Raw genomic sequence first — 115,012 nt, forward strand, 5'->3', positions numbered from 1 at the left:
TTTAGCGCGTCGCCCAATTGCCCCACATACTGCGCCTCTGCGTCACAGAACCGCGTCCAATGCTCCATGCTCATTCCTGCGGGCAGCCGGATCGGGCGGATCCACGGCTCACAGATCACCCGCCCCTCAAAACCCGCACTCCGCAAAGCCTCAAGGTTGCCGCGATGCCATCGCATATTCTCATGCTCCCGCACCATGGAGTTCAACAACCCCTCCGAGACTGGCATCTTGGCCAGTGCGCGGGCGGGATGGGACTTGAGCACACCGACAGGGCGCAGACCGATCGCCGAATAGATGATGGCGTCGTAGTCGCTTGCAAAGATCCCCTCGTCGCGCCCACCGACAACCACGGTTCTGTTAGACTGGGCACGCGAAGAATAGGCCGGGGGGGAGGAGATTTGCGTGGTGTTCTGATCGATCTGGAATTCCAGATTGGCGGGCGTCACGAACCAATCCACAGTCACCGAAGGCCGTTGCGCAAACACCTCCTTTGCCAGGTAAAGCGTTGCAGCATGGCTGCTGCCAAGCACGAGAATCCGGCGGCTCATCGACCGAATGCCTCAAGCACAGCCTCTTCGCACTGCACGTCCTCTTCGGTTTTCTCGGCGGATTTGCCCGCTTTCGCGGGAAGCGCGGACAGACGCGGATGCTGGCTGAAAAAGACCTTCATGACGGTTTCTACCCCGTCGTTGCGAACGGAACGCAAGTTATTCTCATAGAAAACGGACCTCGCCGCCTGATTGGTGATGATCTCGTAGGATGGGAAATAGTCTACGTAGCGGTGATCTTGCGCAAGTTGCCCTGCCACGGCCCGCAACACCGACTTGGAATAGACCGTCGCGGGCAACACATGCTCCCCCGATGCCGTTGCCGTAAGAGGCACAGGCGAGACCGTCAGGAGATAGCGCAGGGGCCGTTTACCCCGGAATTCCACCAGTTCCTTGTGAAACTGCCGGAATGCGCGGAGGTTATCGGCAAAACCGATGTTCCGAAACTTGTACACCTCGGGATCGAAGGTCCCCCCGAACACCCCCGGCACGCTCGGATAGACCAAGGATGTCGCTGCATTCTCCCATGTCTCGGTCAGCCCCATGGTGAAGACGAAGATATCCATGTTCTGGAACATCTCCCGCACACGGCTCAGGTGGTATTCCCGATGTTTACGAACCTCCGCGACCGTGGGTAGGCCGTCCGGCTCCACGGCGGGACGGAAGGCGTCGATATACGCGCCATCGGGTCGTTGCCACGCGAGATCCTCATCGTCGATCTGAATCGTCCCGGCGGCCTCCCGCAAAAGCTGAAGCAGTTGAAGGAGCGTGTAGATATTGCCGTATCGGGCCGAATACATCGAATACCCGTATTTCTGCGCAAGCTCCTGCGGAAGTCCACCGGGCGTTGGCTCCACGTTCAGCACCTCATAACCTGACCGATTCATGTACCGGGAGATATGCTGCGCAAAGCAGCTGCCCGCGGTGGCGATCTTGTGCCGGCGGGCGATACTCCACTTCTTCGTATACAGGTTTTCGATCTGAAACGGGTTCGAACGCTCCACCCCAGTCTTCCAAAAAGCTTCGGGGGGAAGGGCGCTATATGGGTTCATGATTTCGGCTTTGTCTGGGGAGGGGTATCCGATGGGAAACACGTTCAGTTTCGGCGGTCAACTGATTTCTGGGCCCCGCCTGCGCCCCCATGCCGACCTGCGCGGTAGCGCTCCCCTTCTCATCAGAACCCTCCGCCGATCACTCACCTGACGTTTATGTTATCCGCTCGTGAACGCTAAATTTGAACCTTCCGGGGTGGCCCGTGTTGTCACTGCATCAGCGCATACGAACCGCGTATGTGCAGCCACTACTGAGAAGGAATGTCACATGAACCGCTTCAGCAAAGCCGCTATCCTTGGTACCACGATGTTTGTCGCCGCCGGCGCAGCCAGCGCGGAGATTGTAAACGCTGACCAACTCAACGCGAACGAAACCGTCGTTGAGAACGCGATGAAGATTTCCAACTTCTCCACACTCGTGGCCGCCGTGAAAGCTGCCGGTCTTGCAGAGCCGCTCATGGGCGAAGGCCCCTACACCATCCTCGCGCCAACCGATGCCGCGTTCGACAAGCTCGACGATGGCGCCGTAGAGTCGCTGATGGCCCCTGAGAACCGTGAGCAGCTGACAGGTCTCCTGCAGGCGCACGTCATCCCCGGTCTGCTGACGCAAGCCGACATCGAGAAGCTCATCCTCGAAGAAGACGTGGCCAACACAGGCGTGACAGTGAACACAGTCGACGGCGAAGGCTTCACCGTTGATACCCTGTCTTCGGCCACCGACATCAGCTTCATGAAAGAAGGCTCCGGCACCTACGTGAGCACGACGCTTGGCGGAAGCGAAGCGGGCATCAAGATCATCGAAGGTGACATCATGGGCTCCAACGGTGTTGTCCACGTCATCGACGGCGTGCTGATGCCGGGCAAGTAAGCCCAGCTCCGAATTAGTTTCCAAAGGCCGTCCGGTATGTCCGGGCGGCCTTTTTCATGCGACCCCCGCGAGACCATCTTGACGAGGTGCGCCGCCTTCATTAGGTGATCCCGACACGCGGGTATGGTGAAAAGGTATCACGCGAGCTTCCCAAGCTTAAGTTACGAGTTCGATTCTCGTTACCCGCTCCAGAAAACCCCGGCCTTGTGCCGGGGTTTCTTGCTTTCGCGTGCCGCAATCCCACAGTTTTTCTCGCAGAGCGCCGGACCGTGTGCCCGGCGCTCCTGGAAACGGTCAAGCAGTGGCGGTGGTCAACGCCTGATCCAGATCGGCAATGATATCTTCCACATCTTCGATCCCGATTGAGATACGCACGACATTCGGGGCAGCGCCGGCTTCAATCTGCTGCGCTTCGTCCAACTGGCGGTGCGTGGTCGAGGCAGGATGGATGATAAGGCTTCGCGTATCCCCAAGGTTGGCAACATGGCTCAGCAACTTGAGGCTATCCACCAGTTTGACGCAGGCGTCATAGCCGCCCTTCACGGACACGGTGAAAAGCGCCCCTGCCCCCTTGGGCGTGATGGTCTTTGCACGTTCATACCAAGGTGAGGACGGCAACCCGGCATAGGTCACGGCCTCGATCCGGGGATCTTTTTCCAACCACTCCGCGACCGCTTTTGCGTTCTTCACATGCCGCTCCATCCGCAGGCCGAGCGTTTCAATCCCCATGAGAGTGTAATGCGCGCCCTGAGGGTTCATCGTCATCCCCAGATCACGCAATCCGATCGCAATGGAGTGGAAGGTGAAGGCCATGGGACCGAGTGCTGAGAAATTGAGCCCGTGGTAGGCAGGTTCAGGCTGTGACAGGGAGGGGAACTTGTCGCTCGCCGTCCAATCGAATTTACCGGAATCAACAACTACGCCGCCCGTGACGGTCCCGTTGCCCGTCAGGTATTTCGTCGCCGAATGAACCACGAGCGTCGCACCGTGGTCGATTGGGCGGCAAAGCCACGGCGTTGCTGTCGTGTTGTCCACGATGAGCGGAATGCCCGCACGCTCAGCGATCCGCGCCATCGCGGGCAGATCGGTTACGTAGCCACCGGGATTGGCGATAGTCTCACAGAAAAGGGCGCGTGTATTCTCGTCGATAGCTGCCTCGACGGCATCGAGGTCATCAGTATCGACAAAGGTCGCCGACCAGCCGAACCGGCGGATTGTCTGACTGAATTGTGTGATCGTGCCGCCATAAAGGCGGGAGGAAGACACGATATTGCACCCCGGTCCCATCAGCGGAAACAGCGCCATGATCTGCGCCGCATGGCCCGATGAACAGGCGATCCCCCCCGCGCCACCCTCAAGCGCTACGACCCGGTTCGCGAGCGCGGACACTGTTGGGTTGGTCAAGCGCGAGTAGATATACCCCACCTCTTCGAGATTGAAGAGCTTGGCGGCGTGGTCTGCATCCCGGAAAACATAGGACGTCGTTTGATAGATCGGAACTTGCCGCGCGCCGGTTGCCGGGTCCGGCTCCGTCCCGGCGTGGACGGCGAGGGTGTCAAATCCAAGGGTTTGATCGCTCATCGGGTATCTCCTCCATTTTTCACGGACCCTACGTAAATAGAACCCCCATTGGAAGAGTGCCCGCACTGCGAAAGATGAAAGAAACCGGCCCCTTCGATGGGCCGGTTCCCGAGCTTATGCCGCCAGTTCGCCCGCGAGGCCGCGATCGATCAATGCGACAGTCTCACTGACCCCATAGAGCGCAATAAAGCTGCCGAAACGGGGCCCCTGACTTGCGCCCAGAAGCACCTCGTAGAGCGCCTTGAACCAATCGCGCAAGGGATCGAACCGCTCACGCCCGCAGGCGAACACCAAGCCCTGAAGCTCTTCGCCGTCCTCTGGCCCTTCCCACGCCGCCAGCCCCGCGCGGAGCTCTTCGAGAGCCTCCCGCTCCAACTCGGTCGGCGCGCGGAAAACCCGCGCCGGCTTCACGAAATCGGTGTAGTAGCGCACCGCAAATCCGGCCGCCGCGTCGAGGTCCGGATGTGTTTCCGGGCTCGCCTCGGGGGCATATCGCTGGATGTACCCCCAGAGCGTTTCCTTGTCGGCAGCACCAGCCACGGACGCGAGGTTAAGCAACATCGAAAACGACACGACCATCTTGGATTCAGGCACATCACCGCCGTGGATATGCCAGACCGGGTTGGCGAGTTGCGCCTTCGTGTCCTGATCCTGATAGGCGCGCAGCTGTTGATGATACTCGTCCACCATCTTGGGGATGATATCGAAGTGCAACCGCTTGGCCGTCTTGGGCTTGAGATACATGAAATAGCTCAGGCTCTCCGTCGAGGCATAGCGGAGCCAGTCGTCGATCGACACGCCGTTCCCCGAAGACTTGGAAATCTTCTGTCCGCCCTCGTCGAGGAACAACTCATAGGTGAAATGCTCCGGCGGACGGACTCCCAGCGCCCGGCAAATGCCATCGTAGATCGGCGTGTTGGTGCTGTGATCCTTGCCATACATCTCGAAATCGACACCCAGCGCCGCCCAACGCGCCCCGAAGTCAGGCTTCCACTGCAGTTTCACGTTCCCGCCGGTGATGGGGAGCGTCCACTCACGGCCGTCCTCGTCATCAAAGGTGATCTCGCCGCGCTCCGCATTGACCTTCTTCATGGGCACGTAGAGCACCTTGCCGGTTTCCGGATGGATTGGCAGAAAGATCGAATAGGTCTGTTGGCGTTCCTCCCGGAGCGACTTCAGCATGATCTTCATGATATCGTCATAGCGCTCTGCCGCGCGCAGCAGTATCTCGTCGAACTGCCCCGAGCGATAGAATTCCGTGGCCGAATAGAACTCGTACTCAAAACCAAAAGTATCGAGGAACCGCCGCAACATGGCGTTATTGTGGTGGCCAAAGCTCTCATGCGTGCCGAACGGATCGGGGACCGTGGTCAGTGGTTCCTGCAAGTGCTCGCGCAGTTTGTCCTGATTAGGAACGTTGCCAGGCACCTTGCGCATCCCGTCCAGATCGTCGGAGAAACAAATCAGCCGCGTCGGGATTTCGGAGAGCGTCTCGAAGGCGCGGCGGATCATCGTCGTCCGCAACACTTCGCCAAAGGTGCCGATGTGCGGCAACCCGCTGGGGCCATAGCCCGTCTCGAAGAGCACGTAGCCCTTTTCCGGCGGCGCCTTCTCGTAGCGTTTGAGAATCCGGCGGGCCTCCTCGAAGGGCCAGGCTTTCGAATTCATCGCGGCATCGCGCAGCTCAGACATCACGTCTCTCCGATCGGTTTGCGCACCCTTTGCGCAGGTGTCGCTTCCTATTGCCCCGCCGGGTCCGCGTCAATATTCTGCGCTGCAACGTGCATAAGGAAGGAAACGCCAATGTCAGATGAGACACCACATCCGCTGTCGCCGCAGGATTGCCTCGTGGCTGTCATGATCGCGGTTTCTGCATCCGATGAGCAGATGCGCACTTCCGAGCTGGTAAAGATCCAGTCGCAGATAAATCACCTGCCGATTTTCGCCGAATATGACGTGGATCGCCTGGAAACCATCGCCCAACTCGTCTTTGATCTCTTTGCGGAGGAGGACGGTCTGGATGCGCTTTTTGGGCTCGTGCGGGAAAACCTGCCTCAACATCTGTTCGAGACGTCCTATGCCTTGGCCTGTGATGTGGCCGCCGCAGACGGAAACCTCAATGAAAGTGAGCTTAGGCTGCTGGAGGAAATCCGCTATGAGCTGAGCATAGACAGGCTACATGCTGCGGCGATCGAACGGGGTGCACGCGCGCGGCACCTGCGCGACTGATCTGCGTCAGGCCGCCCGAACACCGCTTTCCTGAATGAGCGTGCCTGCTGCGTAGAGTTCCCGCAGGCGCGGCAGGGGGAGTGGGCGTTGAAACAAGAAGCCCTGCATCTCTGCATATCCCTCCTTCGCGAGGAAATCACGTTGCGCGGCCGTTTCCACCCCCTCAGCTAGAAGCGTCTGCCCCGTTTGCCGCGCGAGGGAGGCGACACCTCGGATCACGTAGCGAGCGCGGGGCATGGTTTCCAGCCCGCGGACGAATGTCTGGTCCAGCTTGATCTTGTCGAAATCGAACTCGAAGAACACCTCAAGCGTGTTGTGGCCTGTTCCATAGTCGTCCAGCGATACCCGAACCCCAAGCGCGTGAATTTCTTCGATCACGCGCTTGGCCGTCGCCTTGTCGTGAATGATCCCCGTCTCGGTAACTTCCAACTCCAGCCGGTTCGCTCCAATCTTGGTCTCACGCAAAATGCGGCGCAGAAGCGACGGGAAGCCCGGATCGGTAAGCTGGCTCGAATCGACGTTTACCGCCACGTGAAGGTCTTCTCCCCAACCGACGAAATCCGAACATGCGCGCCGGAGCGCCCATTCGCCCAATCGGCTGAGCATGCCCGTTTCCTCTGCCAATGGAATGAAGACACCCGGAGAGATCATCCCATGCTCAGGATGCCCCCAACGCGCCAGCGCCTCAAACCCGATAACCTGCGGGGTACCGTCGCTATTGATGCGGATTTGGGGCTGATAGTGCAGATCCATCTGGCCAAGTTCCATGGCCACGCGCAGATCGAGCGCCAGCGTATCGCGTTCACGCTTTTCGCTATGGGCCGAGGCATCGAAGAAATAGACGTCGCCGAGGCGCTGCGACATCGCCTGATCCAGCGCGAAGTCAGCGTGCAGCATGGCAACTTCGGTATCGGCAACCCCAAGCGGATTGGTCACGACGCCGAGCACGATCTCAAAGCGGTAGATCCGGTCACGGTGCATGAACTCCACTGGCGACAGGGAACGAACAAGGGTTCTGACCGCTTCCTGCGCGAAGGATGCCTCGTTGCTGTCGACCTTCAGAATAAGATAGAAACACCCCCCCTGCCCGTAGCCCACGGCGCAGTCCTCCCCCAGCGTTTGCGCCAGAACCTCACCCAAGGTTTGCAACCACTGCCGGGTCGTGCGGGGGCCGACGGTGCTGCGTGCCTCTTCATAGCCTCTCAAGCTCAGACCAATCAGCAGGATCTTTTCATTCCGCTCGTCGCGGGTGCGCATCTCATGCATCATGCCTGCCCTGCTCAGGCAGTTGGTTTCAGGATCCGTCAAAAGAATCGTGTCGTTGCGAAGGGCAAAGAGCTCGGCGCTGCGTTTGTCCATAAACGTGCCGGCGATCCCCATGCTCAGGATAAGCCCTGTCAGGATCATGACGAATTCGGGCAGCATCTCACGCCCCATGAAACGCACGGGAATCGGGCTGGCGATACACATATCCGTCATCATCGAGGCCATGCCACCGAAATGCACAATCCCCACAGAGACGGCAAAACATGCCGCACGCCCCCACATCGCGAGATTGCTGTCCCGCCGGTCAAAGCCGGATGCGAATACCAGTGCCGGGATCGTCGCGAGTACGATGGTCAATGCGACAATCCCGCGATTGTGCATCATCCCGTGTTCCATGATGAGCCCGGTCATCCCGACGTAGTGCATCGTGGCGACGGTCCCCACCTGCACCAAGCCCGCCACGAGATGGGGCCTTCTCAGGCGATGCTCGCGCAGAACAGCGGCAGATACACAGAAGCCTGATATCGAAATGAGGAACGACAGGAAGGTCGGTGCCGGCTCGTATCCGGTGACCAGTTCAGGGGTATATCCGATCATGGCGAGAAAATGCACCGACCAGACAGATCCGCCGGTTACTAGGCCCGCAAGCCAAATCCAGTAAAACGCCGTGGAGCGTACGGATTCCCGCGCGCGGGCAAAGATCGGCAAACTCGTGCGTGCAGCCAGCACACCCACGGCAAGCGCCAGTACCACCAGCACTGGATCATGCGCGCTCACCAACTCCCAAGCTATTTGCATTCGCCCGTCCCATTCATCAACTTGATGGGACGCTAAGCCTGAATTGGTTTCAACTTTGACAAACCGGGCCGCCAAAAACCGTTCGAATTGTCAATAAGCAACGTCAAAGGGCCTCAGCCGGCGTCCTCGCCTAGGAATCCGCCCGATTGGCGTTCCCAGAGCCGGGCATAGACACCGCCCATTGCCAGGAGTTCGCTATGGGTTCCATCCTCGGCGACGCGCCCTTCATCCAGCACCACGATCCGATCGAGTTGCGCAATTGTCGACAGCCGATGCGCAATGGCGATAACCGTTTTACCCTCCATCAAACCGAACAGCGTCTGTTGAATCGCGGCTTCCACCTCTGAATCCAGTGCCGAAGTGGCTTCGTCCAATACGAGGATGGGCGCGTCCTTCAATATCACCCGAGCGAGAGAGATGCGCTGCCGCTGCCCGCCAGAGAGCTTCACACCACGTTCGCCCACATGCGCGGCATAGCCGCGCCGCCCCCGAGGATCGGAAAGCTCCTGAATAAAACCATGCGCCTCGGCCCGTTTCGCCGCCGCGATCATCCGCTCATCGCTTGCGCCGGGTTCGCCATAAAGCAGGTTGGCGCGGATCGAACGGTGCAACAGGGAACTGTCCTGACTCACCATGCCGATCGCCTGACGCAGGCTCGTCTGGGTTACCTGTGCAATATCCTGCCCATCGATTTCGACATGACCGCTTTCGATATCCCGAAATCTGAGGAGCAAGTTGACAAGACTGGACTTTCCCGCACCGGATCTCCCCACGAGCCCAACCTTTTGACCCGGCTCGATCACCAATGACACGTGATCCAGACCGCCCCGTCCCTTGCCATAATGATGCGAGACATCGTGGAACTCTATCCTTGCCCGCGACACCTTCAGTCTGGGCGCGCCAAGCCTGTCCACAACTCTGTGTGGCTGTGCAATGGAGCGTAGCCCCTCTCGCATCGTTCCGGCTTGTTCGAACATCCGAACGGCGACCCACATGATCCAACCGCTCATCCCGTTGATCCGCAACGTCAGGGCAGAGACCGCCGCGACCTCACCGAGGGAAACGAACCCACGAGACCACATCCAGATCGCCGGGCCCATCATCCCAGTGATGAGAATGCCGTTTATCACGTTGAGACCAAAGGATAACTCCGTCATCAGGCGCAGGAACCTCTGGAACCTCAGGCGCAGACGTTTCATCGCGGAAAGCACATAGCCCTCTTCCGCGCCGTCCCCTGCAAAGAGCTTGATCGTCTCGATGTTGGAATAGGCATCGACCACGCGGGCGGTCACCATGGAACGCGCATCCGACCACTTTTCCGAGGCCGCGCCGACCCGCCGCGCGATATTCCGTACATAGAGCCCATAGAGCACGACCCACGCCAGCAGCGGGAGCGCCAGCACTGGCGCGATCCCTGCGAGGATCACCGCCGCACCAAGCACGTAGGAAAGCGAGTACCAGACCCCCTCAAAGGCCATGTAAGTTACGTCCTCCACGGACTCGCCCTGCTTCATCACCCTGTTGGCAAGACGGCCAGCAAAGTCGTTCTGGAAAAACCCGGCGGATTGCCCAAGCATGTGTTTGTGCGCCCGCCACCTCACCTGTTCCTGCATGTTGCCGGCCAACATCTGTTCCAACAGGAGGTGGTTGAACATGAACACACATGGCCGCAGCAGCAAAATGAACAGGGCCGCCAAAAGCAATTCGGTCCCGTAACTGGCGAAGAATTGCTGCGGCTCCGCGCCTTCCATCAGGTCGATAACCCGCCCCGAATAGAAGATCAGCCCTGTCTCGATCAGTGCCACCACAACGCCCGATAGCGCCAATACCATCAGGCCACGTCGAAATGGGCGAAGCTGAGATTTCAGATATGGCCAGAGGGCTTTGGACGGGGTTTCAGCGGGCGCGGACGCGAACGGATCCACGAGATTTTCGAAAAAGCGGTACATGACGGAGTCCGTAGAATTTGGCAGGGAGCAAGGGCAAGCGGGGCGGGCCAAACGGCCGCCCGAAACGGGATCGGCCGCGTCAGACGCGCTCGGTATAAATCCCGTCGTTCATGCTTACACCTCCGTCATGAGTCGGATCTTTCCTACCGTAGCTGAGACAAAATGTCACCACTCGGCTTATGGGGACGATTATCCTCTCTTGGCCTGCCCACCATGGCCTCTGCCACGGATCGGCGTTCCAGCCACACCACTCGCCGAAAACGCTCTGCGCTACATTCAAGCGGTGCTCAAAATGAAAAGGGCGGCACAAAGGCCCAGCCCCTAACGGTAAATGTTGAAGCCCACAGCAGAAGTTGTGGGCTTCTTCCGTCTATGCGGATCAGCAGAGACATTACTCGGAATCGGACGACCCGCTGAGTTTGCAGGTCGCAGTTAGCCGGGCCTATTTCATTGGAATAGGAAACGCGTCAGAGCGGTCGAGTCGGGCCGTAATCGTTTTTGGTCTGGGGCTGGCGGTGAAAGCGGAGGGCGAGGAGTGAAGTTCTGGTCGATATACTTCGGGAGCATCTTGACGCCGCCTGTCATCCTGCTTGTTCTATGGGAAGTCTGGGGCTTGTCTCTTCATGCACTCTGGTGGCTCGCTGCCATCTATCTCCAGATCTTCGGAATTATCCTTCTTTCCTTGCTATTGTTGTGGCCAGTGGCCGGTTTTCTCGCAATCCCTTTCGTAGCCGTGGCTCGTAGGAAGCGCAACGACAAGCAATGGACCGGCCGATACCCCAATAATCCTTCGCCGGAAGGACCTAAGTCGTGATGACTTGATCTCGCCGCACCTACAGCAGATCCCGCTCATAGACCCGACCTCGCGCCAGCCCGATCCGCATCGCGGGCGTCTGTCTGTCCACGCCGGGCTCCATCCAGTTGTGGTAGAAGCGATAGATCTCGACGAGCTTCGACAGCACGACGGGGTCGTAGAGGTGATGCCGAGCCCAGACACGGCCGTGGCCGTTCGTCGTGATCTGCGGTCGGCTGGCGAAGCGCACATTCGAGCGGAAGCGGTGGAAGTAGCTGTCGACGCTGCGGAGCGTGGCCAGACGCATCAGCTTGGCCTTCTCCCTCGCTCCCAGGCCCGGATGGTCCGTGAGCAACAGGACGCGCTTGTTGGGCTCGCTCTTCGTGGGGAACGGATACTGGAACCAGGCGCCGACTGGCTCGCCGACGAGGCGGACAGCTCCCTCTTCATCGACGATCTGGCAGAAGAACTCGGACGGGATCAGGCTCAACTCGGCGTGGGTCAGCCCTGTCGCGGCGCAGAGGTCGGTCCGACCGTCGGCGACCACGCTCATGCGCGCGTCGTTGGTCATTGCCTTCTCGAAGTCGATGACGGCGAGATGCGCGCGCCCGGCCGATACCTCGGGCTGGAAGACTGTCGTGAACGATTGCTTGAGACCAGCGTCCCACCCATCACGAAGATCAGCGGGTCGTCCGTCTCGCCGATGTGGTCGCGTAGCCGCATCGCGTGGGCGAACTGCATCACATCGTAGCGCAGCATCGAACCCGTGGCAGGCAGCCCGTAATCCTCCACCTGCGGCAGCCCAGCGGCCTTTGCGAGCCGGGTGAGATAGGCGTCGAACTCAGTCTTCGTCCAGATGCGGGCGTGGCGCCGGAATGCTGTGGAAACCTGATCCTCATTGGCCGCGAGGGCTTGCGCTTCCGCTTCCTCCGGCGAGATCGCCGGGTCGAGCTGGAACGAGGCCTCCATGATGAAGCCCGAGCGCGCGTGTGCCGTGCAGAGATGCTGGAACACCACGGGGAAGCGACGCTTCCGGCTGGGCCAGTTGATGGTCAGCGCCTGGCTGTCGGTGGCGAAGCGAGAACCCACCTCCGCGAAGTCGATCCGGGAGAAGTCCTCCCGCCGCGACACGAAGCTTCTGACCTGGTCGTGATAGAACCCGATCCGCCGGTAGATGTCGCGATAGGACAGCCCGGAGATCTTCGCGGTCTTTGCCAGCGACAGGTCATTGCAGAGCATGTCGAGGACCAGACGGTTCTTGTCAGAGCGCTTGTGTCGGCGGGCCGGTCTGCCGGTCGAGAAGGTCTTCGCGCAGCCCTTGCATCGCCACCGCGGGTCTCCGCCTTTGGTCTTGCCGAAGCTCTGGTAGAGATCTGGATGCTCGCTGACAGGGAGATCCTGGTTCGCACAGCCCGCGGTGCGGCAGGCCGGTACGCACGGACCAATGTCGCTCAGGCGGCGCACCCGCTCGTGCTCCTCGAAGACCGCCCGGTTGTTCTTTACGCGGGAGGTTGTGCGACAGGCAGGACACTTGTAGAACTCTTTGTGCTTACCACCCGGAACCGCTCCGCGCGGCACGCCAGGTGGCGCGGGCGGAGACCCGTTCGGCCGCTTGAATGGATCTGGCAATAGGCCATACTGGGCGCAGGCCGGGTTGCGGCAAAAGTTGAGATCGACATCTGCTACAGGCGCAGGCAGTCTTCGGACCAGTGGCACGACCACTGCCCCCGAAGATATCTTCGAGACGCTCGACACCTTTTTTCTCCATTCGGATGACGGTCAAGCGTTGTGTCGAAGAGAAAGTTGGCCGCATTGCGGCCAACCGAAGTACTTTTTCAACATTTAGTGTCAGGGGCTGGGCACAAAGGCCGCCCCTCTTCTTAGGTTATATCCTGTAGCGCCGGATCAATTACGCTCGGCAAGCTCCGGATCAACACCCGTCCAGGCGGTGCGATCGATGTCGAGATCGGGAAACTCCTCCGGGTGCAGAACAGGACGATCCACCCCGGCTGCCAGTTGTTGGCGAAAGTCCTTGAGAAGCCGCAAGCACGTCGGCAACAGCATCATGATCACCACGAGGTTGACCACAGCCAGCACGCCCATCAGCGGATCGGAGAAGAAGAAGACCGCCGTGGCTCCGGGTGCGACCGCGCCAAGGAAGACGATGCCGATAATTGCCACCCGCAGCACATTAAGTGCCATAGGGCTGCGCGTCATGATCGTCAGAGCGTTCTCCCCCAGATAGTAGTTGTAGATGATCGAACTGAAGGCAAAGAGCAGGATCATCGCCGACAGGAGATACTGCGACCACTCCCCGAGATGCGACACCAGTGACTGCTGTGTAAGAGCGATCCCGTCGATCCCTTCGGCACCGGGCACGTACACATCCCCGAGCAGGATGATGAACGCCGTGCAGGAGCAGATGAAGATCGTATCGATGAACACCGAAAAGCTCTGGGTTATGCCCTGACTGATCGGGTGACGGACATCCGCGGTGGCGGCCACGTTGGGTGCGGAACCAAGCCCCGCTTCATTCGAGAACAGCCCGCGACGCAAGCCTTGAGCCAGCGCGGCACCCATACCACCGCCGACAGCTTCACGAAAACCAAAGGCGTTTCCGACGATATCGGCAATGACGCCGGGCAGCGATGTTATGTTCATCAGGATGATGATGAGAGCCATCAGAATGTAGCCAAGCGCCATGACGGGAACGACCACGTCAGCCACCTTGGCGATCCGGTGGATGCCCCCAAAGACGATGAAGCCCGCAACCACGGCCAAGACACCACCAGTAATGAAACGGCTGATTCCGAGGCTATCCTGAACCGCGCCCGCGACCGTGTTGCCCTGAAATGCGTTGAACCCCAATCCGAAGGCCGCGATCAGGCAGACGCCATAGATCACCGCCAACCAGCGGAACTCTCCCCCCAGACCGTGCAAGATCGACCGTCCGGGCCCGCCGCGAAAATCACCGGTCGGTTCGCGCCGCTTGTAGAGTTGGGCAAGGGAGCATTCCACGAGGCTGGTGGCCATGCCAACCAACGCGATCGCCCACATCCAGAAAACCGCACCCGGCCCGCCAAGGGTAATCGCCACCGCGACGCCCGCGATGTTGCCACCGCCCACGCGTCCACCGACAGAGATGAGCAAAGCCTCGCGTGCGGAAATGGCGTTGGGGTCGCCCGATTGGTTCTTCGAAGACAGCACACGAAACATGCGGGTAAAGAAGCGGAACTGCGAGAATCCAGTCAGTGCTGTGATGAAAATACCAAAGATCACCAGCAGGGGAATTAGCGACCATCCCCACGTCAAATCGCCGATGAGGCCGAAGAAAGATTCGAGTAAGCCCATATGCCTGTCCCCTATTGTGGTTGTCTTCGTAACGGAATGTTAACGCAAAAGTTGGGGAGGTCACGCAGGCATTTGCCGCAAAGTCCGTCTTTCCCCTCAATTCAATGCGTGGGGCCGCGCAGTTGTGTCATGATCTCCCGCGCGGCCATGGCCGAACTGGTCTCCCCCAATGCAACGGCGGTTCCGAGACGCGCCAACTCCGCCCGCATTGCGGGGGTTTGCAATTCCGAAAGGAGCGCGTGCCGAACCTCCTCCGTGAACCAGTACCGCGCCTGCTCGGCGCGCCGCGCGTCGAAGTGCCCCTCCGCCCTGCGCCAATCGGCAAGGCGCTGCATCTCGGTCCAGGCCACGTCAAGTCCCGTTTGTTCCACGGCCGAAACCATCATTGCCTTTGGGAAGCCCTCCGGGTCCTGAGGGCGCTTGCGCAGCAGCCGTAGCGCACCGGCATAATCGCTGCAGGTCCGCGTGGCCGCAGCCCGCAAATCGCCATCCGCCTTGTTGACGAGGATAATGTCGGCAATTTCCATAATCCCGCGTTTGACACCCTGAAGTTCGTCGCCGCCGGCGGGCGCGAGCAGCAGCAGGAAGAGGTCAGACATCTCTGCAACCACTGTCTCCGACTGCCCGACCCCCACCGTTTCGATTATCACGACGTCGTATCCCCCCGCCTCGCAGAGTGCCACGGCCTCTCGGGTGCGCCGCGCGACCCCGCCCAGATGCGTTTGCGACGGAGAGGGGCGGATGAATGCATTCGGATCACGGGACAGACGTTCCATGCGGGTCTTGTCGCCGAGGATCGAGCCGCCCGTACGCGCGCTGGTCGGATCGACCGCCAAAACCGCAACGCGCAGCCCCTGAGCCGTCAGCATCTGTCCGAAGGCCTCGATAAACGTGGATTTGCCGACGCCGGGGGTGCCCGACATTCCGATCCGCAGGGCTTGCCTCCCGGACCGCGCGAGGATTTCCAGAAGCCGCGCCGCCTTCTCGCGGTGGTCGTCCCGCAGACTTTCCACAAGCGTGATGGCACGGGCCAACGCCCGTCGGTCGCCCGCGAGGACATTTTCGGCCAGGCTCTCGATCTCCATACGCGCCTCCTTTTGGCCCGTTATCCCGCGCGGCACCGCGCCATGCAAGGTGCCCCCTATACCCGCCCGCGCCCTTCCCGCATAACACCCCCCATGACGACGACCTTGCCCATTCATGACGCATTGCCTGACCTCATCGCGGCGCTTCGCAAGGACCGTCGCGCCGTGCTGCAGGCCCCGCCCGGAGCGGGCAAGACGACCGTCGTTCCGCTCGCCCTTCTGGATGCCCACCTGACATCGGGGCGCATCCTCATGCTGGAGCCGCGCCGTCTTGCCGCCCGCGCGGCAGCAGAGCGGATGGCCCAGACGCTCGGCGAAGAGGTTGGCGGGACCGTGGGTTACAGAATACGCGGCGAGGCCCGCACCTCCCGAACCACCCGGATCGAAGTTGTGACCGAAGGGATCCTCACTCGGATGATCCAGAGTGATCCCGGTCTGGACGGTATCGGCGCCGTGATCTTCGACGAATTTCACGAGCGCTCCCTCAACGCGGATTTCGGCCTCGCCCTTTGCCTCGAGATCGCCGGCGCCCTGCGCGAAGATTTGTTGCTCATCGCCATGTCAGCAACCCTTGATGCCGGTCCGGTGGCAGAGTTGATGGACGCGCCGCTCATCACCTCAGAAGGCCGTAGCTTTCCAGTGGAAACCCGCTGGCTCGACCGCCCCTTGCCTCCGCGGGCGCGGTTCCCCGAGGCCGTATCGGATCTCGTCACATCCGCCGCCGCGGAGACGGAGGGCGGCATACTCGTCTTTCTGCCCGGAGAGGGTGAAATCCGCCGCGTCGAATCAATCCTGAAAGGTCGCCTCCCGCAGGGTGCGAACGTGCAGCCTCTCTTTGGCGCGATGGCCTTCGAACGACAGCGCGCTGCTCTCGCACCCTCCAAGAGCGGCCGGAAAGTGGTCTTGGCAACCTCGATCGCGGAGACATCACTGACCATCCCCGACATCCGCGTGGTGGTCGACGGCGGACGCGCCCGCCGCGCGCGCTTCGACCCCGGAACGGGAATGTCGCGCCTCGTAACCGAGCGAGTAACCGCCGCAGAGGCGACGCAGCGCGCCGGACGCGCAGGACGGGTGGCGCAAGGGATCGCCTATCGGCTCTGGACGCGCGGCGAAGAGGGCGGACTTCTCCCCTTTCCACCTGCGGAGATAGAGTCCGCCGACCTCACTGGCTTGGCGCTGGAACTCGCTCTTTGGGGAGCATCGCCCGAGGAGTTGCCGTTTCTGACCGCGCCCAATCCCGGCGCATTTGCCGAAGCTCAAGCACTTTTGCGGATGCTGGGCGCGCTCGATCCCAGAGGGCTGATTACCTCGCATGGGCGCGCGCTGGCCGCGTTGCCGCTTCATCCGCGCCTCGCACATATGCTGAGCATCGCCGGGAAAGATGCCGCGCCACTGGCAGCTCTCCTCGCGGACCGCGACCCCTTGAAAGGCGCGCCGGCGGATCTCTCCTTGCGTCTCGAAGCCCTCCGCGATCCCTCGGGGTTCGAAGCGCGAAGACCCTATGGGCTGAACCGTGGCGGAATCGAACGCATTCGGACCGAAGCGAAGAGACTGGCTCGGAGCGCCGATGCGAAGCAAACGGCCGATGCCGCGCAGATGGCCGCGCTCGCCTATCCCGACCGCATTGCGTTGCGCCGAAAGGGTGATACTGCGCGCTTTCATCTATCGGGGGGATCGGGGGCCTATTTGCCCGACGACGACCCACTGGCGGGGCAGCAACTTCTGGTTGCCACCGACCTCGACGGCGATCGAAGAGAAGCCCGTATTCGGCAAGCCATTCCGATCTCCGAGGCGGAACTACGTGATCTCTTTCCCCAAGACATCGCGTGGCAGGACGATTGCAGATGGTCGCGGCGCGACAGACGCGTGGTCGCGCGGCAGCAGGAACGGTTCGGCGCGATTGCCCTTGATGATCGCATCTGGCGTGATGCTCCCGAAGACCTGGTCGCAAGGGCGATGCTCGATGGGGTCCAGGATCTGGGCCTGAAATGGACCCCCGCTGCTCGTCGTTTCGCCGCCCGCGTGGCGCTCGTGCGAGAGGCGGATCCAAACCTGCCCGATCTGAGCGAACCGGCCCTGATGAAAACGCTCGAAGAGTGGCTCTTGCCGCATCTTGGAGGCGTGCGAACGGCAGAGGATTGGAAAGCCTTCGACATCCTTCCGGCGCTCCAAGCACGCTTGGACTGGCCTCAAATGCAAGCCCTCGACCGAGCGGCCCCGGCACATTTCACCACGCCTCTAGGCCGCAAGATTCCCATCGACTACTCGCCTGAGAACCCTGAAATCTCCCTGCGCATTCAAGAAATGTTCGGCCAGACGGAGCATCCGTTGGTCGGCCGAACGCCCTTGCGGGTTACGCTGCTCTCGCCTGCGGGTCGCCCGGTACAGACCACGATGGACATTCCGGGCTTCTGGGACAGTTCCTATGCCGACGTGCGCAAGGATATGCGCGGGCGCTACCCGCGCCATCCGTGGCCCGAAAACCCCCGAGACGCCGACCCTACCCTCCGGGCGAAGCGTCGGACCTGAACCGTGGTCAGGATCGCCGTGCGGCAAAGAACCCGCGCAGGAGCGACTCCGATTCCCCCGCGCCGATTCCGTCATAGACCTGCGGGACATGATGACACTGGGGATGCTGAAAGATCCGTGCCCCTTGCGCGACGCCGCCGGATTTCGGATCTGCCGCCCCATAGTAGAGGCGCGCAACACGCGCGAAAGAGATCGCCGCCGCGCACATCGGACAGGGCTCCAGCGTGACGTAGAGATCGGCCCCCTCAATCCGCTCGCTCCCCAAAGCGGCGCAGGCTGCCCTGATCACCAGAACTTCGGCATGAGCGGTCGGATCGCTCAACTCTCGGGTGCGGTTGCCCGCTGTCCCCAGAACCTCCCCATCGCGCACGATAACGGCGCCCACCGGCACCTCGCCCCGCTCGCCTGCGGCCCGTGCCTCCCTCAATGCCATCTCCATGTAAGATCGAAACACGCAGCGCTCCTGCTTTTCAGCCCGCGCGTTTTCCTCTATCGCATCGTGCATGAGCAAGGACACCCCCAAAGGCGAGCGTATCGCCAAGGTACTCTCCCGCGCCGGCATCGCCTCGCGCCGGGAAGCCGAACGCATGATCGAAGCCGGCCGGGTTTCCGTCAATGACGAGATCATCGGGCGCGCCGCGCTCAATGTGACGGATGCCGACAAGATCACCGTCGACGGCAAGCCGATCGACGCACCGGAACCCCCGCGCCTCTGGCTGTACCACAAACCCGTGGGCCTCGTGACCACCACGAAGGACGAACAGGGGCGCCCTACGATTTTCGACGAACTTCCCGATGACCTGCCACGGGTCATGTCGGTCGGCCGGTTGGACATCAACTCCGAAGGATTGCTGCTGCTGACGAACGACGGTGGATTGAAGCGCAAGATGGAACTGCCTTCCACAGGGTGGCTGCGCAAATACCGTGTGCGGGTCAAGGGGCGCCCACAGGACACCGATTTCGAAGCGCTCCGCAAGGGTATCGTGATCGAGGGCGAACGGTTTCAACCGATGACCGTGACGTTGGACCGACAGCAGGGCGCGAACGCTTGGATCACCGTGGGACTGCGCGAGGGCAAGAACCGGGAAATTCGCCGTGCAATGAACTCCGTCGGGCTGTCGGTAAACCGTCTGATCCGGATCTCTTATGGCCCCTTCCAACTCGGCACGCTGAAGACTGGCGATGCCGAGGAAATCCGCCCAAGGATCCTGCGCGACCAACTCGGGCTTGGCCCGGCCCCCGAAGCGCCGCCACCGCGTACAGTTCGCCGCCGAAAGCGCTGATCCGGCCCAAAGAGCGTTTTATTTGGGGGTTGCCTGCTGTATTTTGATGGATAACTGATACATGCAAGGCGTCACGAACAAAAAGGGGTGGCGAGGCAGATGAGCGGACCGGGCCTTCAGAAGATCGCCTTTGTCGTATTGATCGCACTGATCCTCTACGTCTCCTTCGGCGGAGGGGCCTGATCCATGGCCCAGCGTTTTGGCGGGCGCTATAGCCCGGACAAGAATGCCGCTGCGGGCACAGGACCGAAACCCGGCCCCTTCCAAGGTGCTCGTCGGAATCGCGCTGGCGGGCGGGTGAACCTGCTTTTTCTGGCACCGATCCCCCTTTTGTTCCGGGCGTTCACCTCAGAGCCGATGGTCATGGCCCTCTATCTGCTGTCATTTGGGGCGCTCATCCTCGCGGCTTGGCTCACGCGCGAAGGGTTGAAGGCCGAAGCCGCCTTCGAAGCGCGCAAGGTTGCCCGCCGTCCCGCCATGCCGCGCAAGATCGCCGGATCGTGCCTCACCGGGATCGGTCTCGGGCTTGCAGGCGCTGCTGGCTTTGGCGCGGTGGAAGCAGGGATCTTTGCCGTGATCGGCGGGGTGGTGCATAGCTTTGCCTTTGGTCTCGACCCGCTACGCAGCAAAGGCATGGATGACGATCACTTTCAATCCGACCGGGTCGCCCGCGCTGTGGATGAGGCGGAAGCTGAGCTTGCCGCGATGTCGGAGGCCGCCATCCGTGCCGGGGACCGGTCGGTCGAGGCGCGGGTCGAGCAATTTCAAGCCACGGCACGCGCGCTCTTTCGTACCGTGGAAAACGATCCACGCGATCTGAGCGCCGCACGAAAGTACCTGTCCGTTTACCTACGCGGCGCGCGGGAGGCCACAAGCAAGTTCGCGGACCTTTATGCCCGGCGCAAAGACCCAGAGGCATTGGCGGATTATCTCGCGCTGCTCGACGATCTGGAGCGGAATTTCGCGGCTCGTACAGAGCGGCTCCTACTGGATGATCGTACGGATCTGACCGTTGAAATCGATGTATTGCGCGAAAGGCTCGCCCGCGAGGGTATTCGCGCCGAAAAGACTTAGAGAGAGGACCCCTCATGTCAGAGACCACCCGCAAGGAAGCCGAGAAAACACTCGGCATGGTGCAGGAACTCAACGCGACCGTACTGCCCGATCCGGCGGACTCATCCGAGGTCGTCGCGCTGCAAGAGGCCGATGAGGCGTCGCAAGGCGAAATTCGCAAGCGCATGGACGAGATCGACATGGGTGACACCAACTCTATTGTGTCCTTCGGGAGTGCGGCGCAAGAAGAGTTGCAACAGATCAGTCAGTCGATGCTTGCTGGCGTCCGCAACAAGGATGTCGGGCCAGCGGGTGATTCCTTGCGCGATATCGTGAGCACGATCCGGGGTTTCTCCGTCTCCGAACTCGATATGCGGCGCAAGCGCAGCTTCTGGGAAAAACTGCTTGGACGCGCCGCGCCCATCGCAAAGTTCACCGCGCGCTATGAAGAGGTTCAGGAACAGATCGACCGGGTTACGAACGACCTGCTCCAGCATGAGCATGCCTTGCTGAAGGATATCAAATCCCTCGATCTGCTCTATGAAAAGACGCTCGCCTTCTATGATGAGCTTGCGCTCTATATCGCGGCGGGCGAAGCCAAGTTGAAGGAACTCGACGAGGGCGAGATCCCCGCAAGAGAAGCGGAAGTCGAAAGCGCGCCAGAGGGCGAGCAGGTGATGAAAGCTCAGGAATTGCGGGACCTGCGCGCCGCGCGTGACGATCTCGAACGCCGTGTCCACGATCTCAAGCTCACGCGACAGGTCACGATGCAATCCCTCCCTTCGATCCGCTTGGTGCAAGAAAACGACAAGAGCCTCGTGACCAAGATCAACTCGACGCTCGTCAACACTGTCCCGCTTTGGGAAACGCAACTGGCGCAAGCCGTGACCATCCAGCGTTCCACCGAAGCGGCCACGGCGGTCCGTGAGGCGAACGACCTGACGAATGAACTGTTGACCGCGAACGCCAAGAACCTGCGCGACAGCAACCGCATCGTGCGTGAAGAGATGGAGCGCGGCGTGTTCGACATCGAGGCGGTCAAACAGGCGAATGCCGATCTCGTCGGCACGATCGAAGAAAGTCTGCAGATCGCCGATGAGGGCAAAGCCCGACGTGCGGCCGCTGAAGAAGAGCTCAACAAGATGGAAGTGGAGTTGCGCAACACGCTCGCGGCGGCCAAGGCCCGCAAAACGGGACTGGGCGATACGGCCTCCACATCCGTGCCCGGAGCCTGAACCATGCGCGCGGGATTGTCCGGACGTTTCCTCGCGGTGGCGCTGTTCGCGCTTGCCGCGTGCGAGACCGTGGCGCCCCCGCCGCCCCCAACCGAGCCTCCGGCACGGCCTACTCCGCCCGTTTCCGCAACCCCGGCTGAGCCATCTCAGGCCAGCAAGGACCTGGCGACCTATTACGCCCGCGTTCAGAATGATCTTTTGACCCGCGGATTGCTGCGCAAGGATGGCGGCGGCCCTGACACGCCCTTCAACGCACGCCAGCTTGCCGAGAACTTTGAGCGCATCGCGCTTTACGATGAGTATGGTGGGGGAACAGGGACCTTGTCCGGCCGCACCACCGCAAGTGTGCTGCGTCGCTGGGAGAAGCCGGTGCGGATCTCGGTGGAATTCGGCGCAACCGTGTCAAAGGACCAGCGCAAGAGCGATACCGCTCTTATCTCACGCTATGCCGCCCGATTGGCCCGCGTCACGGGGCACGACATCCGGATGGATGCGCACGCGCCCAACTACCACGTCATTGTCGCGGGCGAAGATGACAGGCCCGCCTTTGCCGCGCGCCTGCGAGAAATCGTTCCGGGCATCAACCCGGCATCGGTCTCGACCTTTGTGAACCTGCCGCGGTCCGTGTCCTGTGTCGTCTTCGCCTTTCCCGGAAGGACGGATTTTTCCTATGTAAAGGCGATTGCCCTGATCCGCGCGGAGCACCCGCCGCAGATGCGGGAAAGCTGTATCCACGAAGAGCTTGCCCAAGGCCTTGGCCTCGCCAATGACAGCCCCGAAGCGCGCCCGTCCATCTTCAACGATGATGAGGAATTCGGCTTGCTGACGAGCCATGACGAGTTGCTGCTCAAGATGCTCTACGATCCTCGCCTGCGTATGGGCATGACCGCCCGGGAGGCTCGCCCAATTATCGAAACCATAGCCGCCGAATTGACCGGCGGCCCCGTCTGAGGAGAGAGCCCATGGGCATTTTCGACTTCCTGTCCGGTGAGTTCATCGACGTCATTCACTGGACGGACAATACCCGCGACACCATGGTCTGGCGTTTTGAACGCGAAGGCCATGCGATCAAGTATGGCGCCAAGTTAACCGTACGAGAGGGACAAGCCGCCGTGTTCGTTCACGAGGGCCAACTCGCCGATGTCTTCACGCCGGGTCTCTACATGCTTGAGACCAACAACATGCCAGTGATGACGACGTTGCAGCATTGGGATCACGGGTTTCGCTCCCCCTTCAAATCCGAAGTCTACTTCGTCGCCACGCGGCGTTTCACCGATCTGAAATGGGGCACCAAGAATCCGATCATGTGCCGGGATCCGGAATTCGGGCCGGTACGGCTGCGCGCCTACGGCACTTATACCATCCGTATTTCGAACCCCTCTTTGTTCATGACTGAAATCGTCGGAACCGATGGGGAATTCACTGCGGATGAGATCACCTATCAGATACGCAATATCATCGTCACCAAGGCATCAGCGGCGCTCGCGGGTTCCAACCTTCCGGTGCTCGACATGGCGGCCAATACTGGCGATTTGGGTAAACTCATCGCCGCGCAGGTTTCCCCCCAGCTTGCGGAGTACGGGCTGGAGATGCCCGAATTCTATGTGGAAAACATCTCACTTCCTGCTGCCGTCGAAGACGCGCTCGACAAGCGCACCTCCATGGGAATCGTGGGCGATCTTGGCCGGTACACGCAGTTCAGCGCCGCCGAGGCCATGAGCAAGGCCGCTGAGCAACCCGGAGGCGGCGGCATGGGCGCGGGAATTGGCGCGGGTCTCGGCATGGCGATGGGATCGCAGATGGCGCGACAAGGTCCGTGGGGCGCGGCCCCACAAGCACCGGCGGCACCTCCGCCACCGCCCCCTGTGGAGCACGTCTGGCATATTGCGGAGAATGGCGAGACGCACGGACCCTATTCCAAGGCGCGCCTCGGGCGCATGGTGACAGAGAACAAGCTTGGTCGCGATACGCATGTCTGGACGGCCGGACAGGACGGATGGAAGCGTGCAGAGGACGTTGCCGAACTGGCTCAGCTTTTCACGGTGATGCCGCCACCCCCACCGGGATCATAGGCGGCCGGGAGCTTTGGTTTACCCTCTGATGCCGGATTGAAGCCCCGGAGCGCGGGATGCCCCAATGCGCTTGCCTCCGGCTTTCATGCACGGCGATGGGGCACCGATGTGAGCGATGCCGATCGCTATCTTTTGACCGTAGCCAGGGAGTGCGGACAACGTGAATGACACGGACCATCGTTTTCCATGCGAGAACTGCGGCGGCGACTATCGCTATGATCCGGCGGCATCGGCGCTCGTTTGTGTCCATTGTGGGCATCGCGAAGAGGTCTCCGAAGCTTCGCCCTGGCCCGGCGCTATCCCCGAACTTGATTTCAAGGCGGCGCTCAGGGACCAACTCGGCCGCGCGGAATTTGAGGAAACCCGTGTTTCCGCTTGCCCCAATTGCGGGGCTCAGGTCGAATTCGATCCCGATGTCCATGCCGCCGAGTGTCCCTTCTGCGCGACCCCGGTGGTGACGGATACTGGTGCGCATCGGCATATAAAGCCCAGGGGTATTCTGCCCTTCGCCCTCGCAGAGCCGGTCGCGCATGAGGCGATGGACAACTGGCTTGGCTCATTGTGGTTCGCGCCAAACGGTCTTGCACAGTATGCTCGCAAAGGGCGCAAGATGCAGGGGATCTACGTTCCCTACTGGACCTTCGACGCTCAGACACGCTCGGATTATTCCGGCCAGCGAGGGATCCATTACTATGACACCAAGACAGTGGTTCGGGACGGCAAGCGAGAAACAGTTCGCGTGCGCAAGACCCGTTGGCATCGGGCAACGGGGCGCGTTGCCCGGTTCTTCGACGATGTTCTGGTACTGGCGTCGCGAAGCCTGCCCAAGCGATACACGGATGCGTTAGAGCCATGGGATCTGTCCGCGCTGGAGCCGTATAAGCCAGAGTTTCTCGCCGGATTTCGAGCGGAAGGCTATCAGGTCGAACTCTCCGACGGGTTCGATCAAGCGCGCGAAAAGATGGATACGGTCATCCGACGTGACATCAAGTTCGACATCGGCGGCGATGCGCAGAAGATCGACTCGGTCCGCACTCAGGTCGAGGATGTGACCTTCAAACATATCCTGCTGCCTGTCTGGCTCGCCGCCTACAAGTACCGGGGCAAATCATTTCGCTTCGTCGTCAACGGCCGGACAGGTCAGGTACAGGGCGAGAGACCGTGGTCCTGGGTGAAAATCACTATCGCTGTGATCATCGGCGCGCTGCTTGCGGGGATCGTCGGCTTTTTTGCCGCTCAGGCGCAGTAGGCTTGCGCCAGCCACAGCCGGCGGGTTACGTGGAGCGAAGCAAAGAAGGAGGCCGTCATGATACTCAGCTGTGGCGAAGCGCTGATCGATATGCTCCCGCGGGAGACGGGCCAGGGCGAAGCGGCGTTCGCGCCCTTTCCGGGTGGAGCGGTCTTCAATACCGCCATCGCGCTCGGGCGGCTCGGCGTACCGTCGGCGTTCTTCTCAGGGCTGAGCGAAGATCTGTTCGGGGAAATGCTCTCCCGTGCCTTGATCGAAAGCCGGGTGGATGCTGCTTATGCGGCTGTCAGTGACCGGCCCACGACGCTCGCCTTCGTGACGCTCAAGAACGGTCAGGCGAAATATGCCTTCTATGATGAAAATACTGCTGGAAGGATGCTCCAGACGACTGACCTTCCCGTCCTCGGAGACGAAGTCGAAGCCGTGTTCTTCGGGGGCATCTCGCTTGCCGTCGATCCTTGCGGGGCCACGTATGAGACCATGATGGAGCATGAGGCCGCCCACCGGGTGACCATGATTGACCCCAACATTCGGCCCACATTTATCCGGGATGAACCTGCCTATCGCGCTCGCATCGGTCGAATGATCGCCGTCTCCGATATCGTCAAACTGTCGGATGAGGATCTGCATTGGCTCGAAGGCGCGGGGGATATTTCCGATCTGGCAAATGGCCTGCTGGCGCGGGGGCCAGAGTTGGTCCTGATCACGCGAGGGTCGGATGGTGCTTCTGGCTTTACCGCGTCCGGAGAAGTGCGCGTCGGCGCCACAAAGGTCGAGGTCGTCGACACTGTGGGAGCAGGAGATACGTTCAACGCAGGCGTTCTAGCGTCGCTGCACAAGGCGGGCGCGCTCACCAAAGCCGCGCTGGCGAACCTTGACGACGCCACTATCGAGGCCGCGCTGACGCTTGGCTCACGTGCTGCGGGAATTACCGTCAGCCGTGCAGGCGCCAATCCACCGTGGGAGAGCGAAATTTGAGAGCACTCCTGCAGCGCGTCACACGTGCGGCGGTCGATGTAGGGGAGGAGAGGATCGCGGAGATTGACGCGGGTCTTCTCATTCTGGTGTGCGCTATGGCCGGCGACTGTCCGGCCGATGCCGAACGACTTGCGGCCAAGATCGTAAAGCTCCGGATATTTCGCGACGACGATGGCCGGATGAACCGGGCCCTGAGTGACACAGGTGGTCATGCCCTCGTGGTCAGCCAATTCACCTTGGCCGCCGACACCCGCCGTGGCAACCGGCCCGGTTTTTCGGCCGCCGCCCCTCCCGAGCAAGGCGAGATGCTATACACCCACTTCGCCGACGCGCTTGAGGCGATAGGCATCAGCACGCAGCGCGGCAGGTTTGGGGCCGACATGGCCGTATCGCTCGTCAACGACGGCCCCGTCACAATCTGGTTGGACACGTCCGAATAGGTCCGGGCCGGCGTGGGAGAGCCACCGGCCCGGGGCTCCGCACCTCGCAACAGCGGGTCGCGAAGTTCTCCCAGCCTAGCTCAAACCGGCCCGAAATTGGTTAACCGGCTGTCAGGCCCTCAGCCGAGAACCGCCTTGACCGCACGCGCCGTTTTACCCGCGATCTCATCGGCTTCTTCCTGTGAGAGGCAGAAAGGCGGAGCAAAGCCCAGAATATCTCCCTGAGGCATCGCACGGGCGATCACCCCTTCGGCAAGAAGCGCATTTGCGATTTGCGGCCCGACCTTTTCAGAGGCGTCGAAGAATGTCCTGCTTTCGCGTTCCTTCACAAACTCTACGGCGCAAAGCATCCCCTCGCCGCGAACCTCTCCGACATGGGCATGGCCCCCAACAGCCTCCGCCATGGCGTTATTGAAATAGGCCCCGGTCTTGCCGGCCGCGGTGACAAGATCCAGCTTGTCGATGAGTTCCAGATTGGCCACACCGGCCGCTGCACCGATAGGATGGGCGGAATAGGTCCAACCATGGCCAATGGGGCCGTTCTCATCGGTTCCCTGCTCCAACACCTTCCACATCTTGTCGCTGACGATGCTGCCCGAGAGCGGCGCGTAGGCAGAGGTCAGGCCCTTGGCGATGGTGATAAGGTCGGGTTTCAGCCCATAGTGTTCAGAGCCGAACATCGTCCCTAGACGGCCAAATCCCGTCACGACCTCATCGGCCACAAGCAGAATGTCGTGTTTGGTCAGCACGTTCTGAATTGCCGCCCAATACCCTTCGGGAGGAGGCACTATGCCGCCCGTTCCCAAGACCGGCTCCCCGATGAAGGCGGCAATGGTGTCCGCGCCCTCTCGCTCGATCATGGCCTCAAGCTCCTGCACGCAATGAGCAACAAAAGCCTCTTCGCTTTGCGAGACATCCGTACGGCGGAAATAATACGGCGCCTCCGTGTGGATCACCTGCGCCAGCGGCAGGTCAAATTTCTTGTGAAAGAGGTCAAGCCCCGTGAGTGACCCCGTCACAAGACCGGAGCCGTGATAGCCACGCCACCGGGAGATGATCTTCTTCTTCTCGGGCCGCCCGAGAATGTTGTTGTAATACCAGATCAGCTTGACGTTGGTCTCATTGGCGTCCGAGCCGGATAGACCGAAATAGACCTTGGACATATGATCGGGGGCCCGGTCGAGGATCATCTTGGCGAGTGTGATCGACGCCTCGGTGCCATGGCCGACATAGGCGTGATAATAGGCCAGCTCGCGAGCCTGCTCGGCAATTGCCTCTGCGATTTCCTGCCGCCCATACCCAACGTTGACGCAATACAGCCCGGCAAAAGCATCCAACAGGCGAGTGCCGTCACGGTCCTCGATATGGCACCCCTGCCCGCCCGTGATCACACGTTGCGGCGCATTCCCCCGAGCGAACTCCGCAAGGTGTGTCGAAGGGTGAAAGAAATTCTCTCGGTCCCACTGTTCGAGCAAATCGTTTTTCAGCATTCTCAGTCCTTTCTTCGCGCCGACAGCCGCCCCCGGGGCCCCTGCGCCATTATCAAACTCTTGCCTCGCCCGCTCGCCCCATGGGACGGCGTGGCGGGGAAAATCAACCCCAATCGCGGCAGACGTACTTGATCTCGGTAAAAGCCTCCATCCCCTGACGCGCGCCTTCGCGTCCGAGGCCCGATTGCTTCATGCCCCCAAAGGGGATGGGCGCGCCGGTGACCTTCGTACGGTTCACCGCCACCATGCCGAATTGCAGGGCCCGTGAGACCCGATAGATCCGGCGCGGATCCATGGCGTGCACATAAGCGACCAGCCCGTATTCCGTGTCATTCGCGCGCTGCACGACCTCTTCTTCGCTATCGAAAGGCGCGATGCCCGCGACGGGGCCGAACGTTTCTTCGCGAAAGATAGCTGCCCCTGCGGGCACATCCGCCAATACGGTTGGTTCGAAGAACAACGGACCAAGCTCATGCCTCCCGCCTCCGCAAAGTACCTTCGCGCCGCGCTCCACAGCATCCGCGACATGCGCCTCTTGCTTGGCTACGGCGCCCTCATTCATCAGCGGACCTATATCGCAGTCGTCCATACCCCGGCCGATACTCAGGGCGCGGGTCGCCGCTGTGAACTTCTCGCAAAAGGCATCGTAGATCTCGCGCTCCACCAAAATCCGGTTCGCTCCGAGGCAATCCTGGCCTGACGTGGCGAATTTCGCCTTGATCGTTTCCTCCACCGCTTGGTCAAGATCAGCATCCTTGAAGATGATCACGGGGGCATGGCCGCCAAGCTCCATCACCAGACGCTTTATGGTTCCTGCACATTGGCGATAGAGAAGTCGTCCGATCTCGGTTGAGCCGGTGAACGACAAAACACGGACCCTCGGATCCCTGGTCCAGGGCTCAACAATCTCCTTCGCCTCGCCTGTCACCACGTTGAAAACCCCGGCCGGAAAGCCAGCCCGTTCCGCCAACTCCGCCAGCGCCAGAGCGGAAAAGGGTGTTTCCGCCGAGGGGTGCGACACAACGGTGCAGCCTGCCGCCAACGCTGCCGCGGCCTTGCGGGTGAGCATTGCACAAGGAAAGTTCCACGGGGTGACGAGCGCGGCCACTCCCACCGGTTCGCGCCAGAGCTCCACCTCTGCGTCTGGAAGGTGCGAGGTGACCCCCTCTATGTTCGGACGGCGCGTTTCCTCCGCATAGAATTCCACGAAAGAGGCCGCATAGTCGATCTCTCCCCTTGCTTCGGAAAGCGGCTTGCCCTGCTCCATCACCATGATGCGAGCGAGGTCTTCCTTGTTCTCCACGATCAACTCGAACCAACGCCGCAACAACGCGGCGCGCTCCTGCGGCAGCGTTTGTGACCACTGCGTGAAGGCCGCCTGCGCTGCGTCGACCGCCGCCCCCGCTTCGGTGCCGGAGAGGCGCGCGACATCTCCGAACCAACTGCCATCCGCCGGGTTGGTCACACTGATGACTGTGCCGTCGGCACCCGCGCACCACCGTCCTCCGACATAGGCAAAGGTTTTCAGCAGGCGCGGGTCGGACAGGGCGCTGCGATCAACTTCGGGAAGCTGGGGGTGATCTTTCATGGCGTGATCCTCACGTTCGAGACATGCCACCACAATAGAACCCGCGTTGCGGAAGGTGCTTCTGAAGGCTGAGCGCTTCTCAGAAGAATTCACGGCGCGGTGCGCCTCAATCAGTGGAAATCACTCCGGCTCGGGGAGCGGGTCGGGAATGTCCTTGACGGATTTGGTCACGATGTAGCCGAAATAGCGTTCGATCCCGGCGTCGCTGTCGAGCAAACCGTCCATAAGCCGTTGGTAGGCATCCACATCGCGCAAAACCAGCCGAAGGATATAATCGACACCGCCGCCCGTGGCCCAGCAATCGCAAACCTCCGGAATTTCCTTCACTTGCGCCTCGAACCTGCGGAAATCCTCGGCCTTGTGCCCTTCGAGCGTAATCTCGACCAATACCACGGTCACCGGGGCGAATTTTCGGATGTCGATCATCGCGCGATAGCCGGTGATCAAACCACCCTCTTCGAGCCGCTTGAGCCGCTCCCAGCAGGGGCTGGGGGAGAGGTTCACCGCCTCGGCCAGCGCTGTCTTTGTCATGCGACCATTCGCCTGCAATTCCCGAAGGATCGCGAAATCATAGCGGTCGAGGCGCGGTGAACGACTCATGCAGGAGGCTGAATCAGAATCGCCCTGAAATCGTTCACGTTGGTCAGGGTCGGGCCGGGAACAATTTGCGCACCGATTTTTTCGAAGAATGTATGGGCATCGTTCTGGGCCAAGGCGATTTCAGGATTCAGATCAATCGCCCGCGCCAATCCAAGCGTCTCAGGCCCGGCAATCGCGCCGGCCACCTCCGCCGCGCCATCGACGCCGTCGGTATCACAGGCGATGACGTGAATACCGGGCAAACCTTGCAAGGCTACGGCGGCGGCGAGGGCGAATTCCGCGTTCGGCCCGCCAGTTCCATTGCCCCGCCGCGTCACCGTACACTCGCCCCCGGACAGCAGGACGATCGGGGCCTGCCCCGCGCTCATACCCGCCTGTACAGCCAGAGCTTCAGCCGCCTGCGCATGGGCGAGATCGCGCGCTTCGCCCTCCAGATCATCGCTCAGAATACGAGGCTCCAGCCCGGCCGCCCGCGCCACCTCGGCAGCCGCCTCAAGCGATTGCGACGGCGCAGCCACGATACGGTTCTCTACCTTCGACAGTTGCCGGTCTTCCCGCGCCAAGGCGAGCGGTGGCCCATCAAGCACGGCTTGCGCGCTCTCCGGCAGTTCGATCCCGAATCGCCGAATGATCTCTCTAGCGTCATCGGCTGTGCCCGCACGACCGACAGTCGGCCCCGAGGCGATCAATGCCGGATCATCCCCCGGTACATCCGAGATCAACAGCGTAAGCATCCGAGCGGGATAGGTACGGGCCGCAAGTTGCCCGCCTTTCACAAGGCTCAGATGTTGTCGGACAACATTCATCGCACCGATAGGTGCTCCGCTCGCCAGAAGTGCCGAGTTGACCCCTTGCTTTTCCGCCAGTGTCATCTCTCCCGCCGGAGCGCACAGGAGGGCCGAGCCCCCGCCGGAAATAAGGCACAGCACGAAATCATCCGCGCTGACGCCATCGAGCAAACCCAGAAGATGGGTGGTCGCATCTACCCCTGCCTGATCCGGGACAGGGTGCGCGGCCTCGACGATTTCGATCCCCCGACAAGGGCGCCCATAGCCGTACCGGGTAATCACATAGCCCTCACACGGGCCCCATGCTGATTCCACCGCTTCGGCCATCCGGGCCGAGGCCTTTCCCGCTCCGACCACCAGAACCCGGCCCGCGGGCTTTTCGGGAAGGAGCGGCGGGATCACCTTCATCGGGTCTGCAGCGGCGACCGCCGCATCGAACATGGCACGAAGTAGGGTCGCAGGATCTTGGGGGTCGGTCACGGAATGGCGCCTCAGGCTGAAATCGCGGTGTCTCCCGCAAGGCTACTGGGCATTCGTGATGGTTTAAACCGCTATTCGTTCCGCACGCGTGCTTGATGCTGGATACAAAAAAGGCGCGGCCCCAACAGGGGCAGCGCCATTCGCGTGATCGGTCCGGGCGAACTACCTGTTCGTCATCGGCCCAATCATCATGACCATCTGACGGCCTTCCATCTTGGGCATGTTCTCGACCTTGCCCAATTCCTTGACGTCATCGGCAACACGGTGAAGCAACTCACGTCCAAGGTTCTGGTGGGCCATTTCGCGGCCCCGGAACCGAAGCGTCACTTTGACCTTATCGCCGTTCTCAAGGAATTTGACCACGTTACGCATTTTGACTTCGTAGTCATGCGTGTCGGTGTTCGGTCGGAACTTGACCTCCTTGACCTCGATCGTCTTCTGCTTCTTTCGGGCTTCGCTCTCACGCTTTTGCTGTTCGTACTTGAACTTGCCGTAGTCCATGATCTTGCACACGGGCGGGGCTGCATTCGGTGAGATTTCCACGAGATCGAGACCGACCTGCTCGGCCATCTCCATTGCCCGAGTAGGTGTGACGACTCCGACGTTCTCCCCTTCCGCGCCGATAAGGCGGATTTCAGGGGCGCGGATCTTTGCGTTTACGCGTGGCCCGGTATCGCGGGGGGGCGGCGCATTGTGAGGTCTGCGGGCTATGGTCAGGCTCCTTGTTTTGTTTCCTACACTTGGGGAGCTAAATTAGTCCTCGCAGTGGGCCGGTTCAAGCGGCAAATGGGCCGCTGCGTGCCGAAAGCGAGTCTTTTACGGCGAAGCAGTTTGCAGTCGAGGCGGGTTCGGGCAAGTGTCCGACTAGACGAATCGGGCTTCGAGCCCCGCCCGTAGAGAGAAAAGGACGCGATGGTCATGAGAAACCTTGTTTGGATTTTGTTGGCTGTGGTCGTGCTGGCCGGCGGTTATTACCTGCTGACGGGACAGACGCCCCAGGATGTGGTCGAGGCTGTTTCCGAGGAACCTGCCGTGCAGGAAATCACTGAGGGAGCCGGCGAAGCCCTCTCGGAAACGGGCGCCGTGCTCGAAGATGCCGCAGATGCTGTGGCCGAGACAGCACAGGATGCCGCCGGCACAATGGGCGAAGCGATGGACGCTGTCGCTGAAACCGCCGAGGAGGCCGTGAACACTACCCGCGAGGCCGCAGGCGACATGATCGACGCGATTGGTTCTGCCGCGTCCGACGCACGGGCCTTGGCGGAAGACACCGCAGAGGATGCGTCAGAAGCCGTGCAGGAGACGGCTGAGGACGCGGGGGATGCGGTGACGGATATGACCTCCACCATCGAATCCGAAGCGGAAGCCGTGGAAGAGGAGACTGAGGCAACAGTCGATGACGCTACAGAGGCCACCGATGATGAGGCGGACAGAGCGGCGGTCGAGAGCGAGGCCGCTGTAGAACCCGCGGGCGACGACGCGACTGTGGCCGCGGACGAAGTTCAAGCCTCCGAGGAAGCTGCACCAGCAGAAGAGACGCCCGGCAGCACAGAGGAAGGCGTGGAGGCACAGAACACCGACGCGCTCGACCCTGCCAGCTTTGACTACGATGAAGCTGTTTCCCTGATTGACGGGTCCGAACTTTCCCAAGCGCGCAAAAGCCTGCTGACGAGCGCATTGGATCTTGCCCGCGAAGATTCGCCCGAAGTGCTTGCATCGGTACTTGAGCGGGTACGCGAAGCGATCGGACAACCCGCAGCGGAATAGCTCCCGCAGCAAAACCGATGATCAGAGCGCCGCTTCGGGCGCTCTTTTCGTTTCTGAAGGTAGGCCTAGTCCAGCGCTTCGATCTGGCTGAACGAGGTTCGCAAGGCGTTCGACCAATCTTCGCTCATCCTCGCAAAAGCCGGATCGTTATCCTCGATCCGGCGCTGCTCAGAGATGCGAAACTCGCCTTCCCTCATAACTGCAAGATCGAGCGGCATGCCCACAGACAGGTTTGACCGCAAGGTACTGTCCATGGACAGAAGAACGGCTTTCTTCGCATCGGCCAAGGAGGTTTCGCTGGTCACGACGCGGTCGAGTATGGGCTTGCCGTATTTGTGCTCTCCGATCTGGAGATAGGGTGTATCGCGCGTGGCCTCGATGAAGTTGCCCTCTGGGTAGATGAGGAACATCCGCATGGGTCCGCCCTTGCGCTGCCCAGTCAGGATCATGGAGGCAGAGGCTGTCTGGCTCATCCGGTCAAGCTTTGTGGCCACCTCGCGGCGCACTTCCCCGAGCATGTTGCCCACGATCTCGGCAACGCCCAGCATGGTCGGCACCTTCATGATGGAGCGTGTTGGATCCGCGTCGGGATCTTCGATCGCATCCGTCAGGCGCGCGATCACCGTTTGCGTCACGGACAGGCTGCCCGCCGTCATGATACCGATGACCCGCTCGCCCGGCTCTTCGAAAGTGAACATCTTGCGATAGCTGGATATATTGTCGAGACCCGCGTTTGTGCGGGTGTCCGATAGCAGGACTATGCCCGCGTCCAGCAGCAAACCCACACAGTATGTCATCGACTCAGACTCCGGCCCGCGATGGGCGGCCCCTCGCTACGTCGGAACATAGGCAGAGTGCAAGCGCACAAAGCCATATGCCGAAAACGTCATTGCTGTTGTGCGTCCACTGCCACATGCACGTCGAGCGCTTCGATCCCTTCGCCCTGCAGAACGCCCCGGATCGGAGCCGCCGTCAGAGCATCAAGGCCGGAGCCAAGCCGAATGTAGCGCTCATCGGGGCAACACCGATTCGCCGGGTCAAAGCCGACCCAGCCCAACCCCGCCACATGCAGTTCCGCCCAAGCATGCGCCGCTTCATGCTCCTGCCCGCCGTCCTCGGTATATAGGTAGCCGCACACATAGCGGGCGGGCATCCCTACAAGGTGCGCCAATGTAATGAGGGCATGGGCATGATCCTGACAGACCCCCTTGCCAAGGGCGAGCGCCTCGGCGGCCGTACCCGTGGCCTGCGTCTGACCCGGCGCGAAGGTTATCGCCTCCGACACCGCTGCCGAGAGCGTGTGGGCGCGCCGCAGAGGGCTGGCGTCTTCGAAGTCCTTGCTCGTATCGGCGGCCAGCTTGCGCAGATCACCATCGGGCCATGTCTGCCGTGTGTGGCGCATATACATCCCCGGCACCGAGCGTTCCTGATGCCCGCGCAGAACCCCAGAGGTTTCATGGGTTTCCACCACACCGCGCACCGTCACGGTCACTTCGTCCAGCGGTCCGCGCCACGAGACATTGGAAATGTTATCTCCCGCGGCATCGCGATAGCTGCCGCCCACGATCCCCTCGCCGATGTCGATGCTCCAATCCGCGATTCGCTGATTGTCGGAATCCGCCGGCAAGAGACGGTGGACCTGAATGACCCGCCGCATTGGTACTTCAAAGCGGTAGTGGGTCCGGTGTTCTACGGTCAGCCTCATGCCGCCTCCCCCTGCAGGTAGACTTCCTCGACGCAGCCCGCGAGTGCCGCATTGTCCGCGATGAACCGCAGCAGAAATTCGTGGAGCCCTTCGTCGAAAACGTCTTCGACCTGTAATTCGGCCAGCTCGGCGACGATGTTCCGGATCCGCTGCTGCGCCTCCGTGCCGCGCCCGTAGCCGCGCGCGAGGTGGTCAAGGTGGTCGGACGCCATTTCCATGCTGGTCAGCAGCGAACGTGGGAAAAGACGGTTGAGGATCAGAAAATGCGCGATCTTGGCCGGGGTGACTTCCCCATCATAGGTCCAGATAAACGCCCGATGCGCCGACATGGACCGCAGCAGCGTGACCCACTGATAGTTGTCGAGCCCGGAGCCGACATACTGCACCGAGGGCAGCAGCACATAGTATTTGACGTTGAGCAACCTTGCAGTGTTGTCCGCCCGCTCGATAGCATACCCCACGTTGAGGAAATGATATCCGTCGTTGCGAAGCTGCGTGGCCTCGATGGCGCCGCGAATCTCGGCGCAGGTCCGCATGGTCCAATCGGTCAGGTCAGTGAGCGAGATCTGGCTTCTCTCGGTCCGGCTCATTTCCTGCAACTCCTGATAACAAGAGTTGATTGCATCCCAGACACGCATGGTGAGCGCCGTGCGTACGACCCGCGCGTTTTCCCGCACCAGATTGATACAAGAAGCGATGGAGGACGGGTTGTCCCGGTCAAAGAACAGGAAGGTTTCGATGTTTCGCTGTGAGGGATCGGAATACTTCGCCCGAAAGGCTTCAAGCCCATTGTTGGCCTGAAGCACAGCCTCCCATTCGTTGCGGTGCCCGCCACTGAGATTGGGCAGAAGCGCGTTGCGCCCGCCCACCTCAAGAAGCCGCGCGGTTGTTTCGGCGCGCTCAAGATAGCGCCCCAGCCAATAGAGATGATTTGCAGTCCGGCTCAGCATGCGATCACTCCGCCAGTACCCATGTATCCTTGACCCCGCCCCCTTGGCTGGAGTTGACCACGAGCGAGCCTTCTGTGAGGGCAACGCGGGTCAGTCCGCCGGGTACGAGTTCGATCTTTTCGCCCACGAGACAATAGGGCCGCAGATCGACATGGCGCGGTGCGATTCCCTCCTCGACGAAGGTGGGACATGTCGAGAGCGCCAGCGTCGGCTGTGCGATGTAGTTTGAGGGGTTTTCCTCAATCTTGGCGCGAAATGCCTCGATCTGGCTGGCATCCGCCTTGGGGCCGACCAGCATGCCATAGCCGCCGGAGCCGTGCACTTCCTTGACCACCAGTTCCGGCAGGTGGGACAGCACGTATTTGCAATCGTCCTCCTTGCCGCACTGCCACGTTGGTACGTTTTCCAGTATGGGTTCTTCACCAAGGTAAAAGCGTATCATTTCAGGTACATAGACATAGATCGCCTTGTCATCCGCAACGCCCGCTCCGGGTGCCGAACAGATCGAAACGCCGCCGGAGCGATAAACCGACATAAGGCCCGGAACCCCCAGCATCGAGTCGGGTCGGAAACAGAGCGGATCAATGAAGGCGTCGTCGAGCCGGCGATAGATTACGTCCACCTTCTTGGGGCCTTCGGTGGTCTTCATATAGACGAAATCGCCCTCGACGAAGAGATCCTGACCTTCGACAAGTTCCACGCCCATCATATCCGCGAGGAAAGTATGCTCGTAATAGGCTGAATTGAAATGGCCGGGTGTCAGGATCACCACACGCGGATCGGTCTCGCATTTACGCGGCGCGACGGAGGCCAAGGTTTTCTTCAGGAGGCTGGAATACCCGTCCACTGGCGCGATCCGGTTTTGCAGGAAAAGCTCCGGGAACATGCGCATCATGATTTCACGGTTCTCGAGCATGTAAGACACGCCCGACGGAGTGCGGCAGTTGTCTTCCAGAACATAGAATTGGTCCGGCCCGGTGCGGACCAGATCAATACCTACGATATGGCTGAACACACCGCGCGGGGGGCGAAAGCCCAAAACGGCGGGTTCGAAGGCTTCGTTGCGATATACAAGATCAGCGGGAATGCGACCGGCCCGGATGATCTCCCCGCGATCATAAACATCAGCTAGAAAAGCGTTGAGCGCAGAGGCCCGCTGTTTGATGCCGCGTTCAAGCTTACGCCACTCTCCGGCCGTGAAAACACGGGGAAACATATCGAAGGGAATGAGCCGTTCGGGATCGCCGCCTTCGCCATACACGGCAAACGTAATGCCGATGCGGCGGAAAAGCGCTTCGGCCTCATGCTGCTTGAAATTGCGGATATCGACCGGCATGTCGCGATGCCAACTGTCGAGGCCGGAATATGGTGGGCGGATCGTCCCGCCCCCGCCCATTTCGTCGAAGTAAAACGAAGACTTCTGCCTGTTCATAGGTACTCCCTTCGACGCGAGACAATCACCGGATCGCCCGGGATGCAATCTGTCGAGAAGCCACTTTCGAGGCCCGACAGACGCATTCTTCGTCAAGACGTAGCGCGCGCCTGCATTTTAGGCAATCGCGTTACGGTTTGGGGGCGCAAGAGAGGCCGCCGCAAGGATCGCAACGAGCGTTTCCTCGTCCAGTGGTACCGGGTTTCCCTTCATCGAAGATGAGGTCCTTGCCGCCGCGGCTGCAGCGGGCACATCACTTGCCTGAAGGCCAAGCTCCCCGAGTGTGGCTAGCCCCTGTTCATCCGCCCACGCGGCAAGCCCGTCCGCCCCGTCGAACCCCGCTTCGGCAAACCAGCTATCCAGTTCGAAAAAGCGGCTCGTATCGCCCTGCCCCCGCGCCATCGCCGCAGCATTCGCAGAAATCACCGGTGGCAAAAGAACGCCGCAGATGGCCCCATGCGCCGCGCCCGTCATACCGCCCACGACCCCTGCAAGACCGTGCACGGCACCAAGACCCGCATTGGCAAGCGCAAGCCCGCCGAATAGGGAAACCAGCGCCATTTCATCGCGCGCGCCGCTGTCTTCACCCTCTAACAGACGTCGAATAGCCTGCAAACCGCGCGGAATGGCCTCGCGGCACAGCGCGTCCGACATCGGGTTGGCGAGACGGGAGAGAAACGGCTCAATGACTTGGGTGATCGCATCCAATCCGCTGGCAAGCGTCACGTCGCGCGGGCATCCATCCGTCAGCGCGGGATCGATAATCGCAAAGTTTGCAAGCATCCTGTCGTCGCGCAGCGATACCTTGCGGCGATGCTCCGGTATGCCAATCACGGCATTCTTGGTCACCTCCGCCCCCGTCCCGGCCGTGGTGGGGATAGCCACGAAGGGCAACGGATCGGCGTTCAGTGGCAGACCCTTTCCTACCACTTCGAAGTGGTCCAACGGATCGGTTGACGACGGCAACAGCGCCGCAATTGCCTTGGCCAGATCAATCACCGCGCCCCCGCCAAGCCCCACGACGGAACGCGCGCCCTGTGCCGCAGCAAGCCCTTCCTTGAGCATCGGCAAGTCCGGCTCGCCGCCACAGAACACCGAGATAACCGTAAGCCCCTCTGCCTCCAGCCCTTGCTTTAGCCAAGCGGCCCGCTTAGCGGAGCGGCCATGCACTAGCAAAACGGGTCCGCCCATCGCCACCAATGCCGGAACAGCCTCGGATGCGGTGCCTCTGCCGAAGCGGATCTTGCCCGCGCTGGCAAACCCGAAGGGGCTCATCAAAACGCCATCGTGGCTTTGATCGCGGATTTCCAACAGGCATACAGCTCATCGCGCCGCTCAGCTTCCATCTTCGGCTCAAAACGTCGCTCCAACGCCCAGCCTTCTGCGAATTCCTTCATGCCCGGATAGATCCCAGCCTTCTTCCCAGCAAGCCACGCAACGCCTATGGCGGTCGTCTCCAGCACCTCGGGGCGGTCCACGGGGGCACCGCTGATGTCGGCCAGAAACTGCATCGCATAGTCCGACGCGCTCATGCCGCCATCGACCCGCAGCGTTGCCTCTTCTCCCGCCGCTTCTTTCCAGTCGGAATGCATTGCTTCAAGCAGGTCGCGCGTTTGGTACCCCACGCTCTGCAGGGCGGCCCGCGCCATTTCCTCCGGGCCCGTGCTCCGGGTCAGGCCAAACACGGCACCGCGGCAATCGGCTTCCCAATAGGGCGCGCCGAGCCCTGTGAAGGCGGGCACCAGAATGACGTTCTGGCTGTCATCGGCAGCCTCCGCGAGACTTTGGGTTTCCTTCGCCTCCTTGATGATCTTCAGACCATCGCGCAGCCATTGCACAACCGCCCCGGCGATGAAGATAGACCCCTCCAGGGCATAGGTCCTCTCGCCCCCCAGTTGATAGGCGATCGTCGTAAGAAGGCGGTTCTTTGAAACGACAGGCTCGGTTCCGGTATTGAGCAAGGCGAAGCAGCCGGTTCCGTAGGTGCTCTTGAGCATCCCCGGCTCAAAACAGGCCTGTCCCAATGTCGCGGCCTGCTGATCGCCTGCAACACCGAGGATCTTGATTTCGCCGCCAAGATACTCCGCATCAGTCGTGCCAAACTCGGCATCGCAGTCGAGCACGTCGGGCAGGACGTTCATGGGAACGTCGAGCAGAGCGCAAATCGTGCTGCTCCACCGCCCCTTTCGAATGTCGTAGAGCATGGTGCGGGAAGCATTCGTCGCGTCCGTCACATGGCGCTTGCCGCCCGTGAGCTTCCAGATGATCCACGCGTCCACTGTGCCGAAGGCGAGCTTTCCCGCCTCAGCCTTTTCCCGTGCCCCTTCGACATTATCCAAAAGCCACTTCAGCTTGGTACCAGAGAAATAAGGATCAAGCAGCAAGCCGGTCTTGCTCGCCACGGTGTCCTCATGGCCCGCCTCGCGCAGATCGCGGCACATCGAGGAGGTTCGACGATCTTGCCAAACGATCGCCCGGTGCAACGCTTCGCCTGTCTCGCGGTCCCACAGAAGGGTAGTCTCCCGCTGGTTCGTGATGCCGATGCCCGCAATATCCTCCGCAGCCAAGCCCGTCTTCTTGAGAACGTCCCGACAGGTGCGGAGCGTGGTTTCCCAAAGGTCCTCGGCTTCGTGTTCGACCCAACCGCTCTGGGGGAAGTGTTGGTCGAATTCTTCCTGTGCGGTGGCCACGATCTTCATCGATGCGTCGAAGATGATGGCGCGGCTGGATGTCGTGCCCTGATCAATGGCGAGGATATGGGTCATGCGGCTCTCCCTCTCGTTTCCGGAAAGCCTAGCCCTCCGGGTTCGGAACGGAAAGGGGCCGGGCATTTTGCGCCCGGCCCCCTCCTTGGTTGCTTACTTCCAGGATGCAATCAGCTCGTCATAGGAAACCGTCTTGGGCTCCTCTTCCGTAGTCTCCAGCGCGGCTTTCGGTGCGCCGGGCTGGCTCAGCCAATAGTCGGCTTCCTGCTCGTCGTTGAGCTTGGGGCCGATATCGCCCTGAATGCCGGCACGCTCCAGACGCTCAAGCACGCGCTCCATGTCGGAGCAGAGGCTGTCGAGCGATTCCTGTGCCGTCTTCGCACCGGACATCGCATCGCCGATGTTCTGCCACCACAGTTGCGCGAGCTTCGGATAATCCGGAACGTTGGTGCCCGTGGGCGACCATGCAGTCCGTGCAGGCGAGCGGTAGAATTCTACCAGACCACCAAGCTTCGGCGCGCGCTCTGTGAAGCTCTCGTGCTGGATCGTGCTTTCGCGGATGAAGGTAAGACCAACATGCGCTTTCTTCACATCCACCGTCTTGGAGGTGACGAACTGCGCATAGAGCCACGCGGCCTTTGCACGCTCTTCGGGAGTGGATTTCATCAGCGTCCAGGAACCCACGTCCTGATAGCCGACCTTCATGCCCTCTTCCCAATACGCGCCATGCGGCGAGGGAGCCATGCGCCACTTGGGCGTGCCGTCCTCATTCATGACCGGCAGGTCTTCCTTGACGGACGCCGCGGTGAATGCGGTGTACCAGAACATCTGCTGAGCGACGTTGCCCTGCGCGGGGATCGGGCCCGCTTCGGAGAATGTCATGCCCATCGCCGAGGGGGGCGAGTACTTCTGGAGCCAGTCAATCGCCTTTTCGACAGCATAGACCGCCGCCGGGGAGTTCGCCGCACCGCCGCGCGCCACACAGGCACCCACGGGCTGGGACTGATCATTTACGCGAATGCCCCACTCATCGACGGGAAGGCCGTTCGGCTCGCCCTTGTCGCCCATTCCTGCCATGGACATCCACGCATCGGTGTAACGCCAGCCGAGCGAGGGGTCTTTCTTGCCGTAGTCCATGTTACCAAAGACTTCGCCTTCGACATCGAGGTGCGACAGGTCGCGGCCCGTGAAGAATTCGGCGATGTCCTCATAGGCTGTCCAGTTGACCGGAACGCCAAGCTCATAGCCGTACTTCTCTTGGAAATCGGCTTTGTTCTTCTCGTCATTGAACCAGTCATAACGGAACCAGTAGAGGTTCGCGAACTGCTGGTCGGGCAATTGATAGAGCTTGCCGTCAGGTGCCGTGGTGAACTGCGTACCGATGTAGTCGTCGAGGTCGAGACCGGGGTTGGTCACGTCCGCGCCCTCATTGGCCATCCAGTCCGACAGGTTGCGCACCTGCTGATACCGCCAGTGCGTGCCGATCAGGTCGCTGTCGTTGACATAGGCGTCGTAGATGTTCTCACCCGACTGCATTTGTGTCTGCAGCTTCTCGACAACATCGCCTTCGCCAATCAGGTCGTGCGTGATCTTGATCCCAGTGATCGCAGTGAAGGCCGGGGCCAGAACTTGCGATTCATAGGTATGCGTGTCGATCGTCTCGGAGACGACCTTGATTTCCATGCCCTGGAACTGCTCCGCCGCGTCAACGAACCACTGCAGTTCAGCTTCCTGCTCTTCGCGGGTCAGAGCGGATTGTTCGCCGATCTCCGTATCGAGGAACTGTCGGGCTTCCTCCATCCCGGCCCAGCCGGGGCTTCCCGCCACGCCAAGCGCGAGCGCCAGGGCCGTGGTGGATTTCAGTGAAATGGTCATGTTTTTCCTCCCATTTACAAGAATAGTTGTCGGTCCACCCACCCGGCCCTGTTCACCGGGGGGCGATTTGCATCACCTAGACCCAGCGGAAGACCGCTGCGGCATAGACGAAACATACGATGAGCGCGTAGGGCTGGTTCTCCCCAACCAGACCGAGCCACGCGAGATTGATGAAGGCCGATCCCAGAAGAGTGATAAAGAGCCTGTCGCCCCGTGTCGTCTCTATCTGAAGAATGCCCGTCCGCGGCGTTTCAGGAAAGCGGATCGCGAGCACCGTGAAGGTGATCAGCAAGATCGCGATGACCCCGAAGAAGGCTGCCGTCGGCCAAGTCCATGCCATCCATTCCATAGGTCTAATCCTCCATGCGCCGAAAAAGCGGGTTCACCGTGCCGTCAGTTTCGCCAAGGATCATACGCGACTGCACGCGATGGAAAACGGGGTCAACGCAATTGGGATAACTGATCATCCTTCTTGCAAACTCGCGCGTCGGCTTCAGATAAGCGCTCGCAACTTCGTTCCAAGCTTCCGCAGATACAAGATCTCTGAGATCAAACAGAGCGTCTTTGCCGCTCGTTGGTCTCTCGTCGATCGATCTCTGAATTTGCTCTTTGTAGCGATAAACCCAATCAGAAGAACGAGACATCACACCCTCCCCAGGGCAAAGCCCTTGGCGATGTAGTTTCGGACAAAATAGATAACGAGCGCACCGGGCACGATGGTCAGCACACCTGCTGCCGCCAGCACCCCCCAGTCAATCCCTGAGGCCCCTACCGTGCGGGTCATCGTGGCGGCGATTGGCTTGGCATCGACCGATGTCAGCGTACGAGACAGCAGCAATTCAACCCAAGAGAACATGAAGCAGAAGAAAGCTGCGACACCGACGCCCGACGCGATCAAAGGCATGAAGATCTTGATGAAGAACCGGCCGAAGGAATAGCCGTCGATATAGGCCGTCTCGTCGATCTCCTTGGGCACGCCGCGCATGAACCCTTCGAGGATCCAGACCGCGAGTGGCACGTTGAAAAGACAATGCGCCAAGGCCACGGCAATATGCGTGTCGAAAAGCCCGACAGACGAATAAAGCTGGAAGAAGGGCAGCGCGAAGACCGCCGGCGGGGCCATCCGGTTCGTCAGCAGCCAGAAGAACAGATGCTTGTCCCCGAGGAAGTGATACCGCGAGAAGGCATAGGCTGCGGGCAGCGCGACAACCACGGAAATCACGGTGTTCATCACCACATAGATGAGCGAATTCACATAACCCATGTACCACGACGCATCCGTGAGGATCGTCAGGTAGTTGTTGAACGTCAGGTTATCGGGCCAGAGCGTGAAGGTGTTGAGGATCTCCGTGTTGGTCTTGAGGCTCATCATCAGGAGCCAGTAGATCGGCAACAAAAGGAACAGCAGGTAGCACCCCATCACCACAGCAGATCCATTGACCCGCATACGCGGTTTGCGAGCCTTCGCGGTAAAGGATGTTTGTGTGACTGTCGCGTCGCTCATCGAATCAGCCCTCCCGCTTCTCTAGATTGGTCATCACTGTGTAGAACACCCAAGAGATGAGCAGGATCACCAAAAAGTACATCAGTGAGAATGCCGCCGCCGGGCCAAGGTCAAACTGTCCCAAAGCCATTTTCACAAGATCGATGGAAAGGAAGGTGGTGGCATTTCCGGGGCCGCCGCCCGTCACGACGAAAGGCTCGGTATAGATCATGAAGCTGTCCATGAAGCGCAGCAGGATCGCGATCATCAACACACCCATCATCTTGGGAAGTTCGATGTAGCGGAAAACCTTCCACCGGCTGGCCTGATCAATTTTGGCCGCTTGATAATAGGCATCCGGGATGGATTGCAGGCCCGCATAGCCCAGCAACGCCACAAGCGACGTCCAGTGCCACACATCCATAACGATAACGGTGATCCAAGCGTCAACCGCATCCTGCGTGTAGTTGTAATCAATCCCAAGCGCCGCGAGCGTATAGCCCAGCAAGCCGATATCGACCCGGCCAAATATCTGCCAGATCGTCCCGACGACGTTCCACGGGATGAGCAACGGCAAGGACATGAGCACAAGACAGAAGCTGGCCCAGAAACCTTTTTTCGGCATGTTCAGCGCGACAAAGACCCCGAGCGGCACTTCGATGGCAAGGATAATCGCGGAGAATGCGAGTTGCCGCCAAAGAGCGCTCCACATCCGGTCCGAATGCAGGAGTTCCTCGAACCAACCGATGCCCCACCAGAAGAACTGATTGTTGCCGAAGCTGTCCTGCACGGAGTAATTCACCACTGTCATCAACGGGATGACGGCAGAGAATGCCACGAGAAGAAGCACCGGCAGGACCAGAAACCACGCCTTTTGGTTGACTGTCTTTTCCATCAGGCCGCCTCCCCGTTCACACGCCAGTCGTCGGCGTAGACATTCACATGCGCCGGATCAAAGACCACGCAGGTCTTGTCTGCGCCGATGTCTTCACCCTCTTCCGCAATGATATTGAGCGCCTGACCCATAAACTCGGCGCGCACGATCTTGTGCCGGCCAACATCTTCGACCCGGCGCACCTTGACCGGTAGCCCCTCATCGGACAGCCGCGCGAATTCGGGGCGTATCCCGATCTGGACGTTCCCCTGAACGCCGCCATAGGCCCGGCCCAATGCGATCTCGTTTCCGTCGACATAAGCCTTCGTCCCGTCGATACGCGCCGGCAGCAGGTTCATCCCCGGCGAGCCGATAAAATAGCCTACGAAAGTATGCTCCGGGCGCTCAAAAAGCTCCTGCGGTGTTCCAATCTGAACCACACGGCCGCCATGCATCACCACGACCTTGTCGGCAAAGGTGAGCGCTTCGGTCTGATCGTGGGTTACATAAATCATCGTGTGACCGAATTGATGGTGCAGCGCCTTCAACTGGGTTCGAAGCTCCCACTTCATATGGGGGTCGATCACCGTCAGCGGCTCATCAAAAAGCAGCGCGTTCACGTCTTCGCGGACCATCCCGCGCCCGAGGGAGATTTTCTGTTTGGCATCCGCAGTCAGCCCGCGCGCCTTGCGGTCAAGCTCGGCCTCCATGCCGATCATCTGAGCAATACTGTTGACCCGCTGGGCGATGTAATCCGCCTTGGCGCCTCTGTTGCGCAGCGGGAAGGCAAGGTTATCGCGCACCGTCATGGTGTCGTAGACAACTGGAAACTGAAAGACCTGCGCAATGTTGCGCTCCGCCGTCGGGGCGTGGGTTACATCCTGCCCGTCAAACAAGATCCGGCCCTGGCTTGGCTGCAACAGCCCCGAGATGATGTTGAGCAGCGTGGACTTGCCGCATCCCGATGCGCCCAGCAGCGCGTAGGCCTCACCATCCACCCAGTCGTGGTTGAGTTCCTTGAGCGCGTAGTCATCCTCGCTCGCCGGATTGGGCAGGTAGGAATGCGCGAGATTGTCGAGCGTGATCTTGGCCATCGTCCCCTCCTCCTCAGGCGGCTAGCGCGTAGGCCGCAGGGGCAACAAGCGCACCATCCTCGGCAAAGACATAGACATGGGCGGGATCGAGAAACACCTCGAGTTCCGCGCCCAAACTGAGGTCGTGAACCCCCTGCACCAACCCGACCCAGCGTTCGCCGGCGTGGTCGAGGTGCACGAATGTTTCCGACCCGGTAAGCTCGGTCACGACGAGCGTGGTGCGAAACGCGACCGCTTGGCCGGTATGACGCCCAATCTCCAGATGGTTGGGCCGGAAGCCCGCGATGTACCGCCCATCGGGCAACGCCGAGAGCTGGTCCGTCGCGGGGGCCTGTTGCCCTTCGCCAAAGTGAAGCACACTGCCCGACTTGGTGACCTTGAGGAAGTTCATCGGCGGATCGGAAAACACACGCGCGGTCGTGGAATCCACTGGCTGGCGATAGACCGACGGGGTCGGTCCGAACTGTGTTACCCGGCCCTCCCAAAGCGTGGCCGTATTGCCGCCAAGAAGCAGCGCCTCTTCCGGTTCGGTCGTCGCGTAGACAAAGATCGCGCCGCTTTCCTCGAAAATCTTGGGGATCTCGACCCGCAGCTCTTCACGCAGTTTGTAGTCAAGGTTCGCCAGCGGCTCATCAAGCAGAACGAGCCCCGCACCTTTCACCAGCGCCCTCGCCAAAGCGCACCGCTGCTGCTGCCCGCCCGACAATTCCAATGGCTTGCGGTCAAGCATGGGGGACAACTGCATCATTTCAGCGGTCGACTTTACCGCGTGGTCGATCTCGGCCTTTGAACGCCCCATCAGGCGCAGGGGCGAGGCGATGTTGTCGTAAACCGTCATCGACGGGTAATTGATAAATTGCTGATAGACCATGGCAACGCGGCGGTCTTGCACCCGCATACCGGTAACGTCCGCGCCTTCCCAGATCACCCGGCCCGTAGTCGGAACATCGAGCCCCGCCATCAGACGCATCAGGGAGGTCTTCCCCGCCGACGTCGGCCCGAGAAGCACGTTCATCGTGCCCTTTTCCAGCGTTAGGGTGGTGGGGTGAATATGGGTTTCCGCCCCTGCCTGCTTCGATACCCCGTCAAGTATCAGCGTCATGTTCTTCCCCCAAAATTCACCTCGGCGCGGCGTTGCTTCATCCAGCCGTCGAGCCGCGCGACTTGCTCCGCATCGAGCCGCAACCCAAGCTTGTTGCGCCGCCAGATCACATCCTCTGCCGACCGCGCGAACTCCCGCTCCATGAGCCAGTCAATTTCGCGTGCCGTAAGTGTCGCGCCGAAGGCCTCACCAAGATCCTCGGCCTGCTTGGCATCCCCGAGCATATCACGGGCCTCGGTGCCATAGGCCCGAAACAAGCGCCGCGCCCAGAAATCCCCGAGAAACGGAAAATCCTTCTTGAGGCCCGCCATCATGGTATCGACAGCCGAAACCTCGAAATCCCCTCCGGGAAGTGCAACGCCCGCCGTCCAGGCCCCCTTGGTGCCCGGAAACAGCGGCGCGATCTTTTCCAAGGCATGCTCGGCGAGGCGTCGATATGTGGTGATCTTGCCGCCAAAGACATTGAGAATCGGCGCGCCTCCGTTGTCGTCGAGCTTGAGCGTATAGTCCCGGGTGGCCGCGGTGGCGCTGCTGGCCCCGTCATCATAGAGCGGGCGCACACCGGAATAGGTCCAGACGACATCCGCGCGCGTGACCGGACGCTTGAAGTACTGCGATGCGAAATTGCACAGGTAGTCCTGCTCGGCTTCGGTACAGACGGGTTTTTCGTCGGGATTTTCGTGTTCCTGATCCGTCGTCCCGATGAGGGTGAAATCCGTCTCGTAGGGGATGGCGAATATGATGCGACCGTCAGTGCCTTGGAAGAAATAGCACTTGTCGTGATCATAGAGCCGCTTGGTCACGATGTGACTACCCCGGACGAGCCGCACACCCTCCTGACTGTTAAGTCGCACCTTGTTCTGAATCAGATCGCCAACCCACGGGCCGCCCGCGTTGACGATCATCCGGGCGCGATGCGTCACCTGTTCGCCCGTTTCCAGATCCTCGGTGGTGATCTGCCAGATCCCATCGGCCCGCGTGGCCGAGATGACCTTGGTACGCGTCATGATACGCGCCCCACGGGCCTCCGCATCACGCGCGTTGAGCACTACAAGCCGGGAATCCTCCACCCAGCAATCGGAATATTCGTAGGCCTTCTCGAACTTTGACTGGAGAGGCGCGCCCTCGGGCGATGAGCTCAGATCAACCCGGCGCGTTCCGGGTAGGATCTTGCGACCACCCAAGTTGTCATAGAGGAAGAGTCCAAGGCGGATCAGCCACGCGGGCCGCCTGCCCTTCATCCATGGCATAACCATATTGAGCAATTTGGACGTGGGCGTCTCGCTCTCGAAACGCATGTCGCGATGGTAGGGCAAGACAAAGCGCATCGGCCAGGAAATGTGCGGCATTGCCCGCAGCAAGGTTTCCCGTTCAATCAGCGATTCCCGCACCAGCCTGAATTCGAAATATTCGAGATAGCGCAATCCACCGTGGAAAAGCTTGGTCGAACTGCTGGATGTGGCCGATGCCAGATCGTTCATTTCGGCGAGACGAACGCTCAAACCACGACCTGCGGCGTCGCGCGCAATCCCACAGCCGTTGATCCCGCCGCCAATGACGAAAAGATCATCTACATGTGTTGAAGTCTCGGCTTGCGACGACAATCGGACCTCCCCTTCCAATGTTCGCTTTGACGCGTACCGAACCACGAGGCGCGCGACTCGTCAATGGTTTGCGTTCGTTTTTTTTCGTTTTCCACGCTTTGATTTTCGGCCATACTCGCTCGCAGGTCGCCCGGGGAGGGGCGACGGGAGAAGAAACATGGCTCAGACCTTCCGGCATCCGGAAATTCTAGAAATCGCAAGACAGCGCGGAAAGGTGGTCGTCGAAGACCTCGCCGCGCATTTCGAGGTAACGGTCCAGACGATCAGGCGGGATCTTGCGGAACTGGCCGAGGCCGGCAAACTCGAACGGGTTCACGGCGGGGCAATCCTCGCATCCGGGGTCGCCAACATCGGCTACGAAGAGCGGCGGACCCTGCATACCGAAGCAAAGGCTGAAATCGCACGGCGTTGCGCTCGGGATATCCCGGAGAACTGTTCCGTCTTCATCAACATCGGGACGAGTACAGAGGCCGTGGCGCGTGAGTTGCTCTATCACCGCAATCTGATGGTGGTGACCAACAACATGAACGTCGCCAATATCCTCGCGGGCAATCCCAACTGCGAAGTGATCGTGGCGGGCGGAACATTGCGCCGGTCCGATGGCGGGCTGGTTGGCAATCTGACCGTCGACACGATCCGCCAGTTCAAATTCGACCTCGCGGTGATTGGCTGCTCGGGGCTCGACGAAGACGGCGACATGCTCGACTATGACATACAGGAAGTAAACGTCAGCCGGACGATCCTGAACCAGTCACGCCGGGCGTTTCTCGTCTCCGACCACTCGAAGTTCCAACGCTCAGCCCCGGCACGAATTGGCCCGATCTCTGAACTTGATGCGCTCTATACCAACAAGCCCCTACCCGGCGCGCTTGCGCAGAAATGCATCGAGTGGGACGTGGATGTCATCCTGCCCGAACCCGAGATGCACGCCGCGTCTGGGAAAGCCGCCAGATGAACGCCACGAGGAACAGCGCCGTCAGGATCAGCACGATGGTGGGCGCTGGTGCGCTGTCGATGAAGAAGCTGAGATAGGTTCCAGCCAGCATTGCCCCGGCACAGACGAAGGTTGCGACGACAAGCATGGCACCGAACCGGCGCACCACAAGAAACGCGATTGCCCCCGGAGCGATCAACAGTCCAACCGCAAGGATAAGCCCAACCGCCGAGAGGGTCGCCACGATGGTGAGGGACAGCGCCGCCAGCAATCCGTAGTGCAACCAACCGACGCGAAGCCCGCTCGCGCGCGCCTGCGTTTCGTCGAAGGCAAGCAGCAGCAGGTCGCGCCAGAAAAGCCCTATTCCCACCGCCACCACCAGTGCAATGGCAACCGAGGTCCACAGGTCATAGGCCCCGACCCCAAGCATGTTTCCGAAAAGAATGTGATCAAGGTGTTGTCCACTATCGACCGCGACAAAGAGGACGATACCGATCCCGAACATCCCCGAAAAAACGACACCCATCACGGTATCGGCCTTCACACGGCTGTTTTCCGCCAGATATCCAGTCCCGATGGAACAGAGCATTCCCGCCGCAAAAGCCCCTATGATCAGCGGAAACCCAAACACATAGGCGAGCACGATACCGGGGAGGACCGCATGGCTCACCGCGTCCCCCAAAAGAGCCCAGCCCTTGACCACCAGAAAACACGAGAGCAGCGCGGCTGGGATGGAGACGATCAGCGAGATCAGGAATGCGTTCACCATGAAGGGGAATTGGAACGGCAGGAGCAATTCCGTCATCGGAGAGCCTCCCGCGCATTTCTAAGGGCGGCGAGGTGGCCATACTTCGGCGCAAACAGGAAGGCCGCGAGAAAGATCAGCGTCTGAAGGGTCACAATGATCCCGCCAGTCGCGCCATCTAGGAAGTAACTCGCATAAGCACCGACAAAACTGGTAAGTGCGCCAATCACGACGGACAGCATGATGAGACGCGGGAACCGGTCACATAAGAGATAGGCCGTCGCGCCGGGTGTAACGACCATGGCGATCACGAGAAAGGCCCCGACGGTCTGCATCGCCGCCACGACGCAGGCTGAGAGCAGGACGAAGAACAGCGCCTTGAGCAGGCCCGGACGCAGGCCAATAGACCGCGCATGGGTCTCATCAAAGAAGGTGACCATGAGATCGCGCCATTTGAGCAGCAGGACAAAAAGCGAAATCCCGGCAATCAGCACCAGTTGGAGCGTATCGCCCGGGGTGATGGCGAGAATGTTCCCCATGGTGATGCTCTGAACGCTGATCGCCATCGGGTTGATCGAGATGAGGAAGAGACCGAGGCCAAAGAAGGCCGTGAAAATAAGCCCGATGATCACGTCTATCTTGAGGCCCGAGCGCTCTGACAGGAACAGCATGGCTCCGGCTGCCAAACCGCCCGAGATGAAGGCGCCCAGCGCAAAGGGCAGACCCAGCATGTAGGCCCCCGCAACCCCCGGAACCACCGAGTGCGAAAGCGCATCCCCGATGAGCGACCACCCTTTGAGCATCAGAAATGCAGACAGGAAGGCACAGACCCCGCCGACGAGCGCGGAGACGAACATGGCGTTCGTCATGTAGCCATAAGCGAATGGCTCCAGCATCAGGCACCCCCCTCTCGGGTGTGCGTCTTGTCACCGTATTGCACGAAGGGTCGTTCGTCGTCAGTGAAGATTGTCACCGCGCGGGCGTCTTCATCGTCATGCAGATCTTCGCCGCCCAAGGTCACATGACGAAGCACACCGCCAAAGGCCGCCTCAAGGTTCTTGCGGGTGAATGTGGTCTCCGTCGGCCCATAGGCGAGCACGGTTTCCTTGACGAGGATCGTTCGGTCGCAGAACTCCGGTACGGATCCGAGGTTGTGCGTCGAGACGAGCATGACCCGCCCTTCGTCGCGCAACTCCCGCAGGAGAGCAACAATCTGATCCTCGGTCTGGACGTCGACGCCGGTGAAGGGTTCATCAAGCAGGATGACTTGCCCTTCCTGAGCCAGAGCGCGCGCGAGGAAAACGCGCTTGCGTTGCCCGCCGGACAATTCCCCAATCTGCCGCTTGCGATAGGCTGTCATGTTGACGCGTTCCAGCGCGGCATCCACAGCGGCATGATCCGTACTTTTCGGGCGGCGCAGGAACCCCATGTGCCCGTAGCGGCCCATCATCACCACATCTTCGACCAGCACCGGAAAGGCCCAGTCGACCTCCTCGGACTGCGGGACATAGGCCACAAGATTGCGGCGCAGTGCGTCCTTGACGCTCATTCCCAAGAGTTGGATTTCTCCGTGGCCTGCCGGGACAAACCCCATGATGGCCTTGAACAAGGTCGATTTGCCCGCGCCGTTGACGCCCACAAGCGCGGTGACCGTCCCGCGCGGAATCTCGAACGTAGCGTTTTTGAGCGCGGTATGGCCGTTGCGATAGGTGACAGTCACATCCCGCGCGACAATTCCCGCCCCCTCTAGGTCAAACGGACTCATTCGGCTCTTCCTTCCAGCCCGTCGGCGATGGTGCTGGCGGTGACTCTCAGCAGGTCAAGGTATGTCGGCACAGGGCCGTTCGCTTCGCTCAGCGAGTCCACATAGAGAAGCCCGCCAAACTCTGCTCCGGTTTCACGGGCAACCTGTTGGGCGGGGCGCGGACTGACCGTGCTTTCACAGAACACCACGGGAATATCGTGATCCCGGACCCCGTCGATAACCGCGCGCACCTGCTGCGGCGTTCCCATCTGATCCGCGTTCATTGGCCAGAGGTACAATTCCTGAAGGCCAAAATCACGTGCGAGATAGCTGAACGCACCCTCGCAGGTCACCAACCAGCGCTTGTCTTCGGGAATGCTCTGCACACGATCGCGCAGAGGGCCGAGTGCCGCGCGCAACTCTTCTTTATAGCGCGTGGCATTCGCCCCGTAGGTTTCCGCATTTTCGGGATCATGTTCGGTGAAAGCCTTTGCGATGTTGTCGATATAGATCTCGGCGTTAGACAGGCCCATCCACGCATGAGGATTTGCCTTCCCCTCATAGCTGCCGCTGGAAATGGGGATGGGATCGATACCCTCGGAAAGCGTGACTGCCGGTACATCGCCGAGATTACGCAGAAACTGCTCGAACCACAGTTCGAGGTCCAGCCCGTTGCGCAACAAAAGGTCCGCGTCGTGCACCCCGACGATATCACGGGGCGTGGGCTCATAGCCGTGTATCTCCGCGCCGGGCTTCGTGATCGAGACGACCTCTGCGGCATCGCCCGCCACGTTCCGCGCCATATCGGCAAGGACAGTGAAGGTCGTTGCGACCTTCATCTCCGCTGCGGCGGGCGCGGCGAACAGAATTACAGTGAACGCAAGCAAGCGGGTCATCGATATCTCCATGCGACATGCGCCTCGCACCTGTAGATGCAACTCATTCTCAAAAGTCAACATAGTTGCGATCTATTCTCATTAAAGACCCAAAGCAAACCCCGGCTCGCACTAACGCAAGCCGGGGCCCGAAATTCAGTTCAGCGCTTTGTCGGTGATTTCGTGCGTCCACGCGCCCACCGGCTCTTTGGTGATGACCGGATCAGACCCCCCCGAAAGCAACGATTGCACCGTACGCTCATAATCAGCGGTATCGAGTGCGCCATTGGAACCGGAGGTCAACTTGGCGACCTCACCCATCATGCGGATCTGATGCTCTTCGGTCTGGGCCCCTGTCATATCGTTATCGAGCACGATCATCGCGGCATCTTCGGGGTTCTCCTCTGCCCATTTCCACCCCTTCATGGAGGCACGAACAAAGCGCGCCATCGCATCGACAAATTCGGGGTCTTCTAGCCGGTCTTCAAGCACATAGAGCCCGTCCTCAAGCGTCGCGACGCCCTGATCCTCATACTTGAAGGTGATCAGCTCATCCTCCGAAATCCCCGCGTCGATCACCTGCCAGTATTCATTGTAGGTCATGGTGGAGATGCACTCGGCCTGCTTTTGCAGGAGCGGGTCGACGTTGAAGCCTTGCTTGAGCACGGTCACACCGGCATCGCCGCCGTCGGTGGGAATGCCAAGCTGGCTCATCCAGCTCAGGAAGGGGAACTCATTGCCAAAAAACCAGACCCCAAGGGTTCGTCCCGGAAAGTCTTCGGGGCCGGTGATGCCGGTTTCTTGCAGGCAGGTCAGCATCATGCCCGAACTCTTGAAAGGCTGAGCGATGTTGACGAGCGGCAGACCCTTTTCGCGTGCGGAGAGCGCCGCCGGCATCCACTCGACGGTCACATCGGCCCCGCCGCCCGCGATCACCTGGGTGGGGGCGATGTCTGGCCCGCCGGGTTTGATCGTGACGTTGAGATCCTCTTCTTCGTAAAAGCCCTGATCTTGCGCGACGTAGTATCCCGCGAATTGCGCTTGCGTCACCCATTTGAGTTGCAAGGTGATGTCATCCGCAGCGGAGGCGCCGCTGGCGAGCAGGCCAAGCGCTGTGGCCCCGAGCATTGCCGTTGTTTTCTTCATTGGTAGTCTCCCATGTTGTACAGACCGTTTCGGTCCTTTTGTCATTCACGCTGGGAGGGGTGCCAGAAGGTCAACACGCCTTCTAAAAGCGCCACCGCCCCATAGAAAATCGAGCCTACGACTGCTGCAACAACGATTTCAGCCCAGACAAGATCAAGTGCAAGCTGACCGACGGAGGTCGAAATCCGAAAGCCCATCCCCAGCACCGGTGAGCCGAAAAATTCAGCAACGATCGCCCCAATCAATGCGAGGGTCGTGGTGATCTTGAGCCCGTTGAAAATGAAGGGCATCGCCGCGGGCAGACGCAGCTTGAACAGCGTTTGCCAGTAGCTTGCCGAATAGGTCCGCATGAGGTCGCGCTGCATGGGCTCGGAAGCCTTCAGCCCTTCGACCGTGTTCACGAGCATCGGAAAGAAGACCATGATGACAACGACTGCCGCCTTGGATTCCCAACCAAAGTTGAACCACATGACCATGATCGGCGCGACACCGACAATGGGGAGCGCCGCCACAAAGTTTCCCACCGGAAGAAGGCCGCGCTGTAGAAACGTCGACCGGTCGATGGCAATGGCGGTGAGCAACGCCGTGCCGCATCCCATGACATAACCGGTGAGCGCCCCCTTGAAGACGGTCTGCACGACATCCGCCCAAAGGATACCCCCGCTGGTCGCCATACGCGCGGCAATCGCGCTTGGCGGCGGCAGAATGACGGAAGGCACGGCGAAGAGATGCACCGCCAGCTCCCAGAGCACCAGAAGGGTCAAGCCGAATAGCGTCGGAGCAGCCATGCGCGCCAACCGGGACTCATGCCCCGCGACCCACGAATTCACGTGCCAAGCGACGAGCCACACGCCCACCAGCAGCGCCAGAGAGCGGTCGATCAATGCGGCGGCGACGAACGCCGCAACCGACCAGACTATTTTGCTCATCCCAACAGGCCGCGCGAAGGGAATCTGCTTAAACATGATCGCACCGCCATGGAAGAGCCCGGCCGGGGATGCTTCGCGCCGCGAATGCCGCGCCCCTGCCCTTCGATATCCTCATCGTGCCATGCCCATACGTGTGAGTGTCCGTTTCTGCACAGCGCCCACAATCCCGACGAGAACCGCCGCCAGCGCCGCTGCGGCAAAGAGAGCGGCCCAGATCTGTGCCGTTTGCCCATAATAGCTTCCTGCGAGAAGGCGCGCGCCAAGGCCGCCTTGCTGGACCGGAAGTTCCCCGACGATGGCCCCGACGAGCGATGCCGCCACTCCGACCTTAAGGGAGGCAAAGAAATAGGGCATCGATGCAGGAAGGCGCAGTTTCCAGAACGCCTGCGCCGGACCGGCGCTGTAGGTCCGCAACAGATCAAGTTGCATCGCATCGGGGCTTCGCAGCCCCTTCACCATGCCAACGACGACAGGAAAGAACGACAAATAGGCCGAAATGATTGCCTTGGGCAGCAGGCCCGAGATGCCAATCGAGTTGAGCACGACGATGATCATCGGCGCGATGGCGAGAATGGGAATGGTCTGGCTGGCGATGGCCCATGGCATGACGCTCTTGTCCATCGCCCGGTTATATACGATCCCGACCGCGAGAAGCACCCCTGCGCCAGTCCCGATGGCAAAGCCCACCATGGTCGCAGAAAGCGTCAACCACGCATGATACACGAGGCTACGTTGCGAAAGTGACCCACTCTTGATGAGGCCCCGGCGCCCTTGGGTTTCCTCTACCCATGTGCTTTGCCAGATTTCTGCTGCGACCTGATGCGGCGCGGGAAGTTTGGGACGTGATTGCGAAAGCGTCTGACCCACCAGTTCGGAAAACCCAAGCTCAGTGCCCGCGCGTGCGGCCTGATCCCGTGCCCAAGCCGCGTTCAGCCCCACGGCCGCGACATACCAGATCACGAGGATCACGGCGACTACGGTAAGCACCGGACCGAGGTTACGCATCCTGATGGCCCGCCCGAAGGCCCTCCCGCACCCGATGCGCCACCGCGATGAATTCCGGCGTGTCGCGAATGTCGAGCGGCCTCTCCTTTGGCAGGGGGCTTTCGATGATATCGGTGATCCGCCCCGGTCGCGGGCTCATCACCACGATCTTGGTCGACAGATAGACGGCTTCGGGAATGGAATGTGTCACGAACCCGATGGTTTTCTCTGTGCGCGCCCACAAAGCCAGAAGTTGTTCATTCAAGTGATCGCGGACAATCTCATCCAGAGCACCGAACGGCTCGTCCATAAGCAGAATGTCGGCGTCAAATGCCAGCGCCCGCGCGATGGACGCGCGCTGCTGCATCCCACCCGAAAGCTGCCAGGGGTATTTCTTCTCGAACCCGGCCAGGTCGACCAGTTCAAGCACGCGCGCGACCCTGTCGGCCTGCTCCGCCTTGTCATAACCCATGATTTCCAGCGGAAGCCGGATGTTTCCCCCGATCGTGCGCCACGGATACAGACCCGCAGCCTGAAAGACATAGCCATAGGCCCGCGCCCGCCGCGCCTCGTCCGGGCTCATCCCGTTGACGGTTAGAGTGCCGCCCGTCGGGGTTTCCAGTGCCGCGATGCAGCGCAAGAACGTTGTCTTGCCACAGCCCGAGGGACCGATGAAGGAGACGAATTCACCCTTGCCGATAGCGAGATCCACGCCCTTGAGTGCGTGAATCGGCCCATCCGCGGTCTGGAACGTGAGATCGACATTTCGCGCTGAAATGATGTTTTGAACGGGAGCCGCCATGGGTTGGGTTTCCACCTGCCTGAGCGCCACGGACCTCAGACCCCGCTTGCCGGAATGCCCGTCCGCTCGACCTTGCGCGGCGCCGTAAGCTCCTTCCACGTGCTGAGCGCGCGGCCCACAGAGGTGTTCGGCTCTCGCTTGACGAATTCGCCATGCCCCTCTTGTCCGCGCAGTTCACCGTCGTGGACCGCGACCCGTCCGCGTGTCAGCGTGAACCGGGGCAGTCCCTTGACTTGCTTGCCTTCAAACACGTTGTAGTCGATCGCGGATTGCTGCGAAGAGGCCGTGATCGTCTTTTCCTTATCGGGATCCCAAACCACCAGATCGGCATCCGCCCCCACGAGCACCGCGCCCTTCTTTGGGTAGCAGTTCAGGATCTTGGCGATGTTTGTGGACGTCACCGCGACAAACTCATTGGGGGTCAGGCGACCGGTGCCCACCCCATGGGTCCAAAGCATCGGCATACGGTCTTCGAGACCGCCAGTCCCATTGGGGATCTTGGTGAAATCTCCAACGCCGAAACGCTTCTGCTCGGTGGAAAAGGCACAGTGATCCGTCGCGACGACGGACAGAGACCCGCTTTGAAGTCCCGCCCAGAGGCTATCTTGATGCTGTTTGTTCCGGAACGGGGGCGACATGACGCGCCGGGCGGCGTGGTCCCAATCCTGATTGAAATATTCGCTTTCATCGAGCGTCAGATGCTGAATGAGCGGCTCACCATAGACGCGTTTGCCTTGCATGCGCGCGCGCCGGATGGCCTCATGCGCCTCTTCGCAGGACGTGTGCACCACGTAAAGCGGGACTCCGGCCATGTCAGCGATCATGATCGCGCGGTTCGTGGCCTCCCCTTCGACGGCGGGCGGCCGCGAATAGGCATGGGCCTCCGGGCCGTTGTTTCCTTCGGCGAGCAACCGGGCGGAAAGGTCGGCGACGATGTCGCCATTCTCCGCATGGACGAGCGGCATGGCTCCAAGTTCGGCGCATCGCTGAAAAGACGCGAAAAGCTCATCGTCATTGACCATCAAGGCGCCCTTGTAGGCCATGAAGTGCTTGAAGGTATTGATGCCTCGCTCTCGGACGACGGTCTCCATCTCGTTGAAGACCTGTTCGCTCCACCACGTCACCGCCATATGAAACGAGTAGTCACAATGCGCACGGGTGGATTTGTTATCCCACATCTGAAGCGCGTCGAGCAGGCCCTGCCCCGGCGACGGCAACGCGAAATCAACCACCATGGTGGTGCCGCCCGCCAATGCGGCGCGTGTCCCGCTTTCAAAGTCGTCAGAGGAATACGTGCCCATGAACGGCATCTCGAGGTGGGTATGCGGATCGATCCCGCCCGGCATCACATAGCATCCGGCGGCATCCAACACCTCATCACCCTTGAGGTCCCGGCCAATCTCGATGATCTGCCCGCCTTCGATCAGAACGTCGGCCTCATACGTCAAGTCCGCCGTTACGATCGTTCCGCCCTTGATTACCGTGCTCATATCAGTCTCCCTGCGGGGCAAAGCCCCTCGTCTTTTTCTTGGTAAGATACTCGGACATCTTGGGGGCGCGGGGCCCCCGAGTGCGATCCTACTCCACGATCTGCGCCGTCTCCAACACCGCGTGCAGCAACACGTCCGCGCCAGCTGCCGCCCATTCCTTGGAGATGTCCTCGGCCTCGTTGTGCGAAAGCCCGTCGACGCACGGGCACATGACCATCGCAGTCGGCGCGACCTTATTGATCCAGCATGCATCATGGCCCGCGCCCGAAATGATATCGCGGTGGGAATATCCCAGCCGATCCGCAGCATCGCGCACCGCCTTGACGCAGGTCTGATCGAACTCGACCGGATCGAACCCGCCGACCTTCTCGAACTCCACGGAAAGCCCCATCTCTTCGCAGATATCTGCTGCTCCGGCGCGCAGCCGCGCCTCCATGTCTTCGATGACCGAAAGCTCCGGGGACCTGAAATCGACGGTAAACACGACCTTGCCGGGGATCACGTTGCGGGAGTTGGGATAGACGTTGATCTGTCCCGCAGCGCCAACCGCGTGGGGCTTATGGCTCCAGGCGATCTCATCGACCAGTACCAGCACCCGCGCCATGCCAAGGCCCGCATTCCGGCGCATCGGCATCGGGGTGGAGCCGGTATGCGCATCTTTTCCCATGATCGTCACCTGGGTCCAGGAAAGGCCCTGTCCGTGTGTGACGACGCCAATATTCTTGCCCTCGGTTTCGAGGATCGGCCCCTGCTCGATATGCAACTCGAAGAAGGCGTGCATCTGACGCGCGCCCACCTCCTCATCGCCTTTCCAGCCGATCCGCTCCAGCTCATCGCCGAAGGTCTTGCCCTCGGCATCCTCGCGGTCATAAGCCCAATCTTGGGTATGCACCCCTGCGAAAACACCGGACGCCAGCATGGCGGGGGCAAAGCGCGTGCCCTCCTCATTGGTCCAGTTCGTCACAACGATGGGATGCTTGGTCTTGATCCCCAGATCATTGAGCGTGCGCAGGACTTCCAGCCCTCCGAGCACACCAAGGACGCCATCATATTTCCCACCCGTCGGCTGTGTATCCAGATGGCTGCCCACGTAAACCGGCAATGCCTCGGGATCGGTGCCCTCCTTGCGGGCAAACATATTGCCCATCTGATCGAGACCCATGGTACACCCTGCGGCCTCGCACCAGCTTTGAAACAGGGCGCGCCCCTCGGCGTCGGCGTCAGTCAGTGTCTGGCGATTGTTGCCTCCAGCAATGCCGGGGCCGATCTTGGCCATGTCCATGAGGCTGTTCCAGAGTCGATCGCCATCGATGCGCAGGTTTTCACCCGGTGCGGCCATGTTCTTTCCCCTGTCGTCATTTCCGTTATGGTCAGCCTTGCGCCGCCGTCGGATGTTTTTTACCGTTTGGTCAAGGCACGATTGCAACGCGATGGGGGTCTGTCAAGGATGGTTCCAACCCGCGCCCAGCCCGATTGCCTCCAATCAGGCACCTTTGCCGACAAAGGCAGCAATGCGGAGATACCATGGACGACAGCCCGCCCAAGACAGCACCACGCAAGACGACCCGAATCCAGAAACTGAACCGCAAGCGCATCCTCGATGCCGCATTGGAAGTTTTCTCAAGCAACGGTTTCAGAGGCTCGACCCTTGACATGATTGCGGGCGAAGCGGGGCTCTCCAAGCCCAATATCCTCTACTATTTCGACAGCAAGGAAGCGATGCACGTCGCCCTGCTCAACGAACTCATGGATGCGTGGCTGGAGCCGCTCGAAGCGCTCAATCCGGACGGAGAGCCGCTTGATGAGCTTATGGGCTATGTTCAGAAGAAGATGGAGATGAGCCGCAAGTTTCCGCGTGAAAGCCGACTCTTCGCCAATGAGATCATCCAGGGTGCACCGCGCATGGCTCCGCATCTGGCGAAACGGCTGAAACCGCTCTTTGACGCCAAGGCCACCCTGCTGCGCAAATGGATGGCCGAGGGGCGTATCGCGCAGCAAGACGCCGAGCATCTCATCATGTCGATCTGGGCCGTGACACAGCATTATGCAGATTTCGAAGCGCAACTCGACGTTCTGATCCCGAAAAAGGAAATCGCCTGGCGCAGAGCAAGCGATCACGTGGAGGCGATCTTTCGCAAGCTTCTTCATCCGTGAGAAACCATCTCCGTAGTTCGTGGCCGCAAAAGCTGGCGAAATGCTTTAAGTCGTACCGCAGTGGGGGCGCAAGGCCGCAAGGCCAAGCGCAGGTACGTCAAATATGATCAGTTCAATTCTTCCGGTGTCGCAACAGCAATCCGGCAATAGCAAAGCCTCCGCGGAAACGACCACGGAGGAAACGTCCGACACCCAGACAAGCTCGGGAAGTTCGGAAAATTCGTCGTCCTCTTCCGCAGGGGCCGCGGCGCAGCCCGTCAAAACGACCACCGCGGCTGAGGCAGAGGTTGCCCGGCCGGTCGAGCCACTGGCCAGCGTTCAATCGGCTGTGGAATCACGCATGGAAGCGACAGAAGAAAGCGATGTCAGCGAAGACGCGGCGCGGGCAAAGGCGCTCGACATGCAAAAGCAGCTTCAGCTTGAGAGCCTCATTGAGACAGTGTCCGGTCCTGCGGCTGCTTCGGCAAAACTTGTACAAACTGCCGACACCAGCCCGGTCTCAAACGGAGAACTGGGTAGCAGCAGCGAAGGCGCCTCTCTCGACAAGGTAGCCTGACACATCGTTCTGATGGCGCCGCGAAGTACCGCGGCGCCATTTTTGTTATTCCGCCGCCGTAGCCGTGGCCATTGGATTGTTCGGATGGGTCGTCCAATCTGCGGGCTCCGCCTCGACGACCTTGCCCGTCCGCTCATCAACAACTCCGGGCGCGAGACGCTCCATGGTGATGCAATCCTCAACCGGACAAACGTTGACGCACAGGTTACATGCGACACATTCGTCGTCCTTCACCTCAAACACCCGCTCAGGCGACATCGCGATGGCCTGATGGCTGGTATCTTCGCACGCGGCATAGCAGCGCCCGCATTTGATACAGAGATCCTGATTGATCCGGGCTTTGCTGACATAGTTGAGGTTGAGGTTCTTCCAGTCCGAACAATTCGGAACTGCGCGCCCCGTCACCTCTTCGATGGTAGTGAAGCCCTTGGTGTCCATCCACTCCGACAGGCCTGAGATCATCTCTTCGACGATCTTGAACCCGTAGGTCATCGCAGCGGTACAGACCTGTACAGAGCCTGCCCCGAGGGTCAGAAACTCCGCCGCATCGCGCCAGGTGGTGACCCCCCCGATACCACTGATCGGCAGACCGGCAGTCTCCGGATCGCGCGCAATCTCCGCAACCATATTGAGCGCGATGGGTTTGACCGCGGGTCCGCAATAGCCCCCATGGGCGCCGCGCCCGTCAATCGTTGGCTCCGGCGCAAAGAGATCAAGGTCGACGGACGTGATCGAATTGATCGTGTTGATAAGGCTTACCGCATCGGCACCGCCACGCTTGGCGGCCTGCGCGGGTTTGCGCACGTCGGTAATGTTGGGTGTCAGCTTCACGATGCAGGGCATCCGAGTGTATTGCTTGACCCACCGCGTCACCATTTCGATATATTCGGGCACCTGCCCTACGGCCGATCCCATCCCCCGCTCGCTCATGCCGTGTGGACAACCGAAATTGAGTTCCACCCCATCGGCGCCGGTTTCCTCCACCAGCGGCAGGATCGCTTTCCATGCTTCCTCTACGCAGGGCACCATGAGTGAGGCCACAAGCGCACGATCAGGATAGTCTCGCTTGACCGCTTTCATTTCCCGCAAGTTTACCTCAAGCGGGCGATCCGTGATCAGTTCGATATTATTCAGGCCGAGCAAGCGCCGATCCGCCCCCCAGATCGCGCCATAGCGCGGCCCGTTGACGTTGACGACCGGAGGCCCAGCTTCGCCAAGCGTTTTCCAGACGACACCACCCCATCCCGCCTCAAAGGCGCGCCGAACGTTGTATTCCTTGTCGGTGGGCGGCGCAGAAGCGAGCCAGAATGGATTTGGGCTCTTGATACCGACAAAATTCGTGCTGAGGTTCGCCATGTCTCAGGCCTCCTTCGCTGCGCTGGCCATCAGGCTGGCATGGATATCTTCGGCCGCATCGCGCCCTTCGGCTACGGCGGTCACGGTCAGATCGTCGCCACCGGCGGCACAATCACCCCCGGCCCAGACTCCCGGCAGGCTCGTGCGGCCCGCACCGGTTATGGCGATCTTGCGGCCATCGAGGTCCGGCAAGCCGTCGCCGAACAGCGTTTGACCGATCGCGCGGAAGACCTGATCCGCAGGTAGGCGGAACCGTTCGCCTGTCGGCAACAACGCATCGTCGGTATATTCGAACTCGACTTCGCGCACCGCGCCGTTTCCGTGAATCGCGATGGGCTGGGCATTGGTGATGATCCGGACGCCCTTGCTCGCTGCAAGATCCTGCTCGAATTCGCTCGCGTTCATCCGCGCACGGCTCCGGCGATAGACAAGCGTGACGTTCAGCGCCCCAAGCAGACGTGCCTGAACTGCGGCGTCGATTGCGGTCATGCCGCCTCCGATGACCACCACGTCGCGTCCGATGGGAAGCGCCGCGAGGTCTTCGGATTGCCGCAGGTCCGCGATAAAGTCGACCGCGTCGTGCAACCCATCGCGCTCTTCGCCCTCAAGCCCAAGCGCATTGACCCCGCCAAGCCCCATCGCGAGAAAGACCGCATCATAGTCAGCATTGAGCGCTGCGAGCGTAACGTCTCGCCCAAGCATGCTGCCCGTTTCGATGGTAATGCCGCCGATCTTCAGCAGCCAATCAACCTCACGCGCGGCAAAGCCCGCAACGCTCTTGTAGCTGGCAATGCCATATTCATTGAGACCGCCCGGCTTGCCCCGCGCGTCATGGATCACCACGTCATGCCCATTCATCGACAGCCGGTGAGCGCAGGCCAGACCCGCCGGGCCGGCACCCACAACCGCAATCCGCTTGCCCGTACCCGGGGCGCGCTCAAACGGATGCACCCCCTTGGCCATGAGTGTATCGGTGGCGTAGCGCTGCAGGCGACCTATCTCTACTGGACGATGCTCTGCGGTCATCCGCACACAAGCTTCTTCGCAAAGCGTTTCCGTGGGGCAGACGCGTGCACACATGCCGCCGAGAATATTCTGGCCGAGGATCGTCTTCGCAGCAGCGTCCGGCGTTCCTGTGGCGATCTGGCGAATGAAGAGCGGAATGTCGATGGAGGTGGGGCATGCCGTGATGCAAGGCGCATCATGGCAGAAATAGCACCGATCGGCCGCCACCAACGCTTCGTGATTGTCGAGCGGAGGGTGCAGATCGGCAAAGTTTTCAGCGTAAGCCTGACGGGCTAAACGCCCGGCGACCACTCCTGGTTCCAAGGCCTTGGCTTTCATGGCTGTCTCCCTGTTGTTCTAGGGTCACTATTCCACACTTCATTTTTTTATCAAACGGTAAATTTTAGGCACCTTGAGAACTTTCACGTGCTTGTTTTCAGTGAGTTTTTCACTCCCGCGAAACTCCGCCGACACGCTGAGCGGAGTTTGGCCTATTCAACATTCCCCAAGGAAACCACGCATTGCACTCGAAGCGGAGCACAAAAGGAATATGTCACTCCTCGTAACGGGGACGCATCGAATCGAGCCCCCGTAGACGGGTCCCACACATGTTCGAAGGCGGCCCGGGAAACGAGTTCTAGAGGAGTTCTGTACATGAATACCAAACTTTGGCTTTCCGCCGCCAGCATCGTCGCACTGACCGCTGGCGCTGTGTCCGCCCAGTCCGTTTTTACCGGTACTGACCAAGCGACCGACCGCAACGAAGACCTGCGTGATGACATCGAAGATGACTTCGACCGTGATCTCGACGCATTCGGCAACACTGGTCGCGCAACCGGCTTCAGCGGCTCGCTCGCGTTCCGCTCCTCGATCGCAAGCGGCAACACCGACAGCGCAGACGTAGGCCTCGGCACCGACTTCGGCTACTACGATGGCCTCAACGGCTATGAGCTGCAGTTGAACTACGCCTATGCCGAGGACGACGGTGACACCACCGAAGAGAGCCTCTTTTACGATTTCGAATACAAGCGTGACTTTGGTGATCGCTGGTACGGCTTCGCGAAGGTTCAGGGCACCGTAGACGAGTTCTCCGCCTATGAATCCGACACGTTCGTTGGTCTCGGCGCAGGCTACCGCGTCATCTCCACGTCCGAAGTTGAGTGGACCGTTCAGGCGGGCCCCGGCTACCGCGTCGCGTCCTTCGACGACTTCCTCGACGAAGTTGACGATATCGACGAAGCAGCATTCAGCATGTCGTCCAACTACTCCAACCGCATCAACGAGCAGTTGGTCCTGACGAACGACACCGACATCATCACGTCTGAGTCCGATACAGCCGTCATCAACGAATTGGGCCTCAACATGTCCATGACCGATACGCTGGCCCTGCGGACCGAGCTGAACACCGAGTACCACTCGGAGCCACAGTCCGGCTTCGACGACTATGACAATACCTGGGGCGTTTCCCTGGTTTATTCCTTCAACTGATTTCAGTTGATCCGAACGGGCGGGGAAACATCTTACTTACCTCGTGATTGCGACCCCGTTACCGTTTCAGAGATGCCGCTCCTCCGGGGGCGGCATCTTTCGTTTGCCGCGACCTATTTTGCGCCGCGCAACGCTGGAAGGCCGACCCCGGTGGCCTCATATCCACCATCAACAGAAATCACCTGCCCCGTTACATAGGACGCCTTCGTCGAGCAAAGGAACACGATCACCTCGGCGACCTCTTCCGGCTCCCCGAACCGGTCAAGCGGCAGGACATCGTGATTGGCCTTGCGAATTTCCTCGGTCACGACCTGGCGCGACATTTCCGTCAGGATTGGCCCCGGATTGACGCAGTTGACCCGAACGCCATGCATCCCAAGCTCCACCGCCTGCTGTTTCGTCAGGTGCATCACCGCCGTCTTGGATGTGCCATAGGCCACGCGCAGAGTAGAGGCCCTCAGCCCCGAGATGGAACCGATGTTCACGATGGCCCCGCGGCTTTCCTTCAGAGCGGGAATGAACGCTTGGGTCATAAGGAACGTCCCATCGAGGTTCGTCGCCATGATCTGTCGCCATACTTCAAGACCGGTTTCCTCGATCGGCGCGAAATGAGCGAAGCCCGCGTTGTTGACCAGCGCATCGAGCCGCCCCTTCCAGCCTAGCACCTGCGCCGCAACGCCCGCGATCGCCTCCGGGTCAGAGATGTCACATGCGATAGGCAAGACATTCTCACGTGTGTCTGCCGCCCCGCGCAGGCCGCGCTCATTGCGGTCAACCATGACCACCGCATACCCCTCGGCGAGGAACAGATCCACACTGGCAAGCCCGATCCCGCTTGCTGCTCCGGTGACAAGCGCCACTTTTCCGACCATTTTTGTCTCCTTTTATACCGGGCGTAGTGACACGCCATTGAGCCGCCGATGACAAGTGAAAAATCCCCCTTTCCCACCCGGCGTTCACGTGGCACCAATTGGCCATGACCAATCCCCTCACAAGCCCCGACGGAACCGCGGTACGCCGCTTTGCCTTTGGAACCATGCAGTTCGGAGGACGTGCAAGCGACGCGGACTCCGCCGAGATGTTCAACGCGTGCCTGGCAGCAGGCATCACCCATTTCGACACGGCATGGGTCTATAACGACGGGCGCTCCGAAGAGATTCTCGGACGGCTGGCGGCGGCGCATCGCGACCACCTCTTTATCGCCACCAAGGTCGGCATGCGGGTTCCGGCAACCCGAGAGACACTGCTTCGACAGTTCGACGAAAGCCGCCAACGACTGAACATGGATATGGTCGACGCCCTCTATCTGCATCAATTCGATCCGCAAACCGAACTCGGGGATATCATGGAGGTCTTCAACGACCTCAAGGATGCCGGCAAAATCCGGTATATCGCCCTGTCGAATTTTGCAGCGTGGCAGGTCATGAAGGCGCGTCAGTACGGCCCGGTCGATCTGCTGCAGCCGATGTACAGCCTTGTCAAGCGACAGGCAGAGGTAGAAATCTTGCCCATGTGCGCCGATCAGGGAATAGCCGTGGCCTCCTATTCGCCGCTTGGTGGCGGCCTGCTGACGGGCAAATATCTCGATGGGGGAGACGGGCGCCTGACCGAAGTCGAGATGTACGCACAGCGGTACCGGCTCGACTGGATGCACCGCGCCGCTTCTGATCTGGTGAAACTGGCGCTGGAGGTAGGGACCCATCCCGCGACTCTCGCGGTGGCTTGGGTCGCTGCACATCAGACGACACCGATGCCGATCATCTCTGCGCGAACGGCAGGACAACTCAAGCCGTCGCTGGATGCCTTGAGTTTTGAAATGTCCCCAGAATTGTATCGGCGCGTCTCCGACATCGCTCCAGCCCCGGCCCCTGCCACCGACAGACTTGAAGAAGCATGAGCGATATCATCATCATCGGCGGGGGCGTCGCGGGCCTGTCCGCTGGGTATCGACTTGCCCCGCATATGAAGGTGACAGTGTTGGAGGCCGAGGACGCGCTGGCCTATCACGCCTCGGGACGTTCCGCCGCGCTTTTTGAAAAGAGCTATGGGCCACCGGCGGTCGTCGCCCTGAACGAGGCCTCCGAGGACGACTACAAGAAGAGCGGCTACCTCACCCCGCGCGGTATGATGCTCGTGGCAACCGCCGGTGAAGAAGATCAGTACAACGCAGATTGCGTCACTCTGAAGATGAGCCCCCTTTCGCCTCACGAAGCGCAGGAAATCGTTCCCGTACTGAACCTCGACGCTGTAGCGCTCGCGGGCTACCACGAGGATGCGTGGGACATCGACACGGACCGAATGCTTCAGGATTACGCCAAGGCGATACGCCAAACTGGCGGTACGGTGCAGACTCGAGCAAAAGTGCGCCGGATTACCAGAGGGGGCCAGTGGCGTGTGGATACCGACGCGGGCACATTCGAGGCGGATATCATCCTGAACGCCGCTGGAGCATGGGGAGATGAGGTTGCCGCCATGGCGGGCGTCACCCCGCTTGGGTTGGAACCCCGGCGCCGATCCATGGCCCGAATACCGGCGCCGGGAGGCCATGACATTTCCCGCTGGCCCATGATCATGGGCGCGGGAGAAAGCTGGTATTGCAAACCTGATGCGGGGCAACTCATCGTTTCCCCTGCGGATGCGGACCCGGTGGAGCCGCATGACGTCTGGGCCGAGGATCTTACGCTGGCCGAGGGGTTGGCGCGGTATGAAGCGATGGTGACAGAGCCTGTCACGCGCATGACATCGAACTGGGCCGGGCTGCGCACCTTTGCACCCGATGGGGTCCTGTGTCTTGGTCCCGCGACGGGTCACCAGGGCTTCTTCTTCTCGGCGGCACAGGGTGGCTATGGGTTCCAAACCGCCCCGGCAGCCAGCAGGCTCATCGCCGATCTGATCCTCGGCCGCCCCAGCGAGCTTGATGCAACGACGGTCGCCGCCCTGTCTCCGGGTCGTTTCGCCTAGATCCGGCGCACCAGCGCCACGAGCCCCAGAAGCATGGCGACGGGAAGAACGACAAGCCTCACGAGATAGAGTGAGAGCAGCCCCACATAGGCGGCAATCAGTTCGTCCGCGCGGTTCCAGATCGTGCGGGCAAGATCCCCGTAGCGCTCCATGCCTTCGACGGTTTCGCGCGCCCTCTCCCACCAGCCTTCTGCAGGTGAGGCATCGGATAGGGTCACGGCGGCGGTGATCTCGGCGATCGTTGCCTGATGGCGCGCCAAGGTCGGATCCGTCAGGAAAGTAGCGGCCTCCTGTGCGGCGACGAAGGTGAGGGGTAATCCAACCCAGAGCAGCAACCCATAGACCGCAAGTGTGCCGGAAAGACGCCGCGCGGGAAGAGCGATCAACAGAACCGCGCCTACCGCAGCAAGCGCCGCCCCCACGGCACCCAGCGGTCCCAGCCCGACTGACAAAACCCCCGTTGCCACCATGACGGCGAAAACGGCGGAGGAAATCTTCTCGATGGTATCGTCGAGCGGTTCGAGGGCGCGAAGCGGTTTCACCGTCCCTTCGGCCACAAAGACGCCCGCCGTCACCTCCGCTTCAGTCGCGCTCGACAGGACCGCATTCATGGTGCGAAGCGTCACATAGGTTGCCGCGCTCGCGACGGCGATTTCCGTTGCCCGTGCCTCGGCAGATCGGGTCAGCGGGTTCTGCTCGTGAAACAGGGTTCCTCCGATTGCCAGAAGCGCGATGACCGCCAGTATAAGCTTAGCCGTCCATCCGGATACGGGCGTTTTTCGGGTCGTAGGGGCTGTCCTCGACAATCTCGGCCTCCCAAAGCTTATCGAACATCTTCACCTTCAATGTTTGGCCCGGCGTTGCAAGGTCCGGCTGCACGTATCCCATGCCGATACTCTTTCCGAAGGCCACCGAGTAGCCGCCAGACGTCAGACGCCCGACCAGATTTTTCCCCGCACCGTCATAAAGCGCCTCGCGCCCCCAAGGATCGGCATCCGCCGGACCGTCGATCAGGAGCGTGACGCATTTCGACCGAATGCCTGCGTCGAGCATCGCCGCCTTCCCGTGAAACTCCTTGGAGAGATCGACGAAACGCGGCAGATCGGCCTCTAGTGGCGTGGCATCGCGGCCCAATTCGTTTCCAAACGCGCGGTATGACTTTTCCTGCCGGAGCCAGTTCTGCGCCCGCGCCCCGACAAGGCGCAAGCCATGTGGCTCTCCCGCCTCCATCAGCCGGTCCCAAAGGTAGGTTTGCATCTCCATTGGATGGTGCAACTCCCACCCAAGCTCCCCGGTGTATGCGACGCGCACTGCGCGAACGGGGCAAGCACCAAGCTCAATATCGCGCACCGACAACCACGGGAACCGCGCGTTCGACAGTGCCGTTTCAGGCTCTGGATCACGGATCAAGGCCTTGAGTACATCCCGGCTCTTGGGCCCGGCGAGCGCGAAAACCCCCCATTTCGTGGTCACATCTTCCGCGTTGATACGCCCGAACTCCGCTTCCTTTTCCATGACGGCCTTGTAAAGGAAATCCTCGTCATAGGCGTGCCATGCGCCCCCGGAGATGAGGGTATAGTCATCCTCCGCCGTTCGCAGGATCGTGTATTCCGTCCGCGTGGTGCCGGCAGGCGTCAGCGCATAGGTCAGGTTGATCCGGCCCACTCTTGGCAATCCGTTGCAGGTGAACCAGTCGAGGAAAGCAGTGGCACCCGGCCCGCTGATCCGATGCTTGGCAAAGGCCGTTGCGTCGATAAGCCCGACCCCCTCCCGAATGGCGCGGGCTTCCTCGACCGCATAGGGCCACCAGCCTCCGCGCCGGAAACTCCGCGCATCATGGTCGGAGAAGCCTTCGGGGGCATAGTAGTTCGGGCGCTCCCACCCGTTGACCACGCCGAACTGTGCCCCGGCTGCTTTTTGTCGGTCATAGGCAGGGGCGGTCCGAAGCGGACGGCACGCGGGTCGTTCTTCATCCGGATGGTGCAGGATGTAGACGTGTTCATAGGCCTCTTCGTTTTTGCGGGCGGCATATTCAGTCGTCATCCACGGGCCGAAACGCTTGGGATCAAGCGAAGCCATGTCGATCTCCGCTTCGCCCTCGACCATCATCTGGGCAAGATAGTGCCCGGCCCCGCCCGCCGCAGTGATCCCGAAGGAAAAGCCCTCGGCCAACCACATGTTGCGCAATCCCGGCGCCGGACCCAGCAGCGGGTTGCCATCAGGGGTGTAACAGATCGGCCCGTTGTAATCGTCCTTGAGACCTACTTCTTCGGAGGAGGGAATACGGTGGATCATCGACATGTATTCCTCTTCGATCCGATCCAGATCGAGGGGGAAGAGGTCGGCGCGAAAGCTCTCGGGCACGTCGTAGAGGAAACGGGCCGGGGCGTTCCGCTCATAGGGGCCGAGGATCCAGCCGCCCCGCTCTTCGCGGACGTACCATTTCGCATCCGCGTCGCGTAGAACGGGATGCTGATCATGCGTGGCCCGCCATTCCACAAGCGCAGGGTCGGGTTCAGTGACGATATACTGGTGTTCAACGGGAATGGCCGGGATCTTCAGCCCCAGGAGGCGTGCTGTTCGCTGGGCATGGTTGCCCGTCGCGGTCACCACATGCTCGGCGGTGATCACCGCTTTTTCCTCGGAGGGGACGAGGTTTCCGCCCCTCTCCACCATCTTGGTCACGGAAACACGCCAGGCCTCCCCCGTCCATTCATAGCCATCCACCTGCCATTTGCGGGCTATGGTGACGCCACGCTGCCGCGCGCCCTTCGCCATCGCCATGGTCACGTCGGCTGGGTTGATGTAGCCATCGGTGGGATGGAAAATCGCGCCTTCGAGGTCTTCGGTGCGAACCAAAGGCCAGCGGTTCTTGATCTGGCTGGGGGTCAACCACTCGAAAGGTACCCCGACCGTCTCTGCTGTGGCGGCATAGAGCATAAACTCATCCATGCGCGCTTTTGACTGCGCCATACGCAAATTGCCCACGACGAAGAAACCCGCATCAAGTCCCGTTTCCTCTTCCAGCGTCTTGTAGAACTTGATGGAATGGTCGTGGATATGGGTCGTGGCGTAGGACATGTTGAAATAGGGCAGCAACCCGGCGGCGTGCCAGGTGGAGCCGGACGTCAGCTCATCGCGTTCCAGCAGCATCACATCATCCCACCCCGCGCGGGCAAGATGATAGGCGATGGATGTTCCGACGGCCCCGCCGCCGACGACCAGTGCCTTGACCGTGGTTTTCATGAGCGTCCCCTGCGTTTTCTCCTGTTTAGCGCACTCACCGTTCGGCGCGCCCCGCATCCGACCTTTGGCGGCAGGAAACCGACCTCACCTGAGTGGTTGTCGCTCGCCCCCGGCCCAAGTATCAAGGCGCGGGAACAATGAGGGGCGGGCATGAACATCTGTCAGACCGTCGAGGAAATCCGAGCGGAAGTTCGCGGCTATCGCGCCGCGGGGGAACAGGTCGCGCTGGTGCCGACCATGGGCTACCTGCATGCTGGCCATATGCGGCTGGTGGAAAAAGCGCATCAGATTGCCGATCGCGTGATCGTCTGGGTCTTTGTCAATCCGACGCAATTCGAACGCGCCGACGATCTCGCCGCTTATCCGCGCGACCTGGAGCGGGACCTGTCGATGCTTCGGGATGCCGAAGTGGATGCGGTGTTTACCCCGGATGCTGGGGAAATCTATCCCGAAGGCGCAGAGACCATCGTAGAGACGACACGCCTTGCCGGTATGCTGCACGGCGCGGTGCGCCCCGGGCACTTTCGCGGAGTGACCACGGTGGTCGCCAAATTCTTCAATATCATTCAGCCGGACTTCGCGCTTTTTGGCGAGAAGGACTATCAACAGTTGCAGGTGATCCGCCGGATGGTGCGCGATCTGCACATGCCGGTGGAGATCGTACCCGTTCCAACTGTCCGGGAAGCGGACGGGCTGGCCATGTCCTCGCGCAATGTGCGGCTCTCTGCCACAGATCGCAAAGCCGCCATCGTACTTTCACGGGCGCTCGACACCGCGGAGCGGACCGCGAAAGAGGGCGGTACAATCGCCGGTCTTCGCGATGCGATAGAGCGGGTCGTTGCCTCCGAACCACGGGGCGAACTTGCCGGTCTTGATATCGTACGGGCCGAGAGCCTCGAAGAGATTGACGGCCCCCTTGATGGGCCAACCGCAATCATGATTTCCGTCAACTTCGGAGACGTGATGCTGATCGACCAGCGCGTCGTCACACCTGGGAAGGAATAAACATGTCGAGCCAGACCAAGATCCGCCGCAACACCGTGCCGATGATTGCCGCGCGAAAGGGGGGCGAGCCCATCGTATCCCTTACATCCTATCATGCGCACACCGCCGCCATCGTCGACAAATATGCCGACTTCATCCTCGTGGGTGACAGCCTCGGCATGGTCATGCACGGTATGGATAGCACCGTTGGCGTGCCTCTCGACCTGATGATCATGCATGGCCGCGCGGTCGTCCGCGGCACGCAGAAGGCGCTGATCGTGGTCGATATGCCCTTTGGTTCATATGAGGAAAGCCCCGGCGTCGCGTTTCGCAATGCGGCCAAGGTCATGAAGGAAACCGGCTGTGGCGCGATCAAGCTGGAAGGTGGGAAACGCATGGCGGAAACCATCCGCTTCCTGACGGAACGCGGCATTCCCGTGATGGCGCATATCGGCCTGACGCCTCAGTCGAGCCACGTCATGGGCGGCTTCAAGACACAAGGGCGCGACGAGGACACATGGCCTGCGCATATCGAAGATGCATTGGCGGTAGCAAAGGCGGGTGCCTTTGCCGTGGTTGTCGAAGGTGTCGTTGAGCCTTTGGCGGACGAGATTACCGCAGCGGTGGAAATTCCAACCATCGGCATCGGCGCATCAAAAAATTGCGACGGACAGATCCTCGTGCTGGAGGACATGCTCGGCCTGAACGAATGGACACCGAAATTCGTCAAGGTCTATGGCGATCTGGGCCCGTCGATCGAGAAGGCCGTAAGCGATTACGCCGAAGAGGTTCGGGACCGGTCGTTCCCCGGTCCCGAACAAGTCTACAAGTAGGGATCAGGCGGCCCGGCGCCGCCCACCTCCACCACCGTTGCTCGCACCGCGACGCGGCCGGCGGCGATTGCCACCCGAGGGCTTGCGCGGCTCATCCAATGGGCCCCAGCTTTCGCCGCCGATGACCTGAATGGCGTTGCCGATGGTTTTCTGAATCGCTTTCAATTCGCCCATCTCCGCAGGGGCGCAGAAGGCTACAGCCTGACCGCTTGCTCCGGCGCGTGCGGTCCGGCCGATCCGGTGGACGTAGTTGTCCGGCACGTTCGGCAGATCGTAGTTATAGACGTGGCGAACGTCAGGAATGTCGAGCCCCCGCGCGGCGACATCAGTCGCGACAAGGACGCGCAATTCGCCGCCCTTGAAGGCCTTGATCGCCCGCTCACGCTGCCCTTGGCTCTTGTTGCCATGGATCGAGCCTGCGGCGAAGCCAGCCTTCTCGAGGTTCTTCTTGATGCGCTCCGCCCCATGTTTGGTACGGGCGAACACCAGCGCAAGTTCCTCGCGGTGCCGATCGAGATAGTTGATCAGCAAGCCGGTCTTCTTCTCCTGTTCGACGAAGTGCAGCGCCTGAACAACCTTGTCTGCGACCTTGCCCGGAGGGGAAACTTCCACGCGGACAGGTTTGGTGAGGTACGCGGTCGAGAGTTCCGCCATCTGCTTGGGCATCGTCGCCGAAAAGAGCATCGTCTGGCGCTCTTTGGGCAGCAACGGAGCGATGCGGCGCAATGCATGGATAAAGCCGAGATCCAGCATCTGATCAGCCTCGTCGAGCACGAGATATCGGGTTTGATCCAGCCGGACGGCCTTGCGATCCAGAAGGTCGATGAGGCGGCCCGGGGTCGCGACCAACAGGTCCGTCCCCTTGCGAAGCCGTTCGATCTGGGGATTCAGCGAGGCGCCCCCGACCACGAGGTTGATCTTGAGGTGCGTGCCCTTGGTATAGGCGCGCAGGTTCTCGGAAATCTGCTTGGCCAATTCGCGTGTCGGCGCAAGGATGAGCCCGTTTGCTGCCTTGGGTTCGGGCGCTTCGCCCGTGCCGAGCAACATGTGGATCATCGGAAGGCCGAATGCAGCAGTCTTGCCGGTTCCGGTCTGGGCAAGCCCCATCACATCGCGCCCGTTCAGGGCATGAGGAATGGCTTGCGATTGGATGGGTGTGGGGTCCTTGATGCCCTGCTCGGCGAGTACACTCACCAGACGGGGTTTCAGGCCGAGTTCTTCAAACGTCATATAGTATCCTTGAGCGCCAACCGTCGGGTCGCCGCATAACCAAACGCCGCCGCCCATACTCGGACGGTCGGTCGCAATCGGGTTGCACCATGCGCTGGCCGCGGGCCGAATTGCCTGCGGGGCCGTCATGGGGCCGGACCCCTGCGTGATGTGGGAACCTTGGGAGAGTGGCGGCGCTCGGGGGCATCGGACTTGCCCATGCCATCTGCTCACGCGGCAGAGAACGCCTGTGCGAGCCAAGTAGTTTCTGCGGCGCGGAAAGTCAACCCGCGCCGCAACGTATCATTTGGATATCGCCTTACATGCCGCAATCGCCGGCGTAGGCATCCTGATGATCTTCTAGCCCGACCGAGACGATGCGGTTGGTCAGCACATCGCCCTCCATCACCACCTCGCGGACATAGATGTCTTGAATGGGGTGATGGTTGTTGCCAAAGGAGAAATCCCCGCGCGTGCTCTTGAAGTCAGCGGCTTTCAGCGCCGCCCGGAAGGCATCCCGGTCCGCGATATCGGCGGTACTCATTGCGGAGAGAATGAGATTGGCCGTGTCGAACCCTTGGGACGCATAGAGCGACGGCAGACGCCCGTATTCCGCCTCAAAGCTCTCGACAAAGGCGCGGTTCGTCTCGTTGTCGATATCCTTGGACCACTGCGAGCCATTTTTCACGCCAAGCGCGGCCTCACCCACAGCACCGAGAATGCCCTGATCAAACGAGAATGCGGGGCCCATAACGGGCAGATCAATGCCGGAGGCGGCGAACTGCTTCATGAAGGAAATACCCATGCCACCCGGCAGGAAAAAGAACAGGCTGTCCGCGCCGCTGGCCCGGATCTGTGCGATCTCCCCCGCATAGTCGGTCTGACCAAGCTGGGTATATAGCTCCCCCGCCAACTCACCTTCATAGAAACGCTTGAACCCGGTCAGAGCATCTTTCCCCGCAGGATAATTGGGAGCGAGGATGAATGGTTTGCTGTATCCCTCCCCGGTCGCATGAGCGCCCATGACTTCGTGCAGGTTGTCGTTTTGCCATGCGACGTTGAAGTAATCCTGATGACAGCCGCGTCCCGCCAACTGCGACGGGCCTGCGTTCGGAGAGATATAGAATTTCCCCTGCGCTACAGCCGAAGGCACAACAGCCATCGCAAGGTTGGACCAGATGATGCCCGTAAGGATGTCAACCTTTTCGGACTGGATCATCTTGTCGGCCAGTTGAACGGCCAGATCGGGTTTGCGTGCATCATCCTCGATCACGACTTCAAGATCCGGGTTGCCCGCCTGTTTCACCGCGAGCATGAAACCGTCGCGCACATCGACGCCCAGCCCCGCGCCGCCACCCGACAGTGTCGTGATCATACCGACCTTGACCGGTTCGGCCATCGCCGCGCCTGAGATCGCGAGGGCGGTTGCCGCCACAAGCAAGGTTTTTTTCATGGATACTCTCCCAATTGGTCCGCGCCCAGTGTTGCGTGAGGGAGGGATACTGACAAGTCTCCAGATTTTGGCGAGACAAGTTTAGGACGGCGTTCATTTTTTGCTGAGACCCAACTCAGAGCTTTTTTCGATACGATTGGCCTCGGGCGACGGCACCCCGCGGGCTGGAACGGGTCCGCCAACACATTCTATGGATATAAGACGATGCGCATTTTCACAGCACTGCCCCTTCTCCTCGCCGCCGCTTTTCCCGCCGCGGCCGACGTACACCGTGCCGGTGACTGGAGCGCGGCACTCATTGGACAGACCTGCTACGTCTATAGCAACGCGGCGGCCCGCGACACATCCGGCAGCCTCATCTTTTCTTTCGACAAGAAAGGGTACAACGCCAGCTTTCACTATGAGTATGCGCCTTACCACAACGATTCCGGCAAGCCATGGGATGCCGACGACTATGCTGTCATCGCGGCAGATGGACAGGAAAGCTGGCTCGGGGATGAGGTCTTTCTCGAAGCATGGGAGGCGGCTGGCGAAGGCCACATGACCGGCGGTTTCGTCGCCGACATGGTCCAGTTGGTGGCGAATGCGCAGCAAAGCGTAGATTTCATGGTCTACCGCGCGGCGCACAGCGAAGAGTGGCTCTATGGGCGGTTCTTCCCCGGCGGCTTCAGCGAGGCACTTTCCCATGCTGCAAGCTGGTGTGAATTCAATCCATCCGCCCTGCCCTCGTCCTGATCGGTCACAAACCGAGATAGCGGTGCTGTATCTCCGGGCCAAGCTCTGAGGGGGCACCGCCCCATGCAGCACGGCCCTTTTCGATCAGCATGATCCGATCGGCGATTTCCGCGATTTCGGCGACCGACTTGTCGATCAGCAGGATCGAAAGGCCGGTGTCGCGCAGGGCCGCCAGCCCCGAACGGATTTCCGCACGGACCGTGGGCGCAAGCCCCTCTGTCGCCTCGTCGAGGATGAGCAAGCGCGGGTTGGTCATCAGCGCCCGCCCGATGGCGAGCATCTGTTGCTCACCCCCGGACAGGGTTTCGGCGCTCTGCTCCCGGCGTTCCGCGAGGCGCGGAAAAAGCGTGGCGACGCGGCTCAAGGTCCAATGGCCCGAGCGCGCCGCCACGGTGAGGTTTTCCTCGACCGTGAGCCCCCTGAAGACCCGCCGCCCTTCTGGCACCAGCCCGATTCCGAGCCGCGCCGCACGATGTGGCGGGAGGCTCAAAAGATCCTGCCCCGCAAATACAATTCGCCCCTCCGTCCGGGGCAGAAGCCGGCAAATGGCGCGCACCGTGGTGGTCTTGCCCATCCCATTGCGCCCCATGAGCGCGAGGACCTCTCCTTCGCTGAGCGCCATATCGAGACCGAAGAGCGCTTGTGCCCCGCCGTAAAACCCCGTGACCCCTTCGAGGGTAAGCAAGCTCATGGTGCATCCCCCAGATAGGCCGCCCGCACTGCAGGGTCTCTGCGGATTTCATCGGGGTGCCCTTGGGCAATGATCCGTCCGGCAACAAGAACGGAAATGCGATCCGCGAGGCGAAAAACCGCGTCCATGTCATGTTCAACCAGCAAGATCGGGGCCTCATGGCGCAACCCTTCGAGCAGGGTCGTCAGCCTCGCAGCCCCCTCCGGGTCCATCCCCGCCATGGGTTCATCCAACAGAAGGGCGCGCGGACCGAGCGCCAAAGCGGCGGCGATCTCCACCTGACGGCGCTCCCCGTGGGAGAGATGTGCAACACGCGCCCCTGCGCGCGTAGAGAGGCCCACGCGATCCAACGCCGCTTCGGCGACATCGCGGAGCGGACCGGGTGCAAGCACGGGGCGAAAAAACCGGTACGGGCCGCCTTCTTTCACCATCGCGGCCAATACGACATTCTGGAGCGCAGACATCTCGGGCATGAGCGCTGAAACCTGAAAACTGCGCCCCAATCCGGCGCGGGCGCGCGCCTGTGGGGTCAAACCATCGAGCGGTTTTCCTGCAAATTCGATGGAGCCGGAATCCTGCGTCAGCTCTCCGGTGATCTGTTTGATGAGAGTCGATTTTCCCGCCCCGTTCGGCCCGATCAGAGCATGGATTTCGCCGTCATTCAGGGTAAGCGAAACAGAGTCCGTGGCGACGACCGCCCCGAAGGACTTCACCAGCCCGCCCGCTTTCAGAACCGGCTCAGACATGGCCCCGTTCCCCCGCCAGCAACCCGATGAGCCCGCCCCTCGCAAAAAGCACTACCGCAAGAAGCAAAAGGCCCACAAAGAATTGCCAATGGTCGGTTAGTCCGCCTGCCACATGCTCTATTGCGACGTAGAGCATCGCGCCCGCAAGAGGCCCAAAGAGCCGCCCCACCCCGCCGAGGATCACCAGAACGATCAGCTCTCCGGAGAGATGCCAAGACATCATGGACGGGCTCACAAAGCGGTTGAGATCGGCAAAAAGTGACCCCGCCAGCGCCGTCAGCATCGCCGAGATTACAAAAGCCGTCATGCGAACCCCGAAGGGTCCGATCCCCGCAGCCACAAGCCGGGCAGGAGTTTGGCGCGCACCGTGAAGGGCCAGCCCAAAGCGCGATGCGGAAAGCATTCCGCAAAAACCGATAGCGAGGATCAACACCACAAAGACCAAGGTGAAGAACGGCAGCGGTTGGAGGGTATTCATCCCCGGAAAGGAGGAGCGGAGATACAGTGGCAAGCCGTCTTCCCCGCCGTATGCGGGCCAAGAGATGGCGAAGTAATAGAACATCTGGGCAAATGCGAGCGTGATCATGATGAAGTAGACACCGCTCGTGCGTAGAGAAAGCGCCCCGATCACGAGCGCTGCGCACCCCGCCGCGATCATGCCCACCGGCCAATGAATGAGCATGGCCTGCGTCCCTTCGATCAGGAACGGTGACTCCATCAGCGGGGTGTAATCTTGCGCGTGTGACGCAAGAATGCCCGTCGCATACCCACCAATCCCAAAGAACGCCGCATGCCCGAAGCTGACCAATCCGCCGAAACCCAGCGCGAGGTTCAACCCGGTCGCGGCGAGGGCAAGGATCGCGGCGCGCGTGGCGAGCGTGATCAAGAAGGGCTCCTCGGCGACATAGGCGGAGGCGACAAAGGCTGGCAACGCAAGCGCGAGCGCGAGATTGAGGGCGGTTTCGCGCGTCATGTATTCTGTCCGAACAGGCCCGTGGGGCGCATCACCAACACCGCGGCCATTACAATATATACCAGCATCGATGCCAGTGCCGCCCCGATGCCCGCGGCCGATGAAGTATCGGTCAGAAGAGCGAAGAGATGCGGCAGGGCAAACCGGCCCATCGTATCCACCAACCCCACGAGAAGCGCGGCCCAGAATGCACCCCGTATCGATCCAATCCCACCGATGACGATGACCACGAATGCAAGGATGAGGACCGGCTCCCCCATGCCGACCTGCACCGATTGCAGGGTTCCGACCAGCGCACCGGCCAGTCCTGCAAGCGCCGCCCCCAAGGCGAAGACGGCTGTATAGAGCTTGTTGATGTCGATCCCGAGAGCCGCCGCCATTTCGCGGTCGGCCTCCCCTGCGCGAATGCGCGTCCCGAGGCGGGTGCGCCCGATGAGAAGGGCAAGCCCGACCGCGACAACTCCGCCGGCCAGAATGATCGCGAGGCGATAGGCCGGATAGTCTAGCCCACCCGGAAGCCGGACAGGACCGGCGAGCATCGCAGGCGGCGACAGATAAAGCGGGAAGGACCCGAAGATGAACCGCACACCTTCGGAGAAAATCAGGATGAGCGCGAAGGTCGCGAGAACCTGATCGAGATGATCACGCGCGTAGAGACGGCGCAGCACGGTTCGTTCGATCAGCGCACCCGCCGCAGCGGCGGCAGCAAGTGCGGCAACCAGACCCAGCCAGAAGGATCCCGTGGCCCCCGCCGTGGCAGCGCAAGCGAAAGCTCCGACCATATAGAGTGACCCGTGGGCGAGGTTGATCAGCCCCATGACACCAAAGACCAACGTCAATCCCGCCGACATCAAAAAGAGCGTCATGCCGAATTGCAGGCCGTTGAGTACCTGCTCGGCAATGAGTTGCGCCATGAACCGTCCCCCGTTTGTGACGGTTTTACCGGGCATCTCGGGGGGCACAAGTCCTTTGGGGGCGTGGCCTCCGCGCCACCCTAGGTCCGGACCGTACGAGCGAGACCTTTGGATGCTTGTGCGATCACTGGCACTCGGCTAGGCGGAATGGACCGGAGGGGTACGAGGTCTGCCAAGGTGCTGTTTTATCAGATCCTGATTACGTTGGCCACGCCCGCGCTATTGAGCCATGCGCTCTGGCAGCGGTTGCGAGGCCGTGAGGATCGCGCAGCTTTCCGCGCTCGCATAGGTCTCACGCGTTCGCCCGAACGCACCGGCCCGACCCTCTGGATCCACGGAGCGAGTAACGGGGAGCTTGCCTCTGCCCGCGCCTTCATCACCCTGCTGCAGGCACGTTATCCCAAGTATCGATTGCTCATCACCTGCAACACCGTCTCGGCGCGCGACATGGCGGCGGGATGGGATCTTACTGAGACCACCGTGCAACTAGCGCCGTTCGACCTGCGCTGGCTGGCGCGAAGCCTCATCCGGGCTCGCGACGTTCGGGCGTTGATCGTGCTGGAAAATGAATTCTGGCCCAACAGGTTCCTCGCAGCCGCCGAAGCGGCCTTGCCTGTCATCGTACTCGGGGCGCGAATCTCCGGGCGCTCGGCGCGGCGTTGGTCCCAGCTTGATTTCGTGGCGCGTACGGTGCTCGAGAGCGTGCGCCTCCTCTCGGCGCAAGACGGAGACAGCCAGGACAGGTTCGTTGCCCTGGGCCTGTCGAACGCGCGTGTGGCGCCTCGGGTCAACCTCAAGGCGCTCTATACCCCGCCCCCCTTGGCCGGTGCGGGACCGCTGGACGGCATTTGGCACCGCAGCACGACATGGCTGGCAGCCTCGACCCATGAGGGAGAGGATGAGAGCATAATCGCGGCCCATTGTCTGGCCCTGAAATCACAACCGGGCTTGCGTTTGATCCTCGCCCCGCGCCATCCGCGCCGGGCCGAACGCATCACATCACAACTCATCCGCGCGGGCCTTTCCTTCGCCCGCCGCAGCAAAGGCGAGCCCGTCACCGCCGAGACTCAGGTTCTGCTTGCCGATACAATGGGTGAGATGCCGCTCTGGTACACCGCAGCTGCGATTTGTTTTGTCGGGGGCTCGTTGGTGGATCAGGGCGGGCATACACCGTTTGAGCCCGGCGCGTTCGAAACGGTCCTGTTACACGGCCCGCATGTAGCGAATTTCGACCGGATCTATAGCAGGCTTGATCGCGAGGACGGGGCTTTGGCGGTCTCTGACGCTGAAAGCCTTGCCAACGCGCTGACAGAGGCGATGCGTCCCGCGCGGGCTCTTTCCCTCGTGCGCAACGCGCGACGGGCTCTTGCCTCCGATCAGGATATCGAAGGGCTCTTCGCGCGGCTTGATCCGATGTTGCGTTGACTCGGCCATCGATGTGGAGCGACGCCGAAGCCCCCGGTCTTGATGAGATCGAAACGCTGGCAATCGCGGCACGGGACTCTCTGCCAGAAAGCTACGCCCGCGCGGCACAAGGCGTTGGGCTCCGCGTGGAGGATTTCGCCCCCGAGCACATCCTCGAAGAGGTAGGCGCCCCCGATCCCTTCTCGCTCACCGGTCTTTATGATGGCGTTCCGCTTACCGAGAAATCCGTGATGGATCAGCCGACCGGTCCCGACACGATCTGGCTGTTTCGCCGGGCGATCCTCGACGAATGGGCCGACCGGGGGAATGTCACCTTGGGCGATCTCGTGGCGCATGTCTTTGTCCATGAACTCGCGCATCACTTTGGCTGGTCCGATGAGCGTATCGCCGAGATAGGCCGATGGTGGGACTACGACTGAGTCTCAGACCCACGGGATGAGGCGCGCCTCCAACCGCTCGACACGCGCGCGCACCGTATCGCGTACAGGCCCTTCACGCGGCGCATCGCGAAGTGTTGTGAACCAATGCGCAGGTGGAGCACGGCCCAGTCGATGCCCCGGAAACTCCAACCCCCGCAGCACGGTCTCAGCCTCAGCCGGCAACCGCTCGGGGATTTCAAGGTTGTTGAGGATCGCCCAATTGCCCGCCCAAAGCCGGCCCGCCGACCACGGATTATACCCGCCTCCGCCCAACACCATGATCCGGTCCGACATGGAGCGGAGAGCGGAAACGACGGACCAGTGGGCGTTGTTGGACAGCGAAAGACGCGACTGCGGATCTTCAGTTACCGCATCCGCCCCGCATTGCAGCACCAATGCTTCAGGCCGGAATGCGGCCACGGCGGGTAAGATCATCCTGTCCCGCACCAATGCCATTTCATCGTCGTGAAATTCCCTCGGCACAGGCAGATTGAAGACCTGCCCCGCCCCTTCATCCTCAAGAGCGCCCGTACGGGGCCATCGGTTTTCCTCGTGGATGGACACCAAGAGAACGTCCGGATCATTGGCAAATGCGTATTCGACACCGTCAGGATGGTGCGCATCAATATCGACATAGGCGATGCGCCGAAGGCCCTGTGCGCGGAGCGAGAGGATGGCGATCACCGGATCATTGAGATAGCAAAACCCATTGGCCCGGTCGGGCATGCCATGGTGCGTTCCACCGCCCGGCACATGCCAGACACCCGGGCCCGCCCCAAGACCCGCAGCCGCAAGCATGACCCCGCCAACGCCCGTTGCAGGCCGGCGAAACACTTCGGGAAAGATCGGATTGGCCGCCGTCCCGAGAGCGTGGCGCGCCCGCACAGCGTCGGAGACAGCCTGAACTCGCTCAGCATCTTGCAGCGCGGCGAGATAGTCAGGATCATGCCAGACTGAGAGCGCTTCGGGCTTGGCGCGCGGACTGGTCAGGTACTGGTTCGGCGCCAGCCACCCCATCGCCCTCACCAGATCCATCACCGTCGACACTCGCGGCACACGCAGAGGATGAGCGGGCCCATAGCTCGATCCGCGGTAGATCTCCGACCCGACAAAACGCGGGATCAACTGATCACCGCCGACTTTTGTGATGTGAAATCGGGACGCGTTCCCGACGCTGACGGGCCCCCGTATGGATTTTTTGCCTTCGATAGGGCCATTTGATGGCATTTCCGCATCATTTTGTTACAGTTCGCCTGCAGACACGCTAGGTATAGACAGTAGCACGACCCAAAGAGGATGAAACCGCAACCATGACGTTCCACCGTACCGCGGAATTACCCATGTCGCTTCGCAAGGGGCGCAAACGCGATGTGCGGGTACAGTTCGCGGCTCTTCCATACCGTGTGGAACATGGTCAACTGGAGTTCCTTCTTATCACCAGCCGCGAAACCAAGCGCTGGATCGTTCCCAAGGGGTGGCCGATGAACGGCATGACACCTTCCGAAAGCGCACTCATCGAGGCTTACGAAGAAGCGGGCGTCAACGGGCGAACCCATGAAACCTGCGTTGGTGTCTTTCCTTACGTGAAGCGGATGAAACGCAAGAAGGACGACCTCAACGTGCTGGTGATGATCTACCCCATCGCCGTGTCGCGGCTTGCGAAGGACTGGCCCGAAAAGAACGAGCGTCGGCGCAAGTGGATGTCGCGCAGCAAGGCGGCCGCGAGCGCCGATGATCACGGGCTGGGCGAAATCATCAAGGCCTTCGACCCCGACCTTCTGAAGTAACCCTCTCGCCCCGTCGGCGCTTGATCCCCGCGCCAGTCCGTATATTTACCGTCCATGGCCTGTGCCAAGTGGGCCGCGACCGCGGGTCGGGATAACGAGATGATACAATACGCGCTCAAATGCAGCGATGGACACCGCTTCGAGAGTTGGTTTCAGTCCTCCGGGGCTTTTGAAAACCTGCGCGCCGCGGGACACCTTGCTTGTTCTGTCTGTGGCTCCGGCGATGTTGAAAAAGCGATCATGTCGCCCCGCGTCAAGGCCGGCGAGAGCGATGAGCCATCCCCGGGCCCTCTGGGCAAACCGGCAACCGAGGTCGAAGCATCGCTTACCCAATTGCGGCGCCACATTGAGGCCAACACCGAAGATGTGGGCAAGACATTCGCCAGCGAAGCGCGCGCAATCCACGATGGCACTGCACCTGCTCGAGCCATAAGAGGAGAAGCCCGACTCGAAGAGGCGCGCAAACTGATTGAGGATGGCGTCGCCGTGACCCCTCTGCCCTTCATTCCGACGCGTCGGACGAACTGACCCTCCATGGAGCAGCCCGAGGAGATTGTCCCTCGCTTCACGGCCGCTTGGATGGAGCGGGACGCCGCACAGCTGGCGAGCCTCTTTGCTGCGGACGCCGAATTCGTCAACGTGGTGGGCCTATGGTGGCACGACAGAGAAGCCATTGAGAAAGCCCACCACTACGGCCTCTCCACCTTCTTTGCCGAAAGTACGCTCACGCCCGGCGCCATTCGCATCCGGCGCGTCGGATCGTCAGCGGCAATCGTACAGTGCCGCTTCACGCTGACGGGTCAGATCGCGCCAGATGGATCTATTGGCGGGGCACGGCAGACGATCCTGACCTTCGTGCTCGAACGGCAGGGGGCGATCTGGCACTGCGTCGCGGCCCAAAACACCGATGTCGTACCAGGGGCAGAGACGCAGCTTGCCCACCGAGACGCGTTACGCCCTGCTGACTACCGCGCCTGACCTGTCGAGAAAGTGCCGCCGCGAACCATTGTTCCGGGAATGGTGAAAATGACCCGCGCGCTTTCCTGTCTTGCCTATTCTTGCGCTGAGGCTTAGACCCCGCGCAACTTGCGACGGGGAGTACAGATGCCCATTCTCGTGATGAAATTCGGCGGCACGTCCGTCGCGACGCTGGACAGGATCCGGCGCGTAGCGAAACGCGTAGGCGTGGAGGTGGCCAAGGGCTATGACGTGATCGTCATCGTCTCGGCCATGTCGGGTGAGACGAACAAGCTCGTCGGCTATGTCGAGGAAACCTCCCCGCTCTTTGATGCGCGCGAATATGATGCCGTTGTATCGTCGGGCGAAAATGTGACGGCCGGCCTCATGGCGCTGACCTTGCAGGAAATGGATGTGCCGGCGCGCAGTTGGCAAGGGTGGCAAGTGCCTCTCAAGACGACATCCGCGCATTCTGCGGCACGGATCACCGAGATCCCGACCGACAACATCACCCAGAAGTTTGCCGAGGGTATGCGCGTTGCGGTCGTCGCCGGCTTTCAGGGGATCAGCCCCGAGGGGCGCATCACCACACTCGGCCGAGGAGGCTCGGACACCACCGCGGTTGCCTTTGCCGCCGCTTTCGAGGCGGAGCGGTGCGACATCTATACCGATGTCGATGGTGTCTATACCACTGATCCGAGGATCTGCGAGAAGGCCCGCAAGCTCGACCGGATCGCCTTCGAGGAAATGCTGGAACTTGCCTCGCTCGGGGCCAAGGTGCTGCAGACTCGCTCGGTCGAACTGGCAATGCGCTACAAGGTTCGGCTGCGGGTGCTGTCGAGCTTTGAGGAACAATCCGACGAAGCCGGAACGCTCGTCTGCGATGAGGAGGAAATCATGGAACTCAACGTTGTCTCCGGGGTCGCCCATTCGCGAGATGAGGCCAAGATGACGCTCATCAGCGTGGCCGATCGCCCCGGCATCGCCGCCGCGATCTTCTCCCCCCTGTCTGAGGCGGGGATCCACGTCGACATGATCGTCCAGAACATCTCCGAGGATGGCCGCACCGACATGACCTTCTCCTGCCCCGTGAATCAGGTGGCACGCGCGGAACAGGCGCTGGAGAAAGCTAAAGAAAGCGGGTCGATCAACTTCCACGATCTCGTGGCTGATACCGGTGTCGCGAAGGTGTCGGTCGTGGGGATCGGAATGCGCAGCCATACCGGCGTGGCGGCGACGATGTTTCAGGTGCTTGCCAAGGAAGGCATCAACATCAAGGTCATCACCACCTCCGAGATCAAGATTTCCGTGCTGATAGACCGGAAATACATGGAACTCGCGGTCCAAGCCCTGCATGATGCTTTCGAACTGGAGAAAGCCGCCTGATCACGCAAGCCTGAGGGCGGCGTCGGCGCGGCGCGGGTGGGCAGAGCGAGATAATGGCTGAAACGCGCGAATCTGAAAGCCGGAAACTGCTTGGTCGGCTGCGCGATGTCATGGCAGATCGCGCAGCGGGTCAGGAACGGCTCGACCAGATCACCCACCTGATCGCTGATAGCATGAAGACCGAGGTTTGCTCGATCTACCTCTTCCGCGACGACGAAACGCTTGAACTCTGCGCCACCGAGGGTCTCAAGGCGGAGGCGGTGCACCAGACACGCATGCGGCTTGGTGAGGGGCTCGTTGGACGGGTCGCCCGCACATCTACGCTTGTGAACACCCCTGACGCGCCCAAGGCGCGGGGCTTTCGCTATATGCCCGAAACCGGCGAGGAGATTTATTCCAGCTTTCTCGGCCTGCCGATCCAGCGCTTGGGGGAAACCTTGGGCGTGCTGGTGGTGCAATCGAAAGCCGCACGCGAATTCTCCTCCGATGAGGTCTATGCGCTTGAAGTCGTGGCGATGGTGCTGGCCGAAATGGCTGAGCTTGGCGCCTTTGTCGGTGAGGGTGCTGCACTCAAGGCGCGACATCAACAATCCGTTCTGCTGCGCGGAACCACAGCGCAGGAAGGTACGGCAGAGGGCCACGTCTGGTTGCATGAGCCGCGCGTTGTGGTCACCAACCCTGTTGCCGATGACCCGGTCAAGGAGAAATCCCGGCTCGAAGAAGCGGTGGACCTGCTCCGTGTAAGCGTCGACCAGATGCTGGAAGGGGCCCAGAACGGGGATGGCGAGCAGCTCAAGGTGCTGGAGACCTACCGGATGTTCGCCAATTCCAAGGGCTGGATGCGGCGGATGGAAGAGGACATAGACAACGGACTGTCCGCCGAAGCCGCTGTCGAACGGGAGCAGTCGGTCGCGCGCACCCGCATGGCAAAGGCAACGGATCCCTATTTGCGAGAGCGGTTGCACGATCTCGACGATCTGTCCAACAGATTGCTGCGCATTTTGACAGGTCAGGGCCGGGAGACCGGCGCCGAGATGCCGCCCGACCCGGTGTTGATTGCCAGAAACATCGGACCTGCCGAACTGCTCGACTATGGCCGCGCGCTCAAGGGCATCGTATTGGAAGAGGGCAGCGTCGGCAGCCACGCGGCGATCATCGCCCGGGCCCTCGCCATTCCTCTTGTGATCCATGCGACCCGGATCACGACCGAAGCGCTCAACGGCGACCATATCATGGTGGATGGGGATCAGGGCAATGTGCACCTGCGCCCTGACGATACGGTGACGGCCGCTTTTCGCGACAAGATCGCCATGCAGGCCGCCGCGCAGGAGCGCTATGCCTCCATCCGAGAAAAGAAATGCGTCACGCTCTGTGGTCAGCGGATTGAGCTTCACATGAATGCCGGCCTTATGGCCGACCTGCCCTCTCTCGAAGGTTCAGGCGCGGAAGGTGTGGGTCTGTTTCGCACGGAGCTGCAGTTTCTGATCCGCGCGCAGATGCCCCGCCGGTCTGAGCTTTCGTCGCTCTATGCCCGCGTGCTGGACGCGGCGCAGGGCAAGCCTGTCGTGTTCCGCACACTCGATATCGGGTCCGACAAGGTCCTGCCCTATATGAAGACGATCGACGAGCCGAACCCCGCCCTTGGGTGGCGCGCCATTCGCGTCGGGCTCGACAAACCCGGCGTCATGCGCATGCAGTTGCAGGCGCTTCTGCGCGCTGCGTGCGGGCGGGACCTGCACATCATGTTCCCGTTCGTCGCGCAGTACGAAGAATATACCCGCGCGCGCGCCGAGGTGGACAAGACGCTTGCCCGCGAAGCACGTCTCGGCCACACACTGCCGGACAAACTGCGCGTCGGTGCCATGTTGGAGACCCCCTCACTCGCCTTCGCGCCGATTCAATTCTTTCGCGATGTCGAGTTCATCTCGATCGGGGGCAATGACCTCAAACAGTTCTTTTTCGCCGCTGATCGCGAGAACGAACTGGTACGTCGCAGATATGACACGCTGAACGTCTCCTTCCTAAGCTTCATCGAACGGATTGTGGAGCGGTGCGACGCGACGAACACGCCGCTCAGCTTTTGCGGTGAGGATGCGGGCCGACCTGTTGAGGCACTCTGCTTTGCGGCCATAGGGCTGCGCTCGCTGTCGATGCGCCCCGCCTCGATCGGGCCGGTGAAATCGTTGCTCATGCGCTGTGACCTGCGCGAGGTGCGCAAGGTGATCCACGATGCACGGCACCGTGGGGCACAATCGGTTCGACCCGCTGTTATGGACTGGCTCCGAGAAAACGCTGGTTGAAATTTTTGCATCTGTGGTTTTTGTTACCGCAACGGCAAGCAGAGTGTAGACTTATCGTTAATGTTTCTCTCCAGCGTAATTTTTCAGTACAGGATTTAAGCGATGCAGTGTTCAAGCTTACTGCCCCTTGTGGGTGCGCTTGCTGCCATGGCCACCGGCGTCGGTGCCGCTACCTTGACAAATGGGGTCGACGACGGCTCGGTCATCATTGAGGTGGATGAATACGGAACCTTCGGGACATGGGCCATTGGCAGGGAAGGCGATGGCGATGGCGATGACAGTATCGTACCCCTTGCTATCGCCATATTCCCGAGATGTTCTCAATTTTCAATCCGGTAGGCGATATCGGCCCCGCTGAAACGGTCTACCAGAGCTTTATTTACGCCCCGCAGATTGGCGGCGGACGCGCCCCGCTATCCCAAATTTTACGCGCAGCGCTTCGATAGTTTCCCAAACTGACATACCCTTCGTGACAAATTTCGGACTCGACGCGCTGAACATCACACTAACTCGAAGCCTTACCGTGTCCTTCGATGGTGATGTTCGCCTTGGGACTGTTCTGTCGCAGCAGTTCGTCATTGAAAACGCCGGCGCAACCACAAACTTCGATTTCATACGCTACCTAGACGGTGATCTCGAATTCGACGACTCGATCGACGACGCGGGCGGTCGAATTACTGTTGGGGGAAGCGAGGTACTTTTCGAAACAGACTCAGCTTCTGACGGGACCAATACGGATACTTTCGTGGGTATCAGTCGATCAGTCGGAGGCATGACCGAGCCGACCGAGGCCCAAAACTTCGAGATCGATGTTTATTCCGACCTCCAGAACAAAATCCTAAGCGGTCAGAATCTTGGCAACACGATCGAGGGCGACGATGACAACGATGGGTTTACCGATGAAAATTACGATGTAACCCTCGCGCAGCAGAATTTCTTTAGAATTCTGGAGAACCAGACTGTCGTCTATACGACCAACACGCTTTTCGGGAACGCAGTGCCACCTGCGCCCGGCTCAATCGAAGCGTTGCCGCTTTTGCCTGATAGCGTCGGCCCCGATGGCGGATTTGTGTTCGAACTGGACGCTCGGGAAATCGTGGTAGGTGAGACGATCTTCATCGATCCCATCATCGCCATGGGCTACACTTCGGGCACGACCTTCGCGTCGGTTACGGCCCCATCCTTTGGGGTGGTACCTGATCCCGATGGGTATACCCTCACCTTTGGTGCAACCTCTGTCTTTCTCGCTTCGGGGAGTACCTACAACTTCGGGGCAGGCGTCACGAACTTCACCATCACCGGGATCGACACCGGTCTTGCGCTTGATCCAACCAATCCAGCAGCCTTCGTAACGGGGGTATCTCTCAATACCTTTTCGTCCACGTCGATTGTTATCACGCAAACGCCGATCGAAACCTACATCCCCGATCCATCACCCGTACCGCTGCCCGCTGGCGTCTGGTTGATCGGGACCGCGCTTGCCGGACTTGGCTTTGTATCGCGTCGCCGGCGCGTTGCCGCTTGATGGTATCGCACGAAAAACAGTCCCCGGTCCGTTTCGGGCCGGGGATTTTCATTGCGGCGACGGTTGTCTCTCTTCTCGCCACCCCAATCCTCGCCGCGGATGACCAAGGACGCTTTGCCGTAGATGGTGTGGGGCGTCAGCCGTGCTCTGTGTTGGTTGAGGCAGTGCGAAGCGAAAACCGCGAACAGATCATCGCATTCGCCAGTTGGACCGACGGATTTCTGACCGGCGCGAATGTCTATGGTCTCGACACTTTCGACATCACCCCATGGCAACCCATTGAATTGCTGCAAGCCAAACTGCGGCAGTATTGCGAAGCGAACCCTGACGTCGCGGTCATCAATGCGCTCGGTCGGCTCGCCTCGGTTCTGGAGCCGGACCGTCTCGCCGAGGCGGATGAACTGGTTTCGGTGCGCAATGATGGCCAAGGGGTCTTTATCTATGGCGCGATGCTCGACCGGGTGCGCCAAGCTCTTGCCGAGGCCGGGCACCCCGCACCAAGCGAGGGGTTCGATGCGAAATTTGCCGACGCGTTGGTCACTTATCAGGCGGCGAACGACCTACCCCAAACCGGACTTCCCGACCTCGCGACGCTCAATTCACTTTTTCCCTGACTTATTCCACCTCGCGTATTGCATCGGGGCTGAGTTTCTGGATCGCGTCGTACTGCGCCAAAAAGACCTCACCTGTCAGTTCGTCGAGGAAGTGACTGCGGCGCAAGCGATCCATGACCGGGCCTTTGACTTCGGACAGGTGTAGCGTGATCCCCATATCCTTCAGCCGGGTGTTGATCGCCTCAAGCGTCTCCAAGGCTGACAAGTCGATCTCATTCACCGCAGAACACATCAGGACGACGTGCTTGATCGCCTCATCGCGTATCACCCGGTCCAGGATCAGATCCTGCAAGAAGCTTGCATTGGCGAAATACAGGCTTTCGTCGATGCGCAGGGTGACGATCTCGGGATGGGTACTCGCTTCGTGGCGCTTGATATTTCGAAAATGCTGGGTGCCGGGGACAAGACCAACTTCGGCCACGTGGGGGCGGGATGTCTTGTAAAGGAACAGCCCGATGGAAATCATGACCCCGGATGAGACGCCGACCTCCACCCCGAACCCGAGGGTCAGCACGATCGTGGCGGCGACCGCGGCGAAGTCGACCCGGCTATATCCCCAAGCCCGCGCGAGGATGGAAAAATCCACGAGACTCAGCACCGCCACGATGATCGTGGCCGCCAGCGTCGCCTTTGGGAGGAAAAACAGCAGTGGTGTCAGTAACAGCGCCGCGAAGAGTATCCCAATCGCAGTGAAGGCCCCGGCGGCAGGCGTCTCTGCCCCGGCATCGAAATTGACGACCGAGCGGGCGAACCCCCCGGTAACCGGATACCCCCCCGTGAGTGACGCCGCGATGTTGGAAGTGCCAAGCCCGATCAACTCCTGATCCGGCTCGATCCGCTGTCGGCGTTTGGCGGCAAGCGTCTGCGCGACGGAAACGGATTCCACGAACCCGATGATGGAGATCAAAAGCGCGGAGACGAAGAGCCCCTGCCAGATGTCGGGCGAAAAGCTGGGCAGGGTTAGCGGCGGCAAACCTGTGGGCACCTCGCCCACGATGGCTACGCCGCGCTGATCCAGTCCAAAGAGCCAGACCGCCAACGTCGTTGCCGCCACGGCCAACACTGGCCCGGCCTTCGCGAGCAAGTCCGCGCTACGTCCGGCAAGTCCAGCGGAGAGCAGAAGCGGCTTGAGCCCCTTGCGCACCCAAAACAGGAAAGCTGTGCTGAGCACGCCAATAACCACTGTTATGAAGTTCGTCTCGCTCAGGTGCGCGCTGAGCGACCCAAGCAGATGGATGAGCGTGTGCCCCTCCGCTTGGATGCCCAGAATGTGCTTGAGTTGACTTGCCGCGATGAGAATGCCCGAGGCGGTGATGAAGCCCGCAATGACCGGATGGGATAGAAAGTTCGCCAGAAAGCCCAAGCGCAGCAGGCCAAGTACCGTGAGCATGACCCCCGATATGAAAGCCAATGTGATTGCCGCAACGGCGTATTCTGCAGGCGACTCAAGGCCAAGATTTCCAACGGCGGCGGCTGTCATGAGCGAGACAACCGCAACCGGCCCCACCGCCAACGCACGAGACGTGCCGAAGATCGCATAGGCAAGCAGCGGAGCGATCGAGGCATAGAGGCCCATCTCAGGCGGCAGCCCCGCCAACAGGGCATAGGCAAGCGACTGCGGGATAAGCATGATCGTCACGATCACCGCAGCCACCAGATCGGAAGTCAGCGTGGTCCGATCGTACCGCTTGCCCCATTCGAGCACGGGGAAATATCGTTTGATCCGCGCGCCCGTCTTATGGCCGCTGCGCTCAGATGGTGAGGTCGGCTCGTTCTTACTTGTCATGTCACTGATCCCGGTATTACGTATTACATATATTGAATACGTTTGCCGGGATCAAGGCCGAGTTCAGTGCGACTCGTATCCATGCCCGGAGGCTTTGCCGCCAAAGATGGTATAGGCGAGGATGGTATACCCCAAGATACACGGCAAGACGATACAGGTTCCAACCAGAATAAAGATCAAACTCTCAGGCGCGCTTGCCGCTTCGTATATCGTGATGCGGTCGGGGACCACATAGGGATAAAAGCTATAGGCCATGCCCGCGAAGGCCAGCACGAATATCCCGATGATAATCGCGAAAGGCAACCACTCCCGCCGCCCGACTTCGAACCGGTTCAGGACCACCCAAAGCGTAAAAATGAGCGCGATTGCTATGATCGGAAGCGGGACGAGCCATAGAATCTGAGGCAGCGCGAACCACTTGTCGAAAATACGCGTGGACACAAGGGGGGACGCGGCGGAGATCGCCGCCATACCCGCAACTAGCCCCCAGATGCCCCCCTTTGCCCAGCCGAGAGCTTTGAGTTGAAGCTCCCCTTCGGCCTTGATCAGCAACCAAGCAGAGCCGATCGCGCTATACCCCACGACGAGAAAGGCCGACGTGACAGCAGCAAATCCCAGCGTGGCGAGTTCTATCCGCAGCCCCATGATATAGAGCCCGAGCATCGCCCCTTGTGACAGCGCAGTGAGCAAACTGCCCGCAAAAAAGAGCCAGTTCCAGAAGTCCTTGCGCGATTCCGCCGTCTTGAGACGAAATTCAAAAGCCACTCCGCGCAGGACCAACCCGATCAGCATGACCGCTACCGGCAGGTAAAGCGCGCTGAGGATCACCCCATGGGCTACCGGGAAGGCGACCAGAAGGACACCGATCGACAGCACCAACCACGTCTCGTTGGCATCCCAGAATGGACCGATGGAGGCGATCATCTCATCCTTTTCCTTTCTCGAGGCGAAAGGGAAAAGCAGCCCCACCCCGAGGTCGAACCCGTCGAGTACGACGTAGATCAGGATCGCAAAGCCCATGAGGCTCGCGAAGACAAAAGGAAGCCACACTGCGGGGTCACCGAATTGTTCGAACATGCCTGTCTCCTCAGCTTGCCGCGACTTCGGCCGCTGCCGAACCCGAAGTCGGTACATCCTGCTCGGCATCGATGCCGTCGCTTTTGGCCGCTTTCCACGCGATGCGGAAAAGAACATAGACGTAGGCCGACAAAAGCGCCGCATAGAGCAGCAGATAGGCGATGAGCGTGGATGCAACCATGCCCGCGCCGACCCCCGTAACAGCCTGTTCAGTCTTCAGCACGCCCTGCACCAACCATGGTTGCCGGCCAATCTCCGTCGTGTACCAGCCCGCGAGCGTCGCGAGCCAACCGGAGAAACTCATGGGAACGAGGGCCCAGAGAAACCACCGGGGCAATGCGTGATCTCGCCCCCGGAGCAACAGGGCCGACGCAAGCCAAGAGATCCCAAGCATCGCAATGCCCGTGCCCACCATGATGCGAAACGCGAAAAACACAGGCGCCACCGGCGGATGCAGCACGTCTCCATCGTCCGACACGAAATCATTGAGGCCGGGAACCTCCCCATCAAGGTGATGCGTCAGGATGAGCGACGCGACGTTCGGGATTCCGATCTCAAGCCGGTTCTCCCGCAATTCCTCATCCGGAAGCGCGAAGAGAACAAGAGGTACACCCTCGTGGGTTTCCCAGTTGGCCTCCATCGCAGCGACCTTCTGGGGTTGATACTCCAACGTGTTGAGGCCGTGTTGGTCGCCCACGAAAATCTGCACGGGAATGAGAATGGCGGCCAGAAACATACCGGTTCGCAGCGTCGCCGCGACCTGTGCGGAGCGCTCGCCCATAAGTTGGCGGAAGGCGGAAATACCGGCAACGAGGAATGACGCCGTCAGGCCGCTGGCGATCAACATGTGAACGAGGCGATACGGCAAGGAGGGATTGAAAATCACCTCGACCCAACTCGTCACATGCGCAACGCCGTCCCGCATTTCAAACCCTGCGGGCGTATGCATCCAGCTGTTGAGCGAGATGATCCAGAAGGCCGATAGGGAGGTACCGGTCGCGACCAGTACCGTCGCCGTCATGTGAAGCCACCCCGGAACGCGCGCCGCGCCGAACAGCATAATCCCCAGAAATACCGCTTCGAGGAAAAACGCCGTCAGAACCTCATAGGCAAGCAGCGGTCCCGCGACATTGCCGACCGTCTCCATGAACCCGGGCCAGTTCGTTCCGAACTGAAACGACATCGTAATGCCGGAGACGACCCCCATCGCGAATGTCAGGGCAAAGAGTTTCACCCAGAAGCGATAGGCATCCATAAAGTGCTCGCCGCCGCCCCTCGCGTAGCGGACACGGAAGTATACCAGGATCCAAGCAAGAGCGATCGTGATCGTCGGGAAAAGGATATGGAACGAGATGTTCGCGGCGAACTGAATACGCGAGAGCAGGAGCGTTTCCATGGCGAATTCCTGTCTAGTGGCAGTGCAAGAACATACTTAGCACGCATCGGCGAAACGTCCTCCCCCTGCGACAGCACGGCACGGCATTGATCGCCCACAGTCGCCAATCCGCCGCTTTTCCCTCCAAGAGACGAATTTCTTGTCAGATGGATCGCCCCGGCGAAAAAAAAGGGTCACCTGCCCCGCAACCCTGAGTTACGCTCAGTCAATCTTTGGCTGCATGAGACAGCCGGGGAGAAGGCATCAGGAGGTATGAAATGTCTGGAAAATTCGTCGTCGGCTATGACGGCAGCGAGATGGCAAAGCGCGCGGTAAGTTTCGCCGCGGCACGTGCCAAGGCGCAGGACGGTACGATCGTCCTGGTGCATGTCCTGGAATGGTCCCCCTATTCCTTTCTGACCCCGAACGAGGTCGAAGAACGCCACAAACGCCGCAAGGAGGAGTTGGTCCGTGCGGAGACGGCCCTGATGGACCCTGTCGCCGCCAAACTGCGCGAAGACGGCATCACGGTCGAGACACAGATCAAGTACGGCCATATCGCCGAAACGCTTGCGGCGATCTCCAAGAGCACTGGCGCGCTGGAGATCATCATCGGCCGCAATGGCCATTCCCCCATCGGCAGCAGGGTTTCTGGATCCGTCGCGGGTAACCTCGTGCAGACCGCCCCGGTGCCCTGCACAATCGTGCCGTAGAGCACCAAGGGACACAAAGGACAGGGACATGATGAAACACATCACACAACGCGCAGGCCTTGGCGCCGCGCTCGCCCTCGGAGCGCTTCCGGCACAGGCGCAGGGGATCGACGAGACGATCAACCGGGTCTTTGCCGACTACACAGGCTGGTATGTCGGACTGATCTTCGCTGACCTGCCGGGCACGAACTTTTCGTGGATCGCGCTCTGGCTCGTGGTGGCCGCGCTGATTTTCACATTCTACTTTGGATTTATCCAACTCAAGGGTTTCGCCCATTCCATCCGGTTGGTGAAGGGCGACTATTCCGATCCCGACGACGCGGGCGAGGTCAGCCACTTTCAGGCGCTGACAACCGCTCTGTCGGGCACGGTCGGTCTCGGCAATATCGCAGGTGTCGCGGTTGCCGTGGGGATCGGCGGGCCGGGGGCTACCTTCTGGATGGTCATGGCCGGCCTCTTTGGCATGGCCACCAAGTTCACCGAATGTACGCTGGGGGTGAAATACCGCAACGAGTATCCAGACGGCACGGTCTCCGGTGGGCCGATGTATTATATCACCAAGGGCTTCAAGGAACGCGGTTATCCCGGTGGAAGCTTCCTTGCGGTGCTATTCTGCATCTTCACGATCCTTGGTGCCTTGGGCGGCGGCAACATGTTTCAAGCCAACCAAGCGCACGCACAGATCGCGAATGTGGTTGGGGACTACCCGGGATGGATCACCGGGATCATTCTTGCCGTCGTCACCTTCACGGTGATCGTTGGCGGGCTGCAATCCATCGCCCGCGTGACAGAGAAGGTCGTTCCTTTCATGGGCATTTTCTATGTCTTGGTCTCTCTCCTCATCCTTGTGATGAACGCGGATCAGATCCTCTGGGCCTTTGGTCGCATCTTTGAGGGCGCATTTACCGGGCTCGGCGTCATGGGCGGCTTCACCGGGGCGTTGATCCAAGGCTTCCGCCGCGCGGCATTCTCGAACGAGGCCGGCATCGGTTCCGCCGCCATTGCCCACTCCGCCGTGCGCACGAAAGAACCGGTAACAGAAGGCTATGTCGCTCTGCTCGAGCCGTTCATCGATACGGTCGTGATCTGCACCATGACGGCGCTCGTCATCGTCATCACGGGCGTGCTCAACGTCGATGCGGAAACCGGGCTCTATATCTGGAACGCAGAAGCGGGCCGCATTTCCACCGACGGCGAGGTTGCCGGCGTGGCGCTAACCTCCGCTGCCTATGCGCGGGCCTTCTCATGGTTCCCCGTCCTGCTGGCCATCGCGGTGGTGCTCTTTGCCTTCTCCACGATGATCAGCTGGTCCTACTACGGGCTGAAGGCGTGGACCTACCTCTTCGGCGAGGGCAAGACCAAGGAGACGGTGTTCAAGGTCATATTCTGCCTCTTCATCGTGATCGGCTCCGCGGCCAACCTTGGCCCGGTAATCGACTTCTCCGATGCCATGCTCTTCTCCATGGCGGTGGTGAACGTTATTGCGCTCTACCTGTTGATGCCCATCGTCAAGCGCGAGGTGAACTCCTACGTCACCCGCCTCCGCGCGGGCGAGATCAAACGTTTCAAGAGCTGAAAATGGCGAGGCCCCCGGCGCAGTCTGGGGGCCATTCCAGAATCAGGATGCCGAACAGGACTAGGGAAACCACGTAGGATAGGTCGGACTTGACGCAATTGAGTTCTTCGGGAAGCTTAGAAGGCATTTTCGACTGGATGAGATTACGATGTTCAAACTACTTCGCCGCCTATTTCAGCGGCCTCGCAATCAGCCTGAACCCCCTGACCCCATATCGCCCAGAAGTTTCTCTCAATCTATCCCGGCGAAACCTATTCGAGTCGAAGACACAAGGCCGCCTTCCCGCGTCTCCACGACCAAAAGTCTCGAAGGGAAATGCTATGTGATCGACGGGGACACGATAGTTATCAGTGGAACCAAGATCAGGATCGCAGGAATCGATGCTCCCGAGCTTGATCACCCTTGGGGGAAAAGATCGAAATTCGTTTTGGTCAACATGTGCAAAGGCAAGATCGTCACCGCCGAAATCACGGAGGACATATCTTATGATCGGATCGTGGCCAAATGCACATTGCCGGACGGCACCGATATTGCAGCGGAACTGGTGAAACAAGGGCTCGCCTTGGACTGGCCGAAATTCTCTGGGGGTAAATACGGCCACCTCGAACCAGAAGGTGTGAGGAAAAAGCTGTGGCGCGCCCACGCCCGTCAAAAAGGAGCCATGCGAGCTTTCAATTCATAGCCTCTTGCGCCTCAATGCCCCTCGTGAGAGCTGCATCCCCCATGAACCACCCCTTTTTCTTCGGCTACGGCAGCCTCGTGAACCGTGCCACGCATGACTATCCTTCGGCGACGCCTGCGTCGGTGGCGGGCTGGCGCCGGGTCTGGCGCCACACTGGGCTGCGCCCCGTTGCGTTTCTGTCCGTAGAACCCTGCGCCACGACCGAGATCTCCGGCCTCATCGCGCAGGTGCCCGGAGGCGACTGGGCAGCGCTGGACGCCCGTGAGGCCGCCTACGACCGGCTCGATGCCACCCATCAGGTTCGCCATGACTTGCCCGCCCCCGCGCCTGTCGCGATCTATTCTGTCGCACGGGCACACCGAGCGCGCACCGAGGATCGGCATCCGATCCTGCTAAGCTACCTCGACGTGGTCGTTCAGGGATTCGCGCGCGAGCATGGGGAGGCCGGCGTCGCCGACTTTTTTGCGACGACGGATGGCTGGGATGGTCCGGTCTATGATGATCGGGAAAATCCGCTCTATCCTCGCCATCAGATCCTCAGCGCCGAAGAACGCGCGCTGGTAGACGAACACCTCACACGCCGCAAGGTCCTCATTATAGATGAGGCCCCCGCGCTCATGCGGTCAGTTCAACCCTTGCCCGCCCCCTGAGGACGGCTCCAAACGGATTGGATCATCCCCGCGCGCGGATCACCTGCAACAGCGGGAGCACCTTGCTCATGTCCGGCCCGTTCGCCCGGCCGGTCAGCGCCTTGCGCAGCGGCATGAACAGCCCCTTGCCCTTGCGCCCCGTCGCGTCCTTGACCGCAGCGGTCCAGGTTCCCCAAGTGCTTTCGTCGTGCGGACCTTCGGGCAGCAAGCTGAGCGCCTCGGCGATGAAGGCCTCATCTTCGGCGTCGATCAACGGCTCGGCCCCGTCGCGGAACAAGGCCCACCATTCTTCAAGGTCGTGCCGCGTGGTGATGTTGTCACGCGTAACGGTCCAGAAACGTTCGGCTTGGTCCGCAGGCACGCCCAGAGTCTCGATCTCGGCTTTCACTGCGGGGAATTCCGTCTTTTGCAAGACATGGGCGGTCAGCGGGAAAAGATCCTCCACGTCGAACTTTGTCGGCGCAGACCCGAAATGGTCCAGATCGAAGCCTTCCGCAATCTCCTCGAGGGAGGAGAAGACCTCAACCGGCTGGCTGGAGCCCAGCCGCGCCATAAGCGAAAGCAGCGCCATCGGCTCCACCCCGCGTTCGCGTAGATCGCGCAGCGCCAGAGTGCCAAGCCGCTTGGACAGGGCCTCACCTTGCGGTCCGGTCAGCAAGGAATGGTGGGCAAACTGCGGAACATTGCCCCCCAGCGCGCTGATGATCTGAATCTGCGTCGCGGTGTTGGTCACGTGGTCGGAGCCGCGCACCACATGCGTCACACCCATCTCGGTGTCGTCCACCACGGAGGCAATCGTATAGAGCACCTGCCCGTCCGCGCGGATCAGAACCGGGTCCGAAACGGACGCCGCATCAATGGAGATATCCCCGAGGATGCCGTCGGCCCATTCGATCCGCTCCTGATCGAGCTTGAAACGCCAGAACCCGTCGCCTCGCTCCGCCCGCAGCCTGGCCTTCTCTTCGTCCGAAAGTGCCAGAGCGGCGCGGTCATAGACCGGCGGCTTGCCCATATTGAGCTGTTTCTTCCGCTTGAGATCAAGCTCCGTCGGGGTCTCGAAACACTCATAGAACCGGCCCATGTCGCGCAAACGCTGCGCGGCATCCTCGTAGCGGTCAAGCCGTTCCGACTGCCGCTCCACCCTGTCCCATGTCAAGCCCAGCCATTCGAGGTCTTCCTTGATGGCGTCGACATAGTGCTCCTTGGAGCGTTCAGGATCCGTGTCATCGATCCGCAGGATGAACTGCCCGCCGGCCTTGCGCGCGATCAGGTAGTTGAAAAGCGCAGTGCGCAGGTTGCCGACATGAATGAAACCGGTGGGCGACGGGGCAAAACGGGTGGTGGTCATCGGATAGCCTCCTGTTGCGCGCTCCATTCCACAGCGACCCGGTTTTGTCCAGCAGGGGCGGCATTTCCGTCAAATGCAACTCTTAACTTGGCGGAAAGATGAGGTCGCTAACGCTGAGCGCTGAAAAATCGTGGTGACCATGTCAAACGCCGTTCCAATCTTCCTCGCGCTGGCCCTCAGCTTCGGCGCGCCGCTTCTGTCGCTCGCGGCTCTTCCCGCCGCCACGACGGAAGAGGGCCCCGTGCTCGTGGTCGGGGCGCCGTGGCGTGATCTGACTGAATTGGTCCGTGCGAGCGGTGCCCGGCCCATCGGACCGGTACAGGCCCCCTTCGCGGTTCTCGCCGATGCCGACGCCGGTGCACGCGAGCGCCTTGCCAGTAGTCATACCTGGGCCGTTCTGCCGGCCCGGGCTCTAGCCAAACTGTGCGGAGCATAGATCAATGCCGACTGAAACTCATCAACCACGCGACAGCGCCCGTACGGCTCTCAAGGCCTTGGCACTTTGCGCTATGGCCGGCCCCTTTCACACCGTTGGCGCGGCGGTTTTCGCAGGCAACGATATACTGCCGATCCTTCTGGCCTCACTCGCTCTATCCGGGTTCGCACTTGCCGCCCTCAGGCTCAGCCCCGCCTCCGGGCGTATGACGGTCGCACTGGCAAATGTCGGGCAGATCATGGTTTTGACCGCGGCCTTCGCCGGGCACCCGTGGCAAATCGACAGCCACATGGCCTATTTTGCGACCCTTGCGATGTTGATCGCCCTGATGGATTTCTCGGTGGTCCTCGCTGCGGCGGCCGCGGTGGTCGTGCAGCACCTCGGCCTGACGGTTCTGCTTCCGGTGCTCATCTATCCCGATGGCGATCTCTTCGGGAACGTCGCCCGGACCTTGATGCACGGCGCAATCGTGGCGGTCGAAGTCGTCGTCATCGTGGTGACGATCCGCACAATGCGCCAGCTGAACCGCGACAATGCCGAACAGCTCGCACATGCTGAACAGATGTCTGCCGAGATGGCCCGCGAGAAAGCCGACGCAGAAAACGCGCGCGCACTTGCGGAAAAAGCCGAAGCCGATGCCATGAAATCGCTGGAAGAGTCCCGCCGCGCCACCGCTCGGGCGGACGAAGAGCGTTTGCGCAAGGAAGCAGCCGAGGCCGACGCCAAGCGCCGCGACGCCGAAGTCATGGCCCACCGGGAGCGCACCGCGGCGGAGCTTCGCAAGGTGATGGAGGAGTTGCGCTTCGGCCTTAGCCAGCTTGCCGATGGCCGGCTCGATATTCGCATCGAATCGCCCTTCCCGGAGACCTACGAAGCGCTTCGCATGGACTTCAACACGACGATGGAGGGCCTCGCCCAGACGATCGGGGACGTGACCGCCCACATTCTCTCGGTCGAAACCGATGTCCGGAGCATCAGCGAGACAACGACAAACCTTTCGGATCAGACCGAATCGCAGTCGAGCAGCCTGCAGAGCACGTCGAGTTCCATCGACGCCCTCACCACGGCGGTGCAGCACGCGGCGGCGCAGGCGCGGGAGGCCAACGAAAAGGTACGCTTCGCCCGGCAAAGCGCCAATGATGGGGAACGCATCGTGGGCGATGCCGTCGCCGCCATGCGCGGGATCGAAGAAGCCTCGCAGCAGATTTCCCAAGTCACCTCTTTGATCGACGATATCGCGTTCCAGACGAGCCTTCTGGCGCTTAACGCCGGGGTCGAAGCGGCCCGCGCGGGAGAAGCCGGCAAGAGCTTTGCCGTCGTTGCCTCCGAAGTTCGGGATCTGGCGTTGCGCTCTTCGGATGCGGCGCGAGAAATCGGCACGCTGATCGCACAAAGCGATGCACAGGTGAAAAACGGCGTTTCACAAGTGGAGCGCACCGGCGAGGCCCTTGAGGGGATCATCGCCAACGTGGCCGACATCGCCACGCTCATCGACGGCGTGCAATCCTCGGCGGAAACGCAATCCACCGGGATCTCCGCGATCAATGAAACCGTGTCGCAGATCGGTAGCGCCACTCAGCACATCGTCGCCGTGTTCGAGGAAACCTCCGCCGCAAGCATTTCGGTGAGCAACGATGTCATGCATCTGCGCTCTCTCGTCAGCCAGTTCAGAGTGACCCCAACCAAAGCCCATGAGCGCCGGGACGCGAAAGCGTCCTGACGACCTAGCTGGGATCGCGCCAGCGGTTGACGATCGGATAGCGCCGGTCGAGCCAGAATGCACCCTTGCTGAGCCGCGTGCCGGGCGCGGATTGAAACCGCTTGTACTCACTGAGATAGAGCAACCGCTCCACCTGTTTCACGACCTCCCGATCATAGCCCGCCGCCACACAATCGGAGACCGAAGCCTCCTGATCCACCAGCAGGTCAAGAATGCCGTCTAGGATATCGTAGTCCGGCAAGCTGTCGCTGTCCTTCTGGTCTTCCCGCAACTCGGCCGATGGGGGCTTGTCGATGATCGCCGTGGGGATCACCTCGCCCGCAGGGCCGTTCATCCACGGGTGGTGGTGTGTGTTGCGCCAGCGTGAAATCTCGAACACCCGCGTCTTGTAGAGATCCTTGATCGGATTATAGCCACCCGCCATGTCGCCATAGATCGTCGCATAGCCCACGGCCACTTCGGACTTGTTCCCGGTCGTCAGGAGCATCTCACCGAACTTGTTCGACAGCGCCATCAGAAGCAAACCGCGAATGCGCGATTGTATGTTTTCTTCCGTGAGGTCCGGTTTCAGCCCCTCAAATAGGGGCGCAAGCGTCTCCGTCACCGCGCCGCGCACCGCACCGATGGGCACAGTCTCATAGTGACACCCCAAAGCCTCTGCCGCCGCCCGCGCGTCCGTCAATGACCCCTCCGAGGTGTATTCCGATGGCAGCATGACACAGCGCACGTTCGCAGGGCCCAGCGCATCGACGGCAATTGCCGCCACCAGCGCGCTATCGATCCCGCCAGACATTCCCAAGAGCACCTTGGTGAACCCGGTCTTGCGGCAATAATCCCGCAAAGCCAGAACCATCGCGTTGTAATCCTGCTCCAGCGCGCCGGGATGAACCGCAACCTCGCCGGGAAGGATACGCCAACCGTCCGCCTCACGCGCCAGATCGAGATGCGCGATCCCCTCCTCGAACACGGGCATCTGCATGGCCAGTGCGCCGCCGGGGTTAAGCGCAAAGCTTGCCCCGTCGAACACCTGATCATCCTGCCCGCCCACCATGTTGAGATAGATCAACGGCAAACCCGTCTCTACCACACGGGAAACCATGTGGTTGAGCCGTACCTCCTGTTTTTCGCGGTAGTAGGGGGAGCCATTGGGAACGAGCAGGAATTCGGCCCCCGTCTCGGCCAGCGTCTCTGCGACATCCTCAAACCACGCATCCTCACAGATCGGGCTGCCGATCCGGACACCATTGATGCTGTAGGGCCCCATGATCGGGCCGGAGTCAAAGATCCGCTGTTCGTCGAAAACTGTCTCGTTGGGCAAGTGATGCTTGAGCACCGTCGCGCCGATCCGCCCCCCGTCGAGCACGTAGTAGGCGTTGAAGAATTCCGCCCCCTCCAGCGCCGGGCCGCCAATCCCGAGCGCCGGCCCCTCGGCACATTCGCGCGCCAGCGTCTCGATCGCGGCGATGGCTGCCTGATGGACCACGGGTTTGCGCACCAGATCCTGCGGGTTGTAGCCAAGGATGAACATCTCCGGCAGCGCCACGAAATCCGCCCCGGCCTCGCGCCCGGTCTCCCATGCGGCACGGGCCTTGGCCGCGTTTCCTGCGATGTCTCCCATCACCGGGTTCAGTTGCGCCAGTGTGAGCCTGAATGTGTCGGCCATGGCCTGCCTCTCCTGTGTCTTGCGGCTCTTTATCAGATTGGCCCGCCGGGAAAACCCGCTTCGGGCAAAAGAGATTGCCCCTCCCATGTCCGTCGATTACCGTGCGGCCCATGCGATTGATATCCGACCGGTCCGGGCAGTTCGAAATCGACAAGAAACGGTGACAGGCATGCGAAAGACAATAGCGGTTGGCGCGCTCCTCATGGCGCTTCCCGTCGCGCTCGCGGCGCAGGACGATACGGTCCTCACGAAGCAATACGACGATGGCGGTGTCTATGAAGGCACGTTCAAAGGGGGCCTGCAACACGGCACCGGCACCTATCGCCTTCCCAACGGCTATGAATACACCGGTGACTGGAATGAGGGCAAAATCCAAGGCGAGGGCGTCGCGCGCTTTCCCAACGGATCAGTCTATGAAGGCGAATTCCTGGACGGCAAGCCCGAAGGTCAGGGCAAGATCACCTTCGCCGATGGCGGCACTTTCGAAGGAAGCTGGAGCGACGGCAAGATCAACGGCGAGGGTGTCGCCGTCTATGCCGATGGCTCCCGCTATGAAGGCGGCTTCAGCAACGCCCAGCATCACGGCACGGGGCGGCTCGAAAGCCCCTCCGGTTATATCTACGAAGGCGATTGGGCCAACGGCGTCAAGCATGGCGAGGGCCGCATCACCTATCCCGACGGATCTGTCTATGAAGGCAGCATCGTCGAGGGAGAGCGCGAGGGCACCGGCACCCTCACCATGGCCGATGGCATGACCTATGTGGGCGACTGGGCCGACGGACAGATCGACGGCACCGGAACGCTCACCCAACCCAATGGCGATGTCTACGAGGGCGAGCTGTCCGCAGGGCGCCGGCAGGGACAGGGGCGCGTCACCTATGCCAATGGAGATGTCTACGAAGGTGGGTTCGAGGATGATCGCCGGCAGGGCGAAGGCCGCTTCACCGGGACTGACGGATATGTCTATTCCGGCGCGTGGTCCGATGGGAAGATCGAGGGCGAAGGTCAGGTCACCTATCCCGACGGATCGGTCTATACCGGCCACTTCAGCGACGACCTCGCCGATGGGATTGGCCGCATCGTTTACCCGGCGGGCAACAGCTATGAGGGTGATTGGGAACGCGGCGTCATCTCTGGCAAGGGCCGCGCCGAATACGCCAATGGCGTCGTCTACGAAGGCAGCTTCAAAGACGCCAGAAACCATGGCTTCGGCATCATGACCTATGCAGATGGCTATCGGTATGAGGGGAACTGGGCCGAGGGCCAGCGTTCCGGCGCGGGCAAGGCCACCTATCCCGACGGAACCGTCTATGAGGGCAATTTCGCAGGCGGGCTGCGCCACGGCGAGGGCAAGATCACGATGCCCGACGGATTCGTCTATGAGGGCGCGTGGCAAGAGGGCGAAATCACCGGACGCGGAACCGCAACCTATGCCAATGGCGATGTCTATGAGGGCATGTTCGAGGGCGGCAAGCGTCAGGGCGAAGGCACGATGCGCTACTCTACGGGCGAGGAAGTGACCGGCATCTGGGACAACGGCGTTCTGACCGACTGACCCTTCAGGCGCGCCGGATCACTCCGGCCCGCCGCAACCAGCGTCCTTTCACGGATCAGGGTACCGATACACTCTCGGAGTCAGAATGTGACACGGTGCACTTTCACCCCAGCAGGTGAAAAGGCCATGTCTGTTTCGCTGTCAGTTACGATGTGGGCAATTTGGTCCAACCCACAAATGGCAACGCGGCTCTCGGCGCCGATCTTGCTGGCATCGCACAGCATTATACAGGTGGCCGAACATCCGATCATCTTGCGTGCTACTTCCGCCTCGTGGAGTTCGTAGTCGGTCCCGCCCCGCGTCAGACTGAGACCTACCGGGCCAATGACCGCAAAGTCCGCCAGGAACCGGTCGATTTCCGATAAGGTCAACTCCCCGAAAGTCGCTGGCACCTCACCATGCGGCCTGCCACCCAGCAACAGCACGTCGACACCCTCTGAAGGGGCAAGTATTTGGGCGATCTCGATGCAGTTTGTAATGACGCGCAGTTCGATGCGGCGCACCAACTCTAAGGCGAATGCCCGAGTGGTCGTGCCGGCATCCACGAAAACAGTCGAACCGGGCGGGATCAACTCTGCTGCGCGGCGGCCGATGGCCAGCTTTGCCTCTGCTCTCTCCGCCAATCTGTCCCGGAATGCCGGTTCGGGGCGCACATCCTTCACCACGGGCACTGCGCCGCCATGAACGCGGGTCAAACTGCCACGGCGATCCAGTTCCAGGAGGTCACGCCGTATCGTCTCTCGGGATACGGCAAACCGCTCAGCTAGCGCATTCGTCTGTACTTTGCCGTCCCGGAGCAGATCCGCGAGAATCTGTGACTGCCGCTCATGCGACCACATGGTCGTGGTCTCGTTTTCTGCTGACATCATGCTCCGGTGCTCCTCTCAGCCAGGCTCCCTTTCCAATGCTGTAGGCACGCACCCTCCGAAGTCCACACAAAAACACAGGTCATGTGGATCTTAGACTGATTTAGACTTAAGTTCGCCCAATCAACCACCAAACAAGGGCAAAGCTTGCCGATTTATTTGGCATAAGTTGCTTTTTATTGCTTATGCTTGGATTTGATTGTGCATTTACGACCGACTCGCCGCTAATGGTTTCAACACCGGCCGAAATGGCCACTTAGGAACCAACAAGAGGGTCACATGCTCGACCTCGCAGCAGCACTAGAATTCGCGCAAACCGCCGCCGATGGCGCGAGCAAGCTCGCACTAAGCCATTTCCGTCAAGCACTTAGTGTGGAGCATAAGGCGGATGATAGCCCGGTTACCATCGCTGATCGCGGGATAGAAACGTTCCTGCGTGACCGCATTTCCGCACACTACCCGGATCACGGAATCTACGGCGAAGAGCATGGCACTGAGGGGCTAGACCGCCGCTTCGTTTGGGTGATCGATCCAATCGACGGGACCAAGAGCTTCGTTACCGGCCATCCCCTTTTCGGTGGATTGATGGCACTGTTGGACGACGGCACACCGCGACTTGGCCAAATCGACATGCCAGCGACTGGAGAAAGATGGTGTGGCGTCGAGGGTCAGCGCAGCACACTCAACGGTTCACCCATTCGAACCAGCGGGTGCACCGATCTCGCCCAAGCCTACGCCTACACTACCGACCCGATGCTTTTCAGCGGCCCCCGTGCGCCGATCTTTACCATGTTGCGCGACCGCGTGAGGCTGCTTCGGTTTGGCGGAGATTGCTACAACTATGCCCTCCTTGCATCCGGCTACTGTGATCTTGTGCTGGAATGTGGGCTGGAACCCTATGACTACCTGCCTGTCGTCCAGATCGTCCAAGGCGCGGGGGGCTGCATCTCCGACTGGCACGGCAACTCTCTGCACACCGGGTCTTCGGGCGACGTCGTCGCCTCGGCAAGTCCTTACCTTCACTCGCAAATTCTCGACGAATTGGCGCGCCTGCGCGCCACCCAAGCGGCCTGAAGCTGCTCAACAATAAAACTCGAAAAAATGAACCGACAGGAGAAGAAAATGGATAGAAGAACCTTCCTTCGAAATTCCGCGATGGCCGGACTTGGGGTCGGCGCAGTACAACTGAACACCAGCCTGCTGGTAGGCCCGGCGATGGCTCAAGCAAGCCGCCCGCTTGTCTTCCTGTCGGCCGAAAACATTACCGGCAACTGGGATCCGATGGCCCATACCACCCTGTCGCAGTTCAATATCGAAGGCTTCGTTATGGGGTTTCTGACGCGCGCGCCGATGATGCCCGAGAACCCCGATGAGGTCGTCTACGAACTTGCGACCGAATTGAATCTTCTTGATGCCACGCACCTTGAGATCAAGCTGCGCGAGGGCGTGACGTTTCACGATGGCGAGCCATTCAGCGCCAAGGATGTAAAGGCCACGTTCGAATACGGCGCTCAGCCGGAACGGGCACGTCAGGTATATCCCGGCTTTGCCGACACTTTCGAAGTGACAACGCCGGATGACTACACGGTGATCGTGGACACCACAAAGGGTGGCTACGGCGCGGCGATGTTCATCTTCCTCGCCTCATACCTCCCCATCTTGTCGACGAAGGACATCGCAGGTGGCCCGCAAGGAGTGCTGAACCAACGCCTGAACGGCACTGGACCCTTCAAGTTCGTCGAACAGCGCGGCAACGACACGGTCATGGAGGCGTTTCCTGACTACTTCCGCGGCGCTCCGCAAATTCCGGGCGTTACCTTCTCCTATGTAGGCGATGCCACCACTCGGATGCTTTCTCTGATGAACGGCCAGGCTGACGTCATCGAACGCCTGGAGCCCGAGCAAGTCGACACACTGAGCAAACAGGACGACATCGTTTTGAACCGAGCGGTTTCGGTCGAGAACAAGTACCTGTGGTTCCGCTGCTCGAAGCCGCCGTTTGACAATCCGCTAGTGCGCAAAGCCGCGGCTCACGCGATCGACCGCTCGCTCATTCTGGAAATCATGGGTACCGCAGGCGAGCCTTCCTCGAACTTCGTATCGCCGATCAAGTTTGGCTACGCGGATTTGGACAACTACCCCGAGTACGACCCAGAAGAGTGCCAGAGGCTGCTGGCAGAGGCTGGCTACCCCGGCGGCGACGGGCTTCCGGATCTCGAATACATCACCTCGACCGGTTTTTATCCCAAGACCAAGGAATACGGCGAGGTCATCACGGCCCTCTTGCAGGAACAGGGCTTCCCGGTAACGTTGAACGTGATGGAAACCGCCGCCTGGAACGAGCGGCTATATGACCGTCCCGGTGGCGGCCCCGGCCACATGATCGACTGTGGTTGGACTTCGGCATCGCCCGAACCCGATCTGGTTCTGCGGACCCATTTCCATTCCACGTCGAAGCGGATCTGCGGCATCGAGGATGCGGAGATCGACGCCGCGCTTGATGAAGAGCGCGACGCGCCCGACCTCGAAGCGCGCCGAGAGAGCCTGCAGACCAATCTCATGCCGATGCTCGCCGACAAGGTTCCCGCATATAGCCTGTTCACTTCGGTGCTCATGCATGGCGTACGGGCCGATGTGCAGGATCTCTTCATCTATCCGGACGGCACGGCTGATGCCTCCCGGACCACGATGAGCTGATCCATCAAAAGGGGGCGGCATAGCCCCCTTTTTCCTCTCCTGACCACCCGGAGGTGCCCATGTCACTCGTCAGATATCTTGCCAGACGACTTGCGCAGGGAGCGCTGATCGTCTTCCTCGTATCGGCGCTGATCTTCACTTTGCTGAGGGTTGTGCCCGGCGATCCTGTACGACTTATGGCTGGCGGAATGGCCCCAGAGGCGCTGATCGAGGAGATCGCTGCCGACATGGGTTTGCGAGATCCGATCTACGTACAGTTCGGCCGCTATGTTGCGGGCATCTTGCAGGGTGATCTCGGTCAAAGCTTTGTGCGGCCTGCGAACGGAGCCGCCGTGGGTGGGGCCAGTTTCGACGATAGCACCCGCGGGGAAAGGGCCAAGGTCTGGTCATTGATCGCGAATTCCGCGCCCATGACCCTGCAATTAGCCCTTCTCGCGATGATCTTCGCGCTTGTCATTGCGCTGCCAATCGGCGTCTGGGGCGGGCTGAGGCCGGGTGCGTGGCCGGACCGGTTTGCCCTATACATATCTTCTGTCTTCGTCAGCCTGCCGAACTTTTGGCTTGGCATCGTTCTTGCACTGCTCCTTTCGGTAAAGCTGCAACTAGTTCCTGCCATCGGATACAACGGGTTCGCCTATACGATCCTGCCGGCCTTCGTTCTGGCAATCGAGATCGCCCCATTCATCATTCGCACCCTGACCGTTTCGGTCGCAGGCGTCATGAGCCAGAGCTTCATCGACATTGCTGCGGTCCGAGGACTGACCAGAAATCAGATCGTGTTTCGCCATGTAATGAAGAATTCAGCGGTGCCTCTCCTAAATCTGTTGGGCGTTCAGTTTTCGATGTTGCTCGGCGGCGTTCTGGTGATCGAGTTCATCTTTGATTACCCGGGCCTCGGCCTGCTCACGATCAACGCCGTGATGCAGCGGGATTTCCCGCTCATCCAAGGCATCGCCATCGTCACCGCCGCCGCTTTCGTCCTGATAAACATCGTCGTCGACCTTGCTGCGACGACCATCGATCCGAGGCTCGAATACTGATGAGCGCCATAGACATCTCCCCCCCTGCCCCGAGCCAGGCCCGCGCGAAGAAAATCTCTGCACGCATATGGTCCGAGGCGTTTTCCTCTATCGAATTCCGTATCGGACTGATCGTCTTTGCGCTTCTCGTAGCCGCCGCGGGGCTCTACCCGTGGATTTCCGATATCGACCCGACGAAGATGAACATACGCGGCAAACTCTCGCCGCCCGTGATGATGGGCGAAGGTTGGAGCTGGGCACATCCACTGGGGACCGATCAACTGGGTCGCGACATGCTCGCACGAACTCTGGTGGGTCTCCGCTATTCGCTTCTCATCGGGATCTCGACGACGATCCTGATGGTGGCGGTCGGCGCGATGGTCGGCTTGTTTGCCGGTTACTTCGGGAAACGCATAGACACGATCCTGATGCGTTTGACCGACGCGCAGCTTTCCGTCCCCATGATCATCCTCGCGATCACAATCCTGGGCGTATCACGCCCCACCATTCCGTCGATCATACTCGTCTTGGGATTGGCCGGTTGGCCGGTCTATGCCCGTGTGATGCGATCCACCGTCATGGCCGAACGCAAGAAGGAATTCGTCAGGGGCGCCATGGTGCTCGGCGCTACCGATTGGCGGATCATGTTCACCCTGCTGCTGCCTTTGGTCCTGCCACCCATCATGTTTGTCGCGGTGCTCGACATCGCGCGAATGATGATCTTCGAATCCGTCCTTGGCTTTCTCGGGCTTGGCGTGCAGCCGCCCACACCGACCTTTGGCAACATCATCGCGGACGGACGCAAGTATTTGATGAACGCTTGGTGGATTGCCACCATGCCCGGTGTCTTCCTCGTCCTGACCTTAACCTCGGTCAACCTGATGGGGGCTTCGTTAGAACGTGCCCGCAACAAGATTTACGCAGGAGCCTGAAATGTCTCTCGATATGCTGCAGACCAAGACTCTGCTTTCCGTACGCGACCTGACCGTGACACTGACAACCGAGGGCTGTGACGTTCTCCGCGGCGTGTCCTTCGACCTCGCTCCAAGGCAGATCCTTTCAGTGATCGGTGAGAGCGGTTCGGGAAAGACTGTTTTGGCGCGGGCGCTGGCGAGTTGGTTGTCGGAGCCGCTGGAGATAACCGGTGGCGAGATCCTCTTTGAAGGGCGAAACTTGGTGGAGGACCCAGCTTTCGCCCGGCATCTCGGCGGGCGCGAGATCGCCTATGTGGGGGGGAACCCGGCTGGCGCACTGGACCCGACCATGACGGTGGGGGCGCAGCTGGTCGAGAAATTACGGGCCGTACGGCCAGAGATAAGCACGCAAGAGGCCCGCAGGAAAGCCATTCGGCTGCTCGAAGCCGTCAAGATCCCAGCGGCAGAGCGGCGGTTCCACGAGTACCCCTTCCAGTATTCGGGTGGCATGATGCAGCGCGCGATGATCGTCGACGCCCTGATGTCGGATCCGGCCCTGTTGATCGCGGACAACATCACCCAGCCTCTGGACGTAACCGTCGCCGCCCAGATCCTGAAACTCATGCGCGACCTCAATAAAGATTTCTCGACCGCTATTCTGTTCATCTGTTCCTCACTGCCAGTGGCATGTGACGCGGCTGACGAGGTTATGGTGCTGCACGGTGGCCGGGTGGTTGAACGACAGGTGCCGAGTGGACTGATCGCCAGTCCCGAGCACGCCTATACCCGCACCCTCATCGAAGAACTGCCAACTCTCTGGACAGGCACGCGGGAGAGCGCGCCCCCGCCAAGCCGGGACCAACAGGCGATCATGTCCGTGCGCGGCGTCGCCAAGCATTATGAGACCCGCGGCGCGTCGGGCAAGGCGCAGGTTCAGGCGGTCCGCAATGTGGAATTCGACGTCTTCCCCGGTGACAATTTCGGGATAGTCGGCGAATCCGGCTGCGGAAAGTCCTCGCTGATGCGTCTTCTCACCGGACTTGAGCGTCCCGACGCCGGCACGATATTCTTCGAGGACGAGAACATCGGTCAGGCCAGCCCGAAGCGACTGCGAGCGCTGCGCCGAAGATTTCAACTGGTCTTGCAAGACCCCTACGGCTCGCTTCCACCGCAAAGCCCGATTGGTGCGATCATCGAGGAGCCGTTGAAGATCCACGGGTTGGGTAATCGTGCGGAGCGCCGCGACCGGGCCCGCGCGGCAATGTCAGAGGTCGGCCTGAACGTCGCATCCTATGACAGCTTGCCCACGGGACTCTCGGCGGGGCAGCGACAGCGTCTAAATGTGGCTCGGGCCATGGTGCTTGAGCCGCGCTTACTCATCATGGATGAAACCCTTTCGGCGCTGGATCAGACCGAACAGGGCAAAATGCTGAACTTGTTCGAACGACTGCAGGCTCAGCATGGATTCACCTACATCTTCATCAGCCACGATCTCACGATGGTGCGTCAGGTGTGTTCCCGTATTGCCGTAATGTACCTTGGGGAGACCGTCGAGGTGGCCCCCAACGAGCGGCTCTTCTTCGACCCCGGTCACCCTTACACCCGTGCCTTGCTTTCGGCAGCCCCCACACTGGAGAAGCGGCGCTATCTTCCCGAGGAGTGTCTGCTCGAAGGCGAGCCGCCCTCACCCATCGACCTGCCGCCGGGATGTGCCTTTGCGGGACGATGCCCTCACGCGTTCGACCGCTGCCTGTCGGAAACGCCACGGCTGCAGACGCGCAACGCGCAGGCCCTCGCCGCCTGCCACCTTATTGACGGGGGAGTCGCGCAATGACCGATACGCTCGATATGTGCCGCATCGATGCGGGCCTCCTGTATTCGCTTATGGAAACACAGGCGCGATACGGGGACACAGGCGATGGAGGCATCGACCGGCAGGTACTCACCGACGCGCACAGGGATGTTCGGAACTGGTTCCGTGGAGAATTGGATGCCCGCGGCTACAGCGTCCTGGTGGACGATATTGGCAATCTCTTCGGTCGGATCGACCTCGCAGGCCCGGATGCTCCTTTGGTCATGGTGGGCTCTCACCTTGACAGCCAGCCGAAGGGAGGGCGCTTCGACGGAGCCTATGGTGTGGTCGCTGCACTCGCCGCGATTGAGACGCTACGCAACGAAGCAAAGACGCGGCACCTTCAGCCCTCATGCAACTTCGTTATCGTTGACTGGATGAACGAAGAAGGTGCGCGGTTTCAGCCCTCCTTGCTGGGGTCATCGGTCTATGCTGGAGGCGTGACCCGCGACTTCGCTCTCAGCCGCGAAGACAGCGACGGCAAGACAGTAGAGAGTGAGTTGCGCCGGACCGGCTATATGGGATCCGACGCCGCGCCGCAGTCGGACATCTACCTCGAAATTCATATCGAAGGCGATGTCAAGATGGAGAAAGCCGCGGCTCGGATCGCGCCCTTCGTACGTCACTGGGGCGCGCTGAAGCTACGTATCGAAGTCAGGGGTGAGCAAAACCATACCGGCCCCACCCCCATGGAGGCTCGCCGCGATGCGTTGCTGGGCGCGGCCCGCATCATCACCGAGGTGCGTGCGCTTGCCGACAAGGCAGACGATACGCTCTACACCTCCGTAGGTCGGCTCGATGTATCGCCCAATTCTCCAAATATCGTGCCCGGCAACGCGGTCCTCTTTAGCGAACTTCGCGCGCCCGAACCGGAGATACTGGAACGGGCCGAAGCTGAATTGCGCAGCGCACTACCCGCGATTGCAAAGGCCTCCGCCGTCGAGGTGGAAATCGTATCGGTTGACCGCCGGCCCGCTGGCAAGTTCGACTCCCGCCTCGTCGAGCTGACCGAACAGGTCGCGCGCGATTTCGATCTGCCGACCATGCAACTCGACACGACCGCCGGCCACGATGCGGTGGCGGTGAACGCAATCATGCCGTCCCTCGTTTTCGCGGTTCCTTCCGTGGGCGGGGTAATTCACCGGAACGACGAATACACCGCCCCCGAAGATATCGCCGCCGGAGGCGACGTCTTGGTGGAAATGCTGCGCCGGATCGACGCCGCCCGCGGCGACCTCGACAGACTGGGAGAGAGCATATGACCGACCTCGTCACCGATGCCATGTTGGCAGAAACATTGAGCGCCGCCGGACTGGACCCGCGGGATGCGCGCCCCGGCCCAGAAGCACTGGCCTCGCCCAGCTATCGGGCTTTGGAAAGCCAATCGGCTTTCGTGGGCGAAACCTTCGTCAAACGCATGCATCCGGAAATGATGCCCTGGTTCGATCTGGATCTGGCCTTGCGCGGCGCCGCCACATCCTTGGCGGGACCAAAAGTGGTGTGGGGTGATGCCGCGACCGGTGCCATAGCCATGCAGGCAGCGCCAGAAAACTGGGTTACCGCGCGGCAGCACCATCTACAGGATGCGGATACGATGGCCGCCATCGTCGCTGCGCTCAAGACGCAGCATGCCGGTCCTGCCCTGCCTACCCGTTTCGACCCATTCGCACTGATCGACCGGGTGATCGAAGAACACGGCGCAAGACGCATCCCGTTGCCGGACGACATCCTGTATCTGCGTCGCCTGATTGCTCAGGCCGAAGGGCTGGCCAACGCCTCGGTCCTTGTCCCCTGCCGCAACGACGGTAGCGCCTCCAACATCCTGCTGGGACCGGACAATGCCGTGTGGCTGGTAGATTTCGATCGATGCGGCATGAACGACCCGCTCTACGACTTGGGCGTCCTGATGGCGGAAGTCACCGATCTGGAAACCGACATGGCCACTGCGTTTACCGCTTACTACGGCACCTTCGACCCCGTGAACTTCGCCCGCGCACGGTTGTGGTCGCACGTGGATGATCTGCTGCACGCACTTTGGGCGCGTCTGATGGCCCACATTTCTGAGCGGAATACTGTGGAATGGCTGAAATACGGCGAGTGGCGGTTGTTGCGCTTGCGAATGATGCTCCGTCATCCGGCCTTCGAAGAGAAATTACGCATAACGGAGGTGGCGGCATGATGATGAAACCCCTTGGCTCTGCGGTACACGCAATGGAGCAGACCATCGAACTGGTCATCAAAGACGCGCCGCTGTTCGGTGGCGGCGTGGGCATCACCTATGGCCCTGTATCGGGGGGGATTTCGAACGAGAACTGGCGTGTCCGGCACGTTGATGGCGGAGATTGGTTCGTAAAGGTACCGGGCAACGGCACAGAAATGTTCATCGACCGCGCAGCCGCAATGGACGCCTCGCGCAAGGCCGCCGCCGCCGGCCTCGGCCCTCGGGTACACGACGATCTTGCCGATAGGGGTGTAGAGATCAACGACTTCCTTCCCGACCGTCGAGCCACCACTCATTCGGACTTCATTGATATCGACAAATGCCGGGCCGCGATTGCCGCCTATCGGACCATGCACTCCCTCCCGTCATTGGGTTTGACCAAGACGATCTTCGACATGATCGACGAGCATGCAGGCCAGGTCGCAACTCTTGGCGGACGGCACTATCGCGAGAACGTCTGGCTGATGCTGAACACCAGCATGGCGCGGGAGGCAATCGAGGCGTCTGGCTACGACCTTGTGCCCAGTTTCAACGACCCGATGCCCGGCAACTTCATGATCGGGGAGGATGGATCGATCATGCTGATCGACTACGAATATTGCTCCATGAATGATCGTTGCTATGATCTGGGTATCTGGTTCGGTGAGATGTTCTTTTCCCCTGAGAAGGAGCTTGAACTGATCGAGGCCTACTTCGGTGAGGTTCGCCCCGAGATCGTCTCCCGCGTGATCGTTCACAAGGCTCTGGCGGATGTGAAATGGGCATTGTGGTCAATGGTACAGATGAAGGTCTCACGGCTGGAATTCGACTTCCACAAATATGGCATGTGGAAAAAGATGCGAGCCCGGTCGATCATGGAAGACCCCGATTGGGCGACTCATCTCCGGAGGCTGTGATGGCCACATACTCTGGTACGGTACGCGGCGAGCGTTTTACCTTCAACTCGCTCGCGCGGCTTCTGGCGGCAGCTACGCCGGAGAAATCTGGTGATCAACTGGCCGGGGTTGCCGCATCCTCTGCGCGAGAGCGTGTCGCGGCTCGGCGCGCGCTGGCCGATCTTCCACTGCGAACATTCCTGTCAGAGTCCGTAGTACCCTATGAAATCGATGCCGTTACACGGCTCATAATCGACAGCCACGACGAAGCCGCCTTCACGCCCTTCTCGTCGATGTGCGTGGGCGATCTCCGCGACTGGTTGCTCGGGGATATGGCCGACACCATGAGCCTGCAGCAGGCTGCCGCTGGCTTCATCCCCGAAATGGTCGCCGCAGTCAGCAAGCTCATGAGGAATCAGGACCTGATCCGCGTTGCGCGCAAATGCGAGGTGGTGACCGCCTTCCGCAACACTTTGGGGGGGCGCGGTACCCTCTCCACGCGGCTCCAGCCCAATCACCCGGCGGATGATCCTCGCGGGATCGCTGTCGCGATCCTTGATGGGCTTCTGTTTGGTGCGGGAGACGCGGTGATCGGGATCAATCCGGCGACCGATAATCTGGGCAACTGCTACGACTTGCTCTGTACTCTGGACGATATTCGCGCTCGGCTACAGATGCCGGGGCAAACCTGCGTCCTCACACATGTCACAAACGCGATGGAG

At 60.7% G+C, this 115,012-nt stretch carries 105 protein-coding genes and 1 tRNA gene (2 of these 106 running past the window's edge); 48 read left to right on the top strand and 58 right to left on the bottom strand.

Features of this window, described 5'->3' with window-relative positions; all coding sequences use genetic code 11:
- Both BM234_RS06530 and BM234_RS06535 read right to left on the bottom strand, forming a co-directional pair.
- A protein-coding gene (locus tag BM234_RS06530; protein WP_092062088.1) for a hypothetical protein crosses the window boundary here: on the bottom strand, window positions 1–548 show its 5' portion. 166 nt of this gene lie to the left of the window's left edge; 548 of the gene's 714 nt are visible here — the first part of the coding sequence; its start codon is at window positions 546–548; its stop codon lies off the left edge, out of view.
- Window positions 545–1,600: a GSCFA domain-containing protein gene (locus BM234_RS06535; protein ID WP_092063239.1), complete on the bottom strand. Its 1,056-nt coding sequence runs from the start codon at window positions 1,598–1,600 to the stop codon at window positions 545–547. The genes BM234_RS06530 and BM234_RS06535 overlap by 4 nt, the downstream gene beginning before the upstream one ends.
- 268 nt (window positions 1,601–1,868) lie before the next feature.
- On the opposite strand from BM234_RS06535, the gene BM234_RS06540 reads away from it, so the two are divergent.
- Together BM234_RS06540 and BM234_RS06545 are read left to right on the top strand one after the other, a co-directional pair.
- The gene (locus BM234_RS06540) at window positions 1,869–2,468 is read left to right on the top strand and encodes a fasciclin domain-containing protein (RefSeq protein WP_092062091.1); all 600 of its coding nucleotides are present in this window, start codon (window positions 1,869–1,871) and stop codon (window positions 2,466–2,468) included.
- A 117-nt stretch (window positions 2,469–2,585) separates the two neighbouring features.
- Window positions 2,586–2,659, top strand: a tRNA-Gly gene (locus BM234_RS06545).
- Window positions 2,660–2,762: 103 nt separating this feature from the next.
- Here BM234_RS06545 and BM234_RS06550 read toward each other — a convergent pair.
- Window positions 2,763–4,049, bottom strand: a complete 1,287-nt coding sequence (locus tag BM234_RS06550) for an O-acetylhomoserine aminocarboxypropyltransferase/cysteine synthase family protein (RefSeq protein ID WP_092062094.1) — start codon at window positions 4,047–4,049, stop codon at window positions 2,763–2,765.
- Between the two features lie 114 nt (window positions 4,050–4,163).
- Entirely contained in the window at window positions 4,164–5,741 is a 1,578-nt protein-coding gene (locus BM234_RS06555) for a lysine--tRNA ligase (protein WP_092062098.1), read from the bottom strand.
- A gap of 111 nt (window positions 5,742–5,852) precedes the next feature.
- On the opposite strand from BM234_RS06555, the gene BM234_RS06560 reads away from it, so the two are divergent.
- The gene (locus BM234_RS06560) at window positions 5,853–6,278 is read left to right on the top strand and encodes a tellurite resistance TerB family protein (RefSeq protein ID WP_092062101.1); all 426 of its coding nucleotides are present in this window, start codon (window positions 5,853–5,855) and stop codon (window positions 6,276–6,278) included.
- Window positions 6,279–6,284: 6 nt separating this feature from the next.
- Here the strand turns inward: BM234_RS06560 and BM234_RS06565 are convergent, their stop codons facing one another.
- The 6 genes from BM234_RS06565 to meaB form a co-directional block, all read right to left on the bottom strand.
- Window positions 6,285–8,342: a bifunctional diguanylate cyclase/phosphodiesterase gene (locus tag BM234_RS06565; RefSeq protein ID WP_092062104.1), complete on the bottom strand. Its 2,058-nt coding sequence runs from the start codon at window positions 8,340–8,342 to the stop codon at window positions 6,285–6,287.
- Between the two features lie 113 nt (window positions 8,343–8,455).
- Complete coding sequence (locus BM234_RS06570) at window positions 8,456–10,291, bottom strand: ABC transporter ATP-binding protein (RefSeq protein ID WP_092062107.1); 1,836 nt, start codon at window positions 10,289–10,291, stop codon at window positions 8,456–8,458.
- Between the two features lie 833 nt (window positions 10,292–11,124).
- Window positions 11,125–11,655 carry a hypothetical protein gene (locus BM234_RS06580; protein ID WP_092062113.1) on the bottom strand — a complete coding sequence of 177 codons (531 nt, stop codon included), beginning with the start codon at window positions 11,653–11,655 and terminating at the stop codon, window positions 11,125–11,127.
- Window positions 11,652–12,548 carry a hypothetical protein gene (locus BM234_RS06585; RefSeq protein WP_092062116.1) on the bottom strand — a complete coding sequence of 299 codons (897 nt, stop codon included), beginning with the start codon at window positions 12,546–12,548 and terminating at the stop codon, window positions 11,652–11,654. Before BM234_RS06585 ends, BM234_RS06580 begins: the two co-directional genes overlap by 4 nt.
- Window positions 12,549–12,989: 441 nt before the next feature.
- Entirely contained in the window at window positions 12,990–14,435 is a 1,446-nt protein-coding gene (locus BM234_RS06590) for an alanine/glycine:cation symporter family protein (protein ID WP_092062119.1), read from the bottom strand.
- A gap of 101 nt (window positions 14,436–14,536) precedes the next feature.
- Complete coding sequence (meaB, locus tag BM234_RS06595; protein ID WP_092062122.1) at window positions 14,537–15,520, bottom strand: methylmalonyl Co-A mutase-associated GTPase MeaB; 984 nt, start codon at window positions 15,518–15,520, stop codon at window positions 14,537–14,539.
- Between the two features lie 93 nt (window positions 15,521–15,613).
- On the opposite strand from meaB, the gene hrpB reads away from it, so the two are divergent.
- Window positions 15,614–18,052 carry an ATP-dependent helicase HrpB gene (gene hrpB / locus BM234_RS06600; RefSeq protein ID WP_092063242.1) on the top strand — a complete coding sequence of 813 codons (2,439 nt, stop codon included), beginning with the start codon at window positions 15,614–15,616 and terminating at the stop codon, window positions 18,050–18,052.
- Window positions 18,053–18,059: 7 nt separating this feature from the next.
- Here the strand turns inward: hrpB and BM234_RS06605 are convergent, their stop codons facing one another.
- Window positions 18,060–18,557: a nucleoside deaminase gene (locus BM234_RS06605; protein WP_245752533.1), complete on the bottom strand. Its 498-nt coding sequence runs from the start codon at window positions 18,555–18,557 to the stop codon at window positions 18,060–18,062.
- On the opposite strand from BM234_RS06605, the gene BM234_RS06610 reads away from it, so the two are divergent.
- From BM234_RS06610 to dtd, 8 genes are all read left to right on the top strand, one after another.
- The gene (locus BM234_RS06610; protein WP_092062125.1) at window positions 18,556–19,335 is read left to right on the top strand and encodes a pseudouridine synthase; all 780 of its coding nucleotides are present in this window, start codon (window positions 18,556–18,558) and stop codon (window positions 19,333–19,335) included. The genes BM234_RS06605 and BM234_RS06610 overlap by 2 nt on opposite strands.
- A gap of 186 nt (window positions 19,336–19,521) precedes the next feature.
- The gene (locus BM234_RS06615; protein ID WP_092062128.1) at window positions 19,522–20,409 is read left to right on the top strand and encodes a 5-bromo-4-chloroindolyl phosphate hydrolysis family protein; all 888 of its coding nucleotides are present in this window, start codon (window positions 19,522–19,524) and stop codon (window positions 20,407–20,409) included.
- Window positions 20,410–20,423: 14 nt separating this feature from the next.
- A complete protein-coding gene (locus BM234_RS06620; RefSeq protein ID WP_092062131.1) occupies window positions 20,424–21,623 on the top strand; it encodes a toxic anion resistance protein in 1,200 nt (399 codons plus the stop codon).
- 3 nt (window positions 21,624–21,626) lie between these two features.
- The gene (locus BM234_RS06625; protein ID WP_092062134.1) at window positions 21,627–22,574 is read left to right on the top strand and encodes a DUF2927 domain-containing protein; all 948 of its coding nucleotides are present in this window, start codon (window positions 21,627–21,629) and stop codon (window positions 22,572–22,574) included.
- An 11-nt stretch (window positions 22,575–22,585) separates the two neighbouring features.
- Window positions 22,586–23,695, top strand: a complete 1,110-nt coding sequence (locus BM234_RS06630) for an SPFH domain-containing protein (RefSeq protein ID WP_092062137.1) — start codon at window positions 22,586–22,588, stop codon at window positions 23,693–23,695.
- 160 nt (window positions 23,696–23,855) lie between these two features.
- On the top strand, window positions 23,856–24,944 hold the full coding sequence (locus BM234_RS06635) for a TFIIB-type zinc ribbon-containing protein (protein WP_092062140.1): 1,089 nt from the start codon (window positions 23,856–23,858) through the stop codon (window positions 24,942–24,944).
- 57 nt (window positions 24,945–25,001) lie between these two features.
- Complete coding sequence (locus tag BM234_RS06640; RefSeq protein WP_092062143.1) at window positions 25,002–25,922, top strand: carbohydrate kinase family protein; 921 nt, start codon at window positions 25,002–25,004, stop codon at window positions 25,920–25,922.
- On the top strand, window positions 25,919–26,362 hold the full coding sequence (gene dtd, locus BM234_RS06645; protein WP_092062147.1) for a D-aminoacyl-tRNA deacylase: 444 nt from the start codon (window positions 25,919–25,921) through the stop codon (window positions 26,360–26,362). The genes BM234_RS06640 and dtd overlap by 4 nt, the downstream gene beginning before the upstream one ends.
- A 119-nt stretch (window positions 26,363–26,481) precedes the next feature.
- Here the strand turns inward: dtd and BM234_RS06650 are convergent, their stop codons facing one another.
- The 5 genes from BM234_RS06650 to infC form a co-directional block, all read right to left on the bottom strand.
- Window positions 26,482–27,852, bottom strand: coding sequence for an aspartate aminotransferase family protein (locus BM234_RS06650; protein WP_092062150.1), 1,371 nt, complete (start codon window positions 27,850–27,852; stop codon window positions 26,482–26,484).
- A gap of 103 nt (window positions 27,853–27,955) precedes the next feature.
- On the bottom strand, window positions 27,956–29,440 hold the full coding sequence (locus tag BM234_RS06655; RefSeq protein ID WP_092062153.1) for an NAD-dependent succinate-semialdehyde dehydrogenase: 1,485 nt from the start codon (window positions 29,438–29,440) through the stop codon (window positions 27,956–27,958).
- A gap of 120 nt (window positions 29,441–29,560) precedes the next feature.
- Window positions 29,561–30,040: an Lrp/AsnC family transcriptional regulator gene (locus tag BM234_RS06660; protein ID WP_092062156.1), complete on the bottom strand. Its 480-nt coding sequence runs from the start codon at window positions 30,038–30,040 to the stop codon at window positions 29,561–29,563.
- A complete protein-coding gene (locus BM234_RS06665) occupies window positions 30,037–31,269 on the bottom strand; it encodes a glycerate kinase type-2 family protein (protein WP_092062159.1) in 1,233 nt (410 codons plus the stop codon). Before BM234_RS06665 ends, BM234_RS06660 begins: the two co-directional genes overlap by 4 nt.
- A gap of 201 nt (window positions 31,270–31,470) precedes the next feature.
- The gene (gene infC, locus BM234_RS06670; protein WP_425439237.1) at window positions 31,471–32,025 is read right to left on the bottom strand and encodes a translation initiation factor IF-3; all 555 of its coding nucleotides are present in this window, start codon (window positions 32,023–32,025) and stop codon (window positions 31,471–31,473) included.
- Window positions 32,026–32,226: 201 nt separating this feature from the next.
- Here infC and BM234_RS06675 point away from each other — a divergent pair, with 201 nt between their 5' ends.
- Window positions 32,227–33,075, top strand: a complete 849-nt coding sequence (locus tag BM234_RS06675) for a hypothetical protein (RefSeq protein WP_139226773.1) — start codon at window positions 32,227–32,229, stop codon at window positions 33,073–33,075.
- A 65-nt stretch (window positions 33,076–33,140) separates the two neighbouring features.
- Here BM234_RS06675 and BM234_RS06680 read toward each other — a convergent pair whose 3' ends face one another.
- The 14 genes from BM234_RS06680 to glpD all read right to left on the bottom strand — a co-directional run bounded on the left by BM234_RS06680 (window position 33,141) and on the right by glpD (window position 47,899).
- The gene (locus tag BM234_RS06680; RefSeq protein ID WP_092062168.1) at window positions 33,141–33,872 is read right to left on the bottom strand and encodes a proteasome-type protease; all 732 of its coding nucleotides are present in this window, start codon (window positions 33,870–33,872) and stop codon (window positions 33,141–33,143) included.
- An 89-nt stretch (window positions 33,873–33,961) separates the two neighbouring features.
- Window positions 33,962–34,780 (bottom strand): transglutaminase family protein, encoded by an 819-nt coding sequence (locus BM234_RS06685; RefSeq protein ID WP_092062171.1) that lies wholly within the window; start codon window positions 34,778–34,780, stop codon window positions 33,962–33,964.
- Complete coding sequence (locus BM234_RS06690; RefSeq protein WP_092062174.1) at window positions 34,777–35,730, bottom strand: alpha-E domain-containing protein; 954 nt, start codon at window positions 35,728–35,730, stop codon at window positions 34,777–34,779. Before BM234_RS06690 ends, BM234_RS06685 begins: the two co-directional genes overlap by 4 nt.
- Window positions 35,731–35,734: 4 nt before the next feature.
- Complete coding sequence (locus tag BM234_RS06695) at window positions 35,735–37,162, bottom strand: circularly permuted type 2 ATP-grasp protein (protein ID WP_092062177.1); 1,428 nt, start codon at window positions 37,160–37,162, stop codon at window positions 35,735–35,737.
- A 117-nt stretch (window positions 37,163–37,279) separates the two neighbouring features.
- Entirely contained in the window at window positions 37,280–38,437 is a 1,158-nt protein-coding gene (locus BM234_RS06700; RefSeq protein ID WP_092062180.1) for an iron-containing alcohol dehydrogenase, read from the bottom strand.
- Window positions 38,437–39,927 (bottom strand): glycerol kinase GlpK, encoded by a 1,491-nt coding sequence (glpK, locus tag BM234_RS06705; RefSeq protein WP_092062183.1) that lies wholly within the window; start codon window positions 39,925–39,927, stop codon window positions 38,437–38,439. Before glpK ends, BM234_RS06700 begins: the two co-directional genes overlap by 1 nt.
- Before the next feature lie 93 nt (window positions 39,928–40,020).
- Entirely contained in the window at window positions 40,021–41,742 is a 1,722-nt protein-coding gene (locus BM234_RS06710) for an ABC transporter substrate-binding protein (RefSeq protein WP_092062186.1), read from the bottom strand.
- Between the two features lie 76 nt (window positions 41,743–41,818).
- On the bottom strand, window positions 41,819–42,091 hold the full coding sequence (locus BM234_RS06715; RefSeq protein WP_092062189.1) for a DUF2160 domain-containing protein: 273 nt from the start codon (window positions 42,089–42,091) through the stop codon (window positions 41,819–41,821).
- A 4-nt stretch (window positions 42,092–42,095) separates the two neighbouring features.
- Entirely contained in the window at window positions 42,096–42,386 is a 291-nt protein-coding gene (locus BM234_RS06720; RefSeq protein ID WP_092062192.1) for a hypothetical protein, read from the bottom strand.
- On the bottom strand, window positions 42,386–43,246 hold the full coding sequence (locus tag BM234_RS06725) for a carbohydrate ABC transporter permease (protein ID WP_245752535.1): 861 nt from the start codon (window positions 43,244–43,246) through the stop codon (window positions 42,386–42,388). Before BM234_RS06725 ends, BM234_RS06720 begins: the two co-directional genes overlap by 1 nt.
- A gap of 4 nt (window positions 43,247–43,250) precedes the next feature.
- Window positions 43,251–44,120: a carbohydrate ABC transporter permease gene (locus BM234_RS06730; RefSeq protein WP_092062195.1), complete on the bottom strand. Its 870-nt coding sequence runs from the start codon at window positions 44,118–44,120 to the stop codon at window positions 43,251–43,253.
- Window positions 44,120–45,193: an ABC transporter ATP-binding protein gene (locus BM234_RS06735; RefSeq protein WP_092062198.1), complete on the bottom strand. Its 1,074-nt coding sequence runs from the start codon at window positions 45,191–45,193 to the stop codon at window positions 44,120–44,122. Before BM234_RS06735 ends, BM234_RS06730 begins: the two co-directional genes overlap by 1 nt.
- 13 nt (window positions 45,194–45,206) lie before the next feature.
- Window positions 45,207–46,295, bottom strand: a complete 1,089-nt coding sequence (locus BM234_RS06740; RefSeq protein WP_092062200.1) for an ABC transporter ATP-binding protein — start codon at window positions 46,293–46,295, stop codon at window positions 45,207–45,209.
- A complete protein-coding gene (gene glpD, locus BM234_RS06745) occupies window positions 46,292–47,899 on the bottom strand; it encodes a glycerol-3-phosphate dehydrogenase (protein ID WP_092062203.1) in 1,608 nt (535 codons plus the stop codon). Before glpD ends, BM234_RS06740 begins: the two co-directional genes overlap by 4 nt.
- Before the next feature lie 157 nt (window positions 47,900–48,056).
- Here glpD and BM234_RS06750 point away from each other — a divergent pair, with 157 nt between their 5' ends.
- Complete coding sequence (locus tag BM234_RS06750; protein WP_092062206.1) at window positions 48,057–48,854, top strand: DeoR/GlpR family DNA-binding transcription regulator; 798 nt, start codon at window positions 48,057–48,059, stop codon at window positions 48,852–48,854.
- On the opposite strand, the gene BM234_RS06755 is transcribed toward BM234_RS06750, so the two are convergent.
- The 10 genes from BM234_RS06755 to BM234_RS06800 form a co-directional block, all read right to left on the bottom strand.
- Window positions 48,802–49,638 carry a metal ABC transporter permease gene (locus BM234_RS06755; protein WP_092062210.1) on the bottom strand — a complete coding sequence of 279 codons (837 nt, stop codon included), beginning with the start codon at window positions 49,636–49,638 and terminating at the stop codon, window positions 48,802–48,804. The two genes, BM234_RS06750 and BM234_RS06755, sit on opposite strands and share 53 nt — an antisense overlap.
- Window positions 49,635–50,474 carry a metal ABC transporter permease gene (locus BM234_RS06760; protein ID WP_092062213.1) on the bottom strand — a complete coding sequence of 280 codons (840 nt, stop codon included), beginning with the start codon at window positions 50,472–50,474 and terminating at the stop codon, window positions 49,635–49,637. The genes BM234_RS06755 and BM234_RS06760 overlap by 4 nt, the downstream gene beginning before the upstream one ends.
- Complete coding sequence (locus BM234_RS06765) at window positions 50,474–51,343, bottom strand: manganese/iron ABC transporter ATP-binding protein (RefSeq protein ID WP_092062216.1); 870 nt, start codon at window positions 51,341–51,343, stop codon at window positions 50,474–50,476. The genes BM234_RS06760 and BM234_RS06765 overlap by 1 nt, the downstream gene beginning before the upstream one ends.
- Window positions 51,340–52,218: a metal ABC transporter substrate-binding protein gene (locus tag BM234_RS06770; RefSeq protein WP_245752536.1), complete on the bottom strand. Its 879-nt coding sequence runs from the start codon at window positions 52,216–52,218 to the stop codon at window positions 51,340–51,342. Before BM234_RS06770 ends, BM234_RS06765 begins: the two co-directional genes overlap by 4 nt.
- Window positions 52,219–52,353: 135 nt before the next feature.
- On the bottom strand, window positions 52,354–53,343 hold the full coding sequence (locus tag BM234_RS06775) for an ABC transporter substrate-binding protein (protein ID WP_175501214.1): 990 nt from the start codon (window positions 53,341–53,343) through the stop codon (window positions 52,354–52,356).
- A 41-nt stretch (window positions 53,344–53,384) separates the two neighbouring features.
- Window positions 53,385–54,272, bottom strand: coding sequence for an ABC transporter permease (locus BM234_RS06780; protein WP_092063253.1), 888 nt, complete (start codon window positions 54,270–54,272; stop codon window positions 53,385–53,387).
- Between the two features lie 111 nt (window positions 54,273–54,383).
- Window positions 54,384–55,277 carry an ABC transporter permease gene (locus tag BM234_RS06785; protein ID WP_092062222.1) on the bottom strand — a complete coding sequence of 298 codons (894 nt, stop codon included), beginning with the start codon at window positions 55,275–55,277 and terminating at the stop codon, window positions 54,384–54,386.
- On the bottom strand, window positions 55,270–56,058 hold the full coding sequence (locus tag BM234_RS06790; protein ID WP_092062225.1) for an ABC transporter ATP-binding protein: 789 nt from the start codon (window positions 56,056–56,058) through the stop codon (window positions 55,270–55,272). Before BM234_RS06790 ends, BM234_RS06785 begins: the two co-directional genes overlap by 8 nt.
- 35 nt (window positions 56,059–56,093) lie before the next feature.
- Window positions 56,094–57,548, bottom strand: a complete 1,455-nt coding sequence (hydA, locus tag BM234_RS06795) for a dihydropyrimidinase (protein WP_092062228.1) — start codon at window positions 57,546–57,548, stop codon at window positions 56,094–56,096.
- An 88-nt stretch (window positions 57,549–57,636) separates the two neighbouring features.
- Window positions 57,637–58,887: a Zn-dependent hydrolase gene (locus BM234_RS06800; protein ID WP_092062231.1), complete on the bottom strand. Its 1,251-nt coding sequence runs from the start codon at window positions 58,885–58,887 to the stop codon at window positions 57,637–57,639.
- Window positions 58,888–59,072: 185 nt separating this feature from the next.
- On the opposite strand from BM234_RS06800, the gene BM234_RS06805 reads away from it, so the two are divergent.
- Together BM234_RS06805 and BM234_RS06810 are read left to right on the top strand one after the other, a co-directional pair.
- On the top strand, window positions 59,073–59,702 hold the full coding sequence (locus BM234_RS06805; protein ID WP_092062234.1) for a TetR family transcriptional regulator C-terminal domain-containing protein: 630 nt from the start codon (window positions 59,073–59,075) through the stop codon (window positions 59,700–59,702).
- A gap of 103 nt (window positions 59,703–59,805) precedes the next feature.
- Window positions 59,806–60,258, top strand: a complete 453-nt coding sequence (locus BM234_RS06810; RefSeq protein WP_092062237.1) for a hypothetical protein — start codon at window positions 59,806–59,808, stop codon at window positions 60,256–60,258.
- 45 nt (window positions 60,259–60,303) lie between these two features.
- On the opposite strand, the gene preA is transcribed toward BM234_RS06810, so the two are convergent.
- Window positions 60,304–61,614 carry an NAD-dependent dihydropyrimidine dehydrogenase subunit PreA gene (gene preA, locus BM234_RS06815; protein ID WP_092062240.1) on the bottom strand — a complete coding sequence of 437 codons (1,311 nt, stop codon included), beginning with the start codon at window positions 61,612–61,614 and terminating at the stop codon, window positions 60,304–60,306.
- 3 nt (window positions 61,615–61,617) lie between these two features.
- Entirely contained in the window at window positions 61,618–62,958 is a 1,341-nt protein-coding gene (locus tag BM234_RS06820; RefSeq protein WP_092062243.1) for an NAD(P)-dependent oxidoreductase, read from the bottom strand.
- A gap of 315 nt (window positions 62,959–63,273) precedes the next feature.
- Here BM234_RS06820 and BM234_RS06825 point away from each other — a divergent pair, with 315 nt between their 5' ends.
- Window positions 63,274–64,107 carry a DUF481 domain-containing protein gene (locus tag BM234_RS06825; RefSeq protein WP_092062246.1) on the top strand — a complete coding sequence of 278 codons (834 nt, stop codon included), beginning with the start codon at window positions 63,274–63,276 and terminating at the stop codon, window positions 64,105–64,107.
- Between the two features lie 113 nt (window positions 64,108–64,220).
- Here the strand turns inward: BM234_RS06825 and BM234_RS06830 are convergent, their stop codons facing one another.
- A complete protein-coding gene (locus BM234_RS06830; RefSeq protein ID WP_092062249.1) occupies window positions 64,221–64,979 on the bottom strand; it encodes an SDR family NAD(P)-dependent oxidoreductase in 759 nt (252 codons plus the stop codon).
- Between the two features lie 104 nt (window positions 64,980–65,083).
- On the opposite strand from BM234_RS06830, the gene BM234_RS06835 reads away from it, so the two are divergent.
- Window positions 65,084–66,004: an aldo/keto reductase gene (locus BM234_RS06835; RefSeq protein WP_092062252.1), complete on the top strand. Its 921-nt coding sequence runs from the start codon at window positions 65,084–65,086 to the stop codon at window positions 66,002–66,004.
- Complete coding sequence (locus BM234_RS06840) at window positions 66,001–67,068, top strand: NAD(P)/FAD-dependent oxidoreductase (RefSeq protein WP_092062255.1); 1,068 nt, start codon at window positions 66,001–66,003, stop codon at window positions 67,066–67,068. Before BM234_RS06835 ends, BM234_RS06840 begins: the two co-directional genes overlap by 4 nt.
- Here the strand turns inward: BM234_RS06840 and BM234_RS06845 are convergent.
- The gene (locus BM234_RS06845) at window positions 67,065–67,874 is read right to left on the bottom strand and encodes a hypothetical protein (protein WP_092062258.1); all 810 of its coding nucleotides are present in this window, start codon (window positions 67,872–67,874) and stop codon (window positions 67,065–67,067) included. The two genes, BM234_RS06840 and BM234_RS06845, sit on opposite strands and share 4 nt — an antisense overlap.
- Complete coding sequence (locus tag BM234_RS06850; RefSeq protein ID WP_092062261.1) at window positions 67,819–70,314, bottom strand: GcvT family protein; 2,496 nt, start codon at window positions 70,312–70,314, stop codon at window positions 67,819–67,821. The genes BM234_RS06845 and BM234_RS06850 overlap by 56 nt, the downstream gene beginning before the upstream one ends.
- 150 nt (window positions 70,315–70,464) lie before the next feature.
- On the opposite strand from BM234_RS06850, the gene panC reads away from it, so the two are divergent.
- Window positions 70,465–71,319 carry a pantoate--beta-alanine ligase gene (gene panC / locus BM234_RS06855; RefSeq protein ID WP_092062263.1) on the top strand — a complete coding sequence of 285 codons (855 nt, stop codon included), beginning with the start codon at window positions 70,465–70,467 and terminating at the stop codon, window positions 71,317–71,319.
- A 2-nt stretch (window positions 71,320–71,321) separates the two neighbouring features.
- Window positions 71,322–72,131, top strand: coding sequence for a 3-methyl-2-oxobutanoate hydroxymethyltransferase (panB, locus tag BM234_RS06860; protein ID WP_092062266.1), 810 nt, complete (start codon window positions 71,322–71,324; stop codon window positions 72,129–72,131).
- A 3-nt stretch (window positions 72,132–72,134) separates the two neighbouring features.
- Here panB and BM234_RS06865 read toward each other — a convergent pair whose 3' ends face one another.
- Together BM234_RS06865 and BM234_RS06870 are read right to left on the bottom strand one after the other, a co-directional pair.
- On the bottom strand, window positions 72,135–73,361 hold the full coding sequence (locus tag BM234_RS06865; protein WP_092062271.1) for a DEAD/DEAH box helicase: 1,227 nt from the start codon (window positions 73,359–73,361) through the stop codon (window positions 72,135–72,137).
- A 298-nt stretch (window positions 73,362–73,659) separates the two neighbouring features.
- Complete coding sequence (locus BM234_RS06870) at window positions 73,660–74,793, bottom strand: ABC transporter substrate-binding protein (protein WP_092062274.1); 1,134 nt, start codon at window positions 74,791–74,793, stop codon at window positions 73,660–73,662.
- Window positions 74,794–74,997: 204 nt separating this feature from the next.
- On the opposite strand from BM234_RS06870, the gene BM234_RS06875 reads away from it, so the two are divergent.
- Entirely contained in the window at window positions 74,998–75,528 is a 531-nt protein-coding gene (locus tag BM234_RS06875; protein ID WP_092062277.1) for a hypothetical protein, read from the top strand.
- A 4-nt stretch (window positions 75,529–75,532) separates the two neighbouring features.
- On the opposite strand, the gene BM234_RS06880 is transcribed toward BM234_RS06875, so the two are convergent.
- Genes BM234_RS06880 through BM234_RS06895 form a run of 4 tightly spaced genes read right to left on the bottom strand, consistent with a single transcriptional unit; the run spans window position 75,533 to window position 78,852 of the window.
- Window positions 75,533–76,219, bottom strand: coding sequence for an ABC transporter ATP-binding protein (locus tag BM234_RS06880; RefSeq protein ID WP_092062280.1), 687 nt, complete (start codon window positions 76,217–76,219; stop codon window positions 75,533–75,535).
- Entirely contained in the window at window positions 76,216–76,965 is a 750-nt protein-coding gene (locus tag BM234_RS06885; protein ID WP_092062283.1) for an ABC transporter ATP-binding protein, read from the bottom strand. Before BM234_RS06885 ends, BM234_RS06880 begins: the two co-directional genes overlap by 4 nt.
- On the bottom strand, window positions 76,958–77,938 hold the full coding sequence (locus BM234_RS06890; protein WP_092062286.1) for a branched-chain amino acid ABC transporter permease: 981 nt from the start codon (window positions 77,936–77,938) through the stop codon (window positions 76,958–76,960). The genes BM234_RS06885 and BM234_RS06890 overlap by 8 nt, the downstream gene beginning before the upstream one ends.
- Window positions 77,935–78,852, bottom strand: a complete 918-nt coding sequence (locus BM234_RS06895) for a branched-chain amino acid ABC transporter permease (RefSeq protein ID WP_092062289.1) — start codon at window positions 78,850–78,852, stop codon at window positions 77,935–77,937. Before BM234_RS06895 ends, BM234_RS06890 begins: the two co-directional genes overlap by 4 nt.
- 177 nt (window positions 78,853–79,029) lie before the next feature.
- Here BM234_RS06895 and BM234_RS06900 point away from each other — a divergent pair, with 177 nt between their 5' ends.
- Both BM234_RS06900 and BM234_RS06905 read left to right on the top strand, forming a co-directional pair.
- Window positions 79,030–80,277, top strand: a complete 1,248-nt coding sequence (locus tag BM234_RS06900; RefSeq protein ID WP_175501215.1) for a 3-deoxy-D-manno-octulosonic acid transferase — start codon at window positions 79,030–79,032, stop codon at window positions 80,275–80,277.
- 11 nt (window positions 80,278–80,288) lie between these two features.
- Window positions 80,289–80,696: a metallopeptidase family protein gene (locus BM234_RS06905; protein WP_092062294.1), complete on the top strand. Its 408-nt coding sequence runs from the start codon at window positions 80,289–80,291 to the stop codon at window positions 80,694–80,696.
- A 3-nt stretch (window positions 80,697–80,699) separates the two neighbouring features.
- On the opposite strand, the gene BM234_RS06910 is transcribed toward BM234_RS06905, so the two are convergent.
- Window positions 80,700–81,821 (bottom strand): acetoin utilization protein AcuC, encoded by a 1,122-nt coding sequence (locus tag BM234_RS06910; RefSeq protein ID WP_245752537.1) that lies wholly within the window; start codon window positions 81,819–81,821, stop codon window positions 80,700–80,702.
- Between the two features lie 215 nt (window positions 81,822–82,036).
- Between BM234_RS06910 and BM234_RS06915 the strand changes: the two genes are divergently transcribed.
- The 8 genes from BM234_RS06915 (at window position 82,037) to BM234_RS06950 (ending at window position 89,265) form a co-directional block, all read left to right on the top strand.
- Window positions 82,037–82,483 carry an NUDIX hydrolase gene (locus tag BM234_RS06915; protein ID WP_245752538.1) on the top strand — a complete coding sequence of 149 codons (447 nt, stop codon included), beginning with the start codon at window positions 82,037–82,039 and terminating at the stop codon, window positions 82,481–82,483.
- A 99-nt stretch (window positions 82,484–82,582) separates the two neighbouring features.
- A complete protein-coding gene (locus BM234_RS06920) occupies window positions 82,583–83,011 on the top strand; it encodes a DUF1178 family protein (RefSeq protein ID WP_092062303.1) in 429 nt (142 codons plus the stop codon).
- 6 nt (window positions 83,012–83,017) lie between these two features.
- Window positions 83,018–83,461 carry an SgcJ/EcaC family oxidoreductase gene (locus BM234_RS06925; RefSeq protein ID WP_092062306.1) on the top strand — a complete coding sequence of 148 codons (444 nt, stop codon included), beginning with the start codon at window positions 83,018–83,020 and terminating at the stop codon, window positions 83,459–83,461.
- Between the two features lie 126 nt (window positions 83,462–83,587).
- On the top strand, window positions 83,588–84,826 hold the full coding sequence (locus BM234_RS06930) for an aspartate kinase (RefSeq protein WP_092062309.1): 1,239 nt from the start codon (window positions 83,588–83,590) through the stop codon (window positions 84,824–84,826).
- Between the two features lie 53 nt (window positions 84,827–84,879).
- Window positions 84,880–87,126 (top strand): phosphoenolpyruvate--protein phosphotransferase, encoded by a 2,247-nt coding sequence (ptsP, locus tag BM234_RS06935; protein ID WP_092062312.1) that lies wholly within the window; start codon window positions 84,880–84,882, stop codon window positions 87,124–87,126.
- A 102-nt stretch (window positions 87,127–87,228) separates the two neighbouring features.
- Window positions 87,229–87,465, top strand: coding sequence for a hypothetical protein (locus BM234_RS06940; protein ID WP_092062315.1), 237 nt, complete (start codon window positions 87,229–87,231; stop codon window positions 87,463–87,465).
- 130 nt (window positions 87,466–87,595) lie between these two features.
- Entirely contained in the window at window positions 87,596–88,651 is a 1,056-nt protein-coding gene (locus BM234_RS17630; protein WP_092062318.1) for a VPLPA-CTERM sorting domain-containing protein, read from the top strand.
- Window positions 88,651–89,265 carry a peptidoglycan-binding domain-containing protein gene (locus BM234_RS06950; RefSeq protein WP_092062321.1) on the top strand — a complete coding sequence of 205 codons (615 nt, stop codon included), beginning with the start codon at window positions 88,651–88,653 and terminating at the stop codon, window positions 89,263–89,265. Before BM234_RS17630 ends, BM234_RS06950 begins: the two co-directional genes overlap by 1 nt.
- Before the next feature lies 1 nt (window position 89,266).
- Here BM234_RS06950 and BM234_RS06955 read toward each other — a convergent pair whose 3' ends face one another.
- From BM234_RS06955 to BM234_RS06965, 3 genes are all read right to left on the bottom strand, one after another.
- Entirely contained in the window at window positions 89,267–91,051 is a 1,785-nt protein-coding gene (locus BM234_RS06955; protein ID WP_092062324.1) for a SulP family inorganic anion transporter, read from the bottom strand.
- Between the two features lie 63 nt (window positions 91,052–91,114).
- Window positions 91,115–92,128, bottom strand: a complete 1,014-nt coding sequence (locus BM234_RS06960; RefSeq protein WP_092062327.1) for a cytochrome d ubiquinol oxidase subunit II — start codon at window positions 92,126–92,128, stop codon at window positions 91,115–91,117.
- Between the two features lie 10 nt (window positions 92,129–92,138).
- Window positions 92,139–93,524: a cytochrome ubiquinol oxidase subunit I gene (locus BM234_RS06965; RefSeq protein ID WP_092062329.1), complete on the bottom strand. Its 1,386-nt coding sequence runs from the start codon at window positions 93,522–93,524 to the stop codon at window positions 92,139–92,141.
- A 257-nt stretch (window positions 93,525–93,781) separates the two neighbouring features.
- On the opposite strand from BM234_RS06965, the gene BM234_RS06970 reads away from it, so the two are divergent.
- From BM234_RS06970 to BM234_RS06985, 4 genes are all read left to right on the top strand, one after another.
- Complete coding sequence (locus BM234_RS06970) at window positions 93,782–94,216, top strand: universal stress protein (RefSeq protein ID WP_092062332.1); 435 nt, start codon at window positions 93,782–93,784, stop codon at window positions 94,214–94,216.
- 31 nt (window positions 94,217–94,247) lie between these two features.
- Window positions 94,248–95,792 carry an alanine/glycine:cation symporter family protein gene (locus BM234_RS06975; RefSeq protein WP_092063256.1) on the top strand — a complete coding sequence of 515 codons (1,545 nt, stop codon included), beginning with the start codon at window positions 94,248–94,250 and terminating at the stop codon, window positions 95,790–95,792.
- A gap of 148 nt (window positions 95,793–95,940) precedes the next feature.
- Window positions 95,941–96,474: a thermonuclease family protein gene (locus BM234_RS06980; protein WP_092062335.1), complete on the top strand. Its 534-nt coding sequence runs from the start codon at window positions 95,941–95,943 to the stop codon at window positions 96,472–96,474.
- 41 nt (window positions 96,475–96,515) lie between these two features.
- Entirely contained in the window at window positions 96,516–97,124 is a 609-nt protein-coding gene (locus tag BM234_RS06985) for a gamma-glutamylcyclotransferase family protein (protein ID WP_092062338.1), read from the top strand.
- A gap of 22 nt (window positions 97,125–97,146) precedes the next feature.
- On the opposite strand, the gene gltX is transcribed toward BM234_RS06985, so the two are convergent.
- Complete coding sequence (gene gltX / locus BM234_RS06990; protein ID WP_092062341.1) at window positions 97,147–98,472, bottom strand: glutamate--tRNA ligase; 1,326 nt, start codon at window positions 98,470–98,472, stop codon at window positions 97,147–97,149.
- A gap of 133 nt (window positions 98,473–98,605) precedes the next feature.
- On the opposite strand from gltX, the gene BM234_RS06995 reads away from it, so the two are divergent.
- Both BM234_RS06995 and BM234_RS07000 read left to right on the top strand, forming a co-directional pair.
- The gene (locus tag BM234_RS06995) at window positions 98,606–98,908 is read left to right on the top strand and encodes a hypothetical protein (protein WP_217645955.1); all 303 of its coding nucleotides are present in this window, start codon (window positions 98,606–98,608) and stop codon (window positions 98,906–98,908) included.
- A gap of 4 nt (window positions 98,909–98,912) precedes the next feature.
- Window positions 98,913–100,628, top strand: coding sequence for a methyl-accepting chemotaxis protein (locus tag BM234_RS07000; protein WP_092062347.1), 1,716 nt, complete (start codon window positions 98,913–98,915; stop codon window positions 100,626–100,628).
- A 4-nt stretch (window positions 100,629–100,632) separates the two neighbouring features.
- Here BM234_RS07000 and BM234_RS07005 read toward each other — a convergent pair whose 3' ends face one another.
- Window positions 100,633–102,291, bottom strand: a complete 1,659-nt coding sequence (locus tag BM234_RS07005; protein ID WP_092062350.1) for an NAD+ synthase — start codon at window positions 102,289–102,291, stop codon at window positions 100,633–100,635.
- A gap of 169 nt (window positions 102,292–102,460) precedes the next feature.
- Between BM234_RS07005 and BM234_RS07010 the strand changes: the two genes are divergently transcribed.
- Window positions 102,461–103,846 carry an MORN repeat-containing protein gene (locus BM234_RS07010; protein WP_092063259.1) on the top strand — a complete coding sequence of 462 codons (1,386 nt, stop codon included), beginning with the start codon at window positions 102,461–102,463 and terminating at the stop codon, window positions 103,844–103,846.
- A gap of 80 nt (window positions 103,847–103,926) precedes the next feature.
- Here the strand turns inward: BM234_RS07010 and BM234_RS07015 are convergent, their stop codons facing one another.
- Window positions 103,927–104,715: a DeoR/GlpR family DNA-binding transcription regulator gene (locus BM234_RS07015; RefSeq protein ID WP_245752539.1), complete on the bottom strand. Its 789-nt coding sequence runs from the start codon at window positions 104,713–104,715 to the stop codon at window positions 103,927–103,929.
- Between the two features lie 276 nt (window positions 104,716–104,991).
- Here BM234_RS07015 and hisN point away from each other — a divergent pair, with 276 nt between their 5' ends.
- The 9 genes in view from hisN to eutB are tightly spaced (at most 59 nt apart) and all read left to right on the top strand, a layout consistent with a single transcriptional unit that may run on beyond the window.
- On the top strand, window positions 104,992–105,786 hold the full coding sequence (gene hisN, locus BM234_RS07020; RefSeq protein ID WP_092062353.1) for a histidinol-phosphatase: 795 nt from the start codon (window positions 104,992–104,994) through the stop codon (window positions 105,784–105,786).
- A 48-nt stretch (window positions 105,787–105,834) separates the two neighbouring features.
- Window positions 105,835–107,409, top strand: coding sequence for an ABC transporter substrate-binding protein (locus tag BM234_RS07025; RefSeq protein WP_092062356.1), 1,575 nt, complete (start codon window positions 105,835–105,837; stop codon window positions 107,407–107,409).
- Between the two features lie 59 nt (window positions 107,410–107,468).
- On the top strand, window positions 107,469–108,449 hold the full coding sequence (locus BM234_RS07030) for an ABC transporter permease (RefSeq protein ID WP_092062359.1): 981 nt from the start codon (window positions 107,469–107,471) through the stop codon (window positions 108,447–108,449).
- Window positions 108,449–109,360, top strand: a complete 912-nt coding sequence (locus BM234_RS07035) for an ABC transporter permease (protein WP_092062362.1) — start codon at window positions 108,449–108,451, stop codon at window positions 109,358–109,360. Before BM234_RS07030 ends, BM234_RS07035 begins: the two co-directional genes overlap by 1 nt.
- A gap of 1 nt (window position 109,361) precedes the next feature.
- Complete coding sequence (locus BM234_RS07040) at window positions 109,362–111,176, top strand: ABC transporter ATP-binding protein (RefSeq protein ID WP_092062365.1); 1,815 nt, start codon at window positions 109,362–109,364, stop codon at window positions 111,174–111,176.
- Window positions 111,173–112,456 (top strand): Zn-dependent hydrolase, encoded by a 1,284-nt coding sequence (locus tag BM234_RS07045; RefSeq protein WP_092062368.1) that lies wholly within the window; start codon window positions 111,173–111,175, stop codon window positions 112,454–112,456. Before BM234_RS07040 ends, BM234_RS07045 begins: the two co-directional genes overlap by 4 nt.
- Window positions 112,453–113,373 carry a phosphotransferase family protein gene (locus tag BM234_RS07050; RefSeq protein ID WP_092062371.1) on the top strand — a complete coding sequence of 307 codons (921 nt, stop codon included), beginning with the start codon at window positions 112,453–112,455 and terminating at the stop codon, window positions 113,371–113,373. The genes BM234_RS07045 and BM234_RS07050 overlap by 4 nt, the downstream gene beginning before the upstream one ends.
- Window positions 113,370–114,311: a choline kinase family protein gene (locus BM234_RS07055; protein ID WP_092062374.1), complete on the top strand. Its 942-nt coding sequence runs from the start codon at window positions 113,370–113,372 to the stop codon at window positions 114,309–114,311. The genes BM234_RS07050 and BM234_RS07055 overlap by 4 nt, the downstream gene beginning before the upstream one ends.
- On the top strand, window positions 114,311–115,012 hold the 5' portion of the coding sequence (eutB, locus tag BM234_RS07060) for an ethanolamine ammonia-lyase subunit EutB (protein WP_092062377.1). Its footprint extends 672 nt past the window's final position; the window shows 702 of its 1,374 coding nt (coding positions 1–702); its start codon is at window positions 114,311–114,313; its stop codon lies off the right edge, out of view. The genes BM234_RS07055 and eutB overlap by 1 nt, the downstream gene beginning before the upstream one ends.

The sequence above is a fragment of the Poseidonocella pacifica genome (assembly GCF_900111875.1).
Classification (GTDB): Bacteria; Pseudomonadota; Alphaproteobacteria; order Rhodobacterales; family Rhodobacteraceae; genus Poseidonocella; species Poseidonocella pacifica.

Excerpts from the sequence above, each read along its gene's own strand:
- BM234_RS06905 (WP_092062294.1), top strand. The coding sequence starts at position 80,289 with ATGTGGAGCGACGCCGAAGCCCCCGGTCTTGATGAGATCGAAACGCTG.
- BM234_RS06775 (WP_175501214.1), bottom strand. The coding sequence starts at position 53,343 with ATGAAGAAAACAACGGCAATGCTCGGGGCCACAGCGCTTGGCCTGCTC.
- BM234_RS06735 (WP_092062198.1), bottom strand. The coding sequence starts at position 45,193 with ATGGCCAAGATCACGCTCGACAATCTCGCGCATTCCTACCTGCCCAAT.
- BM234_RS06730 (WP_092062195.1), bottom strand. The coding sequence starts at position 44,120 with ATGGAAAAGACAGTCAACCAAAAGGCGTGGTTTCTGGTCCTGCCGGTG.
- BM234_RS06610 (WP_092062125.1), top strand. The coding sequence starts at position 18,556 with ATGAGCAAGGACACCCCCAAAGGCGAGCGTATCGCCAAGGTACTCTCC.
- BM234_RS06965 (WP_092062329.1), bottom strand. The coding sequence starts at position 93,524 with ATGGAAACGCTCCTGCTCTCGCGTATTCAGTTCGCCGCGAACATCTCG.
- BM234_RS07015 (WP_245752539.1), bottom strand. The coding sequence starts at position 104,715 with ATGATGTCAGCAGAAAACGAGACCACGACCATGTGGTCGCATGAGCGG.
- BM234_RS06915 (WP_245752538.1), top strand. The coding sequence starts at position 82,037 with ATGTCGCTTCGCAAGGGGCGCAAACGCGATGTGCGGGTACAGTTCGCG.
- BM234_RS06555 (WP_092062098.1), bottom strand. The coding sequence starts at position 5,741 with ATGTCTGAGCTGCGCGATGCCGCGATGAATTCGAAAGCCTGGCCCTTC.
- glpK (WP_092062183.1), bottom strand. The coding sequence starts at position 39,927 with ATGACCCATATCCTCGCCATTGATCAGGGCACGACATCCAGCCGCGCC.
- BM234_RS06830 (WP_092062249.1), bottom strand. The coding sequence starts at position 64,979 with ATGGTCGGAAAAGTGGCGCTTGTCACCGGAGCAGCAAGCGGGATCGGG.
- BM234_RS06760 (WP_092062213.1), bottom strand. The coding sequence starts at position 50,474 with ATGCTGGAGCCATTCGCTTATGGCTACATGACGAACGCCATGTTCGTC.
- BM234_RS06665 (WP_092062159.1), bottom strand. The coding sequence starts at position 31,269 with ATGTTCGATGCGGCGGTCGCCGCTGCAGACCCGATGAAGGTGATCCCG.
- BM234_RS06835 (WP_092062252.1), top strand. The coding sequence starts at position 65,084 with ATGACCAATCCCCTCACAAGCCCCGACGGAACCGCGGTACGCCGCTTT.
- BM234_RS06825 (WP_092062246.1), top strand. The coding sequence starts at position 63,274 with ATGAATACCAAACTTTGGCTTTCCGCCGCCAGCATCGTCGCACTGACC.
- BM234_RS06890 (WP_092062286.1), bottom strand. The coding sequence starts at position 77,938 with ATGACGCGCGAAACCGCCCTCAATCTCGCGCTCGCGCTTGCGTTGCCA.
- BM234_RS07025 (WP_092062356.1), top strand. The coding sequence starts at position 105,835 with ATGGATAGAAGAACCTTCCTTCGAAATTCCGCGATGGCCGGACTTGGG.
- BM234_RS07045 (WP_092062368.1), top strand. The coding sequence starts at position 111,173 with ATGACCGATACGCTCGATATGTGCCGCATCGATGCGGGCCTCCTGTAT.
- BM234_RS06960 (WP_092062327.1), bottom strand. The coding sequence starts at position 92,128 with ATGTTCGAACAATTCGGTGACCCCGCAGTGTGGCTTCCTTTTGTCTTC.
- BM234_RS06630 (WP_092062137.1), top strand. The coding sequence starts at position 22,586 with ATGGGCATTTTCGACTTCCTGTCCGGTGAGTTCATCGACGTCATTCAC.
- gltX (WP_092062341.1), bottom strand. The coding sequence starts at position 98,472 with ATGACCACCACCCGTTTTGCCCCGTCGCCCACCGGTTTCATTCATGTC.
- BM234_RS06970 (WP_092062332.1), top strand. The coding sequence starts at position 93,782 with ATGTCTGGAAAATTCGTCGTCGGCTATGACGGCAGCGAGATGGCAAAG.
- BM234_RS06755 (WP_092062210.1), bottom strand. The coding sequence starts at position 49,638 with ATGACGGAATTGCTCCTGCCGTTCCAATTCCCCTTCATGGTGAACGCA.
- BM234_RS06640 (WP_092062143.1), top strand. The coding sequence starts at position 25,002 with ATGATACTCAGCTGTGGCGAAGCGCTGATCGATATGCTCCCGCGGGAG.
- BM234_RS07050 (WP_092062371.1), top strand. The coding sequence starts at position 112,453 with ATGACCGACCTCGTCACCGATGCCATGTTGGCAGAAACATTGAGCGCC.
- BM234_RS06955 (WP_092062324.1), bottom strand. The coding sequence starts at position 91,051 with ATGACAAGTAAGAACGAGCCGACCTCACCATCTGAGCGCAGCGGCCAT.
- BM234_RS06865 (WP_092062271.1), bottom strand. The coding sequence starts at position 73,361 with ATGACGTTTGAAGAACTCGGCCTGAAACCCCGTCTGGTGAGTGTACTC.
- BM234_RS06980 (WP_092062335.1), top strand. The coding sequence starts at position 95,941 with ATGTTCAAACTACTTCGCCGCCTATTTCAGCGGCCTCGCAATCAGCCT.
- BM234_RS06700 (WP_092062180.1), bottom strand. The coding sequence starts at position 38,437 with ATGAGCCCCTTCGGGTTTGCCAGCGCGGGCAAGATCCGCTTCGGCAGA.
- BM234_RS06615 (WP_092062128.1), top strand. The coding sequence starts at position 19,522 with ATGGCCCAGCGTTTTGGCGGGCGCTATAGCCCGGACAAGAATGCCGCT.
- panC (WP_092062263.1), top strand. The coding sequence starts at position 70,465 with ATGAACATCTGTCAGACCGTCGAGGAAATCCGAGCGGAAGTTCGCGGC.
- BM234_RS06720 (WP_092062192.1), bottom strand. The coding sequence starts at position 42,386 with ATGTCTCGTTCTTCTGATTGGGTTTATCGCTACAAAGAGCAAATTCAG.
- BM234_RS06870 (WP_092062274.1), bottom strand. The coding sequence starts at position 74,793 with ATGAAAAAAACCTTGCTTGTGGCGGCAACCGCCCTCGCGATCTCAGGC.
- BM234_RS07055 (WP_092062374.1), top strand. The coding sequence starts at position 113,370 with ATGATGATGAAACCCCTTGGCTCTGCGGTACACGCAATGGAGCAGACC.
- BM234_RS06850 (WP_092062261.1), bottom strand. The coding sequence starts at position 70,314 with ATGAAAACCACGGTCAAGGCACTGGTCGTCGGCGGCGGGGCCGTCGGA.
- BM234_RS06715 (WP_092062189.1), bottom strand. The coding sequence starts at position 42,091 with ATGGAATGGATGGCATGGACTTGGCCGACGGCAGCCTTCTTCGGGGTC.
- BM234_RS06655 (WP_092062153.1), bottom strand. The coding sequence starts at position 29,440 with ATGAAAGATCACCCCCAGCTTCCCGAAGTTGATCGCAGCGCCCTGTCC.
- BM234_RS06810 (WP_092062237.1), top strand. The coding sequence starts at position 59,806 with ATGATCAGTTCAATTCTTCCGGTGTCGCAACAGCAATCCGGCAATAGC.
- BM234_RS06590 (WP_092062119.1), bottom strand. The coding sequence starts at position 14,435 with ATGGGCTTACTCGAATCTTTCTTCGGCCTCATCGGCGATTTGACGTGG.
- preA (WP_092062240.1), bottom strand. The coding sequence starts at position 61,614 with ATGGCGAACCTCAGCACGAATTTTGTCGGTATCAAGAGCCCAAATCCA.
- BM234_RS06680 (WP_092062168.1), bottom strand. The coding sequence starts at position 33,872 with ATGACATACTGTGTGGGTTTGCTGCTGGACGCGGGCATAGTCCTGCTA.
- BM234_RS06540 (WP_092062091.1), top strand. The coding sequence starts at position 1,869 with ATGAACCGCTTCAGCAAAGCCGCTATCCTTGGTACCACGATGTTTGTC.
- BM234_RS06985 (WP_092062338.1), top strand. The coding sequence starts at position 96,516 with ATGAACCACCCCTTTTTCTTCGGCTACGGCAGCCTCGTGAACCGTGCC.
- BM234_RS06565 (WP_092062104.1), bottom strand. The coding sequence starts at position 8,342 with ATGCAAATAGCTTGGGAGTTGGTGAGCGCGCATGATCCAGTGCTGGTG.
- BM234_RS06770 (WP_245752536.1), bottom strand. The coding sequence starts at position 52,218 with ATGACCCGCTTGCTTGCGTTCACTGTAATTCTGTTCGCCGCGCCCGCC.
- BM234_RS06650 (WP_092062150.1), bottom strand. The coding sequence starts at position 27,852 with ATGCTGAAAAACGATTTGCTCGAACAGTGGGACCGAGAGAATTTCTTT.
- BM234_RS06920 (WP_092062303.1), top strand. The coding sequence starts at position 82,583 with ATGATACAATACGCGCTCAAATGCAGCGATGGACACCGCTTCGAGAGT.
- BM234_RS06840 (WP_092062255.1), top strand. The coding sequence starts at position 66,001 with ATGAGCGATATCATCATCATCGGCGGGGGCGTCGCGGGCCTGTCCGCT.
- BM234_RS06690 (WP_092062174.1), bottom strand. The coding sequence starts at position 35,730 with ATGCTGAGCCGGACTGCAAATCATCTCTATTGGCTGGGGCGCTATCTT.
- BM234_RS06620 (WP_092062131.1), top strand. The coding sequence starts at position 20,424 with ATGTCAGAGACCACCCGCAAGGAAGCCGAGAAAACACTCGGCATGGTG.
- BM234_RS06580 (WP_092062113.1), bottom strand. The coding sequence starts at position 11,655 with ATGACCAACGACGCGCGCATGAGCGTGGTCGCCGACGGTCGGACCGAC.
- BM234_RS06805 (WP_092062234.1), top strand. The coding sequence starts at position 59,073 with ATGGACGACAGCCCGCCCAAGACAGCACCACGCAAGACGACCCGAATC.
- BM234_RS06885 (WP_092062283.1), bottom strand. The coding sequence starts at position 76,965 with ATGTCTGAGCCGGTTCTGAAAGCGGGCGGGCTGGTGAAGTCCTTCGGG.
- meaB (WP_092062122.1), bottom strand. The coding sequence starts at position 15,520 with ATGGAGATCGAGAGCCTGGCCGAAAATGTCCTCGCGGGCGACCGACGG.
- BM234_RS06880 (WP_092062280.1), bottom strand. The coding sequence starts at position 76,219 with ATGAGCTTGCTTACCCTCGAAGGGGTCACGGGGTTTTACGGCGGGGCA.
- BM234_RS06535 (WP_092063239.1), bottom strand. The coding sequence starts at position 1,600 with ATGAACCCATATAGCGCCCTTCCCCCCGAAGCTTTTTGGAAGACTGGG.
- BM234_RS06605 (WP_245752533.1), bottom strand. The coding sequence starts at position 18,557 with ATGCACGATGCGATAGAGGAAAACGCGCGGGCTGAAAAGCAGGAGCGC.
- BM234_RS06710 (WP_092062186.1), bottom strand. The coding sequence starts at position 41,742 with ATGACCATTTCACTGAAATCCACCACGGCCCTGGCGCTCGCGCTTGGC.
- BM234_RS06875 (WP_092062277.1), top strand. The coding sequence starts at position 74,998 with ATGCGCATTTTCACAGCACTGCCCCTTCTCCTCGCCGCCGCTTTTCCC.
- BM234_RS06950 (WP_092062321.1), top strand. The coding sequence starts at position 88,651 with ATGGTATCGCACGAAAAACAGTCCCCGGTCCGTTTCGGGCCGGGGATT.
- BM234_RS06785 (WP_092062222.1), bottom strand. The coding sequence starts at position 55,277 with ATGCGTAACCTCGGTCCGGTGCTTACCGTAGTCGCCGTGATCCTCGTG.
- BM234_RS06685 (WP_092062171.1), bottom strand. The coding sequence starts at position 34,780 with ATGAGGCTGACCGTAGAACACCGGACCCACTACCGCTTTGAAGTACCA.
- BM234_RS06695 (WP_092062177.1), bottom strand. The coding sequence starts at position 37,162 with ATGAACAGGCAGAAGTCTTCGTTTTACTTCGACGAAATGGGCGGGGGC.
- hydA (WP_092062228.1), bottom strand. The coding sequence starts at position 57,548 with ATGAGCACGGTAATCAAGGGCGGAACGATCGTAACGGCGGACTTGACG.
- BM234_RS06925 (WP_092062306.1), top strand. The coding sequence starts at position 83,018 with ATGGAGCAGCCCGAGGAGATTGTCCCTCGCTTCACGGCCGCTTGGATG.
- BM234_RS06570 (WP_092062107.1), bottom strand. The coding sequence starts at position 10,291 with ATGTACCGCTTTTTCGAAAATCTCGTGGATCCGTTCGCGTCCGCGCCC.
- BM234_RS07030 (WP_092062359.1), top strand. The coding sequence starts at position 107,469 with ATGTCACTCGTCAGATATCTTGCCAGACGACTTGCGCAGGGAGCGCTG.
- BM234_RS06930 (WP_092062309.1), top strand. The coding sequence starts at position 83,588 with ATGCCCATTCTCGTGATGAAATTCGGCGGCACGTCCGTCGCGACGCTG.
- BM234_RS06895 (WP_092062289.1), bottom strand. The coding sequence starts at position 78,852 with ATGGCGCAACTCATTGCCGAGCAGGTACTCAACGGCCTGCAATTCGGC.
- BM234_RS06820 (WP_092062243.1), bottom strand. The coding sequence starts at position 62,958 with ATGAAAGCCAAGGCCTTGGAACCAGGAGTGGTCGCCGGGCGTTTAGCC.
- BM234_RS07010 (WP_092063259.1), top strand. The coding sequence starts at position 102,461 with ATGCGAAAGACAATAGCGGTTGGCGCGCTCCTCATGGCGCTTCCCGTC.
- BM234_RS06560 (WP_092062101.1), top strand. The coding sequence starts at position 5,853 with ATGTCAGATGAGACACCACATCCGCTGTCGCCGCAGGATTGCCTCGTG.
- BM234_RS06660 (WP_092062156.1), bottom strand. The coding sequence starts at position 30,040 with ATGAGTCGTTCACCGCGCCTCGACCGCTATGATTTCGCGATCCTTCGG.
- BM234_RS06725 (WP_245752535.1), bottom strand. The coding sequence starts at position 43,246 with ATGAGCGACGCGACAGTCACACAAACATCCTTTACCGCGAAGGCTCGC.
- BM234_RS06740 (WP_092062200.1), bottom strand. The coding sequence starts at position 46,295 with ATGACGCTGATACTTGACGGGGTATCGAAGCAGGCAGGGGCGGAAACC.
- BM234_RS06975 (WP_092063256.1), top strand. The coding sequence starts at position 94,248 with ATGAAACACATCACACAACGCGCAGGCCTTGGCGCCGCGCTCGCCCTC.
- BM234_RS06765 (WP_092062216.1), bottom strand. The coding sequence starts at position 51,343 with ATGAGTCCGTTTGACCTAGAGGGGGCGGGAATTGTCGCGCGGGATGTG.
- hrpB (WP_092063242.1), top strand. The coding sequence starts at position 15,614 with ATGACGACGACCTTGCCCATTCATGACGCATTGCCTGACCTCATCGCG.
- BM234_RS07005 (WP_092062350.1), bottom strand. The coding sequence starts at position 102,291 with ATGGCCGACACATTCAGGCTCACACTGGCGCAACTGAACCCGGTGATG.
- BM234_RS07040 (WP_092062365.1), top strand. The coding sequence starts at position 109,362 with ATGTCTCTCGATATGCTGCAGACCAAGACTCTGCTTTCCGTACGCGAC.
- BM234_RS06625 (WP_092062134.1), top strand. The coding sequence starts at position 21,627 with ATGCGCGCGGGATTGTCCGGACGTTTCCTCGCGGTGGCGCTGTTCGCG.
- BM234_RS06750 (WP_092062206.1), top strand. The coding sequence starts at position 48,057 with ATGGCTCAGACCTTCCGGCATCCGGAAATTCTAGAAATCGCAAGACAG.
- BM234_RS07035 (WP_092062362.1), top strand. The coding sequence starts at position 108,449 with ATGAGCGCCATAGACATCTCCCCCCCTGCCCCGAGCCAGGCCCGCGCG.
- BM234_RS06550 (WP_092062094.1), bottom strand. The coding sequence starts at position 4,049 with ATGAGCGATCAAACCCTTGGATTTGACACCCTCGCCGTCCACGCCGGG.
- BM234_RS06790 (WP_092062225.1), bottom strand. The coding sequence starts at position 56,058 with ATGGCGGCTCCCGTTCAAAACATCATTTCAGCGCGAAATGTCGATCTC.
- BM234_RS06800 (WP_092062231.1), bottom strand. The coding sequence starts at position 58,887 with ATGGCCGCACCGGGTGAAAACCTGCGCATCGATGGCGATCGACTCTGG.
- ptsP (WP_092062312.1), top strand. The coding sequence starts at position 84,880 with ATGGCTGAAACGCGCGAATCTGAAAGCCGGAAACTGCTTGGTCGGCTG.
- BM234_RS06780 (WP_092063253.1), bottom strand. The coding sequence starts at position 54,272 with ATGAGCAAAATAGTCTGGTCGGTTGCGGCGTTCGTCGCCGCCGCATTG.
- panB (WP_092062266.1), top strand. The coding sequence starts at position 71,322 with ATGTCGAGCCAGACCAAGATCCGCCGCAACACCGTGCCGATGATTGCC.
- BM234_RS06940 (WP_092062315.1), top strand. The coding sequence starts at position 87,229 with ATGCAGTGTTCAAGCTTACTGCCCCTTGTGGGTGCGCTTGCTGCCATG.
- BM234_RS06675 (WP_139226773.1), top strand. The coding sequence starts at position 32,227 with ATGAGAAACCTTGTTTGGATTTTGTTGGCTGTGGTCGTGCTGGCCGGC.
- hisN (WP_092062353.1), top strand. The coding sequence starts at position 104,992 with ATGCTCGACCTCGCAGCAGCACTAGAATTCGCGCAAACCGCCGCCGAT.
- BM234_RS07000 (WP_092062347.1), top strand. The coding sequence starts at position 98,913 with ATGCCGACTGAAACTCATCAACCACGCGACAGCGCCCGTACGGCTCTC.